The organism is Paenibacillus sp. FSL R5-0912 (assembly GCF_000758605.1).
GTDB lineage: Bacteria > Bacillota > Bacilli > Paenibacillales > Paenibacillaceae > Paenibacillus_AQ.
Map to the genome: position 1 here is coordinate 6,803,721 of NZ_CP009282.1, position 115,343 is coordinate 6,919,063.

Below are 115,343 nucleotides of genomic sequence, written 5' to 3' on the forward strand. Positions count from 1 at the left end.
CACTGTCCATGGCCTGGAGCGCTTTATCAGGCTCTCCCATGCCGGACAGGGTCGCCCAGGTCTGGGCGTTAAGCCAAATCTGGGCTTCGTCATGCTCAGCGGTGCCCAGATAACGCCCGTCATCCATGACTGCCCGCCGGAACCATTGGCCGTCCCAGCCGAGCGTGTTCACCAGCCGCTTCTGCTCCTCGTACAGCCTGTCATAGTCCGCCGCATGCTCCAGATGACCGGCTGCTGCCGCCAGATCCTTCATACGAAGCAGCACGGTTCCGAACTGCATCGCCGTCCAGATGCTCTCTCCTCTGCCCTCGCGGCATACGCGGAACAGCTGGTCATTCCAGTCCGAGCGGAGCATCAGCGGGAAGCCGTTCGGCCCCAGCCGGGAGACGGTGAAGTCTACCGCACGCTTCAAATGATCATACAGCGGCGCTTCACCGCCATCATAGAAAGGCAGACTCTCCTGCAGGAATCCGGTATCGCCGGTCTCTGCGAGAATATCCCATACAGCCAGCGCCGTCCACAGGTGGTCATCCGAGTGAATACTGGTCACCGGGTCCCAGCCCTCATTCGGGAAAAAGTAATGATTCACATGCCCGTCCTGATACTGCTGCCCAAGCAGCAGGCGGACCTTGTCTTTGGCCGCCTCCGGATCTAATGGAGCTACGGCCAATATATCCTGAGCTGTGTCCCGGTAGCCTACTCCCCGGAATGTTCCCGTAGCATAGAACGAAATATTGCGCGAGAAAAGAAAGTTCCGCTGCGACTGATACGGATTCCAGATGTTGATCATGCGCTGTGCATCTTTATCCGGCAATTCACAGTTCCAGGCCCCCAGATAGCTGTCCCAGTTCTCCTTAAGCGCCGCAAAGGAACGGGTGACGAAATCCGCCTCCCGGGAATGGCCGATGGCCTGTTCGATCTCAGCCTCAGTCATCGCCGTCCCCAGGAAGAAGTTCACGGTACGGGTCTCGCCGGGCTGCAGCCTCACTTGAACCTGAAGCGCTCCGCAAGGATCTCCGCCCAGTATTGTCGAGCCGGTGCATCCACCCTGCTCAATCGCAGCCGGATTGGATTCGCTGCGGTAGCTGCCGATAAACTCTTCACGATCCCCGTCATAACCGGCTAGCGGCGCATCCGACATCATATAGACCAGCGGCGTCTCATCCGGCTTGGGCTGATTCTCAACTCCGTACTTGTAGATAAGAGCTTCCTTGGCATGATACTGCACCGACACCTGATGTTTGTTGTAGCATTGCCATTGCAGCTCGCGCATGAATTCCATCATGCCAAACTCGGCGTAGGCATACACATTCAGTTCTTTGACCTCGGTACTATTATTAGTCAGCGTCAAATTCCAGATCAGCGAGTTCTCGTAAGGTCCGACAAAGTAAACGGTCTTTGCCGAAACTTCATCCTGCGCGGCTTCAAAGCGGGTATACCCCATGCCGTGGCTGCTCTTCCATTCCTGCGGCTTCTGAAAAGCCGGCTCATAGGTAGGGCACCAGTAGCTGCCCGTTCCGGCATCCTGCAGGTAAATATAAGGGCCTGAGCGGTCGGTCGGCAGATGAAAGAAACGGTAGCGTGTAATCCGCCAGATCTGCGGAGATTTATAAAAGGCTAATCCGCCGCCCGCATGGGACAGCATGGTATGGAAGGTGCCGTTGGATAAATAGTTCAGCCATGGGGTCGGCATATCATGGCGCTTGAACTCTACCTCCTTCGCGTCATCGCGGAAGGTGAAATACTGGTCCAGCTCCTGCTCGCGGGCAAACGCGCTGCCCCCGGCTGCCGGTTTTACAGCCTTGTTACTCTGTGTGCGGCCGGAGTCGCCTGCCGGAGTGATTGTTCCCGGTTGGTTCGTCATTAGTCTGGCTCCTCTTCATATAGGATTACTTATTGCTTAATCTTATTCCTCACTTAGGCTCAACCTCATCCATCGTCATTCGGAACTCCAAATCATTCATATACGTGCCATCCGGGTTCAGGAAAACCATGCCAAAAGAGATATCCTCCCGGTCTCCCCGGACGATGGCAACCAGCCGGTTGACTCCTCTTCTCAAAATGATCTCCCGCTCCGGCTGAGTCACATGCTGACCGTTCATATAGATCTCGTAAGCACATTCTGAGTTCAACCGCAGCCTGCCGGTTCGGATATCCGCAGGTTCCCCGCTGCCGGAGACGAGCGCAGGCAGATGCACGAAACAGCTCAGAAACAGCGGACGGCCCTCAGGTGCCGGGATCAGCAGCGTTCCGTCTTCGCGCCGTTCTTTTTTCTTCATCCAGCCATACAGGCCTTCACCCAGATTGTTCAGGGAGAATTCCGGGTCGGTATAGTAATCCTTCATGGCCTGATAATCGGTATACGGCGGACAGAACAGCGTCATCGCGGCTTCCACCGCCCACTGCGCATCTCCTTTATCCAGCTGCAGCAGCTCATCCGCGAAGTCGGCCTCCAGATTGCCCAGCAGGCGGGTGTACAGCCTCAGGCTTTTGTCACTGCCCGGGTCGGTGAGCAACTGCGAGCAGATAATCTCACCCTCGCCGACTGCCTGGCGGATCACAAAAGCCCCGGGAGCACAGGCCTTGCTGCGGTTCAGCTCGACCAGCGCCAGCCTGCTGTATTCCGCCGTATGCTGTCCGGCGAAGTAATCCTTCCAGGCTGTGCCTTCCACGCTGGTGCACAGCACCTCCGCGCCTTGCACCTCCAGCCTGTGACCGGCCAGCTCCCGGTTGACCACGTCCCGGGGCGAGAGATGCACCTTGTCGAACCCGAACAGGTCGACAGGGCTGATCCCGCGGACGGCGGCGTGCGTATAGTCCGCCGCCAGATGATAGGTCCCGTGCGGCGCAATACGCACGGGGCGGTCCAGCAGGCGGGCAAGCGCCTCCTGCCCGCCGGGTTCTGCCGGCAGCACCAGCACTGTGCTGCCGGCACTTGCCGCCTGCCGGACGGCTTCCGCCGCGCCCGGTCCGTGCAGCAATCCGGCCTCCACCACCAGGAGGCCGGGGTTCAGGCTGGACAAGCCTGCGGCGCTGTCCAGCCTCTGGCCCTTCAGGCGGAGCTTGCAGAGCAAGGCCTCCGCCGCCCCGCCGCTGCGGACCCACACCGCAGCGGGCTCCGGTACAGCGGCCGCGTGGACCGCGCGGCCCGCGTACTGGAGCAGGCTCCGCAGCAGCAGGCAGGCTTGGGGAATCCGTTGGAGATGATCCATAATCTCCAGCTGATTCGCCAGGAACATGCCCGCGCCGCTCCGGTACTCCAGCAGCGGCGACCACAGATCGCCGCCATCTCCAAAGTCACCCGCGCTGCATTCCAGCAGCAGGGTGAAATCGCCGGTCACCGGCTTCTCGAACGCTGCCCGGATAATCGGCAGCGGCCCGTCCTCGCGCAGCCCCTCATGCCAGTACATGAGGTCCTCTGCTCCAAGGCCCCGGAGCACCGGATGCCCATAGTCGCCTGCATGGGCACGGATGAATTCCCTGCGGCTGAGCGTCAGGCTGCCGGGAGAGAGGTGAAGCTGTTCCAGCAGCAGCAATCTGCCGCCCCGCTGCACGTAGCTTCTCAGCTTCCGGTCCAGCGCCCCGTCCTTGTCCTGCATGCGGCTGCCGACAATCAGCAGCGTCCCGCCCCCAAGCTGCTCTACCGCTTCCGCTTCTGACCGGACCAGGCCGGGCACCAGGGTGCGGATCGCCTCATAGTCCCGGTCAGAGCCTAGATAAGCAGCGGGAAGCGCTACTTCTACCGGCTCAGTCTTGCAGCTCCCGGACAACAGCCGGTAGCTTAACAGAAGCTCATGCTTCAGCTCCATGCCATGGAACAGCCGGGCAGACAGCACCGCTTCCGCTTCTGCTACTCCTGCTGATGCTCCTGCCCCATCTCCTACTCTTACTTCTGCCACATCTCCTGCTCTTGCTCCTTCCCCATCTCCTACTCTTACTTCTGCCCCATCTCCTGCTCTTGCTCCTACGCCTACGCCTTCATCCCCTCCCAATCCTGCTCCTTCACCATTGACCGGTTCCGGCATCCATTCCAGCCGGATGCTCCGGCGGGCGGCAGGCTCGTGGCGGAAACGGAACGTCTCGCTATGAACCACATGTCCGCTTTGCCGGACCGTGCATTCAATAGTTACTTCCTGTTCTGCCAGCGTATCGTTGTAGACATCGAAGCTGCGGCGGACCGGCGCATCATCGAAGAAGCAGCGGTTATATTCGGCGGCAATCAATGTTACCGGCTTGAAGGCTTCAGCCATAATGGCAAAAGCGGGATTGGCCTTGAATGCCGGATATTCCCCCGGCAGCAGCCCGTTGTTCAGGGAAAGGGAGTAAGCCGGAATTACCGCAGGCTTAGGGCCTGGTGTGTTCAGGTCGGCAGGCGGCAGCTGAATATTCCGTTCCGGCATCGCCCGCATGAAATAATGGGCGAAGTTGAAGGTAGAGATGCCAGAGACCCCTTGGCGGCGTGCATACTCCACGAACAGCCTTTCCTTCTGGGCTAAGCCGGCAGCACTTGCATCTGAGTCACGGTATGCGTCCAGTCCGATATACATGCTGCTGTTCTGCGGGCAGATGTACCACCAGCCGCCATGCTCGCCGAAGGTGAGCGGAACGCTGCGGTCCCACTGCGCGATCGTGCCGTCAATGTTGTAATGGCGGCTCTCCACCTCTGTCCCTTGCTTGGTGACCAACCGGTTATCCCCTTCCACCATAATCGGGCGGGTGGAATCAAGGGCTCTCATCAGCTCCATCAGACCCGGGATATGCTGTTTGTAGGTATCCCGGCCGTCCACCCAGCGCATCTCGTTCTGCACGCTCCACAGAATGACGGATGGGTGATTCTTATCCCGCTGTACCAGCCGCTGCACATGCGCCCGGCAATTGGAGATGAAATCGGGGTGGGCCGCATCCATAGTTTTACCGGACCCGTAGATGGCTGTCTCATCGACAATCAGCATTCCTTCCTCATCGGCAATCCGCAGATAATCAGCCGGATACGGCTCGGCATGCAGCCGGATGCTGTTGATGCCCGCCTGTCTGCACATTCGGTACCAATTGCGGATATAGTCTTCTGTCTGCTGCGCCGCACCCTGGAAATGCCAGGAATCGCCCCGCAGGTTAACAGGAATCCCGTTCAGCATGAACTGCGGGCCTTCGCACCAGAACTCCCGGAAGCCGAATACATCGGTCCGCCGGTCAAGGACCTCCCCATCTGCCTGAAGCTCCAGCTCCAGTTCATATAGGAACGGATGCTCCGGACTCCACAGCTCGGCACCCTGCCAAGGCAGTGCAAATGATGCTCCGCCCCACTCCCGGCTGCCGGTGTTCCAGCATAATTGCCGTCCTTCTACGGCCTGCGCAGGCAGAACATTTACTCCTGCTTCCGCTTCAAGCACCGGCAGCGGCTCTGCACCCTTCGCAGTCAGGGTACCGGATTTCCGTTCCCTGACTTTCAGGAACACCTGCAGCGCTTCCATCGCAGGACCACCCGGCTCTGTGCTCATTAGTGCCTCCACTTCCAGCATGCCCTGCCGGACAGAGGTACGGATTGTGAGATCCTCCAGCGATATTGGCGGGTAGCCTTGGAGGAAGATATCCTGCCATATTCCCCTTGCGATCCTGCCGAACCACGAACCGGCAAGTCCGGTGATTCTCTCCTCCCCGGACGGAATTACCGCCATGTCGAAGCTTCCGCATACTACATGTAACTGCTGCTCCCGGCCGGGCTTCACCATCCGGGTGATATCCAGCCGCAAAGGCAGATACCCGTCCTCCCAGACGGCAATCCGCTCGCGGTCCAGATACACCGCTGCCTTCTGCAAGATTCCATCGAAGCGCAGCACAATCCGCTGCCCCAGCATAGTCTCCGGCACCTGAAAAGAACGGTGCAGCACCCCAGCCTCGGCCGCATCCCATTCTCCCGGGTAGCCGTACACATCAAACGGCACGAAGTTATGGTCCGGTACTTCTCCAAATTTGCTGCCCGAAGGCGTCTTATAGCTGTGGCGCCAGCTCGAAGGCACCTGTATCTTGCGCGCCTCATATTGCAGCCTCTCAGGAAGACTGCGGCAGCGCGGCTGATCGTAGAGCGGCATGAAATCCCATTCGCCGTTCAGGCATATGGATGTGCGCAGCATATTCATTCTCCTTTTCCCCTTTGCGGGAGCGTGATCGTTAGGACAGGCGTAAGCTTTTTCCAGATGTCCTGATCCGGCCCTACATTCTTCCACTTGATAAAATGCGGCTCCATAACCTCTCCCCACTGCTCCGGACGCAGATTCGTTGTGAGTTTCCCCGTATAGGGAGCGGGCTCCACGGTTGCGGGCAGCTCGGAATAAAAGAACAGCAGGTTCTCATGAAGACCGATGATCCCGTATTTGTCACCGTCTCCCGGGCGCTCCTCCTGATATTGATAATGGTAATAGACATAGCTTGAGACCTGCTCCGGCTTGAGTACTGCCAGCCTGCCGTAGGGAGCCCCCGGAGTTTGATTACGCTTCCAATGCTGCCCGGACACCGGCTGCTGATAATGAAAAATGTCCATCATCGGCACCCACAGCCGCGGGTAATCCCCGCCCGGCCAGACCTTGAGCATCTCCACTGCGGGCGGGAACAGCTGCTCCGGCTGAGCCTCTTTGCCGCTGCATTCGTAATATAGAAATAGCCACTGGCCGTCTTGAAAGATGCTTAGCCAAGAAATACCCAGCCAGTCCATACGTTCATTAAGCCATTCCACCTGTGAGCCCAAAAAAGCAGCCGGGTCGCAGCCCTCTCTGCATTCGGCTCTATATAAATATCGCTGCATAGATTCCCTCCAACCGTGTGTCATCTTCCTCTTAAGATTAACGCAAACGGCGGAACAGTTCCTTGACGATCATGCCCTTCTTTAGCATAATAACGACATGACAAATAAACTCTATGCACGGGATTTAGGACTCGAGCCTGGCTTCACTTTCCGCATTCAGAAATGCCCGCTGACTCAGGATTATTATGTTCACTGCCATGATTTCTCGGAGCTGGTGGTCATCCTGGAGGGAAGCGCGATTCATATTATCGAAGGAAAGGAGTACCCCGTATCGGCGGGTCAGGTGTTTTTTATCCACAGCGATATTTCACATGGGTACAAAAATGTGCAGAATATTGAGTACATCAATGTGATGTTCCATCCCGATCAGCTGCTGCAGCTGCCTGAGCTGAAGCTCCTGCCGGGGTTTCAGGCGCTGTTCTATCTGGAGCCGTTCTTCCGCAAAGAGATGTACTTCAAAGGCATGCTCTCCTTGCAGCCCGCGCAGCTGGAAGAGGCTACTGTTCTGCTGGACCGGATTCTGGAGGAGTATGACCGGCAGTCTGACGGCTACCGGCTGATGATCCGCACGTATTTCACCGCACTTGTCGGCACACTATCACGATATTACCGGCAGAATGGCGGCGGAACGGAGAACAGGGCGCTGCAGATCGGTGAGGCGGTTACCTATATTGAAGAGCATTTCCTCCAGCCTATTTCACTTCAGTCTCTGGCAGATCTGGCTTATATGTCGAAGCGCCAATTTCTCCGCGTGTTCACCCGGAATTACCATACGACACCTATGGATTATGTCATCCGCAAACGGCTGGAGTATTCCTGCACACTGCTGCGCAATGCCGGATTAACCATCTCACAGGTGGCCATGGACAGCGGGTTCCGGGATCATAATTATTATTCCAGACAATTCAAAAAAGTGTTCCTGTGCACGCCCTCCGAGTACCGGATGCATAAGGCCGGAATGTAGCGGCAGACAAGCGGGAACCTGCTGTTTTCTCCATATTGGCAACCGGGGGATTGTTGCGGGTTTGGCTGATTGTACTTTGTGCAATAGAACTCCTTTAGAATTGTGAAAAATGATATTCTATTGCATTTCATACAGTTGATTATGGGAAAAGGGGCAAAAAACAGCGAAAACCTGAAATTCTGCTGTACAATGTACAATAGATTCAATTTCCAGGCTGATTTAATGTTCTTCTATTGTACAAAGTGCAATAGAACCTCCATTTCCCTTCCATGGGGACAAGTACAAAGAAAGGCGGCAAGGGGAAACTCCCCTGCCGCCTTTTAAAGCTATATGCCCGCCCATTGGCCTGTGAAATATACATCTTATCCGCCCTTGATCCCCCGGCAAGAGCCGCCCGGGCCCGGGTCCGGGTCTAGCCCTGCCGCTCGCCTTGCGGAGGGCCGCTCCGCTCCTTGCGGTACTCTCCCGGGGTTACGCCCTCCAGCTTCTTGAAGACGCGGATGAAGGACATCGGATACAAATACCCCACCCGCTCGGCGATATTCTGGACAGGCTCGGAGGTCTCTGTCAGCAGGCGCTTGGCCTCGTCCATCCGCAGCCGGGCCAGATAATCGACGAAATTCTCGCCGATTTCTTCCTTGAATATCCGGCTCAGCGCTTTGGTATTCATCGCGAAGCTGTCAGCGGCATGGGTCAGGGAGAAATCGGGATCGGCGTAATGCAGGGCAATATACTCACGCACCTTGTTGGCCAGCGTATACTGCTCCCGGTTCATCCGCAGGCCGCGGAGCGCCTCCTCTATCTCCTCCAGTGAAGCCAGGAGCTCCCCGCGTAGCTCCTCTATCCATTCGAAGGATTCCGGAGATTGCGGAATTCCGCGCAGCCGCCCGTTATTCCATATCCCCTTCATCTCTGGCGGCAGCTCCTGCATCTCCCTGGAGAGGCCAGCCTCCAGCAGCTGCAGCAGGCGGACAATGTCCTCCTTGGAGTAATTGCCGCCTGCCAGCAGCCCGAAGATCCGCTCCATCAGCGGCCTCCACTCGTCGTTCCCCAGCCGGTACAGCTGGGGAACGGCACCGATAGACTGCACCAGCACATCCATTCCTTCCGCCTGGGGCGGGAGACTGCCTTCTGCCGGTGCAACATAGACGCGGTCGGGACCGCCAGTGAGTTTGCGTTCCAGCGCACCTGCGGCCTTGCGGTAAGCATCCGATAAGCCGCTGAGACCGGCCGCCGGCCCGCTGATGCCAAAGGTTGCCGTGAATTTGAGATGCTGCTTCACCCAGGAGCGGGCACTCTCTGCAATCATCAGCGGCTTCTCGGCACCATCAGCCGTTGCTCCGGCGGCGGAACGGCGGAAGAGCAGCCCGAGACGCCCCGGTCCAATCCACTCTGTCCAGAGCGGTTCCCCTTCTTTCTCGGCGATCTCCTGAATCACACTGCGGAGGGTGAATTTGAACAACGCCTGATCACGAGCAGAGTAGTCTGCAGCAAAGGCCTCATAGAAATCAATCTCAGCAATTCCCACAACCGCGCCTGCAAATTCACCTTTCATTCCAATCCGCTCCGATTCTCGGCTCCATATTTCTGCCGACACCTGGCCGCTGTGCTCCAGCAGCTCTTTGAACAACTGATTCCGCCTGTGCAGGATTCCCTCCGCCTGCTGCTTCTCATAGCTGTTCGTCTGCTCAATCAGACTCTCCAGCGCATGGCCGATGAAAGAAAATTCATCATCCCCCTTGCTCTGCGGCTTCCAGCCGGAGGAACGGTCCGCACCGAACGTGTAAATCCGGCTCATCACCTGTTCAATCGGACGGTAATTCCGATGGCTGATATACGTCATGGCCGCAATCCCGCCGAAGATCGCCGCAAAGCCCAGAATCGCCCAGACATTAGAGAAGGCTGACAGCAGCGAGAAGGCTTCTGCACGCGCCAATCCAACCTTAATTGTCCAGCCTGTATAGGAAGACATGCGGTTTACCGCCTGATCCTGAGCCTGTGGGTCTGAGCAGGTATCAGCCCCTGCAAAAGCGCGCCCACCGGCGTCCTTCAGGCAGATCTCCGTATTCGCCATGTTCATATCCTGAATCAGCGCCTGCAGAGACTGCTTCCGCACGTTAATGACAATCAATCCCTGCTCACCGGAGAAATAAGGTACCTGCTCCACCAGCGAAATGACTGATTTCGGCTGATCCTCGCCGGAGAAAAGCTGCAGGTCACGGATTCCGCTCCAGGCATAGCTGCCTGCCCCCCTCATCGCTGTCTCAATAAAGCTGCGGTCCCCGAAATCCGGCAGACTGGACGAGAAATGCTGCATCAGCACTTTGCCGTCGGCCGCACGGTATAAATAGACCGAATCGATCATCGGCAGCGGCGACATGAAATCCAGCAGCACCTCCGTTACCCCGTAATCATGATAAGGATCAAGCTGCCCCGGGCGGTCAAAATAACTGCTCACCTGATCATCCAGCAGCAGGCTTTTGATCGTTGTAGTCTCCAGGTTGCGGAGAGTGGTGTCCACGATCTGCAGTACATTTTCTGCGTATACACCGTTTGCCTTGGCCGTCTGCCTCTCCATCGCTTCATTTAGGGTCAGGAAAAACAGGATAATCAAGCAAAATACCACGGCAAACAGGATCGGCAGGTAGGAAAGAATCAGTCGGTACAGCCATTTCTTATGCATCGGTGTCATCCCCTGTAAGTCCAGATGTGGGCTATCGCTTAAGTGATATTGGCTACGGGGCCGGATTCATAATTGTAGTCTGTCAGTAACCCAGTTCCGTGCTTGCATTGCGGGAGATCAGCCCGAAGTACCCCGCTTCTCCAATCGCCCCTGCTGCGGTATCCAGATAACTAAATACCTGTACTCCGTCAGCCTTCAGGATCAGGCGCACACCCCCGGACTCTTGAAAAGCGCCAAGCTGAACGCGGCTCTGCTCCCCGAAGGTTATGGCTGTATTCGGAATAGCCGGCCCGCCCAGACTGGTCAGGCCGTCAATCTTGCCGTAGATCACCGTCCGCACCCCTTCGTTGAAGCGGTGCAGCTCAATACCCGATGTCCCTATAACCACCAGGTACATACTACCGGTACTATAGCTCAGTTCCTTGCTCTGATTATTCAGCATCAAGGCATACCAATTGGACGAGACCGCGCTGTCATTGATCTTCATATTGAAATCCAGCAGCTCATTCTGGTACTTGCGGTTCTGGTAGATGGCATGGCCACCGGGAGCCCTCAGCGTAAGGCTATCTGCCCCGGTCTCCTTCAGCCCGTTGGCGGTTGCCGATACATACCAGCCCTCCGGGTCCTGCAGTTCCGCCATCAGAGTATGATCGTAGGTGCTGGCCTCATTCCACACCTTAACCTCATATTGTCCCTGCGTCACGGTGCCAAGATAACCGGCCGACAGCGTCAGGGTTGCCGATCCGGTCTGATGCGCCGTTAACAGGCCGTTTCCGCTGACACTGACGATGGAAGGATCGCTACTTGTATACGTGACCTCCTCCAGCTCCTCGCGGTTGCCGAACAATGTCTCGCCGTAAGGCTGCAGCTGCATGTCCGCGCCTTCATGAACATACGCCACATTGCCGTCATGTCCTTCCAGACGGACAGCGGCTAAGGTGTCTCCCACGAATACATCCGTAGTGATTGTCCGCAGGATGGAGCCGTTAATGATGCTTACGATAAGCTTCGTCTGCCCCTGGCTGAGTCCGGTCACCTCACCAGTGGCATTAACGGAGGCCACGGCCGGATCGAGGCTGTTGTAATAGAAGCTGCTGGTTTCCTTGCCTTGCGGCCTGTCTTTGCCGTCCATGGCCTGAATGGAGACCTGTTCACTGCCTCCTGCAGTCAGCTTGACCGGGGCCAGACTCCAGCGGCTGACCTGCCCTTCCGCTGCAGAGGCATATTCCGGCCGAAGCCCGGCCTGGTCAATGATCGGCATGGCCGCCTGAGGCCACTGGGCGTCCGGCTGGACTGTATTGTCGGCAAACAGAACCTTGCGGCCATTGTTGGTATAGCCGTCCGTTGTTGTGTAGTTGTTCACGAAATCCACGTCATGGATCGTCGGCACATACGCCATCGCCCAGCGGAGCGGTGAATGCCACAGCGGCGTATCCTTCAGGTCGATCACATTATGCTCAAATTTCCAGTAGGCGGAGCCTTCATCCGTATAGAGGGCGGAGTTGCCGTCCATCTGGTTGCGGATGTAATTGCCGCTGACCAGATTTTTCTCAGCCGCTGTGGCCCCGGTAGGTCCAAGACTGTAGATGGCTCCTCCATCACGCAAGCCCATTCCCATGAGATCATAGATCAGATTATTCTGAATCTTCACGTTCCGGGTAGCGGCATCGAACAACTTATCCCAGCCATAGCCGATATGCGTTCCGCTGTAGGGCAGATTGTACATTTCATTATGACTGATGTCCATATCTACCGGATATCCCGCAGATACGGCAGATGCCGATTTGTAGTCGATGCCGATATCATGAATCACATTGTTCAGCACATCATTATTCTTCATCAGCAGCCTGTGGTCTGCCGGATGGTAGATATTCCGGTCCCCAGAGTTCGGCTGCCCCACATTCAGCGCACTGCCTGAGATATCATAGAAGCGGTTGCCTTCAATCCGGCTGTTCTGAACGCCGTTCTGCATCCGCACCGCTGTAATGCCGAGCTTGGTGAACTCATTATTGCGGAAATTCACGGTATTGGTCAGCTCCAGCATCACCGCAGCATCGGTCAGCTCATCGGAGATGGACGGATAACGCAGATGGTTATTCTGCGAATCGGAATGTCCCGCTGCCGTACTCGGACGGTTCCAGGTGGTATACATAAACTTCAGGCCTTCAAAATTCAGATTGCGCACCGGTTCATCAGCCGATATCCCGTAAACGGTAGCAAGCTGCTCCAGCACCGGAACTACAACGTCAGCCGTGGACAGATCCTCCCAGGCGCGAGGCTTGTAGTACAGCATGCCTTCTACCCGGTTGTAGTACCATTCTCCAGGCTCATCCAGCAGCTCAAAAGCATTCTCGTAGTACACAGGTACTGTTGCCGAAGTTAATCCCCGGTTGAAGACTGCGCTCCGGCCCGGCTCCTGGAGGCCGATCTGCGCTTTGCCGCCGGATGAAGTTATAGACTCCACCTTGATCCGGGAATTCGTCCACAGCTCGTTGAATACCATTTCCATATCGCTAGTATTGCCCCATCCGGCCAGCTCCGTATTATCAGAGGTATAGCCGGTTGCAGTCTTCACCGGATTCACGAGCCCCGCGGCGCTCCGCGCCCGGACCGCCCGGATGCCGTCTATGAACAGCTGGCGTGTCGTAAGGCCGGTTCCGGCATTCGCCCGGTAGATGCCTTTGGCGCTGTCGAACACCGTCCAGCCAGTGACAGGCCGCCCGCCGCTGATGGCTGCCTGCTCCCCGGGGTAGCTGCGGTAAGTGACAAAATACCCGTTCGTCCCTGAATCCTCCGGTGTGAATTCCAGCGGCTCTGACAGAGTATAGGTCCCTTCCCGCAGATTGACGATGATGTCAGAGTCCATATCCTCATTCAGCAGGCGGACCGCTTCCTGTGCCCGGGCAACCGTCCGGAAGGGAGCAGCTTCCGTGCCGTTATTGCTGTCGTCCCCGCCAGGGGCGACATACAGCTCTTGGCCGGTTGTACGTCCAGTCACAATAACGGAAGTCTCAGCGCGCACGCTGCCCGTCTCATCCGTGACGAACACGGTAGTTGTTCCGGCGCTTACCCCCGTCAGCTCTCCGTAGCGGTCCACCGCAGCAATACTCCCGTCCTCCGTTCCCCACCGGATGCCTGTATCGGTATTGTCCTGTGGGGTTACCGAGGCATGTAACAGCACACGGGAGCCTGCGGGCACCGTCCGCTCCAGCGGAGCCAGCATGATGGCCGTGATCGGATCTTCATACACAGCTACCGTAGCCGTTACCGCCGGAAGCCCCTCATTCGGCTGTGCCGTCACCGTAGTGACTCCCTGACGGATGCCTGTCACAATACCGTTGCCATCCACCGCTGCCACCTCTGCATTGCCGGTAGACCAGACAGCGCTCTGATCCGTAGCATCCGCAGGTGTGAACTGGAGCGGCAATGGCAGCTTGGCGCCTCTGCGCAGCTCGTAAGCCGCCTGGGAGAAGGCTGCACTTATCGCCTTCTTGTATCCGCTTACAATAAAATTGTCAAAGCCTATCTTGCCGATGCTGTCCTTGTAAAATCCCATATAGAAGGAGGTTAATGCTCCTCCCTCGGCCATCGGCTCATTCGTTAGTAGACGGCTGCCGTCAATGGACAGATCGAAGCTGTGGCTGCCGCCGTCGAGCGCCAGGCGCAGATCATACCATACGCCGGCCGAAATTGGCAGCACTGAGGTCCATGATCCGGCACCTTTCTTCATATAGCTGAATGCGCCATTGTTAATTGCGAATTTCACTAGCGGAACAGAACCGCTCTGCGGGGTAGGCAGGTAGATCACCGCTCCCGTCTGCTCTGCTCGGAACGAATAACTTAACATGCTTCTGTACGTAACATCCGTAACGGATCTGCTTATATTGTAGCTGCTTGCCGTTTTGGCTGCCTGATGAAGCTCCAGCAGCTTGCCGGCATAGCCTTCCCAGGCCTGCACAGCCACGCTCACCCCCTGCGGCGGCGTCTTGATCGACCAGCCGGCCGGCTTCGCACCGGGACTATAAGATTCAAAGGTCTCCTCCAGCTTATAATTACTATCCGCCCGGGCCACAGAACCAAGGTCTGCCGGGAGCAGGCCCATCAGCAGAATCATAATGATAGCGTATACAAAATATGATTTTGGACTTGATTTTCTCATAATAGCCACCTTTCCGTATGGAAGCAAGTATAGCGGTTCTAGTACAACATTAGAGCTACAGAAGTGAATTCATTCAACCATGCAGCAATTTATGAAGTTTAATTTGAAGTGAACATTCAATGATATCAATGATAGTTGTATAATGTGCAATTAAAAACAGTCAAAAGGAAGGCTTGCCCTCTTATAGCTGTAGTCTGTACAACTAAATCTGCCCGAATGGGTGAAGCCAAGGTGCAAATGGCAGTTTAATTGTATGAAATACAACTAAACAGATATTCGGTGGTACATCAGACGATTTAGTTGTACAAAGTGCAATTAAGAGTAAGCATACGTCAGTCATTACATTAATCGGCTTGAACTGCGTTGTTACGGTGCGTAAGGATCAACGCTGAGCTGAACCGGCGGCTGATTGCCCGCCGCCAGCACAATGTCCCGCGCCCGGGCCCAAGGCTCCCGCGGCACCTCACGGTCATCCGTCTCGAAGTCATCGATCCGCACCGTATCCAGCAGCCTGCGGACATCACCAGCTTCCGCTGCTTCGTCCAGACATATCACCGCCCAGCCCGCTTCCAGGCGGGGCTGCGCCAGAACGGTGCTGTCCCCGGAATAGAGGACCTGGCGGAGCCTGATCCTCCCTTCCTCCCGCACCACCGTAACAGGCAGCCCGGCGCGCGCCTCCGCCCCGGCACAAATACCCCTCAGCGCTGTGATCGCCACCGCACAGCCCGGATAATGCAGCACCAGCCATTCCTTGTCCCCGGCTGTATTCATTACACGCGCTATTTCTCCGTCATAGCGGTGGATGACCCATTCATCCGCAATCTCGGCTGCCCGGTTATGCAGCCGGGTCATGCTGCGGACCACCAGCAGGGCATTGCCCTGCTGGGCCGAACGTGTCTCCACCTCCGGGTACAGCGGTTCCGCAAACAGCGCAGGCATCAGATAGGCCGTGCGGTAATCCTCCGCCGGATGTGTCCGCACCGATGCGGAATCATCCACATACCAGCGCAGATAGGACACCTGCTGATCCTTCACGCTGAAGCTGACCGGGAAGCTCTGCCAGCCCAGCCCCCAGGTGGGATGCTGGTAGCTTCCGGGCATGACCGGGAAGCGGTTGATGCTGCCCAGACGGGTATGCTGTCCGATCCAGGTATAGGAACGGGCAGCATCGAAGATCCGCTCCTCAAGAACCCTGGGCACAGGCTGCGCAGACGGAGAGTCTACTCCCTGAAGGAAATCATCTTCGAACAGGAGCAGCGTTGCCACATCATTGAGTGAAAACTTCTCTTCTACCAGACGGCCCAGCCCCGTCACACCGGCAATCGGCCACAGCAGGCTCTGCCGCTTCGTCTCTCCCCGGAAGTTGTAGCTGCGGATGGACGGAACCAGTTCCCCGCCGTCATGGAAGACAAGAATGTTCTTCAGTGCCTCCATCCGCTCTGACAGCCGTCCGGCGAGCTCCCGGTCATGCTCCTGCAGAACAGAACCGGCAATCCTCAGCGCATTCATCATCACCCCTTGATAGACCAGGCTGATGTTCTCCCCCCAGCCCCAGCCCCGGCGGACCGTATATTCTTCCCATCTGCGGAAGTAAGCGATTGCGGTCTGCAGAGACTCAGGCTCACCCAGGAAGTGTGCGATGGCCAGCAGCATGGCGCCGTCGCTCATCGTCTTGTTCGGGTAGAACAGCTCCGGCGTCCGGCATTCCTGAGAGAACCAGGCCGCCGCATGGCTGAACATCCGCTGGATCACCTCCAGGTGACTGTCCGGGAATACACCGGGATCACAGAGACGTACAACGACAAGCGGCATGAGGATAAAAAACGCCGCATTGGAATCCTGAATCATGCTCTCCTCCCGGTACCAGAGAAACCCTCCGTAATCCGGATGCTCCGGGTCTGTAAACTGCAGCCCGGCAATCGCTTCAAGCATCTCCAGTCCGGCCTGTTCATCCAGCCGACCCAGCAATGTGCCGTAAGCATAATACCCAGCCGAGAACCGGGCTTCGTGGCAGTACGGCAGCTTGGAGACCTGCCGGGTATGACCCGGCCAGTCGTAACGGACCAGCCCCTCCTCGACCACAATATCCTCCGAGGCAGCCGCATAGCTCTGCTCCAGAATCTCTCTGACCTGATTATTCAACTCCGTCCGCCCCCTATGCTGGAATTCACATTTATTCAGCCGCGCTTAGCTGCTTGCCCATCTCATAAATATCCTTCAGCATGATGGCATCCGCTTTATTATCCTGATACCAGGTTGCATAGAACTCATCGACCTTGGTTCCGCCGGCCTTCTCCCAGACTCCCTTGGCTTCCTCAATGAACTGGTCCACCGAAGCCGGATCGGAGCTGACGATGGCCTGCATGGCCCGGTCGAGGATTGTTTTATTCGCATTGGTGTTGATCTGGGTCAGATCCTGCGGCAGCAGCGGCAGGAAGGCCTTTTGCGTAATACCGACGATCGGACGGTCCGGGTTCATGTACAGCTTCTCGGCCATTTCATAGATTGCGATGAAATCCTGCTCAGCCGTTGTAGGGTTCACCTTGTTCTTCAGCCCATAATTCTTGCCGATCAGCGGAGTGAGCATGCCCATATCGCGGTTGTACTCCAGCTCCTTTTTGTTCTTCTCCGGATCGATCACCTCAGCGCGGCCGTCGGCTGTCTTGTTGTAATGCACGCCCTCGATACCGTTCTGAATCGTAGTGGTGTATTCACTTGTAACCATGAAATCAATCATCTTCATGACGGATTCCGGATCTTTGGCCGCGGCATTCACCATGCCGGTCATCTGAATCGGAGTGGTCAGCGTCGGGCTGAACTGCCCGAATTCCGTTGTCGGCAGGGCAATCGGAATGACCTCGGCTTCAGGGACATTCTTTTTCAGCGTCTCATACGTACTGACATCGGCCCCGTTGCCCCCGTATATCCCCAGCTTGCCGGAGATCCAGTCCTGCTTCTGCTTCTCGCCGTTCTTGTCGGTGACGAAATCCTTATCCGCCACACCCGCCGCATACAGCTCCTTCTGGAAGGAGATCGCCGCCTTGATCCGGTCCCAGTCATGCACAACCTTGTCATTCTCCAGTACCCAAGGGTATTGATCCTCGCCGAACAGCGTAAACCCGGTGCCGAACATGTTGTTCAGAATAATTCCGGCTACGAAGCTGAGCCCGGTCCCCTGCGTATCCGCTTTGCCGTTGCCGTCCGGGTCCTGTTCAGTGAACGCTTTCGCCACCTTCAGCAGCTCCTCCGGGGTAGTGGGAACCTGCAGGTCCAGCTTTTTCAGCCAGTCATTGCGGATAAACAGGTAATGCTGCGGACCGAACTGGATCGGACGTCCCACCGTGTACAGCTTGCCGTCCGCCATCGTGCCTGCCTTGCGGAGCGCCGGATACTTCTCCAGCATCGCCTTATATTCCGTACTGCTACCCGCAATCAGGTCATCCAGCGGAAGGAGCTGCTTCTGGTTGTAGAGCTGTCCCTGGTAAGCGGTATCAAATTCAAAGATCAGGTCGGGGGCCGACTTCGATGCGAACAGCACATTGAACTTCTGCAGGGATTCGAAACGCGGCACCGTAACGTATTTCACATTAACCGGCCCGTTCTCATTGACCCATTTTGTCCAGCGGTTGTCGCTCATCGTCCCCTCTTCTGCAGGTACCGTGCCGCGGTCATACAAAGAGACGGTGATCGACCCGCGTTTCTCAGGTGTTCCTTCCTTGTTCGAGTCTCCGCCCTGGGAAGCAGCATTATTGCCGCCGCAGCCTGTGACAGCGATAGCGAGCATCAGGGATGCTGCACCGGCAGCAGTTGTTTTTCTAAGCCAAATGGGTTTGGACATATGGATGTGACCCTCCTATAATGATGTTCTTGTACTTACGGATATGAGCAGCGATGATCAGCCTTTGATGGCACCGATGGTTACGCCTTTGACAAAATACCGCTGCAACAGCGGATACACAATCAGCATCGGAATGACCATAACCATAATCCCGGCGGCCTTGATGCCCTCCGGTGTAATATTGACGACCTCCTGCGAGTTCATGGTATTCAGCTCCTGCAGGACGGCCTGGCTCTTCACCATCTGCTGGATCAGAACCGTCAGATTGATTTTCTCCGGACTGTTCATGTAGATCATTACGTTGAAGAACGAGTTCCAGTAATACACGCCGTAAAAGAGTCCGATCGTCGCCAGCACAGGCAGGGACAGCGGAAGAATAATCCCCGCCAGCAGCCGCCATTCACCGGAGCCGTCAATTCTGGCCGCTTCCACCAGCTCCTCCGGAATGTTCTCGAAAAAGGAACGCATGATCATCATATTATAAGTGCTTACCAGAGCCGGCAGCCAAAGTGCCGCGTAAGAATCGACCAGTCCGAGACTGCTGACCACGAGATAGGTCGGGATCAGGCCGCCCGTAAACAGCATCGTGAACACAATCGCCAGGGTCAGCGTGCGTCTTCCGTAGAAATCACGGCGGGACAAGGGATAGGCGGCAAAGATAGTGAACAGCATGCTGGCCGCCACACCAACCAGGGTAATCAGGAGACTGTTGCCAAAGGCACGCACTACCGGCGTTCCCTCGAAGAGCATGGTATAAGAGCTAAGTGTGAACTCCACCGGCCATAGGGTGACAAAACCGGAGAGCACCGCGTCCTTGCCGCTGAGGGACAGGGAGGCGAGATGGAGCAGCGGCAGCAGACAGAGAATGCCTGCGAGCGTCAGCAGCAGATAATTGAAGCCGTAGAATACTTTTTCACCTTTTGTACTTTGCATAGTGTCCTCCTGTTACCACAAGCCTTTATTGAAGCGCCGGGCAATGGCGTTGGATATCAGCACCAGGGTCAGCGCTACGAGGGAATCGAACATTCCCAGTGCAGCCGTCAGGCTGAACTGCCCTCCCTGTAGTCCAATCGCGTAGATGTACGTACTTATAACCTCGGAGATCCCCGATACAATCGAGTTCTGGAGCACATATACATGGTCGAAGCCTACCTCCATCACCCGTCCCATGGCGAGAATCAGCATAATGACAATGGTCGGGCTGATCCCGGGCAGTGTGATGTTGCGGATCTGCTTCCATTTGCCCGCTCCGTCCATGCTCGCCGCTTCATAGAGGCTGGGGTCAATGGAAGTCAGTGCAGCCAGATAGATAATCGCATTGAAGCCCGCATCCTTCCAGATTCCCGAGCCGAGGAAGATGGATACCCAGGACCACTCTTTGAAGAGGAACGGAAACGGCTTGCCGGACAGCTTCTCGACCAGCACATTGGCCACCCCGGTCTGGGCAAAGATCGTCACTACCAGTCCGCCGACAATGACCCAGGAGAAGAAATAGGGCAGATACACCAGCGTCTGGACTGATTTTTTGAAAAACTTGTTCCGGACTTCATTCAGCATAATCGCCAGGGCAATCGGAAACGGAAAGCTGACCAGCACTGACAATATACTGAGCACAAGCGTATTGCGGATAATCTGCACCGATTGCGCCTGGGTGAACAGATTGGTGAAATTGTCCATGCCGACCCACTGGCTGCCCCATACCCCCTCATAGAAGGTATAATTTTTGAAGGCAATGACCAGTCCCAGCATGGGCGTGTATTTGAAAATGATATAGAACGCGATGACCGGAACGAACATGACCCACAGCGGCAGATTGTTCTTGAACCGGCGGGTCTGCCAGAAGCGCTTGCTTCCCGTCTTCCGCAGAGTATCCATCCGCAGCACCGCTTCGCTTGCTCTATTCGCTTTCATCTCGGTGCCTCCTTTCGCTTGCCTGTTTTTGCTTCTGAACATGTTGCTGTTGAGCTGAAATGGCCGTTTCATGTCCTCACCATAGCCGCTTCGGCAGGTTACGGCAATATTCAGTTTACCTGTTAATCGCCGCTGAACCCTTATGCAGCCTGGAGTTACAGGATTCCGCCCAGCTCCCGGGCCAAATTCTCCCCCATCCGGATATGTCCGTCATCCCCGGGATGAATCAGATCACAGGACAACCCGCTAAGGTCATCCAGCACCCGGCTTCCTTCAATCAGGCTCAGCTTAGGGTGTGACAGGCGCTGTACGTGACTGCGCAGAATCCCGTTAAACCGGATATCCTTGTCCGCAATCCCGCTGGCCGGGAAATTCGCAAAGTTGGGATAAATCGTAATAACCGCCACCGGCTTCTCCGGATGCCTGCTAACCAGCCGGTCCAGCAGATAGCCGCTCCGCTCACGGAATTCGTCCGCCGGCATATGATCGCGCATATTTACGCCCAGCTCCAGCGTCATGAAAGACCAGTCCTGCTGCTCTGCAAGAAAATCACTCATCTCCCGTTCGCACTGGCAGGAGCCGCTCATGCCCAGATTCAGCACATCGGCAGCCAGCCTTCTTGCCGCTTGGCCGATGTACGGCAGGCTGCTGTTCTCACCATTGGTAATGGATGAGCCGTAAGCAATCCAGCGCTTCCGGGGAGTCTCTCCTTCCTCCGGCGGGCGGAGCGGATGGCCGAAGGTCTCAATGCCGCAGACCACGCAGGCATACCGTCCGAAGCATATGCGCCACACCTCCGGTGCAAAGCCCGTTCCCATCAGCAGCTTGCGGTCAGCCATCGCCAGCCGCGGCGGCTCGCTTAACTGAAGCGTGCGGATGGTCCCTGCCTGAAGCTCATGCCTGGAATGGAACAGTCCGCCCTTGAATACGGTCACACAGCCATCCGCCTCCGGCAAAGACAGGGTTACCCGGATGTTCGGGGCGGCTGTAACGAAACGAAGCTCACAGCCGCCCGCTTCCCCGGCGATGAACCGGCCCCGCTCATTCAGCTGCTCTCTGACGCTGCGGGGAATACGGCGCAGATACACGCCGTACCCGCCGGCCTCCTCCAGTTCAGCAACGTTATGGAAGGCAATCCGGTCCAGTCCCGGCAACCCTATGACCTTGCGCTTGGCGGAATCAACCATGCTTCATCGCCTCCACCAGCAGCAGTAGCGTCATGGATTGCCCGTAGGGCATCGGACAGACCGGAATCTCGCGGTAGTCCTGAAGCGTAGCTCCCATACCCGTTCCGTACGATACTCCCTGTACTATCCCTTCTTCATCAATCTGGCCCAGCACATAGTGAAGAGCTGCCAGGGCAGGCTTGCGGCAGCTCTCATCCAGCAGCCCCTGCCGCACTGCCTTCAGCATGCCGTAAGCAAAAGCGGCGGTAGCCGAGGTCTCCAGATAGGAGCCGCTGTCGTCCAGCAAGGTATGCCACGCGCCTTCCGGCGTCTGCAGCTCAAGCAGCTTGCGTACCTGCCGCTCCAGCGAGGACAGCAGGAAGCTGCTCACACCCGGCGGCAGCTCCACCATCTCCAGATAATCCACCAGCCCCGCCGTATACCAGGAGTTGCCGCGTGCCCACAAGGCCCGGGCAAAGTGATGGCCCCCCTCGAAGGTCCACCCGTGGAAGAATAGCCCTGTTGCTGGATCGGTCAGGTATTTGAGATGGACGAGAAACTGGCGGATACTCTCCTGTATGCACTCCTCCTCCTTCAGTACAATCCCCATCCGGGCTACGAACAGCACCGTCATATACAGCGTGTCGTCCCAGAGCTGTCCGGTATTCGGGCTGCCCGTAACCTCGTGCTGAATGCCTGCTTCCTCTGTGCGGGGCATGTCATTCAGCACATAATCCAGCCATTCCCGGCACAGCTTCAGATAATCTGCGCGTCCGGTCTCCTCCGCCAGATAGCTTAAGGTAAGCATCGGGCACATCGTATTGACGTTTTTTACGGGAATGCCCCCGTCAAGCTTGCTGTCGAACCATCCGGTCAGATAATGCAGAATCTCTTCATCTGCGGTTTCCCGGTAATAGCTGTATAAGGCGAAGAGCCCCACTCCCTGCGGCCATTCCCAATTGTCCATAGAGATAATGCCGATGGGAGCGGTCTCCTGAATGGAGCCTTTCATATCCTTCATCCGCTCAATCACACGGGCGATCTGCTTTTCGAGTGTTGTACGTGATACTGCTTCCATAATGCTCCTCCTTCTTAATGTCCTGCCTAGAGCCTAGAGCCTGTGGCCGGCTGATTAGCCCTGTTCGCAACCTCAGTGTAGTCAAGCGCCGGAATGCCGTCCATTAACAAGAATCTTGCTAATCGCTTTCACTTCTGGCATTGTTCATAATGGAGCTGTATTCGTCATTCGGAGGAACACATGCTCACGACCAAATTCTTTATAGATTGAACCTAGAGATTTAATAATGGGGGAAGCGGATCAAGTAGAAACGGATGCCGTCTTTTTAAAGAACGGCATCCGTTTCCGCGGGAAAGATAAGGAATATTTATTATGCGAAGCATATGATTCTTAACTTTTAAGAGATCCGCAGACTGGCAACGTCCCGAAGGCCAAGTCCTTCACGGATTCAGTAACAAATTCCAAATTATAAATTTCCAGTTCAATCTACATAGAGAGAAATCAGGGGAGGCTAACAGGTAATGAAAATCAAGTTTGATCTTTTTCCGGGCGGTGTTACTAAAGCGCTAACATTAAGCTGGGATGATGGAAGAATCCACGACAGGCGGCTTGTGGAGATTCATAACCGGCACGGGCTGAAGGGCTCATTCCATTTGAATTCAGGATTCTTCGGCAATGAGGGCTACATCACGGAAGAGGAAGTGGCTTCCCTCTATGAGGGGCATGAGATTTCAGCACATACGAGCACTCATCCCTTTCTCTCCATGACCCCGCGTGAGGGCATCGCCGAAGAGATTCTACAAGACCGCAGACATCTGGAAGCCCTCGCCGGCTATCCCGTAAGGGGCATGTCCTATCCGTTCGGGGATTACAGTGATCAGGTGCTGAGCGTTCTGCCGGCGCTGGGGATCGAATATTCACGTACTGTAAAGTCCCATGGCAGCTTCAGCCTGCCGGACAACCTGCTGGCTTGGCATCCCACCTGCCATCACCGCGATATGCTGGCGCTGGGCAAACAGTTCCTGGAGGAGCAGCCCCGGTTCTCCCATATGCAACTGCTATATGTATGGGGACACAGCTATGAATTCAACGACAATGATAACTGGGAGGAGCTTGAGCAGTTCGCCGCCATGATGGGCGGCCATGAAGAGATCTGGTACGCCACCAATATCGAGATTGCCGACTACTTGTCCGCTGTACAAGGACTGCGCTTCTCCGCTTCCCGGGAGATGGTCTATAATCCGTCGGCAGTGGATGTATGGATCACCGCCGGGGACGAGGCATGCCGGATATCCGGAGGAGCTACTGTGCGTCTGGGTTAGGAATTGCTGTGGGTTTGTTAGGGGGCTGTGAATGGCTCATAATCATTCGACCGGTGGCGCTCCGGGGGGCGGGCACAGACACGGTTGCAGGCGCGGTAAGGAGAAATGTTGTACAAATTGCAACTTTGATTCATGAATCCCTGGGTGTTTGAGAGGATTGTTGTACGAAATACAAGAATTCTCTCGCTGAGCGGCTTTGGGGATGAGAAATGCTGTATTTCATACAACAATCCATAGTTTTAGCTCATTTAATATGGATAATGTTGTATTCAGTACAGGACAAATAGCTCCGTCTGAAACTGGCCTTGCCGATCCCGTGGGACCTGTAAATCCGGGATGCGCCCGTGATGCGTTTCCCACGTCCGTGCTGTAATATCCGTTGCGAGAGTTTGCTTCTTCTGGATATTCGACACTCAGGTGATTTTTGATTTCTTCACAGAGCATGAGTCTATTTTTTCTTTCAGAAAACGTTGGAGACTATTTTCGAGTAGATCACTGAACGGGTTTTGTTGTATACTGGTCATTGAGTAGGGCTTCTTTTTCTTGGTGACTTCGCAATCCCAAGGATACCCTACTTTTTTGTCGTTTACTAGACTCCCCGATCCTTACACATACTATTTCACGCCATCGTTTGGACTGAAGCAGAAGCTGATTTGAGCTTAATTCTCAGGAAAGCGAGATTCCTTTATTACCTAAGTGACCTTTATCCCCTTCTATCTGTGAGCATAATAAAACCCGATTCCAACACAGCCTGGATGGCTGGTGGAATCGGGTTATTATTATAGTAGATGCGCTTAGGCACTGAGGGTCTGCGGTAATTGTATTGATGTCGGCTGGCGGCAAGCAGTATGAATATAGTGAGATGCACCGTTGGGATTGAGGCGCAAGCAGCAGAGGCCTGATTATAGGCGCGTTACAGTGGCGGTGCTTATGGCGTTAGCAGCAGTTTGAGTAAGGTGACAGCATGGATGGATTGGGATCAACCGGTCTAACCGGCTGCTACTGCCATCCTCCGGCGGCAGCATCTATATTGTCCTGCCGGGCGATCCACGTCAGGCAGGCCGCCCGGAGCAGCGCTTCGGTCCGCTGGGCCGCGCTGCAGAAGATCCCGCTCAGGCCGATCTGATACAGATCGGCCAGCGCGTACGCCGCCGGTGCCCCCGCGGCGAGCACCGCCGCCGCCGGCTTCACCCGGCGCACGGCGGCTAACACCTCAGCCGCCGCCTTGGCGAAGCCCTCGGCGGCGCTCTCCTTCAGCGCGGCTTCACCGGCCGCGCCGTCCAGCACCAGGAAATCGGCGATGCGCGCGATTTCCCCCGCGGCAGCGCGCCCCACCTCGGGGAGCAGGAGCGCCCCGATGCGGCACGCTGCCGCGTAAGCGTGGCCGAGGGTCTGCTCGGCCACGCCCTCAATGAATTCGCGCTGTGCTGCGAATTCGGCTGCGCTGGCGGGGTACGGCGCCAGCAGGTCCACGCGGCTGTCGCCGCCCAGCCGCTGGCTCTCCGCCACCGCGGCGAACAGCGCTTCAAGCTGCGCATCCTGCAGCGCGGCCAGTCTTGCCGGGCGGGCGGCAAGCTCCGGCGCATAGGGCAGAGCAACTGCGGCCCAGACACCGTCCGCCGACTCCAGAAGCGCGGCAGCGGCAGCCCGCAGCCGATAATAAATCCGCTGCAGGATACGCTCAGCCTGCCCCTCATCCCCGCAGGACATCCAGCTCGAATAGAGTGCCGCAAGCTCCGGCTCCAGCAACCATTCCTCGCTGCGGATCAGACAGGGACCCGCAGGGTAAATGCCGGGCTCCTCCCGAAGAAGGGACCGGTCACCCAGTCCGTCGCGCAGCACCAGAAAAGCTGGGCGTTCGCCCGGACGGCGGAAATAGGTCCGGCTCATGTTCCCATTACTCTTACGCCGCTCCCCGTCGGGAAGAAATTCCGCTGCAGCGGAAGCAACAGATGCAGACTGGCTCATCTCCATGCCAATAGTCCGGTCGCCGGGATTATACTTGAACGGGCGCTCCTCATTATTTTGATTCTGATCCTGCAGACGTTCACCTTTCATCATCGCACCCACCTTTTTAACTTTGGATTGCTGCCGGCTCTGCTCCCCTTAAGGCGATGCCCCCGGCATTTTACGATGCTTCAATCTATAAATACTGGCAAAGGCCCTGAAATATGCAAACGGTATCAAATGATTACGGCGGCGAAGGATGAACTTGGGGATACGCGCAACTTGAACTCTTCAGCATGGGTATCCTATAGTTATTAACTATCCGGTATTTAGAAGTCGGATATTTGTTCAGCAAATGCACTTTCTACAACAGATTTCGCAATATTAATGCGCTAAAATTGGTTCTAATGTATTTCATACAATGGATTTCCGGCTCATGCCGCAGAAACGCCATTCTCAAGGGATTCTACTGTACGAACTGCAACAGATGCCTTTTTCCGGGTGATCCAGCCGATATCTGCTGTAAAAAATGCAATAGAAGCCCCACTTCTCCCGCTTCTCCCACTCTCACCTTCTCCCCCAGACTCAATCCATCCCCACTTCTAAAAAAACCACCATCTCATGCAAGTGTTCTGCATAAAACAGTGGTCTATAATTTTATTCCTTTACCATACAATGCTGCCAGGCATATGCCTGCTAGATCCCGCCAGAGGCGCCTGGCTCGCAACAATCCGCTGCTTCTGCCTATCCGTGTTACGACTGCTGGCTGGCAGCGATCGCCTGCTCCAGATCGTAGAGGATATCGTCGATCGACTCCGTACCGATGGACAAGCGCAGCAGCTCCGGAGTAACCCCGGCCGTAATCTGCTCTTCGTCTGACAGCTGCTGATGTGTAGTGCTTGCCGGATGGATGATCAGCGACTTGGAATCGCCCACATTAGCCAGATGGGAGAACAGCTTCACATTCTCAATCAGCTTGACGCCTGCCGCCGCTCCGCCCTTGATTCCAAAGGTAAGGATGGCACCCTGGCCTTTGGGCAGGTATTTCTGTGCCAACTCATACGAAGGGTGACTCTGCAGACCGGCATAGCTTACCCACTCCACGGAATCGTGAGCCTCCAGATACTGGGCCACCTTAAGCGCATTCTGGCTATGGCGTTCCAGACGCAAATGCAGTGTTTCGAGTCCCTGCAGCAGCAGCCATGAGTTGAAAGGCGAGATCGCTGCACCCAGGTCACGAAGGAGCTGTACGCGAGCTTTGATGATATAAGCAATAGGTCCTACAGCTTCAGTGTAGACTACCCCATGATAGCTTGGGTCGGGTTCAGTAAGGCCGGGGAATCTGCCGCTGGCCTTCCAGTCAAACTTGCCGCCGTCCACAATAATTCCGCCGATCGAGGTGCCATGGCCCCCGATGAATTTGGTTGCCGAGTGCACCACAATATCCGCCCCGTGTTCAATCGGACGCAGCAGATAAGGGCTTGGGAAGGTATTGTCGACAATCAGCGGAATTCCATGCTCATGGGCGATGGCTGCTACAGCTTCAATATCAAGCACATTCCCTTGCGGATTACCAATGGTTTCGGCGTAGAGCGCTTTGGTTTTGTCCGTTATCGCTGCCCGGAAGTTCTCCGGATTATCCGAATCGACAAAATGCACCTTAATTCCCAGCTTGGGCAGCGTCGTCGAGAACAGATTATAGGTCCCGCCATACAGGCTGGCGGCGGATACAATTTCATCCCCTGCGCCGGCGATATTTAGAATAGAGAAGGAAATAGCCGCTGCTCCGGAAGCCGTCGCAAGCGCACCGGCCCCGCCCTCCAGCGCCGCAAGACGCTGTTCAAACACATCGGTGGTCGGGTTCATCAGCCGGGTGTAAATATTGCCGAATTCCTTGAGCGCGAACAGATTGGCAGCATGCTCTGCATCACGGAATCCGTAGGATGTGGTCTGATACAACGGTACAGCACGGGCTAAAGTTGTTGGATCAATCTCCTGGCCTGCATGAACGGTTAAGGTTTCGAATGACAGCTTGCGTTCTTCTGACATGGGTATTTCCTCCTCTAAATAGATAATGGCAAACGTTAACAATCAAGAATTGTACCTATTCTCTCACAAACCATGTCATTTGAAAAGTTAAAATTCTCATTAATTCACTATGTTTTATTAAGTTTCCATCTTTCAAAAAAAAGACCCGCTGCATGCAGAGGGCGCGGGTGTCGAATATAAAGAAATCTATGTCCATGGTGTAGGAGATACTCATATCCTAAGCAGCTTCAAGTGTCGTAGCTGACCAGATAATGATGGAGCTCCGTATTATAGCAGCCGATGCTGTGTTCAATCAGTCTGCCTTCCCCATCGTAGGAGTTACGCAGTCGCTTGAGGACATGCGTTCCCGGCGGAAGCTCCAGCAGCAGGCAGACCTCAGGAGGTGCAGGTTCGACAAAGAAGCGGTCCTTGAAGTTCTCCAGCACGATGTCGTTCTCTTCCAGCGAGTCATACAGGGATTGGATATCGGTATCCATTCCTCTGGCTCCTCCGCCGGGAAGTGCGGCTGCCGTCAGGAAATGCATCAGATGAATATAAGGCTGTCCATTCAGAATATATAGACGTTCAATCCGCTGGCAATACGGCCCGTAGCGGGCGTATTCTTCCGTTCCGGCCTCGTTTGCGATGCGTTCGGAAGCCAGCAGCCTTTTTTCCAGCTTATGACCCTCTTCTACGAGCAGCTCCGTGAACCGTTTACCCTTGGAGAGCTTCTGATAGGAGGTATTGCGCGTCACAATCGTTCCGATGCCGCTTTTCTTCTGCACATAGCCTTCCTGGGACAGCTCCTGGACTGCGCCGCGGATCGTCATTTTGCTGACGCCGAATTCCTTTTCCAGCTGCGGCTCGGAGGGGATGATACTCCCCAGAGGATATACCCCGTGCAGAATCCGGTCTTTGAGGATTTTTTGGATCTGCTGATATAAGGGGCCTTGCTTGCGTTTCAGAGACACGCTTGGGTTCACTACCTTTCAACATCTAAGGTATGGCCACACAGCGCCCGGAGCACCTCACTCTCGGTAAAAAGCGCTGTATCGCCTTGGGTGGTATGGGCCAGCATCGCCGCCGCCGCTGCCATATCCACCGTCTGCTGCTGCGGGTACTGCTGCAATTCACCGTGGATGACACCACTGGTAAAGGCATCGCCGGCACCGATCCGGTCATACACCGGGAAGGTAAGCTTGCGGGAGAACCGGAACATCCCTTGATGATAGATATAGCCTGTCAGAGAATGCGTATTGTCAGCGTTAATCTCACGGTGGGTTCCCGCTGCCGTTCCGATTCCGAAGCGCTCCGCCACTTCGGGAATCGCTTGCTTCAACTGTGTTATTCTATCATATTCTCCCGTTCCGATGCCAAGGATAAACTGCGCATCCTTCTCATTCATCATCACCGTATCGGCCAGCGTAAGCAGTTCCTCATAGTGCGGGCGGGCCTTAGCATAGCCATCCGCTCCCCATAGCGCCGGACGGTAATTGCAGTCGAAGACCACCTTGCCTCCGGCCCTCTTCACTTCCGCAGCCAGCTGCTTCATCTGCCGGCGCACGCCTTCATTCATCGCCAGCGTAATGCCGCATAAATGCAGGACGTCCACACGGGAGGCAAGCGCCGCCATATCATAATGGTCTGCCTCCGCAGTATTAAAGCTGCTGCCCAGCCGGTCTGTGTAGGTCACTCTGCCGGGGCGTGCTCCAAACCCATTCTCCAGAAAATACATCCCCAGGTGCTTGCCGCCCCGGCTGATCAGCGACGTGTCCACCCCAAGCTTGCGGAGATAGGCGATCGCCGCTTCACCTACCGGAGTTTCCGGCAGGGTGGTAATGAGTGCACCGTTGTGGCCGTATCTGGAGAGGGCCGCCGTTACATTCACCCCGCTGCCGGAAAAAGAATACTCCAGCCTGCTGCCCTGGGCCAGCGTCTCAACCCCCGGGACCTGCAGCCGCATCATCACTTCGCCAAAGGCTGCAATTCTAGGCATACTGGTCCACCAGCGATTTCATCGTACCCAGCAGTCTGCGGACATCCTGTACGTTCGTACTCCCGGTCTGCGGATCAATAATCGAGGAATAGACATGCGGGATCACCTGCGGCACGCCTGCCTGAAGCGCAATCTCCAGGATAGGTCCAAAGTTATCCAGGTCGATTCCGCCCGTTGGCTCCAGGGCAAATCCCGCTTCCCCGCAGGCCTTGGCCACCGCGCGGTATTCCTCCTCCAGCTTCAGTCCCTGCATCGGATAATATTTGAGCGCATTGCCGCCCATGTCACGCACCAGTGCAATGGCAGCATGAACAGGAACAATAGCCTGCGCCCCGGCCCCGGAACTGATCGGGCCAGTCGATATATTTACATATCCCGGCTGCCCGCAGGGAGAGACCAGGCTGTTAATCCAGCTATCCTTCGCTCCCAGGTTGGCGCGGGTTGCCCCCACTGCCGGAAACACCTGATTGATATGGCTGCCCGCATAGCTTAAGGCAATCTCCGCCACAACGGACGCCTGGCGGTTGTCTCCAGCCCCGAGTCCGATCGATACGGCATCCTCAATAGATTGGCCATATTCCGTCATGGCAGCGGCCGCTTCCTGTGCGGTGGCATAGTTTTTGGAGAGCACGCCCACCAGCACATGCCCGTCCGCTGCTTCATACACATCCTTAGCATTGCCGATGCTGCCGGCCAGCACATTAAGTGCGGCTCTGTTCTTATAGAAGCGCTGCTCAATCTTGCCCATTATTGTTTACCTCCCATAATTTCAATGATTCTGCTGACGATGACCTGAAGATCATCCCCTTGCAGCGGCCTTGGATCGATATCGAAATAGCCCTGCTTCACGCCATAGTCCCGGGTATACACCGCAATCGTGCCTTCACGTAGCCGGTCATTGACCGTCTTCGCATCCATTCCCGCCGCAGAGGCATCAATCTGGACCCGTCCACGAAAAATCGCTCTGCCCGCTTCATCCTGCACGATGCGGACGGAAACTCCGGGAAGGGCGGCCAGCGGCTGAAGAGCCTCCAGCGCCTGCTTTTCCAGCCCGCTGTTGTCAGCTTTATCCTGGTATTCCTCCAGTGCCTGCAGCAGTCCGAAGATGGTCTCCTTGCCGACCTTCATGCTGCGGCCGATGCCGTGCAGTTGTACCTTCAGCCATTCGATATACTTTGTTTTGCCGGCGACAATGCCTGAGGTCGGGCCTTCCACCGCCTTCGAGCCGCTGTAAATGGCCAAATCGGAATACCGGACATATTTGGACAGGTCCTCTTCCGCTGCCGCATCCACAATCAGCGGCACCCCTCTGCGCTGTGCAACCTCCCAGGCTTCCTCCACGGAGATCATATTCTTCTGGACGGCGTGATGGGATTTGACGTAGAGAATGGCTGCGGTACGCTCACCGATCGCCTGTTCGATATGCTCCTTGCGCCCTTCGTTGGCATATCCTGCTTCCACCACCCGGCCCCCGCCGAGGAATACCATGGTTTCGACCGGCGCTCCATATTGCACATTATGGCCCTTGAGCATAATGATCTCATTCTTCAGCACCGGCTCCTGGTGTAGGCGGAGGCTAAGCCTCGGGTCTCCGGTCGTCACAATAGCTGCTACCGACAACGCAATGCCGCTGGATGCCGAGTTTACGACAACCGCCCCTTCCGCCCCAAGCAGCCGGGCAATGTACGCCCCGGATTTGTCCACAAGGTCCGCAATTTCCGCGTACTGCTGCCCGCCCTGCTTCATTGCCTCCATGACTGAATCCGTCGGCGCGGAGACCCCAAGAATGCTCATTCTTCCGCTGGCATTAATTACACGCTTCAATCCATATCTAGCCTGTAATGAGTGATCCATTGACATAGACTCCTTTAGCCTCAATATAGTGGTGTGCGGCCCGGACATCGCCTTCCGAGTCCGTAAGCTGCTTCTCGCCTGCTTGCAGGGCAAATAAGGTCAGGTTCGCCTGCTGCCCAACTCTGATCCGGGCGAGCTCCGGCTTGCCCAGCCATTCCGCTGCGCTGGTAGTGACCGCACGGATGACCTCCTCCAGACTGTAGCCGAGATAGAGGAATTTCGTCAGCAGGTTCGACATGCTGTATACCGGCCCGTTCAGACGGTTACCCCGGTAAATATCCGTACTGATCGTATTCAGCGCGATGCCTGCCGCCTTCGCCTGTTCAGCCACCCGGAAGGAGAAGCTCGCCGTGCCATGCCCCACATCCAGATGAACGCCCCGGGCAACTGCATCCAGCAGCCCTTGCAGCGGCGCACCGTCTTCCTCAAACAGATTATTGGGTTTGCCGTTAAGATAATGAGTGATCACATCACCCCGCTGCAGCAGCTCCAGCACTCCGGAGACCGCCGGCGGAGCGGAGCCGATATGCACCATCAGCGGAAGCCCCGTCTCCTCCGACAGTGTGCGTGCCAGCTTAAGCGGCTGTATGCCGCTGTCCTTGACGACACTCTGGCTGATGCGGGCTTTCAGACCGACAATGAATCCGGGATAGGCGGCTGCCGCCTCCAGAACCTTGGTCCGGTCGATCCATTCCAGCTGCGACAGCTCATCGGTCCGCTCCAGCCCGATTCTCGAGATATTCAGCAAAGCGAACACCTGGGTGGCCGCCTCCAGACTCCGGGTATAGAAGTCTCCGATCCGGTCTGCACCGCAGCTTCCGGCATCCACCAGAGCAGTTACCCCCTGCTTCACTCCAATTTCGTCAATCTCATCGCCGTAAGGATGCAGCTCCGGTACAGCATGCACATGCAGATCAATCCATCCGCTTGATACAAATAACCCGGAACCGTCCAGCAGGGTTTCTCCTTCAGCCTGGCCTGGCGGTGTAATGGCGGTGATGATCCCGTCACGGATGGAAATATCAACCATCTGCCCGTCAACAAGCTGCAAATTGCGCAGCACATTCTCTGTGCCCACTCCTCCATCTCCTTCTCTAACCTGGATATACAAGCGCCCTCTAAAAAATGGTTAATGACATGAAACCTTTACATCCTTATATTTAACAAGTAGAAACGGCTTTGCCGTCCTTATAAAGGATGGCACCGTTTCAGCGAGAAATAGAAGGATCATTTATAACGTGAAGATATAAATTCTTATATTTCAAGTAGAAACGGCTTTGCCGTCCTGAAGAAGACGGTGCCGGTTCTGGCGGAAATATAAGGATGCTAGGTCCAGGGAAAAGTATCGACCCTTTTATTTTAAGAAACCTGAGACGCTACTCCATTCTAAAGATTATAATGTTATAATGTTTATATTAGCATAGATGCAATCCGGAAGAGAACAGTGATTTATAATTCAAATATTTCTATAAAGATTTCTGTAAAGATTTCTAATCTGAATAATTTTAACACTGGAGGGTCCGCTTCATGGTAAATCAAGCAATCAAGCCATCCTTACTCAACCGCTTCCGGCTCAGCTGGAATCATTTCAAATCAAGGCTGCTGCTGAAATATGCATTTTCCTACATTCTCATGTTCCTGGTTCCTCTGACAGGTGTAACTATCTTTGTCTATGAAAACGCCGTCAAGGGCCTGCGTATGGAAATTGAACAATCCAATGTCAATCAGCTGAATCAGGTGAAGAGCACGATAGACGACCGTATGAATGAGCTTCAGGAAATAGCGGGAAGAATCGCCTATGACAAGCATCTGACTCCTTATATGGTGCGGCATCCCTACTACAGCCTGGAGGCCATTCAGGCACTGGCAAATTATAAGGCCAGCAGCAGCATTGCAGAGGATTTGTTTCTCTATTTCCATGAAGATTCCAACATTTATTCTTACCGGGGCCTGGCTGATCTTCATGTCACCTTCAGTACCCTCTATCAGTTCGAGCGCTGGAGCCCGGAGGACTTGCGGCAGGACTTGAATGAGACCCGGCAGCCGATGGTCCGTCCCGCCGAGAATGTGACGGTTAATTCCCGCATGGAGCCGATGCTCGCCATGCTTGTTCCCGTGAAACCGAATGACCCGTTCCCTTACGGGACAGTCGTCTATTTGATGAAGGAATCCAATCTTACGGGAGTCATGGATTCGATTCTGAGCGATTTCTCGGGAAGCAGCTATATTTTCGGCCCCTCCGGCGAGGTGCTGACCGCGAACAGTCACGGCGCCAGCCTTCCCCAGAACGAGCTTAAGAATATATCCGCACTTGAGCCGGGGATTCATAATCTGGTGCTGGACGGGGAACAGTACTCCGTCGTTTCTGTACAGTCGGAAGAAAATGGCTGGACCTACGTGACCACGATGCCCAGCTTCCAATTCTTCAGCCGTGTCGCCCATGTCCAGACCCTGATCCTGATCGTCTTCTGTATTGCAGTCATTACCGGCATAGCTGCCGCACTGCTGCTGGCCAAACGGCAGTATCATCCGATCCGGGACCTGATGGAATTCGCCAAGCTGCGAGGCAGTGGTAATGACACTTCCAAGCTTCGGAATGAATGGGAGTCGATCCGGCAGACACTTCATGATTACAGTGCCAGAATTGATCTTCAGGAGCCGTTCGTCCGCAATCAGTGCATGTTGCTGCTGCTCAAGCACGGCAAGCCGGATGATCCCGAAATTGAGCAGATGATCCTCAGTGCAGGCTTCAGGCATCCGCAGGGACAAGGCCTCTATTTCTCGGCCATTCTGTCTTGGGATGACGCCCCTGGCGGCAATTCCTGGCAGGAGCGCCATGTGCTGCAGGAGATGCTCAGCAATATCTGTCTGCCGGGACCGGGTGCTCAGATCTTCGGGATTGAATTCTCGGTCAAGGACCAGTTCGCCCTGATTATTTCACTCCCCGGCGATGAAGACCTGCCGGTTCAGAGCCGGATGGAGCAGGTTATTGAAGCGGTTCAAGCCGTGATCCGCGAGCATTCGCAGCTCTCTCTGAGTATCGGTGTCGGCATGGCCTACCGGGATTTGGCCCGGCTTAACCAGTCCTTCATCGAAGCTGCCGCAGCTCTGGAGCACCGGATGATCCGGCGCAGTGGACAGGTCACCTACTTCGAGCAACTGGCCGAGCTGAGTCTGCCTGCTGCCGAGAGCTTCTGGATTCCGCGCAAATCCATGCTGAAGCTGGAGCAGAGCCTGAAGCAGGGCAACGAATCCGTAGCCGTCCAGATGATTGCCGACACCATTGACACGATTAAGGATGAACCGCTTCAGGTTCACCTGCTGCGCTGTATCTGCTTTGATCTGCTGAACGCTTTTCTGCGCACCGCCTCCGAGCTTGGCATGGACGAGGTGTTCGCCAATATGCCGGAGCTGACCTCCTTCGAGACGCTGGAGGAGCTGGAGAGCCGCCTGCTCGCTCTCGCCGCTGCCATCTGCGCGCAGGTCGAGCGGAATACGGAGACCAACGAGTCTTCTTTAATGGACGATATTCTGGCTTATGTGGACCAGCAGTTCGCAGACTACACCCTCAGCCTGGAGCATGTGGCACTCAAATTTGCCATTTCAACCTCTTATTTAAGCCGGAGCTTCAAAGAGAAGACCGGCAGCAATTTCTCACAATATATCTGGCAGCGGCGTGTGGATGAGGTCATCCGGCTGTTGGTGAATACCAGCGCTCCGCTCAAGGAAATCATTGAGCAGGTGGGCTATCTGGATGCACCGAATTTCATCCGCAAGTTCAAAAAAGAAACCGGTCTGACGCCGGGGCAGTACCGCAAGGAACATACCTTGAAGGGGACTGCTGCGAAAAGACCGGTTTAAGCGGGCGGAGCTTCCGCCCGACCTGTCTGAATAGACTAAGCTTAAAGATTGTGGCATACAGCCAATCCTTCACCCTGTGAATAGTCGCACTTCCGGGCGGAGCTTCTTTGACCCCTGTGAACAGCAGACTTCCGGGCAGCGGCTGCTGCGCAGGAATTCCCTGGTGTCATCCACTTTTCGCGGCAGAAATCGGGTAACTTTGTATAAAATCCTGCACATAATGCAACATTGCCCTCATCCTATCCACCCGAACCCGGAATTGTTGCACAAAACGCAGGATTGTACCTATCTTAGACGGTTTAGCAGGGATATTCTTGCATTCTGTGTAACAATCCGCCCGTCCACCTGGCTATCTATGAACCGAAGCTGCAAAACGTGCAACATTTATGTCCATAGTGCCTATGATGTCTATGACGCCTATTAAGCAGTTCCATTCTGCCGGGAACGAGTCATGCGCCCGCTTCGCGCCAGCACATTATGTTCGGTTTTTCTGTGAAAATACTTCTGGCACAACCTGCGATAAACGCAAGGCCTACGTGGCGCACCCAGTCCAATTGTGTTCGGTTTTTCGATTACATTCGGCCTACGTGGCACACCCAGTCCAATTGTGTTCGGTTTTTCGATTACATTCGGCCTACGCGGCGCGTCCAGTCCAATTGTGTTCGGTTTTTCGATTACATTCGGCCTACGCGGCGCTCCCAGTCCAATTGTGTTCGGTTTTTCGATTACATTCGGCCTACGTGGCGCACCCAGTCCAATTGTGTTCGGTTTTTCGATTACATTCGGCCTACGCGGCGCTCCCAGTCCAATTGTGTTCGGTTTTCCGATTACATTCGGCCTACGCGGCGCTCCCAGTCCAATTGTGTTCGGTTTTCCGATTACATTTGGCTTACGTGGCGTACCCAGTCCAATTGTGTTCGGTTTTCCGATTACATTTGGCCTACGCGGTGCACCCAGTCCAATTGTGTTCGGTTTTCCGATTACATTCGGCCTACGCGGGGCGTCCAGTCCAATTGTGTTCGGTTTTCCGATTACATTTGGCTTACGCGGTGCACCCAGTCCAATTGTGTTCGGTTTTCCGATTACATTTGGCTTACGTGGCGTACCAGTCCAATTGTGTTCGGTTTTCCGTTAAAATATGTTAAATAAATAAAAAGACGATGTTCTGTTTTTCCATTCCACTTTTTTAAATCTGACGCTGAACAGTTACTTAGCTTCCTTAAGAATATGCTCTACCAGCTCATCCAGCGGCACGGTCGCGAGCGCAATCGCCGTGTCCGTTACCCCGTAATAAATGTAGAGCAGCCCGTCCTTGACCACGTTGCCGGTCGGGAAGATTACATTCGGAATCTGGAACCCGAATTTCTCATAGTAGGTCTCCGGCTCCATAATGAAATTATGCGTGCGGGCAATGATCTTCTCCGGCTGCTCCAGATCTAGCAGCATCGCTCCCACACGGTAGACAATATCCTCATCGACGCCGTGATAGAGCACCAGCCAGCCCTTGTCTGTACGGATTGGAGGCGTGGAGCCGCCGATCTTCCGCGACTCCCAAGACAGATTCCCGGCGGTGGCGAGCAGCTTGGGCTCCTCCCAGTTCACCAGATCCTCGGAGTAGGTAATCCACATGGCCGCCTTCTCGGTTCCGTAGGCTTCGCCCACATATTCCTCAGGACGGCGCAGCAGCACGAATTTTCCATTTATTTTCTCAGGAAACAGAATGTTGTCCCGGTCATTGATATCCAGTGGCGTCGTGTCCGCCACAAACTCCCAGTCCAGCAGATTGTCCGACTTCAGGATGGAGGAACGGGTCAGCCAGTGGCCCTCCTCTTCTCCCCAGCCATCCGGGTAGGTTGGAATAGAGCGCTCCGGGACGCCTGCCCCGGTAGGATAATAGCTCATGGCGCAGGGGCGCAGGGCGTAGTTCAAATAGAAGGTCCCGTCGATTTTGACAATCCGCGGGTCCTGCACGCTACCATACGGGAAACCGAGCATATCGGGCGTCACAATCGGCTCATCCTTCACATGGGTAAAGTTCACCCCGTCCTCGCTCGTAAGGAGGCCCAGGTAATTCTTGCACGGGGTCAGGGAACCGGCGGTGCGCTCAATCATATAGAATTTGCCGTTGTCGATGATGACCGCAGGATTGAAGACCGTAACCTTGCGCCATTCATAGCCGCCAGGGACGACTATAGGATTATTCGGATGTCTAGTGATTTGCATGTCTATTCCTCCTGCGAATAAGTTTCGTGATATAGTTTGACCGTCTGGACCTCATAGGGCCGGAAGGAGAGCGAAATCACGCCGCCGGAAGTCACCACGGAGCCTGTATCGCTCTCCAGCAGATTAACCTGCGAAGCGCGGATGTCTCCGTCCCTCCAGTCCAGTTCAGCCGTCTCTCTGCTGCCTGCGGATTCATACAGCCGGACAATAACTCCGCTGCCGTCCTCTGCACGCTTGATCGTATCCAGCATGACATGACGGCTCTGGAAAGCGAGCCAGGCATGAGTGCTTGGATAACGGCCTGCATGCGGCTCCTCGCTGACCACCTGCAAGGGGGCATTCAGCTCTGCCGCTTCGCGCACAACCCCAGCCTGACGCCATTCCCCGCCGTGCGGATACAGGGAATACGTAAATTCATGCTCACCCTGGTCCGCATAGCGGTCAGGCCAGCGCGGGGAGCGCAGCAGCGACAGGCGCAGCACCCCGTCATGAATGTCATAGCCGTATTTGCAGTCGTTCAGCAGACTGACGCCATAGCCGCCCTCGGACAGATCCGCCCAGCGATGGCCGCAGACCTCGAATTGCGCCTGCTCCCAACTGGTGTTGCGGTGCGTCGGACGCTCCAGTGACCCGAACGGAATTTCATACGTAGCCTTCGCGGCCACAATGTCGACCGGAAAAGCGACCTTCAGCAGCTTATGCTCCTCCCTCCAGCTGACCCGGGTCTGGAAGTCCACCCTGCGGCCTTGCATGGGCAGCGTAATCTCCTGCTCAATCAGGGATTCATTCAGCTGCCAGCGGAATTTCAGCACCGTCAGCACAGGGCCGCTGGTGACAACCTGCCGGTCCAGCAGCTTCGCCTTGCCCGCAGGCTGCTGTTCATAACGCGGGTCAAGATCCCAGGCATCCCACAACGGGGGAGTGTCATGATAGAACTGTAGCTGATTGCCGGTCTGGCCGGGCTGCAGCAGCTCCCGGCCTGCGCTTTTGTCAACCCAGCGGCTGATTTCACCGTCTTCGTTAAAGGTAAGAATGTAATGGTCCGTCTCCCATTGTTCGGGGAAACTATCTCGCGCAGTTAAGGGAGCAGCCTCCTGCCCGTGCCACCCGCCGACAGCATCTGCCTCCAGATCAGGGCGTATACCGGCAGGCGCAGCAGCCTCCCGCAGCCAGAAGGTCCGGCAGCCGAAGGCAGGGACCCTGCGGACCCGAACAGCCAGGATATAGCCGGCTCCGGCTGTGTTCCAGCATTCGCTCTCCAGCTGGCCGTCCTCATCGAACGCTTGCAGTGCCATCAGGCTGCAGCCTCCCTCCAGCCGGATCACCTCCGTCCGTTCCCAGCCCAGACTGTTGAAGACCACATAGGGACGGCCCTCACCCGCAGTATTCACTTCGCCTGCCAAGGCACGGAGCGAGGTATCCAGCACCTGCTGGCCCAGGCGGAAGATCTCCGCGTACTCCTCCCGCGAGGTGGTGTACACCTCGGGAATGGAGGTGCCGGGAATGATGTCATGGAACTGGTTGAGCAGCAGCAGCTTCCAGCCCTCGGCCAGCTCCTCCTGCGGCTTCACCAACTGCTTCCGCTCCTGCGCCGGTTGTACAGGCTCCGGATGATTATTCTTCTGCGCGAGCACACTCCAGATCTCCGCTTGACGGTATAAGACCTCCGCCTTGCGGTTGCTGCGCTTATTGAACGCATGGGTCGTGAAGGTGCCCCGGTGAAGCTCCAGATAGAGGTCGCCATGCCATGCCGGAAGCTCCGGCTGGCGCGAGCCGACTCCTGAGAAGAATGCCTCCGCCGTAGAGAATCGGCTGACCGGCTGGCCCGGCGCGAGATCGGTGCGGGCCACATATTCCAGCATCTCGTGGGTAACCCCGCCTCCGCCGTCGCCGTGGCCGTAGAGCAGCATCAGCTCCTCATGCTCTACCTTCAGGTCATAGGCCTGCCAGTGCTCCTGAACATCCTTCGGATGGGTATGCTCGTTCACCCCGTGGTTCTGATAGGCCACGATCTTCGTTCCGTCAATGCCGACCCAGTGGAACAGCGTATGCGGGAACGGGTTGGTATCATTCCAGCCGAGCTTGGTCGTCATGAAGTACTCAATTCCGGCCTGCTTCAAGAGCTGCGGCAGAGAAGCACAATAGCCGAAGGTATCCGGCAGCCATTCAATCGTGGAATGCTTGCCGAATTCCTCCATATAGAAGCCCTGGCCGTAGAGCATCTGCCGTACCAGTGATTCTCCGCCGGGGATGTTCAGATCCGGCTCCACCCACATGCCGCCGACCAGCTCCCAGCGCCCTTCGGCAATCCGTTCCTTAATCCGCCCGTACAGCTGCGGATAGTGCTCCTTGGCGAAGGCATACAGCTGGGGCTGGCTCTGGGAGTAACGGAACTCCGGATATTTATCCATCAGAGCGCAGACCGTGGAGAAGGTCCGGCTGACCTTGCGGACCGTCTCCCGGACCGGCCACAGCCAGGCGATATCGATATGCGACTGGCCCACCATGTGCATCGTCCCCGGGTGCAGCCCCGCAGAGCGTTCCGCCGCCGCTTCCGTCCGCAACTGCTGCTCCGCTGCAGTGACGGCATCGCCGTCAACGAGCAGCTCCTCCTTCATATAGAGCGTGTCCATCACCCGCTCCAACGCCTTCAGGCTGCGGATGCGGCGCATATCCCCCTCCGGCAGCAGCAGGGCTGCTTCATGCACGATTTTCACTGTATGCAGCAGGCTGAACACCGACGGGTTCACCCGCACCAGCGTGATTTCAATCTCTGTAAGCGGCGGCTTGATCACCGCCTGGCGGTTCAGCGGGTCCTCCGGCTCAGGCACCGGATCATACAGCTCAATCTCCAGCTGAAGCTCTCCTCCCGCAGTACCGGGCGGCAGCGGAATGAACCAGTGATTGCTGTCCAGGCCATGGTAGGGTGCTCCATTAATCTTCAAAAGGCCTTCCCCGCGCCCCAGATAGAGCAGCGCGGCTTCTTCCGGCGCCCAGTCTCCCGGAACCGTGATCTCCCGCTGAAGGAAATACGTGGTTCCATAACCGCCGTCCAGCCGTGAAATGCTGTAATTCAGGTGAAGCTCCTCTTCATGTTCATAGTTCCCCGGAGTAAGATAGCGGGACCTCTGCATACTCCATTCCGCAAGCTCTATCTTCTCTGCCCACTGCCGCTTGGCCAGCCACAAGGTGAACCGGTTCATACGCTTCATGGCTCAGCTCTCCTCCCTCACATGGAGCGGTGCCGTCAAGTACTCTACGGAGTGCGGACCTGCCATCACCGCGAATTCTCCCGCTTCCACGATCCGCGTTAAATCCGCAGATACATACTCCAGCTGCTCCCGGCCCACGCTGAACGTCACCGTCTGCGTGTCTCCCGGCTGGAGGCTGATCTTGCGGAAGCCCTTGAGCTGCTTCTCGGGACGGGTAATGGAGGAGGCCAGATCGGAAATATACAGCTGGACCACCTCGCTCCCCGCCCGGTCTCCGGAATTGGTCACATCCACGGAGACAAGCGCCTGCCCGTCCGCAGATATCACGGAAGGCTCCACCTTCAGGTTACTGTATGCAAATTCGCTGTAGCTGAGGCCGTAGCCGAACGGATACTCGGCATGGAAGTCCGTCTCCAGATACCGTTTGCCTCTGGTCCGCCGTTTATAGTAATAGACCGGAAGCTGACCCACATGCTTCGGAATACTGATCGTCAGCCGCCCGGAAGGGTTCACCTCGCCGAAGAGAATATCGGCAATGGCATGCCCGCCTTCCTGGCCCGGATACCAGGCCTCCAGAATGGCATCAGCATGCTCTACAATCCATGGCTCGGCAATCGGACGCCCGTTGATGTAGACCACAATCAGCGGCTTGCCCAGCTTATGAATCTCCTGTGCCAGCTCAAGCTGTACGCCCATCAGATTCAGCGTGGCCCGGTCGATGCCCTCGCCGCATTCCATATCGCTCCAGGAATGCTCAGTCACGACTGAAGCACCGGTAAGCAGATCGATTGTGCCTTCCCCGAAATCTCTGGCACTGGAGCCGCCAATCGCCAGCACAACGGCATCAGCCTCTGCGGCACAGGCCAGCGCATGGGCGAAGCCTTCCCGGGAATCGCCCTTAATCCGGCAGCCGTGTGCATACAGCACCTTGTCCGCACTGCCGCCCAACGCCTGCCGGATTCCCTCAAGCACAGTGACAATCGCGCCTTTGGGCTGCGGCGAGGTATAGTCGCCCAGCTGGTTATACGGCGCATCCGCATTGGGTCCGATTACCGCAAGCTTCGGAATCTGCTTGCTCAGCGGCAGCGTTCCGTTCTCGTTCTTCAGTAGAATGATGCTCTCTCCGGCGATCCGCCGCGCCAGCTCCCGGTGCTCCGGCTTGCCGATCGTCTGCCCGGCCTGCTCAGGATCGGCGTAGGGACGGTCGAACAGCCCGAGCTTGAACTTCAGCTCCAGAATCCGGGCGGCCGCGCGGTCCAGATCGGACTCCTGCAGCCGTCCATGCTCGATAGCGGCCGCGATGTGCTTCTCGAACATTTCGCCCGACATCTCCATATCGATGCCGGCGAGGAGCGCCTGGGCCACTGCCGTCTCCCCGCTACCCGCGGTGTTATGCCCGCTTGTCAGCATCCCCAGCGCTCCGCAATCCGTGATCACGAAGCCCTCGAAGCCCCACTGCTCTCGCAGCACATCCTGCAGCAGATAACGATTCGTCGTGCAGGGCACGCCGTCAATCTCGTTATAGGCTGTCATAATGGACAGCGCTCCGGCCTCCACCGCTTTGCGGAAGGGCAGCAGATCGACTTCATGCAGCTCCCGGAGTCCCATATGCACAGGCGCTGAATTCCGCCCGCCTTCCGAGCTGCCATAGGCGGCGAAATGCTTCAGGGTCGCCATCACGGAATCCTCCGCATCCAGCCGTTCTCCCTGCAATCCCTTCACCGCCTCCACGCCCATCACGGCGATGAGATAAGGATCTTCACCAAACGTCTCCTCCGTACGCCCCCAGCGCGGATCACGCACTACATCCAGCACCGGCGAATAGGTGGCCGCTCCGCCCTGGCTGCGGGTCTCCAGTGCCACTGCCCGGCACATCTCCCGGTACAGCTCCGGATTCCACATGCTGCCCAGAGCCAGCGGAACCGGAAATACGGTCGCGCCGATCGCCATATGTCCGTGTGAGCACTCCTCCCCGAACAGAATGGGAATCCCCAGCCGGCTCTCCTTCATCGCGTAGGCCTGAATGGCATTCACCGCCTCTGCTCCTTGCTTCGGGGACAGGCCCGTCTCCAGGGTAACGCCGGTCCACGGGTCTGCACGCAGCGTTCCATACAAGGAACCGACACCTCCGGCTGCAACCTGGCGCTTGAAAGCTTCTGTCATACCTGTAGTTCCGTCAGGGTGCTTCTCATAGCACTGCCAGCCGAAAGGCTGGACTAATTGTCCAGCCTTCTCTCCAAGGGTCATGCGCTGCAGCAGGTCCTGTACCCGATCGGTCACAGGGCGCGCTTTATCCTTATAGATCATTTTTACAGCACCTTTCTGCATTTAGACATTCATACCGCTCTTTAGCGGCACAACAGCGGATGAAATTTAGTTGGTTTTCCAGCGGTCATAAGCAGCCTGGTTGATCTCGGCTACACGCTCTCCGCCCATTTTCTTAACCGTCGCCACATAATTATCCCACCCCGTAAGCGGCTCGGCTCCGGTAATGAACTTCGCTTCCATCTGCTTCACATACGTGCTCAGATCCGAATTCAGGCTGCTGATCTCGGTCTGTTCTTCCACGGTGAGGAACAGGGCCGGGAACGGAATCCGTGCGCCTTTATCCAGTAGCTTCTGCTTGGTCTCCTGTTCTACCCAGAGGTCAAAGTCTGTCTTCAGTCCCTTGTTGATATCATCCATGGACAGAGTTGGCGCAGGAATACCGTAGTTAGGCGTCAGCGTGGCCCGGTAATCTTCCATTTCCTTGCCGTCTGGTACAGGCAGGTATTGCTTGACCCGGTTGTCTTTGTCGGTGTATTCCCAGAGAACACCCTCCGGCCCTTTATTGAAGTACAAGGCACCTTCATAGGAGTAGAGATAATCTACCCAGCGCAGTGAGGCCTCCGGCTCCGGATTGCTGTTCGTAATGGCAAAAGCGCCGGTTGTAATCCCTCTGTTCTTGGCAATCGCCGGCGCATCCACCGATTCGCTGCGGACTGGCGCAAACATCGGATCAGACGTCGAAGGCTCTCCGCCCTTGGTCATATAAGCATGCCAGTCGGAGAAGAGAGCGACGCGGTTGTTCTGCGCTTTGGCCTTCTTCTGCTCCGCTGTCTGCGAGAAGCTCTCATGATCCAGCAGCTCCTCGGACCACAGGCGGTTCATATAAGTCAGATACTCCTTGTAGCCTTCTTCCAGCGGTGTATAATGCACCTTATCCGCATCGTCTACATAAATTTCCTCCTCATAGATTCCGAAGGCTCCCAGCAGCCAGGTACGGATATCGCGGAGGTTCGCAGCGGCTGTCGTAACTGAGGAAATCGGAAGTTCATCAGCAATGCCATTGCCGTTCGGATCTTCCTCCTTCACACGCTTCAGATAGGTATACAGCTCCTCTGTTGTTTCGGGAAGCTTGTCAATATTGAGCGCCTTCAGGAAATCCCCGTTATACCACATCGGGTTGCGGTACCAGTGCTGGCTGAATTCCACCACCGGCAAGGAATAGATATGCCCGTCCGGGGCTGTGATCGATTTGCGGACATCCGGGTACTCCTCCAGCAGCGCTTTGAAGTTCGGGGCATACTCTTCGATCAGGTCCTCCAGAGGGATCAGGATACCCTGCTCTCCATAATTCATCTGTTCTGCAGTCGTCAGACCCGCTGCGTAGAAGATATCCGGGTAATCCCCGCTGGCAAACACCAGGTTCTTCTTCGTCTCGAAGCTGTCCTTCGGCGCGTTCTTATATTCCATAGTAATGCCGGACATCTCCTGCATCTGCTGGAGCACCGCCATATTCTCCCAGTTCTGAATTCCTACATCCGGCGCTGTGAGCGTCAGTGTTACGGGCTGATTCACAATCGGAAAGCCTTCCTTGTTCACAGTAACTTCGCCGCTGCTGTTATTCTTGGCCCCTTCGTTTGAATTGCCGCAGCCTGCCAGCAACGTCAGGATCATAGCCGAAGACAGCAGAAGCTTCCATGGTTTACGTGTGGTTTGCATTGATAATTCCTCCCTTATGTTCATTACATTTTAACCGCTTAGCCTTTAACTGAGCCAATCATGACGCCTTGAACAAAATAACGCTGCAGGAACGGATAGACAGCCACGATGGGTAGCGTAGAGACGACAATAACTCCATATTTGATCAGCGATGCCGTTTCTGCCTTATTATTCATGGCGATCGCCACCTCGCCGTTGATCGCAGCGCCCGTGGTTTCGGCCGACATTTCCTGAAGGACAAGGATCTGGCGCAGCACCATCTGCAGCGGATACTTGGCTTCATCATTCAAATAGATCAGGGACGGGAAATAGCTGTTCCAGTGGCCTACCCCGTAGAACAGGGCCATAACGGCAATAATCGGTGCGGACAGCGGCAAAATAATACGGATGAACAGCCCCAGGTTCGTAGAGCCGTCAATGTGCGCCGCCTCCTGCAATTCCTTCGGGATGGTCGTCTGGAAAAAGGTGCGGGCTACGACGATGTTCCAGACCGAAGCGGCCACCGGCAGAATCAATGCGCCCATACTGTTGATGAGGCCCAGGTTCTTGACCAGCAGATACGTCGGCACGAGTCCGCCGCTGAAGAACATCGTGAACAGAATGATACCCATAAACAGCTGGCGTCCGACAAAGTCAGATCTGCTGAGCGCATAGGAGGCCGGCAGCGTAACCGCGAGATTGAGCAGGGTGCCCGCCACCGTGTAAATAATGGTATTCAAGTAACCATTCCATATCTTAGGGTTCTCAAAAACAAGCTTGTAGCCGTCCAGTGTCACGTTCTTCGGGAACAGCCACATGGCTCCCGAATTGACATCCTGCGGCGAACTGATCGAAGCGCTGAGAATATAGACCAGCGGATAGAGAACAACCAGCAGGGCAAGGCACAGATAAATATAGGTGCTGATCAGAAACAGCTTGTCTCCCCTTGACTCTTTCATAGCAGTAACCAAAGACTTCAACTCCTTTCTACCAGAGACTGTTCTCACTGGTGCGTTTGGCAATCCGGTTGACGGTAACCAGCAGAATTACGTTGACCACCGAGTTGAACAATCCGACAGCCGTAGAGAAGCTGTATTGGGCGTTCACTAGCCCGGCGCGGTATACATAAGTGGATATGACATCGGAAGCTTCCATATTGAGCGAATTCTGCAGCAGCAGAATTTTCTCGAAGCCAAGGCCCAGAATATTCCCCATATTCAGGATCAGCATGATCGTAATCGTGGGGATAATCGTCGGCAGGTTGATATGCAGCACCCGTTTGATCCGGCTTGCTCCATCCACAATGGCCGCTTCATGCAGCTGGGGATCTACGCCTGACAGAGCCGCGAGATAAATAATCGTTCCCCACCCGGTGCTCTGCCAGACGCCCGAGAAGACATACACGGTCTTGAACCAGGCCGGATCGGTCAGAAACTGCGCAGGCTCGAAGCCCAGGAATTCGATGGCCCGGACAATCATTCCGCTGGAGGGCGACAGGAAGGTAATAATCATCCCTGCCATAACAACGACGGAAATGAAATGCGGCGCATAGGTTACCGTCTGGACTGATTTTTTGAACGGGCCGTTGCGGACCTCATTGAAGGCCAGCGCCAGAATGATCGGCAGCGGAAACCCGATGGCCAGTTCATAGAAGCTGATACTGAATGTGTTCCAGAGCAGATCCCAGAAGAAATAGGAATTGAAGAACCGTTCAAAATGGTCAAAGCCTACCCATTCGCTGCCCGTAATTCCCTTCGAGGGTACGAAATTCTTAAACGCAATCTGAATACCGTACATCGGACCGTAATGAAAAACGAGGAAATACAGTAATGCGGGAAGCATGAACAGATAGAGCTCCCAATTTTGCCAGATTCTTTTGCCAAGGGACTTGTTCTTCAATGAAGGACTTCCGGATACTTCAGCATTACTCCCCTTCATTCTCCCACTCCTCTCTATGTTAGTTTTCATGACATTAAATCATGCAGCCGCTTCGCATTCTCGCTAATCACCTTCCTGCTAACGCTTACAACACCAAGTGTAGTGAAACTAAGCTGACATCGTAAATATGTAGGATGTGCATTGTCATGTTAAGGGAGTGTAAAACCGCGCCGCTGCAGGACTTTCCGGAATTGCCTGCTGTAGTTGCCCACGGTTAGCCTGCTGCCGCAAATATGTGAATTATGAACCTCTCTCCCCCCTGCAAAAGTTACATATTGTGATCCCCGGGCAGGTATGCAAACATTTGCTACGAATGCCAAGACTAAATATCCGACTGATGATATAGGAGGTTACTGTCATGACCCGTACAACCGCACACCTGATCTCCCACACCCACTGGGACCGGGAATGGTACATGCCTTACGAGCGTCACCACGTTCTGCTGGCGAAGCTGATGAATGAGCTCCTGGAAACTCTGGAGAAGGATGAACGCTACCGTTATTTCCACCTGGACGGACAGACCATTATTATTGAAGACTATCTTCAGATTCATCCGGAGAAAAGAGAGCAGCTGGAGAGATTCATCCTCGAAGGCCGTATTGTCATCGGCCCCTGGTATGTGCTCCAGGATGAATTCCTGACCAGCTCGGAGGCCAATGTCCGCAATCTGCTGATCGGCCATCAGGACGCGGCCAAATATGGCGTCATCTCCAAGCTGGGTTATTTCCCGGATTCCTTCGGCAATATGGGACAAGCCCCGCAGCTGCTCCGGCAGGCAGACATTGAGACTGCGGTGTTCGGGCGCGGAGTGAAGCCGACGGGCTTCGACAATATGGTCGGCGAGTTGAACAGCTCAAGCTATGAATCGCCTTACTCCGAGATGTTCTGGGAATCACCCGACGGCTCAAGCGTGCTGGGGCTGCTGTTTGCGAACTGGTACAGCAACGGCAACGAGGTGCCGGTAGATGCGGGTGAAGCCAAGGCCTTCTGGGACAAAAAAATCGCCGATGCCGGCAAATATGCCTCCACCCCCGAGCTGCTGTTCATGAACGGCTGTGATCATCAGCCGGTACAGCGTGATCTCGCCGATGCGCTGGAGACCGCGAGGAAGCTCTACCCGGACACGGATTTCGTCCATTCCAGCTTCGAGCAGTACTTGGAGGCGCTGGGTCCTTCGCTGCCTGAAGATCTGGTCACCGTACACGGAGAGCTGCGCAGCCAGCATACGGACGGCTGGGGGACGCTGGTGAACACCGCTTCCGCCCGCGTCTATCTGAAGCAGCTGAATCATCAGGGCCAGACCCTGCTGGAGAAGGGCGCCGAGCCGCTGGCTGCCCTGGCTTATCTGCTCAGCGGGCAGGCTTATCCCCACGCCCTGCTGACCTACGCCTGGAAGACGCTGATGCAGAATCATCCGCATGACAGCATCTGCGGCTGTAGCGTGGATGAGGTTCACCGCGAGATGGTTACACGCTTCGAGAAGAGCAGGCATGTCGGCGAGGCTATTATGGAGGAGAGCCTGAAGGCGATCTCCGGTCAGATTGGAACTATGGGCGTAGCCGCCTGGGGAGAATCTGCCATTCCCGTGACGGTCTTCAATACAACCGGCTGGGAACGCAGTGGTACGGTTAGTGTGGAGGTAGCGGTAGCCAAACGGTACTTCAAGGGAGGCCCGAATCCTGCGGCGATTGCCGAAGCGCTGGATCAGTTACCGCTTGAGCTTGCGCGCGGGCGGCTGCTGGGTGCGGACGGACGGGTCCTGGCCTGCAAGGCCGAGGATCTCGGCACCCGGTTCGGCTATGAGCTGCCGGACGATCAGTTCCGCAAGCCTTATATGGCGCGTATGGTCCGGCTGACCTTCGAAGCTGTGCAGATTCCGCCGCTTGGCTATACCACTTATGCCTGGGTGGAGTCACCGGGTAGCGCATCCGCTGGAGCTGCCGGGGCTGCTGCCAGCCCGCTTAGGCTCACCGAGACGGGGATGGAGAACGGATTCCTGGCCATCCAGATCCGGGAAGACGGCTCGTATGATGTGAAGGACAAGCACACCGGCAAAGTCTTCGCCGGACTAGGGGTTTACGAGAATTACGGGGATATCGGAAATGAGTATGTGTTCCGCCAGCCGGAGGGCGATGCTGCTCTGACTACCAAGGGACTGGACGCCCGCATCACGCTTGCCGAGCACGAGCCTTACCGCGTCACCTATGAAATCGTGCATGAATGGACCGTTCCGGCTTCCGCCGATGCCTCCTTCGAGGAGGAGAAGCGCCGGATGGTTCCGTTCCGCCAGCGCAAGGCGGGACGCTCTTCAGCCCAGGTCCCGCTGCGGATCGTAACCCGGATCAGTCTGGAGGCTAATGGGACCGGCATTCAGGTCTCTGCCACGTTCAATAACCAGGCCAAGGACCACAGGCTGCGCGTCCTCTTCCCTACGGATCTTGCCGCCTCCACACTCTTGGCGGATTCCATCTTCGAAGCGGCGGAGCGCGCCATTGAACCGGCTGCCGACTGGATCAATCCGAGCAATGCCCAGCACCAGCAGGCTTACGTCAGTGTGTCGGACGGCAGCGCGGGTCTTGTGGTCGCCAACAAAGGGCTGAACGAATACGAGGTCCTGCGTGACGGAAGCAATACCATTGCCGTAACCCTGCTACGCAGTGTGTCGGAGCTGGGGGACTGGGGCGTGTTCCCTACGCCGGAAGCCCAGTGCCTGGGTGAGCAGACCGCTCAATTCGCGGTTCGCCCTTATGCCGGAGATGCCGGGTGGCCGGAGGCCTTCGCCTGGGCCTACCAGTATCAGGTGCCTTGGTTCACTGTACAGACCGGCTGGCAGCAGGGCTCCCTGCCTGCCGAGTATCAGCCGCTGGAGTGGCAGGGCCGCACAATGGCCCTCTCCGCCTTCAAGCTGTCGGAAGAACATGAGGATATTATCCTGCGGTGGTACAATCTGGCGCATCAGGAGCAGGATTTTGCGCTCGTGCCGCATTTTCCCGTAGAGGCTGTACATGCCAGTGATATTCTGGAGCGGCGGAAACAGACAGCCATATTAGATGAAGGAATTCTGCGCAGCACCGCCGGCAAAGCCCAAATTGTAACTTATGCCCTGCAAACGGTACAACCCTAAATTCACTATGCCTGAGGAGGAATTAACGATGAACCTGCCAGCTTCCATTACCACCTATCTGAATGAGGCCGACGAACGGCTCAAGCATCACCCGAAACTGCAGCAATTGTTCCGCAATTGCTTCCCGAATACGCTGGAGACGACCACCAAGCTGCTGGAGGACGGCACCACCTTCGTGTTCACCGGAGATATTCCGGCCATGTGGCTGCGCGATTCGACGGAGCAGGTGCGCCACTACATTCCTTTTGCCAAAAACGATCCGGAATTGCAGCGCATTCTCCGCGGCCTGATCGCCCGCCAGATGTTCTATGTCAATATTGATCCGTACACCAACGCCTTCAACGAAACGGCCAGCGACAAGCATTACCGGGATACGGACGACTGCAATCTGAATCCGTGGATGTGGGAGCGCAAGTATGAGCTGGACTCCCTCTGCTTCGTTGTACAGCTGGCGTATATGTACTGGAAGGAAGCAGAGCAGCGCGATATCTTCGATGCTGCCTGCTACCAGGCGCTGACCTCCATTGTGAATGTTATCGAAACCGAGCAATATCACGGGGAGAAGTCGCCATACCATTTCATCCGGCAGACGCTTCAGGATACGGAAACTTTGCACAATAACGGACGCGGCATGCCTGTCAACTATACCGGCATGAGCTGGTCCGGCTTCCGGCCAAGCGATGACAGCTGCGAATTCGGCTACAACATTCCCTCCAATATGTTCGCCGTAGTCATTCTGGGTTATATCCGCGAGATTGCAAGCGAGGTCTACATGGACGAAAGACTGGCGGCACGGGCGGCGAAGCTGCGCAAGGAGATCGACTTCGGCATCCGTACCTACGGAATCGTGACTCACCCAAAATACGGCAGAATCTACGCCTATGAAACGGACGGATTCGGCAATTATTCCCTGATGGACGATGCGGGCACACCTGGACTGATGTCCATTCCTTATATTGGTTATGTTGGCGTAGAGGATGAGATTTATCAGAACACACGCCGTTTCGCCCTCAGCTTCGACAATCCCTTCTACTTCGAGGGCAAGCACGCCAAGGGCATTGGCAGTCCGCATACGCCGGGCGGTTATGTGTGGCACATGGCACTGTCCATGCAGGCGCTGACGGCAGACAACGATGAGGAGATCAAGGAGCTGATCGACATGCTGATCCGCACTGATGCGGATACCGGCTACATGCACGAAGGCTTCCACCCGGATGATCCAGCCGACTTCTCCCGCGAGTGGTTCGCCTGGTCCAATAGCCTGTTCGCCACGCTGATCGGCAAAGCGATGGATAAAGGGCTGTTCTAGGAAAGATGAATCGGCTTTGCCGTCCTTTTATGAGAGGCGGGTAGGCGGGTAGGCTTCTGTACAGCCGACTTCCGGAGATCCATTTCTCATACTTAGCTGATCTGCCAGACCACTAATGTATTTGCTTCGCAGAACCGGCAGCAGCCTCCTTGAATTCAAGGGGGCTGCTGCCGGTTTGTTGAGATGAAAATGCAGTGGGAGCAAGGCACGGAGCTGGTGAAACCTGGTGCACTAACGGCTAATGCGCCTCATTCACGCCTATCGGCTACTTTCAGCTAATTCAGGTGCACTAGTGCTCCTCAGTTCCGCCTGCCGGGTACTTCGCCCCCCTCATTTTACCCGTACTCGCTATTCCCTGAACAAAATCACCCCGAGGGGTGATTCAGGCTGGAGCCTATCATTGGAGCATTTCCGTAATTGGAACTTGGCGGATTCTTCCTGACGCCTCTGCCCGTAAGGTGGACTGAGATTCCGTTATGTTGGCAAATCTGATGAAATGGTAGGACGATCGGACTGAGATTCCGTTAAGCATCCGGATATCCGTCATTTTGGCCTCAAATGAACGATATAAGCGATTCTCAGTCCGTCTCATCCTTATTTATGGTTTTTTGGGCGAAATAACGACTTCTCAGTCCGCTTCACTCACCGGGTCCAATGATTTACGCATCCGGTGAATTCAGATGTACTTGTGCTCCCCATTCCCTCATCCCCCCCGCTTTCGGCGGACTCTGAGGGATGTATCTCTTTCCGAATTATATTTGTACAAAAACGGCAGCGCCCCTTGAAATCAAGGAGGGCGCTGCCGTATGTAGAGCGTTTCTTATTCTATTTAGTAGCTGCTCTGACTTTGTTCACCTTTGGCAATGGCTACGCCGCCGCTTGTCCCGATCCGGGTAGCGCCTGCTCCGACCATTACGAGGGCATCTTCCGCACTGCGCACACCGCCGGATGCCTTAACGCCGATATCAGGGCCGACAGTCGCCCGCATGAGTGCGATATCTTCCTTCGTTGCGCCTCCCGTGGAGAAGCCGGTCGAAGTCTTCACAAAGTCGGCTCCCGCTTCTACAGCGAGCTTACAGGCGCGGACCTTCTCTCCATCGGACAGCAGGCAGGTTTCAATGATGACTTTGGTTAGTGCTTTACCGCGGGCAGCTTCAACCACTGCGGCGATATCACGTTTCACCAGCTCGTCATTGCCGTCTTTCAATGCGCCGATATTAATAACCATATCTACTTCGCCAGCACCGTTAGCAATCGCATCGGTGGTTTCAAAGGCTTTGGTTTCCGGTGTGGACGATCCCAGCGGGAACCCGATTACTGTACATACTTTTACTTCCGGCGTATCCTTCAGCACGGCATAGGCCGTGGACACCCAGGCCGGGTTCACACAGACCGAAGCGAATTTGTATGCTTTGGCTTCCTCAGCCAGCTTGATAATATCGTCTTTACGGGCATCCGCCTTCAGCAGCGTATGATCAATAATCCCGGATATTGTAGTTTCACTCATTATTAATTCCTCCATGTAATCGGTAGTAGATGTTCGCATTCCTTGTAATCATACCAATAGTCGAACACTTTGGAAAGCCGGAGAGCGAGCACCTGCTACTGCGCCCGATCAACACTCGAATCGCCGCCTATACCTTCACCTGCCGGATAGCCTCCCGCAAGTCGCCCGTGTTCGCGCTGATCATCATCGAAGCCTCGTACACTTCTTTGATCTTCTCCAGTTGAAGACCTGTAAGCTCACGGATCTGCCTTGTCTGCTCCGAGACACCTCCGGCAATGGAGGCCATGCTGCCCACCGTTGCAGCAACCTCCTCCGAGCCTGCAGACAGCTGCTCTGCCGTCGCGGAGACATCGATGATCTGTCCGGCCACCTCACGAAAAGCGGCCGAGGCTTCCAGCAGCGCAGCTTCTGCTTCAGCAGACATCCGCACACCTTCACTGACTTCATGGGAAGCGTCCGTCATTTGCGTACCGATGCTTGCCGAGGCATTGCCGATATGAATCAGTAAATCGGCTACCCGCTCGACAGAAGCCGCAGAGCCCTCTGCCAGCTTGCGTACCTCTCCGGCTACGACAGTGAAGCCCCGCCCGTGTTCTCCCGCGCGCGCTGCCTCAATCGAGGCATTCAGCGCAAGCAGCTTCGTCTGATCGGCGAACTGCCTGATCGAAGCCAGCGCCCCCTCAATTTCATTCGTATAGCCTTGCAGCAACAGCACGATATCCAGAGTATCGCTGGTAGATACGGAAATCGACTTCATCTGCTGATTTGTGTAGTTCATGGCGTTCTGGGAGGACTCCACCATATCCAGAGCCTTGACCGCGAATTCGGAGACAGCGGCCGAAGCGGCCGAAATACGTGAAATGCCCTGCGCCATCTCATCCATTGCCATAGCGCTGCTCTGCGCCCCTTCCGTCTGTGAATGGGCACCGGCGTAGATGTCGCCTATTCTCCCATTGACAGCCTCACTCATCTTCAGCACATCATCGGCATTCCTGGCGAATGTCTCGGAGGAGCCGTAGAGAGAATCGGATGCCGTGGACACACCAGACACCATCCCTCTCACTCTGGAATTCAAATCTCCTGACATCTGAAGCATCGCCAGATAAGCCGTTCCAATCTCATCCCGGGACTTGACCGGACGGCCATTCAGAATCCGCGCGGCCTCAGCCAAGTCGCCCCTGGCCATGGTGCCCGCACTCTCCGTGATCGTCCCCAGAGGACGCAAGGACCGGGACACAAACCAGGCCAGCACCGCCAAAGCGGCCAGGGATAAGGCGAGAATAATACCATAGAGAGGCAGACTTTGGATCAGGACATCACGGGTCAGGCTGCTAAGGACAGCGACATCGGTATCAATGCCCAGCGCCCCGATCAGAGTCCCGTCAGCCCCTTTCACCGGCACAAATGCCGAGATATAATCCCCATATTGAGGATTCATGATCAGCGGCGTACTCGCATTCTCTCCGGCAAGGACCGCCTGAACTGCAACCGCCGGCATATCTGTACTTTCATTAATCTGTGAAGCCAGCGGGTCCCCCTCCGGTCTGCCGTCAATCATCAGCTGCGGCTGATTAGCTTCATCGATCCTGACAAAGTATACATAACGGGCACCGATCGACACCCGGAACTGATCCAGTTCATTGCGGAGCGACCAATACAGGTCCGATTCCCGGGGATCGGCCAGGAATTCGCTGTAACGGCCGGCATCCATCTGCGTAACATAATGGCTGGCAATACTCATGTTGTAACTGCTGATCGTCCCTTTCACCGCTGTTCCGGTGTTCGCCCGCTGAATGGCAATGTTCCCTGCTGTGATACATAGAATGACTACAGTCATGATGCAGAGGATACGAGCAATAAGTCTTGTTCGGATAAAAGAAAACATGAAGGCCTTCCCTTTCGCGCACGGCAATTGCGTTGTTAAAGTAGGGTCATTCCTGAACATGCAATGACAAATGTCCCTCTACCGGAAAATTTCGACAACTTTTTCGAAAATCCTTTTTCCTGCCGCAAAAGATACTACATAAAAAGAGACCGCCTTTGAAGCCATAAACAGCTCCAAAGACAGCCTCAATACATTTACCCTTCAATGCCCGCCCGACAAGCTCAGGCCGATCCGCTTCACCAGCCGGGCACTTTCTTCATTTAATCCGGTAATCGTTACCTTTTTGCCGAGTGCCGCGTATTTGTCCAGCGTTTTGGCAATAGCCCCCACCGCCGACTGATCCCACACATGAGAATGGGAGAAGTCGATAATCACCTGCTGCGGATCACTCTCATACATAAATTCATGCACGAAATGACTGGTTGTACCGAAGAACAGCTGGCCGGATACTTTGTAGGTAGTTACAGATGCTGCCGTATGGACACTGAGCTTTATTGAAGCCATTTTCCAGGCAAAAGACAAAGCGCTCAGCAGAACACCGAACAGTACACCGATCGACAGATTATCTGTCACTACCACAGTAACTACCGTAACGATCATGACCAGTGCGTCGCTGAGCGGCACCTTGGCTAATGTCTTCAACGAACCCCACTCGAAGGTGCTGATGCAGACCATGATCATAACACCGACCAAGGCGCCCATCGGAATCTGCTTAACCACATCGCCCAGAACGAGAATCAGGAACAAAAGAAAGATCCCCGATACAAAAGTAGACAGCCGTGTACGTCCGCCCGATTTCATATTAACCATCGACTGGCCGATCATTGCACAGCCTGCCATCCCGCCGAAGAAGCCGGTAACGATATTGGCCAGGCCTTGTCCCTTCGCTTCCCGGTTCTTGTTACTGCCGGTGCCGGTAATATCATCAATCAGCGTTGCGGTCATCAGGGATTCCAGCAATCCGACAACAGCTAGCGATAGTGAATAGGGCAGAATGATCAGCAGTGTATCCAGCGTGAAGGGAAGATCCGGCAGATGGAACACCGGCAGAGCCGAAGTAATGGTGCCCATATCGCCTACGGTCCTCACATCCAGATTAAGAACAATACTGAGTATGGAAACTGCGATAATCGCTACAAGTGCCGAAGGGACAGCCTTCGTGATCCGCGGAACCGTATAAATGATAATCAGTGTAAGTGCCACCAGTGCATACATCATCCAGCCCTGTCCTTCAAAATGCACAAGCTGGGCCATGAAAATAAGAATGGCTAATGCGTTGACGAAGCCGGTCATTACCGGCTGCGGCAGGAACGTGATGAATCTGCCAAGCTTCAGCATCCCCATTAGAATCTGAAAGATTCCCGCCAGTACGGTAGCCGCGAACAGGTACTCAATTCCGTGTGAAATCACCAGGCTGCCGACCAATAGTGCCATCGCCCCGGTTGCCGCGGAGATCATGCCCGGTCTTCCGCCGGCAAATGCCGTCACAATAGCAATACAGAAAGATGCGTACAATCCAACCATCGGGCTTACACCGGCGAGGATGGAGAAAGCAATCGCTTCAGGGATTAAGGCAATCGCCACGGTCATACCCGACAGAATGTCGCTCCGTGTGTTGGAGAACCAACCGTTGTTGTATAAGCTTAACTGCTTCAAATTGTGCTGCTCCTCCTGTGTCTTGTTATAAGGTTATAGGCTCTAACCATAGAGCCTGGGTCAGGTGCAACGCCAATACTTGTTATTGTACCTGACCCTCCTTAACCTCCACAAAAGTGCAAACTATTCTTGTAAGCGCTAATTACAGCGTCATTCTCATTAATTCTTCTATTTCCGTATAAATTCTAGATATTTAGATTAACGGTACAGTCCGGAGGCTTTCACTTCATTGAAGAAGGTGTTGAACTCTTCAATATTAAGCTGCTGCGCCGCATCCGATAAGGCGGTTGCCGGATCGGGATGCACTTCCACCATGATGCCGTCGGCTCCGGCGGCAAGTGCGGCTTTGGCACATGGGATCAGGATATCCTTGCGTCCGGTGGAATGGGTCACATCGACCAGCACCGGCAGATGGCATTCCTGCTTGAGAATCGGTACTGCCGAAATATCCAGCGTATTGCGGGTCGCTTTCTCATAGGTACGGATGCCGCGTTCAATCAGTATGATCTCCATGTTACCCCGGGACATAATGTATTCTGCCGCATGGACGAATTCGTCCAGTGTCGCCGACAAACCGCGCTTCAGCAATACCGGCTTGTTCACTTCCCCTACCGCTTTGAGCAGTTCGAAGTTATGCATATTCCGTGCACCGACCTGAATAACATCGACATAATCAAGAGCCTCCTCAATATGACGAGGGTCTACAATTTCACTGATGGTCAGAAGCCCGTATTCATTCGCCGCTTCACGCAGAATTCTCAGGCCATCCATCCCGAGTCCCTGGAAATCATACGGGGAGGTACGGGGCTTGAAGGCTCCGCCGCGCATCACCTTCACGCCTGCCTTCTGCAGGGCAGCGGCAACTGTACGGGTCTGCAGCTCACTCTCCACCGAGCAGGGTCCGGCAACCATCAGCGAAGATAATCCGCCGACGGTTACATTACCCGGAAGGGTAATTACTGTATCTTCAGCGTGATTTTTGCGGGCTACCAGCAGGGATTTCTTATGCTCCGTGCTTTGCAGATCCAGTGAAGCAGAGAAAATCTGCTTGAACAGGGTACGGATCGTGCCGCTGGTGAACGGTCCCTTGTTGCTTGCGACCAGCTTATCCAGCATGGCTTTCTCGCGTTCAGGATCGAACTTCGGCACGCCCTGCTTCTCTTTGAGTGCTCCAATTTCCTGCACGATTCCCGCACGCTCCGAGATCAGCTCCAGCAGTTGTCCGTTAATTTCATCAAGCCTTGCTCTCAGCTTATCCAATTCCACATTACTCATTTCCTGACACTCCCTTTTGTAGTTAATAGTTAATCCTATGAACGAACGCAAAAAGGCCCCCCGTCGCAAGGGACGAGGAGCCGTGGTACCACCCTTATTTAGAGATGAATCCTGCTGACGCGTCAGCATCCGGTAAGCTGTTACCTCATCCCGGACCGGATTAACTCTGTCTTACACCCGTTAACGCTGGAAGCGGGCCTCCCTACTCATACCTGCTGCAGCAGTGTACTTCAGGAGCCGACTCGGAAGTGAACTTCGGCACTAAGCGTCAAATGAGGGTGCTCTCAGTCTCCGGCACACCTTCCCTGTTAAGATCTGCTATAAAGTGCTTACTCTCTTCGTCATTGTCATTTAATGGTATATCGATGCGTCTTATGCACCGGTTTCTGCTATCTTAATCAAAATGACTTCCACATGCAAGATGTCGGAGTGACGTATTGCAGCTTTAACGCAAAAATGTGAATGGGTGATGAACAAACGGAAGACTGCCTGCAAATTAAAAGAATTTCCCGATAACATTCACTATAGTCTCGCTTCTCAGCGGCTTGCTGATATACTCGTCCATTCCCGCTTCAATGCATAATTCCCGGTCGCCTTTCAGCGCATTAGCCGTTACGGCAATAATGACCGGCTGCGAGTCTGCCGGCTGCGTCTGCCTGATTCTCAATGTGGCCTCCAGGCCGTTCATGCCGGGCATCTGCACATCCATGAAGATCAGGTCATAGCTGCGCTGAGAGACCATCTCGACTACCTGCAGCCCGTCTTCCGCAACATCGACGGCGAACCCGCGCTTCTCCAGAATTTTGCGCAGCACAATCTGATTAATAACATTGTCTTCAGCCACCAGGATGCGCAAAGAACGGCTGAGCTGCTGCGGACTCAGCAGGCCCGGCTCCGCCCCCTCAGCAGTCAGAGCCTGCTTCTCGGTCCGGAGCACCACTGTAAATACAAAAGTTGCCCCCTGCCCGGTCTGCGGCTCCAGCTGAATCCTGCCTCCCATCATTTCAACCAGCTGCTTGCTGATCGCCAGCCCCAGGCCACTTCCTTCATGTTTGCGGCTCATGGAATGATCCAGCTGGTAGAACGGCTCGAACAATTGGCTGCGGGCATCCTCCGGAATGCCTATTCCTGTATCCGCCACTGTAAATTGCAGCGTTACCCCATCAGCAGCCTCTTCTCCCCTTATCCTTTGCACGCCTACCTTTATCCCGCCCGTGTAAGTGAACTTCACTGCATTGCCGACCAGATTGATCAGGATCTGCTTCAAGCGTTCTCCGTCCCCGATCAGATCAGCGGGCACCTCCGGTCCCACCTCCACCTGGATGGTTAGGCCCTTATTCTCCGCTTTAAGCTGCAGCAGCTCCAGAGCAGACTCTATGCAGTGCTGAAGGACAAACGGTTCTTCATGCAATGAGGTTTTGCCAGCCTCTATCTTGGATAGATCCAGAATATCGTTAATGATATTCAGCAGGGATTCCCCGCTCTGGCGGATGATTTCCAGGTACTCCCGTTGCTGAGAATCCGGATCACTGAGGTCCAGCAGCAGATCGGTCATCCCGATCACCCCGTTCATCGGCGTGCGGATTTCATGGCTCATCATAGCCAGGAACTCGCTTTTGGCCCGGTTCGTATTCTCGGCGGTTTCTTTGGCGATCAGCAGCTTCTTCTGCTCGGTAATATCCTTGACGATTATATAAAAGCCCACCGTCTCCTTGTTGATTATGATAGGGGCAAGGGTTGTCAGCACCTCCACGGAATGCCCGTCCTTATGCCAGATGAGGTCGATGCTCCGTTCCATGGAACCCTTCTTCTGGCAGAAGCTGATCACGTCGTGAAGATGGTGGTTCCCGATAATCCGGCCGACACTCATTCCCACCAGCTCAGGAATGGTGTAGCCTGTCAGCTGCACGGCCTTCTCATTCCCATTGATGATGTTCCCTTCCAGATCCAGGGAAATAATCGCATCATGGTTATATTTCTTCAGCGAGGTATACCGCTCTACCGATTCCTGCAGCTTCTGCTCCATAATCTTACGCTGTGTCACATCACGGCCTACGGCAAGCACGCTCCAGCTCCCGCTGTCTTCCACAATCCGCAGCGTGAATTCAATCCAGAGATACCGCCCGTCCTTATGAAGAATCCGCAGCTGCACACTCTGAAGCTCAGCCGCCTGCGGAGCGCTCATAAATTCCATATCCTCGGGGTAAACCAGTCCGCGGATATCACAGCCGATCAATTCCTCAGGCTTATACCCGAGTACTTCTACAATCGAAGGAGAACAGTATCTGCAGATACCATCCGGGGTTGCATAATATACAATGTCTCGAATATTGGCTGCGATCAGGCGGTACAGCTCATCTGGCGGTGCAGGAAGTTCATCCATGGACTTAGCTTCCGGGTGCCGCAATCCGGCCAGATGAACGATATAATACAAGCCCATTCCCGTAGAGGGCTCGCTAATCAGAGAAACATGCAGCAGTACTGCAACTACAGAGCCGTCTGCATGCCGGAAATTTAGCTCACATTCAAAAAAGGGAGCCTCTCCCGCTTTTAGGGTGCCCATCTTTTGCCTATGTATCTCCAGGGAATCTTCATACAGAAACTCCGTGAGGCCATGTCCCAGCAATCGTTCTTCCGTGTATCCAAGTAACAGGGTTACCGCCGGATTCACACTAGTCCATTCTTCGGAAATGGAGAGAAATGCAACTCCGGCAGTCCCCTTTTTGAATGCCTGTTCGAATGGAGAAGAGATCTCCGTATGTTGTCTTAGCATAAATTCCACCGCCCGTTCGTGGAGTAATACATGCATTATTAGTTCAAATCTGTAATATAAATATCTTGCATATCCGGGCGAAAGTCAAATGATTCTGTCGGATTATATTAACCCGCGAACCAGCCTTCAGACAGAGTTCTCCCCAGTTCCCGCCTTTGTTCAATCCATTCCTGCATTACATTATCCTTTTAGAGCCCACCGTCCAGCAGCCTCTTCACCGTTTCAGTGAAGGCTTTTACCTGAAAAGGTTTGGTAATGTATGAAGCAAAACCCTTATTCCTGGCTTTTTCAATATCCGATAATTGAGCAAACGCACTGGTTCCCAGTACCGGAATGTGGCAAGTAGCCTCATCCTGCTGCAATATTTCCAGAGCTTCATATCCGTTAAGGCCGGGCAGCCCGATATCCAGGATGATCAGATCCGGCAGTTCTTCACGGGCCATACTTAGCCCGAGCTCTGCCGTTTCGGCTTTCAGCAGCAATATGGAGGGCAGGTTTCTTTTGAAGATATGATGCATTAGGGCCATGTTGAGTTGATTATCTTCCACATATAATACTGTCTGCTTGTACTCCTCCATTCGGCATATCCTCCTAAAAAGTCCCAGCACAACAGCCCCTAAACAGGCAGAAAATAAAAAAGCCGAAGAAAGGGACAATTCCCCCTTCTCCGGCTCATGTTCGGCTCATTCGCATGTCCGACTCATTTCCGCCTTATTTATAGTTAAACTTAATGAAAAGTATAAGCTATCACACTGGTATCCTTGTCGAAATCCCAATCCACGTATATATCCGACAGTTCCTTGCCAAGCATCGGGGCAATCGTGGTGGTATCCTCCAAATATCGTTTTTCCATCTTACGTTTGGTAGTCTTAAGCGTATTCTCATAACCAAGGCTAATCAGTTCCTTCTCCAGCGGGATCAGGATACCCTCACGTTTGATAATCAGGACGCGCGGGCCAAGCCACCAGGAGTCGGTATAGACCGGTTCCTTCTGAACCTTTCTGCTAACTTCATTTATCTGGGCATGGACTTCTTGACGCCCGGCATAATCGTCAATGACCATAACGTCATTCTTAATGAGCGCAACGATCATTCCAGACGCATTATGTATACCCCAGTCATAGAAAATCTCGCCAACCTCCATAGCCGTCATTTCCTTCAGGTAGGCCGCAAGCTCGGGCAGCAGAGACTTCATCAGAAGCTCTCTCGTATAGCGAAACGCCTGTTCTTCTTCCTTATTTAACAAAAATTTCTCCACAGGTCCGATAAAATTACGAATATGCAGCGCTATACATTGCTTTCCGATAGAGGCGTGTATGGATTCAGGCCCTTTCCCAAAGCGTTCCCGCAGTAATCTTCCTGTGAAACTGGAAAGTTGGCTAGTAAGTTCTGTAGTGCTCATTCAATTTCCTCCAGCATAATATTCTTGTGTCTGTGTTATAGGTATGGGGAGACGCTCCGCCTGCTGAAAAAACGGTTCGTCACTTTAGTATAATCTCAACCGGGGGACTTCGTATATATATAAATACATAAAAGTTAGAAAGGGCAACCAGTGCTCCCGGTATATGGTATGCAGGGCACAACATTAGTATTGCTGCTTATCTGCTTATCTCCTCATATCACAAACTTACACTCATATACTTACATTTTGTAAGTCGTTATGGTATAGTAGAGTATATCCTTGCTGTAACGGACAAGCTTAAGCTTTAAACATACTAAATATTCTGGATAATAAGGGGTCTGTACCAATGAACAATCAAGGGAATGATCAAGCGAAGCAAGCGGCTGAACCGGAGTTCGAGTTCGGTATTTATACACTCGGGGATATCGTAACCGATTGCCAAACGGGGCAGCGGATTAGCCCCCGCCAGCGGCTCCATGAAGTGATTGCTGCCGCGAAGCTTGCCGATGAAGCGGGTCTGGATGTATTCGGCGTAGGTGAACATCACCGGCTGGATTTCGTCATCTCCTCAGTACCGGTTGTGCTGGCAGCTATTGCCCAGGTTACAGAGCGGATTAAGCTTACCAGTGCAACCACTGTACTGAGTACGATTGATCCGGTTCGTGTCTTCGAGGATTTCGCCACTCTGGATCTGCTGTCGGACGGCCGGGCGGAGATTATCGCCGGGCGCGGCGCATTCCTGGAATCCTTCCCGCTGTTCGGCTATGAGCTGGAGGATTACAAACAGCTGTTCAGCGAGAATCTCGACCTGCTGCTCACGCTGAACCAGCATGAGGTCATGAACTGGGAAGGCAAGTTCCGCTCCCCGCTGCATAACGCCGAGATTGCCCCGCGTCCGCTGCAGCAGAAGCTTCCGCTCTGGGTGGGCATCGGCGGTTCGGCCGAAAGTGCCCAGAAGGCCGGAGAGCTGGGTGTAGGTATGGCCATCGCTATTCTGAGCGGCAGCCCGGAGCCTTTCCAGAATCTGGCCCACACCTACCGCCGCTCCGGCGCAGCAGCAGGGCACAGACCGGAAGACTTGAAGATTGCCATCACAAGCCACGGTTACATAGCCAAGACCTCCCGGCAGGCATTGGATGAGTACTATCCTTATTACTACAGCTACCGCAATGCGATTAGCCCGAAGCCCGGCCAGGAATACCGTGTCTCACGCGAAGAATTCGGCCGGTTCACCTCTCCGGACAATACCTTGGCCGTGGGCAGCCCGCAGCAGATTATTGAGAAGATCCTCTATCAGCATGAGCTGTTCGGCCATCACCGCTTCATGACCCAGCTGGATATCGGCGGCCTTCCCTATGCCAAGGTGGCAGAAGCCATTGAGCTGCTGGCAACAGAAGTAGCTCCGGTTGTGCGGCGCGAGCTCGCCAAGAAGCGCAGCGGCATCTCTTCCCCCCAATAATAAACAGAACCAAAAAGGTTGCCGCCCGGTGATAGGGCGGCAACCTTTTTGTGCGGAAATTAAAGAGTATATGTATCAGAATATATCCGGCAGATGTATCCGGCACACCTGCTGCAGCGCTTCATAACTGTCATTGAACTCAAGCTGCCGGAGAATATCCAGGTAACCCAATAACTGCTGGGTATCGTCTTTATGCTTCAGACAGAGCAGCGTGATCTCATGGTACACCAATGTGACAATTTTATCGTACAGCAGATTCGTCTTATCCGCTAAGGGCAGCGCTTTTTTAAGGAAGAACAGGCTTTGCTCGTAATTATGCTCTTTCAGGCAAATTTTCGCGATATTCTGCATCAGATGCTGCTGGATGGTCCGGCTCTCGGCAAAGTCATGGTATTTATCAAACTCATCTGCAGCCCTTAGTCCAAAAAAGATCGCGTCTCCGCTGCTTAACGTAAACAGGAAATTATTCAGCAGCTTGAACTCATACAGATACCATATATCCGCACCCATCAGATAAGGCTTGATCTCCCCGGCTAATTCGCTTAACTGCCTGATCTCATCCTCCCGCTGATATTGAATCAGAAAACCCTGGCCCAGCAGATACAAATGATAATAAGCCTCCGTGCGCGTCACCCCGTACAAGAAACGGCATTCATGGCTGATCGTTCTAACTTTGTCGAATTCATAACGGTTCGCCGCCTCCACCAGACTTAAGTGAAGCGTACGTTTCTCCGGCTGTGCATAGCCATTCTGCAGGAACAGCAGCTCTTCAAGGGACATTTCCAGCTTGTCCAGCAGGAGGATCAGCTTGTCATATCCGGGATAATATTTACCGCCCTCAAAGCGTGACAAGTTGGAACGGCTCATAATCCCATCCGCCAGAATCGACTGGTTGATTCCTTTGGAGGAACGGATTTGCCTGATTGTAGAGCCCAGAAACATGATATCACCCCTCCGCTCTGCCGTGTGAGTATACAGCACAATTTTCCGGTCTGATTTTCATTGTATGCTACACTCGGCACAAATCAAAATATAAAAAGCAGGGGAAGGATTATCATGGGCTTTCATTTGTCACGGAAACTAAACCGTAGAGTATGGAACATTCTGGCCGGCACCTTTTTCACGAGAACTGCACTATTTATGAGCGTCCCTTATCTGGCCATCTTTCTGACGAGCCAAAAACATCTCTCCATCTTCCTGGCCGGCTGTGTTCTCAGTATCAATCCGCTGGTGAATGTGCTCTTCAGCGGCTTCGGAGGGGCGCTTGCGGACCGGCTGCCTCTGCACAAAATCATCGCCGTTGTCCCCATAATCTGGGGAAGCCTATTCATTCTGTTCTATTATGCGGACGGCTTCCCGGCCTTCCTGCTGCTTAACGGCCTTAACGGATTATGCTACTCCATCTTCGAGCCTGCCAGTAAAAAAGTACTGTCCACCGAAACGCTCCCGGAGAACCGGCTGCTCGTCTTCAATCTGCGGTATACGGCGATAAATCTGGGCTGTTTTCTCGGCCCGCTGTTAAGCCTGATGTTCAATATGAAGCTGACTCTCTTTCCTTATGTTATTCTGGGCGTGCTTTATATTCTGTATGGCGTCTCCACACAATTCTTCTTCCGGCACGGGGGCCGCATCCACGCTTCTATTGCATCCCGGGGTATCGGCAGCCTTAAGAATCTTGGTGCAATTCGCAAGGACTATGTATTCCTCCTCCTGCTGGCTGGAATGAGCTTCTCCTTCTTCGGGTATTCTCAGCTGAACGGAACCGTATCCCAATATTTAAACGCCACTTCTGCCTTGGCCGACGGTGCCCGGATGTATTCGGTGATCCTGTCGCTCAATGCGGTTGTTATTCTGGCTGCGCAATTTGCCGTGCTGCGCTGGATCTCGAAGTGGAATCCTTTCCACGTGGTACTCGCCAGTAATCTGCTGATTGCCGCAAGCTTTCTGTTCTTTGTGTTGCCCGTCTCCCCGTTGATGCCGCTGCTGTTCATTATAGTGTTCAGTCTGGGGGAGCTGCTGATTGGTGCGCGGTTCGATGCCTTAGTGGATGAGCTGTCTCCGGAGAGTAATAAGGGACTCTATTTCGGCTGCTCGGAGTTTGTTAAGATCGGAACCACTTTCGGCCCTATGCTCGGGGCGGGTCTGCTAGGGCTGTACGGGGTAGAATCGCCTGTTCCGGTGTTCGGACTGATCGGCGGGATTACTGCTGCCGGGGCTGCTCTGATCGGAGGCGCAAGGTTCCAGCATCTGCGGAAGACCCGCTCACCAGAATTAATGGATGAAGAACCGGCTGCCCTAATCCGTTAATAATTATCTGAACTATTATGAAATATACTTATTATCTTTCCGGCGATTTGTGGAAGGGGCAAAATATGATCAATACACTTCAGCTCTACCGCAGCTCTGGGCATGCCATACACCACGCAGGTAGCCTCTGATTCGGCTATCGTGACGGACTGGAACGCAGCCTGCTTGGCCCGCTGCATCGCCTGTGCACCATCAGCTCCCATACCGGTCATAATGACGTAACCCTTTTTCAGCCCCTTCAGCCGTGTGACGGAATCGAACATAACCTCTACAGAGGGGCGGTGCCCATTCACCGTATTGTGCTCACTAATCACAATACGGTACGATCCGGCGCCGGTATTCTCTATTTCCATATGCTTGCCTCCGGGTGCAATATAGACATTTCCGGGCTCCAGGATTTGATGATGCGTTGCCTCCACCACATGCAGAGCGGCATGCTGATCCAGCCGCTGAGCAAGTGAAGCCGTGAATTTAACCGGCATATGTTGAACGACAACAACGGGAACCGCAAGATCCTCCGGCAAGGAGGTAAGCAGCGTCTCAAGCGCCTTAGGTCCTCCGGTTGAGGTGCCCACTGCGCATATCCCGCTGATCATTGGGGATGTTCGTTTTCTTTCACGCTGAACCGAAGCCGCAGGCCCCGCCGTTTGGGCCGGCAGAGCACGCCGTTTGGGCGGCTCCCCTCCCCACTTTGTGACCGATTGATGAGAGGATGCCGCTGCCTGCAGCATCACCAGCAGTTCGTTCTGCTTGTTCCCGAGTTCTGCCGAGATGGAACCGGAGGGTTTAGCAATAAAGTCAACTGCCCCCAGCATCAAAGCCTGAATGGTAGCGTCGGCACCTTCCCGGGTGAGCGAGCTAACCATAATCACCGGAGTAGGCCTAAGCTTCATTATTTCCCCCAGCGCCTTCAGCCCGTCCATGATGGGCATCTCAACATCCATAGTCACCACATCCGGCTGAAGGGCCAGCACCTGCTGTACGGCCTCTAATCCGTTTCTGGCAACGCCGGCCACTTCAAAACCGGAAAACTCCTTAATCATTTCCGTCAGAAGCCTTCTCATAAAGGCAGAATCATCTACGATCAGTACGCGCTTATTCATTTCTTCGCCTCCTTGCTCCCTAATCCTGTAAATGAAACCTAACTGCCCGCTTCTTCAAATAAGTGCTCCAGTTTCAGCACACTGACAAGTCCATTGTCCGATTTGCCAATCCCCTCGAAGAACGTGCCGTTCAGGGTTCCCAGCCGTTCCGGCGGTGCTTGCATATCATGGATGCGCACCACCTTATTCACGTGATCCACGAGCACACCCACCTTCTCATCCTGGCGGTTGATTACTATTATCCGTGTACGTTTGGTCAACGGAATGTCTTCGAATCCAAAGCGTTTGCGTAAACTGATCACCGGTACGATCTTGCCCCTCAGGTTAATGACCCCTTCAACAAAAGCAGGAGTATGTGGAAGACGGGTGATTTCCTGCACACGGATAATTTCATGAATATCCTGGATCGGAATGGCATACTGTTCCTGGCCCATCCCAAATTCGACATATTGATTTGCTGTATCCAGCGTCATCTAGCTTCACCTGTCTTTCTCGGATTAAGACATCCGAAACGCTGCCAGCGACTCGTTCAGCTGAGCTGTGGAATCCACCAGATCATGCGAGGAGGCCGCAGTCTCTTCTGCACAGGCACAGACTTCCTGGCTGGCAGCCGCAATGCTCTGTACTGACCGTAGCACGTCGTCCGCCTGGGCTGCCTGTTCTTCGCTGGCCGCAGCAATTTCGGTGATTAACTGGGCCGTTTCACCCACAATCCCTTTAATCTTGTCAAAGGCGGCTGCCGCATCCAAGGAGGATTGCACTCCCAAACCTACTGCCGATACACTTTTTACCGTATTTTCCTGCATAGTCTCAATAATCTGAGAGATTTGCCGGGTAGCTTCCCCGCTCCGTTCCGCCAGCTTACGGACTTCGTCGGCCACTACTGCAAAACCTCTGCCGTGTTCACCGGCTCTGGCTGCTTCAATCGCAGCATTCAGTGCCAGCAGATTGGTCTGCTCCGCAATATCATCAATCAGATCGAGGATATTCCCGATTTTCTTGGAATCTTCCTGCAGCTTGTTCATCTGTTCGCTTGCCGCATTCATCTCATTGATCGAGGCATCGACTATACGCATATTCTCTGTAGAAATACCTACAGTCTGTTGATACATCGTGGATGCCCTTTCCGCATTCTGCGCTACTGAAGTAACGGCCATCGACAGTTCAGACACCAGCATCGTCATCGTCTGGGCATCATTAGCCTGATGTGTACTGCTTCTTACTACTTCTTCTGTGTTCATCGAAATTTCCCGCGAGGCTGTAGAGACTGTATGTGACAGAGTTACCGACTTTTCGATCAGTCCCTTAATTTTGCCAGTCATATTATTAATTGCGAGTGCCACCTGTCCAATTTCATCCTTGCTCTTGAGGTTAAGCGGTTCAACTGTAAGGTCGCCTGCAGTCAATCTTTCCATAACTATCTGAATCATCTTAAAAGCCGAACCAATTTTCCGGATATAGAGGAAACCCATGATGAAGGAAGCCATTAGCAGGGCTACGCTGACTGCAGCTACCTTTATGAAGGAAAGGTGAATTGATTCTTCAGAGCCCTTAACCTCGTTCACCATAAATGCCTCGACGATGCCTGATGCCGAATCGAGCTTGTCGCGTGCTTCCGTAAACTGATCCACCCGCAGCAGCTCATTTGTTACCTTTCTTTCCCCGGGAGACTGCAGCAGCTGGTCAATGATTCCAGTCCACTCCACGAACAGCATTCTGGCCTCTCCAAGCTCCCTCAAGATATCACTTCCGGCTTCACTTCTCAGGTCAAGAATCCGCCGGTCATTATAGGTCTTCAGGATATCTTCAGCCCTTCCTATTCTTTCGGCTACCTGGGCAATGTTCTCCCGGTAATCCGCAACGGCCTTCTCGTCTCCGGTAGCCAGATGTAGCTGTACCGCAGAATAAGCCTGATACATATCCCTGTCGGCATTGAGCATATATGAGGTCAAATTATAGCCGTGATCGTAGAATACGCGTTTCAAATTATTATCGGATGAAATTACCAGGTTAAGCGATAAATACGAAGTTAGAGCCATAGCTAGAATCGGAATCAGCAGGATGGACAGCAGCTTGGTTTTCACAGACATCTTCAGCTTTTTCATTTTTGTTCCCCGCATTCGATTTAGAATAATGAACCGATATCAAAAATCAATGCAACTCTGCCGTCTCCCAGAATAGTTGCTCCCGTAACGCATTTGGTTCTTCCCATGTATTTGCCGATGGACTTTACCACAATATCCGCATTCCCGTTCAACTCATCCACTAATAAGGCGATGCGTTTCTCGGCCATGCCGATAATGACAACCTGGTGATACACTTTTTCCTGATAGGGTTTGTCCCAGCCCAGCACATCCTGCATACTTGTCAACGGAAGGACTTCCCCCCGCAGGTTGATAATCGGCTGTCTCCGGATGTAACCGATCTCCTCCGGCTTCAGCCGGATAATCCCCAGAATATTAGACATAGGCAGAATAAAACTTGTGCCGTTGACTTTGATCTGCAGCCCCGGAATAATTGCCAGCGTCAGCGGCAGACGGATCAGAAACTCCGTTCCCTTGCCCACCTCACTCCGGATGTCGATTACACCATTCAATTTCTCAATATGATCGCGGACGATATCCATTCCGACACCACGCCCGGAGATGTCACTGACTACAGCCGCCATAGAGAATCCAGGCTTGAAAATTAAATGAACAGCCTCGCGCTCTGTTAGTACAGCTGCTTCCTCTTCACTAAGGATCTGCTTCTTCACTGCGCTCCGCCTGATCACCTCAGGATCAATTCCGCCTCCGTCATCCTTCACCCGGATTACCACCTGATTACCCTCGTGGCAAGCTTGTACGGTTAATATCCCTTTCGGGGGTTTCCCGTTGCGTAACCGTTCTTCTTCGGATTCGATTCCATGATCCACTCCGTTTCGGAGCAAATGTATAAGCGGATCCGTTATTTCTTCAATGACGGTCCGGTCCATTTCTGTCTCTCCGCCAAGCAGCTGCAGATCAACCTCTTTCCCCAACTGCTTCGATAAGTCCCTTACGATCCGGGGCAGACGGCTGAACAATTGCTCTGCAGGCAGCATTCGGATCTTCATTACCTGCTCCTGCAATTCATGTATAACCCGCCCCAGGTGATCGGTCTGCCCAACCAGCTTCGGGAGAGCCTCGTCGGTGCGGTAACGCTGATTCAGATTCTGGCCGGCCTGCTTGATCCCAACCTGGTCAATCAGAAGTTCTCCCACTAGATTCATCAGATGCTCAAGGCGTTCTACATCTACCCGGATGGAACGGGCTCTTTTACGATCCTGCGTCTGAGCACTATCGGGAACCTGTGAATTCGCGGTCAGCTGCACTGTAGCGGTAGCACCAGACGATTCATCCTCCTGCTCCATCAGAACAGCCTGTATATGGACATACGCTACCTCAACCAGAGAGGCAATCTTCCTGTGAAGCTCCTCAACCTGCAGATGCGTAATGAGGAGGAATTCCAGCTTGGCGAAGGAGGTCTCATCCGCTTCCGCAGCACTGTCATCTATCGGAGGATTCTGCTTCACAATCTCTGCAAGATCGGCAATGCGCTGTTGGATGATTGAAGCCCGGGCCGCCCTCATCAGACAATCCTGTTCCAGAATGACCTCTACAGCCAGTATCGATTTCCCTTGTTCTTTGCCCTCAAGACAATGATAACGTTCATCCAGATTCAGAGCGGATTGCAGCGGCTTCTCCTGAATCTCGCTATATGCAGGGTCCGCTGATACAGGTAGCTGTGCCACCGGGCCGTTATTGCGGAAATGAACGATACGCCCGATAATCCCCGAAATCTCCGTCCCGGCAGAGCCAGAAGCAATGTCATCTTTTAATTGTCTGATCGTATCCAAACTATCAATGAGGAGAACAATTAATTCATTTTCCAGCTTCAACTGCCCGTTACGGATTAAATCCAGCAGAGATTCCATCTCATGTGTTACATTTTTAACCGGATCAAAGCCCATGGCCGCAGAAGAACCCTTCAAAGTATGTGCTGCGCGGAATAAGGACTGGATGGTTCCACTGTCGCAATCACCCTGTTCAAGAAGAAGTAGTTTTTCCTCCATAATCTGAATTTGTTCGTCTGCTTCCTCCATAAAAACATCCATAAACTGGTTCATATCCAAACAAGACCACCACATTCCCAGGGAAACCATCCCTTATTTCCTTTACAATCTAGTTTTATCAAACAAATCTAGACATAATGTGATGTAAATATAATAAAATCTGAATAAGATATGATAGAATCATAGATATGAGTCCTTTTCTTGGAGGTAATCCAACTATGGTAAAGCCTAAAATCCTTGTGGTAGACGATGACCGCGATATATTAATTCTTCTGAAAAAACGTCTGGAGATTGAGGGCTACGAGGTAGTTACTGTTTCCGAGGGACAGGAAGTGCTTAGGCAGGTCAAACTGTATGATTTCGCATTAATTGTTCTTGATATTATCATGCCTTCCATGAATGGACTTGATATCTGTAAGGCCATCCGTGATCATGTTAACGCTCCCATTCTGCTGCTCAGCGCAAAAGACCGGGAGATTGACAAAGTGGTCGGACTGGAGCTTGGTGCAGATGATTACATTACCAAACCCTTCAGCATTGATGAGTTAACGGCACGGATTAAGTCCCATCTCCGGAGGGAAATGCGGCTAGCCAAGCCTGCCGTTTCGAACCAGAGGGTATTCCAGTTTGAGGATCTAACCATTAACGGTGAAACGTATGAGGTATCTATAAAGGGTGAACCCGTTCATTTATCGGGCAAAGAACTGGAGATTCTGCTCCACCTGGTCCGCAATAAGAATCTTGTACTAAGCAGAGAGCAGATTTATACTGCAGTATGGGGTTATGAAGACAATGGGGATATCAACACAGTAACCGTCTATCTTAAAAACATCCGTAAAAAAATCGATCCCGATCACCGTCTGATCAAGACGATTTGGGGGATCGGGTATAAATTTGTCGTCTGAATTACCGCACTATCCACACCTAAGGGCTGGCCCTCTGTTCTTTCTAACGAGGCCGGCCCTTTTCACTAATCTATCCACGTTTCCCGGATTTCCAGAATTTCATTGTATACCTCACTGAAAGCCTGAACCACTGCCGGATCGAAATGCATCCCGCTTTGCCACAGGATCTCTGCAAAAGCCTCCTCCTTGCTCCACGCCTCTTTATAGACCCGTTTGGAGGTGAGTGCATCAAAAACGTCGCAAACTGCTGTAATCCGCCCTTCTACAGGAATTTCTTCCCCGCGTAAGGCCTGCGGATATCCGCTGCCGTCCCACTTCTCATGATGAGTCAGCGCTATTCTCTCAGCCAGCAGCAGAATCTCATTCCGGCTGCCTGACAGCAACTCCGCTCCCTTAGTTGTGTGTTCTTTCATGATCTCAAATTCTTCCGGAGTTAATCGTCCAGGCTTATGCAGAATACGGTCAGGAATCGCCAGCTTGCCTATATCATGCAGAGCGGCTGCCAGCTTAAGCTTGTGGCAATAGCTTTCTTCGTACTCCAACTTCTTGGCAAGCACAAAGACATAATTGCTGATTCTGAGTAAATGCCGACCTGTTTCATTGTCCTTCTGCTTCATAGCCTGAAGCAGCCGCTGAACATACTCCTGCTGAAGCTCCTCAAGCTGAAATACATGCTGCTGCAGCAGTTCCTCTATTTGAAAAGTTTGTTCCGCCTGCATCCTGCGCTGAAGGTTCTCCTGAAGTACATGCTGCACCTTAAGCACGACTTCCACTGGATCAAACGGCTTAGTCAAAAAATCACGCACGCCAAGCCGCAGGCTGCGGTGAAGATACTCTGAATCCTGATAGGCCGTAATGACAATTACGGAAGAGATCAACGGCGAATGTCTTGCCTCCAGCAGTTCCAAAATATCAAAACCGCTGATGACCGGCATATTCAAATCAAGCAGCAGTACATCCGGATCCTCCTGCTCAATAACCTGAAGAGCCTGCGCAGGATCATGAATGACAAAAATATTCTGATATCCTTCGATCGTGAACAATTTTTCTAGTAATAATGTATTAGTCCTGACATCGTCAATGATCATAATTTTTCCGTGCTTGTAGATCTCCCGTTGGTTCTTATCTGCCACCAGCATTGACAACCCTCCGCTCTCTCGCAACCATTTCGTTAGCCTTCCTCCCCCAGAGGAATCAAAATCTTAAACACACTGCCTTCACCGAATACACTGGTGACCTGAATCTCGCCATCCATCATTCCCAGCAGCCTGCGGGATACCGTAAGACCGATACCCGTACCTTCAATTTGCTTCCCTTGGGGGATCCTGTGAAACGGCTCGAATATATGGATCAGATCCTCTTCGCGTATTCCGACACCTGTATCTTTAACCACAATCACAAGCTTACGGGCTTCCGCATGATGCACACTGACGGTGACCATGCCGTTCGGGTTATTATATTTAATTGAATTAGACAATATATTTAGCAGCACCTGCTTCATACGGATACGGTCACAGCGTATAAGCTCTTCATACATGGATAACGCCTCATTGCGGAAGCCGATACTTTGCTGACTGCAGATCGGTTGCATCCAGGTGAAGCATTCCTCCAGAACATCACCTAAACGAAGGTCCTCTATAGACAACGCCATCCGTCCGGATTCTATCCGGGTCAAATCGAGGATTTCACTGATCAGCTGCAGCAGATGTTTGCCGGCCTTAATAATTTCTCTCACGTTCTCCTGCTGGGATGCGGACAGCGGATCGGAAGACTCATATTCAAGCAGCTGTGCAAATCCAAGAATCGCATTCATTGGTGTGCGCAGTTCATGACTCATGCTGGACAGAAACTCGGATTTCGCCTTATTGGCCGTCTCTGCAAGCTCCTTCGAGCTGAATAAGGACTCCTCCATATACTTCCTTTCCGTGATATCACGGGAGATTACACAGACTTTACGCACGGGCTCGTTCTTCCGCTTGATAGGGGTAATCAGTGCCTGCATCCAAACAGTCCCCCTGCTGCTAGCCATCTCATACTCCATACCGACCGTTTCCTGGGTTGCCAGTACTTCGCTTAATATGCTCATGAACCGGAGAGTGGTCTGCGGGTCTAGAAGCGCATCAATATGCTTCCCTTCAAAGCTTTTGGCCATCGCATAATCATACCTTCTGTCGATGGACCAGACCTTCTCGATTACACCTGTCTCGTTAATCTCTGCAATCATATCGTCTATGGATTGAATCATAGCATTCATGTTAGCTTCGCGGTCTTCAAGCGCATCCTTCGCTTCCGAGCTTGACTTATAGGCTTCCCCAAGCCTGCTGCCAACCTGGGACAATATTTCAGCGGTTTCCCTGATCTCAGTGACATGGATCTCCGGAATCTCTTGATGATACCGCCCTTGTCCAATCTCCATGGCTATTCGATTGATTTCCATGAGAGGCTCTGATATTCTTCCGCTCATGACCCGGCTCCGCCAGTTCAGGATGGCAAAATAAATAATATAGAACAAAAACAGCCCCAGAATCATATACATTCCGATCTCAAACAGCTCATGATTCAGGTGGTTGGTTACAGCAAATATATTCGTTTCAGCGGCCAGAATTATGAATTTCCATCCGGTGTTCTCCATGGTTGACCAGGCAAGCATCTGCTTCTGCCCGTCTATTCTCACTTCGCTTAAACCCTGCTTATCTGCCGCAATATCAACGGCTATCGCCTGAAGGTCTTTATGGGCAAACAGATTGAATTCATCCGGCTTGAAGGTATCCTGCTTGACCGCCTCCTGGTAATTATGTGAAGTAAGCTCCTGAATGCCAAACAATTGTTCCGCCCGGTCCGGCATAGCAAGAATGGTTCCGTTATTGCTCACCAGCAAGCCGAGCCCCTTCCAGGGGATATCCATAGTCTGAATTTCTTCCCTGAATGTGTTAATCGTAACATCGATACCCGCTACCCCCTCGAGCACATTCCCCCTGTATACAGGAGCAATCGAGGAGGCCATCCAGCCGTTTCCTGCAGGATCCAGATAGGCATCTGTCCAGACCGCCTTCCGTTCCGGATTATGCTCAGCGTCCGCTTCATAATAGAAATTAAACTCAGAAATATTCATTTGGGATTGATATTGAGTCATCACATCGAAATAGGGATAGATGATATTTAAGGAGTCATAGGTGTTAAAATATACAGCGGCCGCAAGGGGCTCCCTGGCAACGATAGACTTCATAAACGGCTGCAGCGGCAGCAGCCGTTCCACCTTGTTTTTTTGCTGAGCCCCAACCTTGTTTATTCCGCTGTAAAAAATGGCCGCTCCGCCGCTAGTAGTGTCTGCCTTGGAATAATAGGCCCCCTCCGGGCTCATTACCAGCCGCTCCAGGTTTTCTTCCGAAGCCGGAATCTCCTGATTCAGCGCATGGGCGATAGAATCGCTGTATAACACTGTAAGAGATGAAATTCTCCGGGTCTCACTATCAATAATTGCAGATTCCTGTGAAGCCACAATCCGAATTTCGTTTAACACTTCATTCTTCATACTGAGTGTCTGTCGTTCCCTTGACCATTCATTCGTCACAAAGTAGATTCCGATAAAAACTAATTCCACCAGCACTAACGGAATAACTGAAGTTCTAATATAAGATTTCCATATCCATTGAAATAAGGAGATCGGTTTCTCTCTCTTCATGCTGTACCCCGTTTCCTAGCGCTCGCTTGGTTTCACCAAAATATCCAGATGTCTTATATAATATTCAAGCAGATCCCGGCACAAGATAATGCCCTCTGCATTTTTCAGCACTACATGCCCTTCCAGCTCCCGCCCAATTTCTGAGATGAAGGGAAAGCCATATCCTCCTCCACTGCCTTTCATAGAATGGCCGATTACCATTATTTTCTCAAAATCCTCAACCTGCAATGCCTCGGAGATCATAACCAGATCCACCCTGCGGCGTTCCATATAACCGGGAATCAGTTCGGCAATATCCTCGTCGACCCATACCTTAATCGGTGTCTGATCCATAGAGATGACCTGCCCCCCCCGTTAACTCTTCTCCTCCATACCGCCGGATCATTTGAAATAATGGCTCTATAAAAATCGGTTTCTCCAGGAAATCTGTACATCCGGCCTCTGAAGAGGCTCTGCGGTGCTCCTCAAAGGCATGAGCGGTCAGAGCAATAACCGGCGTGGGCTTGAGCTGTTCGTCCGCTTCCCAATTCCGGATTGCCCGGGTCGCTTCGTAACCGTCCATCACAGGCATTTGAATATCCATGAAGACTATATGGTAATAACCTTCAGTAAACATCTTCACTGCTTCTGCACCATTCACAGCCACATCTACGCTACAGTTGTTTTTTCTCATAAATGCCAAGAATAGATTCTGGTTGTCGATATTGTCTTCCGCCAGCAGCAACCGCAGATTCCGCCCAAAGAGTGCAGTGGAATCCTCAGCAGATTCCAGTTTCAGAGGAAGCCTCACTTCAAAGGATGTTCCTTCTCCCGGCTTGCTCTGATACGATATCCTTCCACCCAGCAGTTCTGTCAGCTTACGCGAGTAGGCCAGCCCAATCCCGAGTCCTCCATATTTCCGGGTAGAGGAGGGATCGATCTGGAAGAACGGCTGGAAGATCTCTTCTGCGGCCTCCTCGGGAATCCCAATTCCTGTATCTGTAATACGGATCATAAGCAGCACCTTGGACGGCTCCCGGAGCGGACGGACAACCACTGATATTTCCACGGATCCCTGCGGCGTAAACTTCACGGCATTATCCAGAAGCGTTCTAATGATTTGCACAGCCCTCCGGGAATCCCCGATCACCGGCACATTGGGCAGCAGTCCTGTTTTCAAATGGAATTCCAGTGATTTGTGCTTCATATTTTCCCGGTATTTCTCAGATAGAGTAATTATCAGTTCATGGAGGTTGAAAGGCCGCTCCTCAATATGCACTTCACCATTCTCCATAGCGGAATAGTCCAGTACACGTTCAATTAGGAATAAAAGATGCTCTGAAGAGTGTCTTAAGGTTTGAACCTCTTCCCGGCCAAGGCCGTTCTCATCCTGTAATTGCACGATCCCGAGAATTGAATTCAGCGGAGTGCGGAACTCATGGCTGATCAACGCCAGGAATTGATCCTTTGCATCATTGGTAGATTCCAGCACCTCTTTGTTCAGGAGCAGCTGGCGCTCATTATCCTTTTGAGCCGTGATGTTAGTTAAAGTTAGCATCACCAGCTCCTTAAGCCTGCTGATCACAATTCGGTAACTGCGCTTCTCTTCGTTAATTTGAAGCTCTACTTCCAGCTCTTTGGCATGATCTCCTGACATGATTCCAAGAATAATTTCTTTGTAGGCATCCAGATGTGAAATGAAGGAACGGTCTACATTCTCATAAATTTCGCGTGCTGCTTCGTTCATCATCACAGGCTGCAGCTCAAGCTGCTCAGTACGCAATACCATCACTGCGTCTTTTAATGACCTAAGCACCTGTTCCAACATGGTCCTTGCCTGCTGCTCACTCTGCATTAACTGCTGCCTTTCGGTCACATCCGTCTGAATTCCGATGAAATGGGTTACTTTCCCGCCCTCGTCCTTAAGTGGGGTAATGACAAGCTCATTCCAGAACGGTTCGTGATTCTTGCGGTAATTCAGAATCTCGAGCTGTACCCGCGAGTGCTGATTCAGGGCATTGCGGATGTCCGCAATATGCTCAAGACTCGTATCCTTACCCTGCAAAAAGTTACAGTTGCGGCCCAGCACTTCCTCCAGCGTGTAACCGGTGATCTGTGTAAATGCCTGGTTCACATAAATAATCGGCCGGTGGGGCAAGGCCTCTGCAATAATAACTCCAGTTCCCACATCATGCACGGCCCGTTCATAGAGATTCTTCTCTGCAACAGAATGGCGTAAGGCTATTTCAGTCTCCTGATACTCCTTGATCAATTGCAAGCGCTTTCCTGTGGACAGATAGATTGCGATGCTAGCTACAAGAAAGAGCATAATAGCAAAACTCGTCTGCTTCGGGTCTCCAGTAAAGAACAAAAACAATATCAGCTCAGACAAGATCAAGGCCATATAGACTCTTAACCTGCCGAGGGAAGTGATGGTCTGACTGATAACAAAATACATCATCAGGATCGTAATCAGAAGCATGGAATCGTAATGATACTGCATCAAGGAAATAAAGGCGGCTGAAGATATAAACCAAAGGTAGGCAAATAACAGCGGTTCAGAAGTCGCCTTGATTCTCTTCGAGAGGAAAGAACCCGCCATCAGCAGGGTTCCGATTATCAAAACAGTCACTTCAACGGCATCCGGGCTGGGGTCAGCCGGATTCATCCAGTGTGCCAGCCGTCCCATGACCAGGACACATATTAATGACAAGCCGGTGTACAAGCGCAACATCTTCAATTGATTCATGAACAGCTCTCCCCACCAGTTAACCGCCTTGTGCGCACTCATTATTCACCCAGACTGATATGCGCCATAATCGTCAATTCACTTGCAAATATCGGAATGCTGATAAAGGTACTGCTAGTGCGCAGGCTGCCTTTTCCTTCATGGAGGACCGGAGGCGTGATATTCGTATTCATATGTAGCTCATTGAACGCCGAACAGCAGGAAGCGCCTACCCAGTTGCCGAACTCTGCAAACGCACTCCAACCCATGTCATCAATGACCTCTATAGGAAAACCGCACATAGTGCTCACAATGCTCCTCAGGACCTCATCGTCCATGCTGAGTATGATCTCACCACGGACATCGCCTGTCATCCCTACCATAACCGATACTTTATCCGTATTTACAAAAGCCAGCTGTTCAGAAGGCGAACCTGCACGAAACACATAACCCAAGTGGGTGACCAGCACTTTTTGTATCCCTGCAATAACGATGTCTAGATATCCGGACTGTATATGCATATTATCGGCATCTCCTCTCTCTTTTTACAATTGATTTTCTACGGCCTGTAATAACCGGTCTGCCTGAAACGGTTTGACCACAAAATCCTTCGCCCCGGCCTTCATGGCCTCCATAACCATAACGGTCTGTCCCATGGCACTGCACATAATAATCTTGGCCTTGGGATCAATCGCGATAATATTTTTTACGGCCGTTACCCCATCCATATCCGGCATAGTAATATCCATAGTTACTACATCCGGCCTCGTCTGCTGGTACACTCTGATGGCTTCCGTTCCATTAACTGCTTCTCCCACAATTTCATGGCCCTTGGACTCCAGTGCTGAGCGCACCATCAGCCGCATGAAGGCCGCATCATCGGTAATCAATATTTTCGCCATATCAGCACTCCCTATCTGTTTTAGTTTCTATAGGGATGATTCTATATTGCATTCCTAATAGGAACATGACGAAATTATGAAAAAAAAATAAAAAAAAGCCTCAGCGAAAGCTGAGGCCCTCTGTCTATTTATGCGAATGATGGCTTGTTATTATCAACTTTGCCGCTGACCAGCTTCTTGTACTCGTCGTCTCCGCCCTCCAGAGAAGGCGCTAAATATACATTAAGCGCGGATGGAGAGAGCTTGGTGCCGGATTTGCGTCTGGAACGGCCTTTGCCTCCCGCACTGTTACCGTTACCGCCCGCAGACCGGCGGACGCTACTAGAGACACTAACTGCATTCTTCATATTCTTCATCCTGTCAGTCCCCTTCCACTAGATGATTGACGGTACGGAACAAATCACGGTTATAGGCAACCACTGCTGTAAGATCCTCTGCCGATAATCCCCCGCTTCCGGAGAAATGTACAGAAATCACGTGGTTCTCCCCTAAAGGATAGCATAGGATATATACCTCCGCAACTTCCGTACGCTGTAAGAAAGTCCATTCCTTAGCCAAATAAGCATCCAGCACACCCGGTTTTCCGCTTCCGTCTTCGGAGGTCGAGAACGGATAGATATGCCCGCGGCCTACATTGCCGCCCACCTGTTTCAGGCCTTCCCCCTCTTCGGCCCGCCACATGGCGGCTCCGATCACCCGGCAATCCTCCGGAGGTATGAATGAATTACGGACGGCTTCGCTAAGCGCCTGATAGTTCTCACCCGGCTGGGGAGGCGTCACATTATTATTATATTGCCAAAAGAAGTGAAGGATACTTTCTTTTCGCCTAAGCTCTGCTCTAAGTTGCTGGAGCTCAACAGCCGGATCATGGTACATCCCCTGTCCCTGAATGCTGTCGATAATCTTGCCGCAGCTGACATCCACCGCCGCTGTAACATTCTCATGCTGCCACTCGTATTCCAGCGGCGTCAGCCCCGACAGATCGGACAACAGGTGGTACTCTTCCACGTTCTCCCCCGGAATCAGATCGCTGCGCGAAGGTACCTGATCCGGCAGCAGGCAGAAGACCCGGCCACGCCGTAATCTGGACCAGAACAAACCCATTTCAAACTGGGTGTTATCACGGGTTACATAATAATATTTACCCCTGATCCGGGCCACATCATCAGGCGAGAACACGAATACGGCAAAGTCACTGATATCCAGATTCCGCTCCAGCGCCTCCATCGTATATTCATTCGGCCGGAAAGCAGCAGCATACCAAGGATGAACTTCTGCAGTCCGCTTCAGCTGCTCGTGGATGGCCCTGGCGTAGCGGATGGATTCTCTGGAGGATCCAATGAATAATCTAGGTCTGATCACGGCGGCACTCCTTTATCTGTTTCCCCAATATGTAATAATTATACAGACATTTCCCCCTAAGGAATAGGGCTGCCAGTTATATTAAACAGCGAGATCCCGTAGTGTGAATTGTCGTTGTTATATGTATAAACGAATCATAATTATTCTTAATTTTAATTAATTATTGTTCTCCGGCCGATGAAACGGGTAATAGAAATTTATCTATCCGGGAAAAGAGGCTTTATATGAAAAGAATATTACATACCGCCGTACTGGCAGCCTGTCTGTTGACACCATATGCGCTGCCGTCTTCTGCTGCCCACGCTGCAGATACCTACACAGCCAAAGTATACGCGAACTCCCTGAATGTTCGCAGTGAGCCTGCCGCAAGCGCAGCCATTACCGGCTCTCTGGCGGGAGGAGACGTCGTTACAGTCACGGAGGAGCAGCATGGCTGGCTCAAAGTGAGGGCCGGATCTGTATCCGGATGGGTCGCCGGGTATTATCTGAAGCGGACCAGCAGAGCTGCCTCTGCTGGAACCTCATCCGCCTCATCCGCCAGCACCTCCGTTAAGACCTCCTCCACCTCCAGCGGAACGGCTGTTGTCACCGCCTCTTCCCTGCGTATCCGGGGAGGCCCGGGAATAAGCTATGAGGTAGTCGGTTCTTTGCAGTCCGGGAATGCCGTTACCATTCTGCTCCGCCAGGACGGATGGTCAAGAATCCGTACAGCCGGAGGAGCTACCGGCTGGGTATCCACCCAGTACCTTGCCGGGGGAAGCGTCCCGAACTTAAGCACTGCCAGTTCAAATGCCCAGAACACCAGTGTAATAAGGAAATCCGGCAGCATCCGCGGCAAGCTGATTGTCGTCGATCCCGGTCATGGGGGCAGTGACCCCGGTATGCTCGGCACGACCTATGACACGATGGAGAAGGATCTTACCCTGCAGACCTCCCTATATCTCCGGGATTACCTGACCGCCAAAGGGGCCCGGGTAGAGCTGACCCGTACCCGTGGAGACCAGAAGCCAACGCTCTCCCGGCGGGTACAGCTCGGGCAGCAGCTAGGGGCGGATGCTTTTGTAAGCATCCATTATAATTCCTCCCCGAAGAATGTCTCCGGCACGCTGACCTTCTTCTATTCGGAGCAGAATGATCTCCGGCTGGCCCGGGCGATTGAAACCCGGCTTGGCGCAGGAATCGGCCTCCGGAGCAACGGCCTCTCCTTCGGCAACTATCATATTCTGAGGGAAAATCCGCTTCCCGCAGCCCTTATAGAGCTTGGGTTCCTCAGCAATCCATACGACGAGTCGATTGTCCGCAAAGCCGCTTATCAGCGGAAGGCTGCACAGGCTATCGCCGAGGGGCTGGCTGATTATTATCAATACTGAAAGGAAGTCATCTGAAATTAGATAGTGATTTCCCGGATATTGAGTTCTTTTATTTTGCTGAGGTCGATATATTCATCGTTAATGCGGATGAGCGGAGTTTCGATATCATGCGGATTCAGATAGACGATCTCACCGACCCGGCCATCGGTTAATACTACCTCACGGCCAACAGTCCGCTTCACAATGTTCTCCAGAAAAACCGAAACAATATGCGGGTCCAGTGCGCCAAAGCTGCCTCTTCTCATCTGATCAACAATCATATGGAACGGCATAGCCTCATGATAGGGGCGTTTACTGGACATAGCATGAAAAATATCGGCAACCGCAATAATTTTGCTATAGGAATCAATCTGCTCTTCCTTCAGTCCAAGGGGATATCCCTTGCCGTCATTTCGCTCATGATGCTGCAGTGCCGCCAGTGTGATGCGCGAGTTGGCTCCGGTGGTTTCTTTCAGCATCTCATAGCCGTAGATCGTGTGCTTCTTGACCAGGCTGAACTCTTCTTCTGTCAGCTTGCCGGGCTTGTTCAGAATCTCGGTAGGAATCTTCAGTTTGCCTACATCATGCAGAGTAGCCGCCGTGGACAGCACGGACAGGTCTGCTTCGTTCATATTTAACCATCTGCCGATCAGGGTGGACAGTACACCCACTCCAACGTTGTGCTGGTATGTATAATCATCCTTGCCTTGAACCGAACTGAATAAAGCAAAAATATCAGGATTCCGGGAAATCTCCTGAATAACTGGAACGACATCCTTTCGGATATCCGCTAACGGAATTTTCCGTGAAATCCGGTAAGATTCAAGCATCTCCTTCGAGCTATCCACTACACTGTTGACCATTTGCTGATAAGGGGGTGCCTGCTCTGCTTCATCCATAAATATAATGTCAATTACATCAATTCTTTGTTTGCGGATGAGCTCCAGGTGTTCAACATTCAATTTGCTCTTGGCAGGAATAACTGTAACTCCGTATGCATTAATCAGGTCATTCTTAATCGTTCTTCCCAGATAGTTGTCCATACCTTCCAGCCCTCCCAGATAACCGAAACAATATATAAATTGCCCATATAGCTATTATCGGTTTAACGCTGGAAAATGTTGAAAGGTAATTGGGCCTTCCATTAGCCCTCCTCCTCTTGCTTACGGTACTCCCGCGGTGTCACTCCGGTCGATTTCTTGAAGACACGGCTGAAATATTTCTCATCTTCATACCCCACCAGCTCCGCAATCTGCGATAGCCGTAGATTCGTATTCTGCAGCAGCGTCTTCGCCTTATCCATTCTGAGGCCGGTTAAATAATCCGACAGATTCTCCCCGGTGATCTGCTTGAATTTGCGCGACACGTTCTCCCTGCTGATGAAAAAGCGCTCCGCGATATGCTGCAGCGTCATATCCTGCGCATAGTTCCGGTTCAGGTACTCTCTGATCTCCAGCACAAGTCTGCTGCCCTGAGCCTGCGAGCTGCCTTTGGACAGGCGCTGCAGCAGAGCCTTAAGCTGACTCTCCCAGTTCTCCACCGAGAACAGCCCCTGCGAGTCATAACATAATTCTAGGCTGATCTCCTCCTCCGGCCGCCAGCGCTTCAGAACAGCACAGATCTCCTCCTGCTGATGGAGGAAGCTGCTCTCCGTAAGCAGCGGTAAGCCGGCAAGCTCACGGGCCCACTCCTCCACAACCCGCTCCATCCGCTCCAGATCACCCGACAATACCGCGATTCTAAGCTTGTCCAGCTCCATATCCAGGGCGTAGTCTTCTTCAGGCCCACTCTCCCCCCCATCTGCTCTACAGAGATGTATCCGTCCATCACGCTGAAGAAGATTCCGTTCCTCCAGCCCTTGGCGTGCCTGGGCAAAAGCAGGCTGCAGCCCCTCCGGCAACGGGTTCAGCAGGCTGAGCCCAATATCCACCTGGACGCCATACGCCTGGCGGATCGATTCATTCACTCCGTTCAGTACCGTCTCCGCCTGTTGAACAGCATTCCACAACAGAATCACAAGCTCCCCCCCGCTCTGCCAGCTGCGGAAGGCATAGCCGCTGTAGTCTGGTGCCATAACCTCATTGCAGACATTGGCCAGCACAAAAGCCGTCAGCGCCACATCGCCATGAAATCTCTGCAGCAGACGGCAGTCTGCACCTTGCATCGAGATGACAGCCACTCTGCAGGAGGCTGCTCCAATCGGCATCCCCAGCTCTTCGCTGAGCGCCAGCTTCAGCTCCTGAAAGGAGGCATGCCCGTAGACCAGATCGGACAGCACCTTGTCCCAGTAGAGCGGACGCAGCACGTTCAGCTGCATATTCTGGCGCTGCGACTGCTTCCGCACCGCCTCCTCCTCCATCCACAGCTTAAAGGCATGCTCCGCCGAGGCAATCAGCTGCTTGCTGTTCAGCGGCTTCAGCAGATAATCAGTCCCGCCGTAGACAATGGCCGGCTTCACATAATTGAAATCCTGATACCCGCTGATGACAATGGTCTTCGTATTCGGATAATGCTTATGCAGCCATTCCAGCAGCTCGGCTCCGTCCATCAGCGGCATCCGCATATCCGTGAATACGATCGCCGGCTGATGCTCCTGCATCACCCGGGTCGCTTCCTGACCATTGGTAGCCTCATATATCGCGGAGATATTATATTTGTCCCAAGGAACAAAATAACGGATGGCCTCCCGCACATGCTTCTCATCATCTACAATCAGCACCTTCATTTCCAGCCGCTCCTTTCGGTTATGTCTGCACCCTTCTTCATTTATCACTCTATAATCAATAATTCATCGCGTTAAACATTCATACTGTAACTGTCTCTCCGGGAAGATGGCTTTATTCGCCTGGCCCCTCCAGCGGAATAATCAGGGTAACCGTAACCCCTTGACCCTCTTCATTATGCAGCTGCATCTCCGCCTCGCTGCCGAACTGCAGCCGCAGGCGGGCCAGCACATTATACAGGCCGATCTCTTCGTTCTCAGGCCGGCCGCTGCTTCTAAGTCCGGCTGTAATCTCCTCCAGCCGTTCCGGGCTAATCCCCTTGCCGTTATCCTTGACGGCAAGAACCAGCCGCGACTGCCCTTCCAGCGTGCAGTCTATCCGGATGACGGCTTCGCGGATTCCGTCCGCGAAGCCGTGCTTGAAGATATTCTCCACGATCGGCTGGAGAATCATCTTGGGCAGGACCGTCTCCAGCGCTGCTTCCGCCGCATGAATCTCCAGGCGCAGATTCTCTTCGCCGAACCGCTCCGTCTGCAGAATCACATAATTCTGCACATGCTCGATTTCATCGCGCAGCGGCACCTGCGTCCGCTCCGTATTCATGGAATAGCGCATCATGCTGCCCAGGGAATAGATGAGATCATACACCTTCGGCGCATTATAGCGCAAGGACAAGCTGGCGATGGACTGCAGGGCATTGTAGAGAAAATGCGGATTGACCTGAGCCTGCAGCGCCTTCAGCTGATTCGTCTTGTTCGCCAGCTCCAGGCGGTATTCCTTAACGATCAGGTCATTGATGGTCCGGGTCATGCCGGTGATCTTGCGGGTCAGCAGGCCGAATTCATCCTCCCGTTCGGCATCCATATGCGCATCCAGCTGGCCGATCTGCACCTTCTGGGTGAAGTTGATCAGCTTCTTAATCGGCCGGGTAAAGCCGATGGAGATGAGGACCGCGCTGATTCCCCCGATCAGGAGAAACAGCAGCCCGATCCCCATATTGAACCGGGTGATGATCCTCGCATCACCATACAGATCCTCGTAAGGCACCAGCTTGATGATGCTGCCGCTGAAGAGTGGGTCCTTGATATGCTTGTACATGACAATACCCTGGAAGCCGTCCTTTTTCCAGGTGAAATGCCCGCTGTCACTGTCTTCGGGAAGACGGCTCCATCCGGTCTCAACCGTTTTACCCACCCAGTCCGGATCAGAAGTGAACAAGGCCTTTCCCTGCTCATTCAGCACATACAGACGCTCCGTGTCCGAATTGTACATCGATTTGACGATGCCCTCCAGCTCTTCAAGGCTGTAATCAATCGACAGATCGGCCAATACACTGTCGCTGGGCGTGCGGTAGATGGGAAAATGCGCAGTGAAGACCGGAACGCTCCCCGGCTTCAGATTGGGGAAGCCGGACTTCACGCCGTATTGATGATCCATATGCGTCACTTCGATGTATGGCCGGTAGGTCCCCTCGGGATGCTCCGCCTTGGCATAATCTGCATTCTCTTCCCGGCGGAACAGTCCGCCCAGCAGCAGATTGGACTGCCGGGCCGCTCTGACGTAGAGATGGATCTGGAAGGTATTCCGGTCGGAGAGGAACAGATTGTACAGCTGGGTGGAGATCACGGCGCGGGTATCCGGCACAATCGTTCCATCAGGTACATGTTCATTGCTTTTGGCGGTAAGTAGTAGGGTATAGAAAGAACTGGGAACATTAATCCCGCTGTACAGCGACATCGCCTGCTGATTCATCCCGCTGAAGTAACTGCTGAGATTCGCTTCCCCCAGCGTCAGCAGCTTCGTATTCTGCTTCACGGACTGCTCCGTAACCGACTGCTTGGTATAGAGATAGGAGAAGGTAACGGATATGCCTGACGGAATCACTGACGCCAGCAGCACTAAGGCCATCAGCCGCGTCCGGATACTGTTTCTGAACATGGGGGAACCTCCTGTAAGTTTTGCGGAAGAACCGCTTCTCTGATATAACCTTGCAGCAAAACTCGCTCCGGAAGCAACACGGCTGCAATATAATCCACTTTTCTCATCATCAAATTGAGTGTTGGCGATGGCCCGGGCTTTCTATAATGAAGCTGTGAACACGTTGAAATATTATACAAAGGAGATTCCATATGAGAAAAGCTCTGCGCTTGCAACGAGGCTGGGGACAGCAAATCGTATTTCTCGGCCCCTGTCTGCTCTTTTTCCTGACCATTGTAGTCACTCCATTCTTCCTCGGCTTCTACTACTCTTCCACCGACTGGAACGGGCTCGATCTGGACAAAGCGGTCTGGACCGGCGCGGCCAACTGGAGACGGATTTTTACGAACGACGATAAGTTCTGGGAGTCTCTGCTCTTTACGCTCCGCTTCACCGTAATCTCCGTAGTGGCCGCCAATGTACTGGCGCTGCTGCTTGCCTTCATTCTGATGACGACGCTGAAGACGAAGAAGCTGCTGCGCACCATCTTTTTCATGCCCAATGTGATCGGCGGTATTCTGCTCGGCTACATCTGGCAGTTCATCTTCACCAAAGGCTTCGCCACGATCGGCGAGCTTACCGGGATTTCGTTCTTCCAGCTGCCTTGGCTGGGTACGCCCAGCACTGGATTCTGGGGTCTGGTCATTGTATTCGTCTGGCAGACTGCCGGGTATATGATGGTCATTTATATCGCGGCGCTGGCAGGTATCCCGAAGGATCTGGTCGAAGCGGCCAAAATTGACGGCGCCCGTGCCCCGCAGCTGTTCAAGAGTGTCTATGTCCCGCTGATTATGCCGGCGATTACGATCTGCCTGTTCCTGACAACCTCTAACGCGTTCAAGATGTTCGATCTCAACCTGTCATTGACCAAAGGCGGACCGGGGACCTCGACCCAGTCACTGGCCTATAACATTTATGCGGAAGCGCTGATCAACAACCGTTATGGCCTCGGTACGGCCAAAGCGCTGCTCTTCTTCGCGGCTGTTTCACTGATCACGGTCACACAGGTCTGGCTTACCAAAAGAAAAGAGGTGTCGGCGTAATGAACAGCAGCAGATACCGGCCCAGAAACTTCGTTCTAGAGATCATCTCCATACTTCTGGCTATTATATTCTTATCCCCCTTCTACCTGGTGCTAAGCAATTCGGTTAAAGGGCTTAAGGACATCCTGATCGACGCCGCTTCCTGGCCGCAGGTGTTCCACTGGGATAATTACTCGAAGGTCTGGAATGCCATTGACTTCCCGCAAGCCTTCTTCAGCTCCCTGCAAATCACTGTCTTAAGCGTAATCTTCATTGTCCTGTTCAGTTCGATGGCCGCTTATCAGATTGTACGGAAGCCGACACGCTTCAATTCCTTCGTCTTCCTGCTGCTGGTCTCGGCGATGATCATTCCGTTCCAGTCGCTGATGTTGCAATTAGTCCGTGTGACCAGTATTCTGGAACTTCGCGGAGAATTATACGGGATCGTGGCCTGCTATCTCGGCTTCGGAATGCCGCTGTCGGTGTTTCTGTTCCACGGATTCATTAAGACAGTGCCTTTTGAGCTGGAGGAAGCGGCGCGGGTGGACGGCTCCAATCCGTACGGCGTATTCTTCAAAATTGTGTTCCCGCTGCTCATGCCGATTATTGTAACGGTCATTATCCTTAACACGCTGTGGATCTGGAATGACTATCTGCTGCCGGTGCTCGTCATCGGGGGAAATAAGGATCTGACGACCCTGCCGGTTGCAGTGACCAAGTTCTTCGGGCAGTACACCAAGAAGTGGGATCTGGCCCTTGCGGGTCTCGTGATGGCGATTACGCCTATCCTCATATTCTTCCTGTCCCTGCAGCGTTATATTGTCGAAGGTGTAACCACAGGCTCCATTAAGGGATGATCGCGAGATCCCCTTGCAACAATATCCACTTTTTCGAGCAAAATATTAAGTGTAAGTCCACTCTCATTTGGATTACGATCTAGTTGCAGGAAACACAGACCAGGGAGGTTATTCTATGAAAAGAAAGTTCGCGTTCGTTATCGCAACCGTTTGCACACTTATTATCGCAGGTTGCGGGAATAGCGGCAATACGAATTCCGCAGGCAATGGAAACGCAACCAATGCTCCTAATGCGTCAACCGAAACCACAGCACCGGAAGCAACCAAGGCACCTGCCAAGGATGTTACGATCAAAATGTTCCAGTTCAAGGTTGAAATTGCCGAGCAGCTGAACGCACTCGCCGAAGAATATGAGAAAGAAACCGGTGTGAAGGTCGAAGTGGAAACGCATGGCGGCGGTGAAGACTACGGCGCGTTGCTCAAAGCGGAGATTGCTTCCGGCTCTGAACCGGAAATTTTCAATAACGGCGGTTATACTGCCCTCGTACCTTATATGGACCGCGCCACTGATTTGAGCAATGAGCCTTGGGCCGCCAATCTGATCCCAACCGCCAAAACGCCGGCAACCGTGGACGGCAAGCTCTATGGTATGCCAATGAACGTAGAAGGCTATGGACTAATCTACAACAAGGATCTGTTCGCCAAAGCCGGCATTACGGAAGAGCCTAAGACCCTCCCGCAATTGAAAGATGCGGCAGCCAAGCTGAAATCCGCCGGCATCACACCGTTTGAAGCCACTAATGAGTGGTGGTCGATGGGGATTCACCTTGTGAACGTAGGTCTGGCCCACCAGCCTGATCCGAAGCAGTTCATTGATGATGTCAAAGCCGGTACGCAGACGATCAAAGGTAACGCCGTATTCGAGCAGTGGCTGGATCTGGTGGATGTGATCTTCGACAATGCCCAGGATAACAAGATGACTACCGACTATGCTACCCAGGTTGCGGAATTCGCATCCGGCAAAGCCGCGATGATGCTACAGGGTAACTGGACGCAAGGCGATATCGACAAAATCGATCCTGCCCTGAATCTGGGCCTCCTCCCGCTTCCGATCAGCGACGAAGAAGGCACTATCCTTGTAGGCGTACCTAACAACTATGTGGTGAACAGCAAATCCGAGCATCCGGAAGAAGCTAAAGCCTTCCTGAACTGGCTCGTCTCTTCCGAAACCGGCCAGAAGTATCTGACCAAGGAATTCAAGTTCATCCCGGCTGAAACTAACGTTGCTGCCGACGCAGCAGATATCGGCCAGGTTGCCGTTGCCGTGCAGGAGAAATCCGCTACCGCCCTCGGCTGGAACTGGGATATGTTCCCTGACGGTGTAACCCAGGGCTTCGGCGCTGCGATGCAGGAATATCTCGGCGGACAGCTTGACCGTGATAAGCTGCTGGAGAGTCTGGATAAGGCTGTGCAGGATATTGTGAAGCAATAGGAACTAATAAAAAGCAAGAGGTGCCTCAAAGCCAAAATGGCTTGGGTGCCTCTTTTTTATATTTGTTTTAGAGCAGGATTTACGTTGGCACTTTAGAGCACGCTCCGCAAACGGAACGTTGTTCCAATCGCTCTTGTATCCAGATTTTATTTATTCCCCTTTACGGTGAAAATCCGGATACAAAGGCGACCGCTCCGCTTTTCCACAATCATTCCGTCCGCTCCGCTGTTTAAGAGGGGGAGTTTCTACAATCTTAAAGACCACTTCCATCGAAATGAAAGGGATTTATCCCCTTCATTTCCCTCAAATACCCGCCCACAGCGAATTCAAAGGGATTTATCCCCTTCATTTCCTCCAAATACCCGCCTACAGCGAATTCAAAGGGATTTATCCCTTTCATTTCCTCATCCCTCGCCACTTCCCCGAATTCAGTAGCACTTCTACGCAAAAATAACAAAAGGCCCTCCCAAGCCATCGTTCATGGCTTTGGGACGACCCTTTTGAAGGAAGATTCACAGCGTAAAACATTAATGACCTTACAGCAGTTACACAAACATCTCAACAATCAGGAACAAATTTAGTGACACTACCAGAGCCGAGATAATCCAGCCGAGGAGGGTGGTGATCCGGTGGTTCACCAGCCCCTTCATGATTGTGCGGTCGCTTGTGAAGATCACGAGCGGAATGAGGGCAAAGGCAATCCCGAAGGACAAGACGACCTGGCTCATCACCAGTGCACTAGTAGCGTTAATCCCGAAGGCGATGATGGTCAGCGGTGGAATGATTGTAATCGCCCGCCGCAGGTAGAGATTGATCTTTTTATTAATGAAGCCTTGCATGACCACATCACCAGCCATTGTACCGACCGACGAGCTCGACAGACCTGCGATCAGGAGGCCGAGGCCGAAGGAGATGGCGGTAACCGGTCCTGCCAGATTGCGGAACTGCTCGAAGGCGACATCCAAATCCTCAACGACCAGACCATTCTTGAAGAACAACGCCGCAGCTACAACCACCATGGCCATATTCACGGCACCGGCAATCAGCATGGCAATCAGAATATCGATGAATTCCAGCCGGAAGATCTGTTTCTTCTCCCGCTCATCGATCCCGACGACCCGGCTCTGGGTCAGCGAGGAATGCAGATAAATCGCATGCGGCATAACCGTCGCGCCGAGAATTCCGGCAGCCAGCAGGATGCTGTCCACACCTTCGAATCTTGGAGTGAACATTCCGGCAACTACACTGCCCGCATCGGGCTTCGCCATAATGACCTGGAATGCAAAAGCCAGAACAACAATCATCACCATCCCGGCAATTCCGGCCTCCAGGGTACGGTAGCCGCGCCGCTGGAGCTCCAGAATAGCGAAAGATCCTACTGCGGTAATCAGCGCAGCGGGCAGCATCGGTATACCGAACAGCAAGTATAGTCCAAGGGCTGCCCCGATAAATTCCGCCAGGTCAGTAGCGATAATAACCAGTTCACTCTGAATCCACAGGAAGATGGACACGCCCCTCGGGAATTTCTCCCGGGCTACCTCAGGCAGATTCTTACCGGTGGCAATGCCAAGCTTGGCGGATAAGGATTGTATAAGGACAGCCATCAGATTCGAGGCAAAGATAACCCATAATAACAAATATCCGTATTTCGAGCCTGCAGTAATATTAGTGGCGAAATTGCCGGGGTCCAGATACGCTACAGAAGCGATAAAAGCCGGGCCCAAGAAAGGAAGGAGTCTCTTCAGTCCTTTGACATCTCCATTCAGCACCGATTGTGCCGAATGTTTATTAGTATGTCCTTTTAGTATAGGGGATGATTCTACTGCTGTATTTTGCTCCATCATTTTCTATCCCTCCTCTTGCCCGGAAAAAGTTGTCTATATACACGAAAGTTTCCCTGATGCAACATTTGATTTGTTTTCATTATAATCTGCTAATTGAGAAATGTAAATGTATTTTCATTGGATTTTTCATCCGGAATGGCATCCTGATTAATACACACGATATCCGCCCAGATGCTCAAAAATATATTATGTGCAAACCTGCGGCAAAGTGATGCTCCAGCCTAAGAAGTCATTACCCCGCCCGCTGCTTCGCAAACTAAAATGCATCTGTCACAGCGTACAAAAAAACGGACGAGCTTCAGGAGTTAATCCTGACTCTCGCCCGCCGGGCATTCCAGTGTGATCCACACTGCTTAAGAGGTAATACTTTGGATATCAGCGCGCATCTGTTCATTCAGCAGCTTCAGTTCATTCAGCTCTTGCTGCAGCTTCTCCACATCCGCCTGCTTCCGCGAGTGGCCTCCATGTCCATGTTTGCCGCGCATGCCGGGCATTCCGAACATCATGAGAATCATCATCAGCGGACAGATCAATGTAACCAGCCAGGACCAATTCATGGTTATTCCTCCTCCGGGATTCAAGGTACTGCCATCAGTATAGCCGCCGTTTGTGGAGAAACTGTGTTGAAGCTTATTTTTCTGCTTTCCCTTTCCAGGTGTCCTTCAGCGGAACAATTCTGTTGAATACCAGCCTGTGATCAGAACTGTGCTTGCTGTCGATACAGAAATAACCGTGACGCAGGAATTGAAATTTGTCCCCGGGCTGTGGTTTATCCGCAAGCGGCTCCAGCAAGCAATCCTTTAGCAAAGTGGCAGAATCCGGGTTGATGTACGCTTCCCAGGTCTCCCCTTCCTCCTTCGGCCCTTCATTGTCTACAAGCAACTTCTCGTACAGATACACATCACTTTTGACCGCATGCTCAGCGGACACCCAATGGATGGTTCCTTTTACCTTCCGCCCGTCAAAACCGCTCCCGCTTCTCGTATCCGGATCATAGGTGCAGCGCAGCTCGACAATCTCACCAGTTTCCTTATCCTTAATCACTTCATTGCAGCGGATGAAATACCCACCCTTCAGCCGTACTTCACCGCCAAGCGTCAGTCTGCGGAAGCCCTTGGAAGGTATCTCCATGAAGTCCTCCCGCTCGATATAGAGTGTGCCGGAGAATGGAACGTCTCTTGTGCCGAGCGCGGGATTCTCACTGTTGTACTCAATGTTAAGAGATTCAGAAGCCCCGGCTTCGTAATTGGCAAGCACAACCTTCAGCGGATTCAGCACGGCCATGATAGCCGGCACCTTCGCTTTAAGATCCTGTCTTACGCAGTGCTCCAGCAGCGAGAAATCGACCATTGCCGTATTGCGGACCATCCCGATCTCCCGGACAAAATCCTTGATGCTCTCCGGCGTGAATCCGCGTCTGCGCAGTCCACGGAGCGTAGGCAGACGCGGATCATCCCAGCCGTCCACATACTTCCCGGCAACCAGCGCCCGGAGATACCGTTTGCTCGTGACCACTCCCGTCAGATTCACCCGGCCGAATTCCCTTTGCTTAGGGGGTTCAGGAATATTCAGCTCCTTAAGCACCCACTCATACAGCGGCCGGTGATCCTTGAACTCAATGGAGCAGAGTGAATGCGTTACCCCTTCAATGGCATCCTGAATCGGATGAGCAAAATCATACATCGGATAGATGCACCAGTCCTCCCCCGTGCGGTAGTGCTCTGCATGAATGATCCGGTAGAGTACCGGGTCGCGCAGATTGATGTTGGGCGAAGACATGTCGATTCTGGCCCGCAGCACCTTTGCACCGTTAGGATATTCTCCATTACGCATCCCCCGGAACAGCCGCAGATTCTCGTCCGGCGACCGGTCCCGGTACGGACTGTCCTTACCAGGTTCGGTTAATGTCCCCCTGTAGGACGTTACTTCCTCCGGAGTCAGGTCGCAGACATAAGCTTTCCCCTTAAGAATCAGTTCCTCTGCGCTGCGGCAGATTTCCTCCGAATAATCAGAGCCATAATAGATATGCTCTCCCGGGCTGCAGCCCAGCCATTCCATGTCCTCGGTAATAGCTTTTACATACTCCATATCCTCCTTCAGCGGGTTGGTATCATCGAAGCGCAGATGGAATCTGCCGCCATTCTTACGGGCAATCTCAACATTCGTGTGGATGGCAAAAGCACTGCCGATATGCAGATACCCATTGGGCTCCGGCGGAAATCTTGTGCAGATCTCCCTGCTGTAGACTCCGCCCTCCACGTCTTCTCTGATCAGCTTATCCATATAATTCTCCGGCACGGCCGGTTCACTCTCATTCACATTAACGTCAGTCATTCTGATCTCCTCCTGTATATTGGTGATACCTGCCCTCACGGGACAACAAAAAAGAACCTCACCTCCAAGACTGTAGTCTTGGGGACGAGATTCTCGCGGTACCACCCCAGGTTTATTAATATGTCGCCATATTAATCTCATCAAGTACGGCACTGCCGGCAGGCAGGACTTATACTCTAGCTCTGTAACAGGAGCTCCTGTTGTACCATCCCCGGCCATAGCCGGTTCCGGTGCACCGCTCAGAGGCTTGTTTCGGTCCAGCCTTCCCTGCTCCTTCGCACCACCCGGAGCTCTCTGTGAGGGAATGAATAGACGTACTCTTCTCGTCATCGCGTTTGATCATTTGATCCAGAATAACAAATCACAGGCTGGGTGTAAAGTGTAGCAATGTCCGTTGGCGGCAGCAGCCTGCGGGACAACCTTACCCCTGGCTCAGCGCCGCCAAAAGCTCCAAGGCTTCCTCATGCTCCGGCTCAATCAGAAGTGATCTGCGCGTATAATCCAGCGCTGCTTCGTCATCCTCCTGCTCGTAGCTGCAAATAGCCAGGCAGTACAATACAGTAATTACCGGCTCCTCCTCACTGGATGCAAGCGAATGTTCCAGGAAGCGGCGGGACTCCCCGTACTGCTCCATCTCGAACAGCAGCAGACCGCAGTCGAGCGCCAGATCATATTTCTGCGGCATCGGATAGAAGCCTTTCCACATCAGATTAATCCCGCGCTGCAGGTCCAGCAGCTCATCATCACTGGCATCCGGCAGCAGAGCGGAGATACGCTCCGCACTCTGGATGAACAGCTCGGCATCATAGCCGCCCAGCCGCCAGAAGGCCAGGATCTGCTGCATGCCGATCGTATCGTAATTTTTGTCGATCCACACCTTCAGGCTGAAGAAATCATCCGGGCCGAACCGCTCTACAAACCGCCGGTAGGCCAGACGGGTATGGGGATGGAGCATCGGCTCTTCAAGCATCAGAATGCAGCCGACATTCAGATTCTTATAATGATGCTGTGTGAACTGGGACTTGGCGCCCTTCCGTTCAAAATAATGCACCAGCGCATGATAATTTGCCGTGAGTGAAATGCTGCCGTGATGAATCAGCTTCGGCGGCTCGGCGAATTCCCAGTTCTCCAGCCGGTGGTCGCCCTTATCTGCGGTAAGCAGCAGGAAGCTCCCCTGGGAGAGAGCCCCGAGACGTTCCATACAGGAAATGGCCGCCGCCGGGAACAGGATATGCGAATCCTCCAGCTTGTCCAGATAGAATGAAATCACTTCATGGTACTTGTATGAAGGATCCTCATAGCCTTCGGCCCGCTTGTAATGATATTCCGGCACCAGATCCCGCAGTACTTCGGACGTGCTCATCGAGCCGGACTGCTCGGGATATTTTAACGAAACCTCACATTCATAAATCTTGCCTTCATCAATATAGAGCAGTTCCTGCTGAATACTATCGAAGAAGTAGTTGGCGATCACCATCAGCGGCTGCTGCAGTCCGCCGGGCTTAATCACTATTCCGCTCTGCGTCAGGGACAGCTCTGTATCCTGCACCGCATCAAAGCGGGCGAAATCAAGAATCCCCTGCTCCACAAAAGGCTTCAGACCTTCATGCTTCTGCCAGCCCTCAATATTCTTCCAGGGCAGATCGCTCATGACGTAGCGGAAAGGAGGCAGCAGCACTCCGGCATACTGGATCAGCTCACATAGCTGCTGCAGAACATGGAACGCCAGGCGTCCGACACCTGCGCCAAGCTCCAGAATAATAACCGGTTCTGTAGTATGCCCCTTCTCCGCACGGTCCTGCAGAAATCCGAAGATCATCTCCGCATACGCTGTTCCGATCATCGGATTGCTTGTAATGTACTGTGGGACCTGGTCATTCGCCCAAGCCTGCAGCCCGAGCTGCTCATAATACCTGCGCTGCAGTTCCCATATTGGCGCTTCACTGAAGCGGTATCGTTCTTGTCCGTCTATTGTCATTAGTTCAAACCCTGCTCTCTGATTATCGTACGGAAATTTGTCCGGTAGTCAAATATTATCACATTTCGCTCAGCCCTTCACAACTCATAAGTGGCATACTGGCGCATATATTTCTTGGAGTGCTGTACGATCCAGAAAGGAGCTTAAGCCATGAACCCTGCCGAACCCGGTTCTTCTAGCAAGCCCGTTATCCCCCAGCCTATCCGCAGTGACGGTGCAGGCAATGTTGACCTCGGCCCCCGCGATATTCTGCGCGACCGGGAGAATCCCGATATGTTCGTCCCGCCCTCTACAGATAACGGGCTGATCCCCAATCTGAAGTTCTCCTTCTCCGACGCCCATATGCAGCTGAACTTCGGCGGCTGGTCCCGGGAGGTTACCGTCAGAGAGCTGCCAATTGCCACCACCCTTGCCGGGGTGAATATGAGCCTGACGCCGGGCGGAGTACGCGAGCTGCACTGGCACCAGCAGGCGGAATGGTCCTATATGCTGCTCGGCAGCGCCCGGATTACCGCCGTGGATCAGAATGGCCGGAACTTCATTGCCGATGTCGGCCCGGGCGATCTGTGGTATTTCCCTCCGGGCATCCCGCATTCAATCCAGGGGCTGGCGGAGGGATGTGAATTCCTGCTTGTTTTTGACGATGGAGGCTTCTCAGATCTGAACACCCTGTCGATCTCCGACTGGTTTGCCCATACGCCGCCAGAGGTCCTGTCCGCCAACTTCGGCGTACCTGAATCTGCATTTGAGTGTATTCCGAAGGAACAAGTGTATATTTATCAGGATCAGGTGCCCGGCCCCCTTGAGAGTCAGAGAGTCGAGTCGCCTTACGGGGAAATTCCGCTGAGCTTCAAGCATCAGCTGCTGGCCCAGCCGCCGCTTCGGACGCCCGGGGGCAGTGTGCGGATTGTCGACTCCAGCTATTTCCCCATCTCCCGGAACATTGCCGCCGCGCTGGTGGAGATTGAGCCCGGCGGCATGCGGGAGCTGCACTGGCATCCGAATAATGACGAGTGGCAGTATTATCTGACCGGGCAAGGCCGGATGACGGTCTTTGGCGGGGACGGCGCAGCGCGTACATTTAACGTCAGAGCCGGAGATGTCGGCTATGTGCCTTTTGCCCAGGGACATTATATACAGAATACCGGGACAGACACGCTCTGGTTCCTGGAAATGTTCCGCAGCGACCGGTTCGCCGATGTCTCCCTGAACCAGTGGATGGCGCTTACCCCCCATGAACTGGTCAGCAGCAATCTGAATGTGGGGCCGGAGCTGATAGATGCCCTGCGCAAAGTGAAATGGCCTGTCGTGAAATACCCGGATCAGGATCAGGATCAGGATCAGGATCAGGATCAGGATCAGGATCAGGATCAGGGGCACGAGCATGGGCATGGGCTTGGGAAGCAGAAGGAGTAGCGCGTGGTTTTGCTCAGTTTGAGACCGGATTGGGCAGGTCAGTCTGCCCTATGGCCTTATCTTTACCCCAACCAGGCGGCTGAAGTGATAATCTTTAAGGTCAGCTGTATAGATCGGCCTTAATGTTGTACATTCTGCAATATCTTAATGATCATCCTATAATTAATGGGTAACTCCAATTGTTCGAACTGTATCTCTTTCTAGAACAACATAAAAAGCGGTCAGACACCCCGTCTGCACCGCTTTTTGTACTTAATTCGTTTGTATTTCGTTCCCGTATAGGAAATAGATTGTCTTTTTGCTAATGTCTGACTTCTCCTTCAGGACTAGATTAGAACAGCTTCAGTTGCAGATACAAACCTAACAATGTGATAAATAGCGTCGGAATTGTCAGAATAATTCCTGTTTTGAAATAAGTGCCCCAAGAGATCTTTACACCTTTGCCTGATAGCACATGCAGCCACAGCAGAGTAGCGAGCGAGCCGATCGGCGTAATCTTCGGACCCAAATCGGAACCGATGACATTCGCGTAGATCAGAGCCTCTTTAATGAGACCTGTCGCCTGTGCGTTATCAATGGCCAGCGCCCCAATCAGCACAGTCGGCAGATTATTCATCACTGAGGAGAGGATCGCGGCGAGGAAGCCCATCCCCATCGTTGCTGCGAACAATCCGTGTTCCGCAACCTCACTGATCATCTCTGCAAGCACATCGGTCAGTCCGGCATTGCGCAAGCCATACACCACGACATACATACCAATGGAGAAAAAGACAATCGCCCACGGCGCGCCCTTGACCACTTCCATCGTCTTGACGTAAGGACTCCGGCGGGCCATGAGCAGGAAGCAAACCGCGATTACACCTGCCACGACAGAAACCGGAATGTTCAGAAATTCACTGACAAAATATCCGGCCAGCAGAAGCGCCAGCACGCCCCAGGATAACCGGAACATCCGCTTGTCCTTAATCGCCTCCTCCGGGAGCTTCATCCCGGCAGTGTCGTACACTTTGGGTATACTTCTGCGGAAGAACAAGTATAAGACCAGAATACTGGCGGCGAGCGAGAACAGCGTAGGCAGCAGCATACGTCCTGCATATTCCGTGAAGCTGATGCCGAAGAAATCGGCCGATACAATATTGACCAGATTGCTGACGATCAGCGGCAGCGAAGTCGTGTCGGCGATAAACCCGCTGGCGATAATGAAGGGAAACACTTTTTTCTCATCAAAATTCAGCGCCCGGACCATCGCCAGTACAATCGGTGTCAGGATCAGCGCTGCCCCGTCATTGGCAAACAACGCAGCTACCACTGCACCCAGCAAGATAACATAGATGAACATCAGTGTACCGTTGCCGCGTGCCGCCGCTGCCATATGCAGTGCCGCCCATTCAAAGAATCCAACACGGTCGAGTATCAAAGAAATCAGAATAATAGCTACAAAGGCCAGCGTGGCATTCCACACAATCAGCGTCACATCGCGGACATCCCCGAAGCTGACCACGCCTGCCGCCAGGGCCAGCAGCGCTCCGCCGCAGGCTGACCAGCCAATGGATAACTTCCGCGGCTGCCAGATCACAAACATTAAAGTAATAACAAAAATAAGGCTGGCTAGGACAACCATAATCCCGCCCTCCGTTTGACCCGCAGCAACATTTCCCGCAGCACTCCCCAATCCGATATATTTATATATAAGAGTAACGCCAGCCTATCCTCCAGACGTTCTCATCGATCTAGTGTTGTATCAGTCGCAGCAGGCAGTAACCTCTGTCTTATTCAGTGACGCCAGCAGAGTATGTGAATCCGGCAGTCCATGCAGGACGGCCGTGATATGCGGCTTGCCCTCCACATTCAGGGAGTAATGCACCCACTGCCCGCGTTTGCTCTCCTTCACCATCCCCTTATCCTTCAGTTTACGCAGATGCTGGCTGATTGCCGGCTGCGAGATCTCAAAGAGTTCGACGAACTCACAGACACACCATTCCCGCTCCTGCAGCAGTCCAAGCATCATCAGGCGGGTCTTGTCTCCCAGAAGCTTCAGGTCATCAGCCACCTCGTTAAGCTTATCCATCGCGGTTCAGCCTCCTCATTATATAAGCCAATTCTTATATACTAAAACAGTCCTATCAAAAGGACAAGAGGTAATATTTCAATTCTATAGTTACCCTGTTTTCAGGAATTTTTTTAACAGTTAGCTGTCAGAATTCCCCCACTTCTCTAAGTGGCGGGATGAGTGTCAGCGGTCTTTCTCATAGACAAATACAACCTAAAATATTACAATAAAAGTATTCAGTAGTATTATGAAATAGGTTGTGATATCCGTGGAATTAGACACAAATAATCATTCAGTATTCTCTCTTCATTATCATCTTATTCTAGTCGTGAAGTACCGCAGAAAAGTAATAGACGATGACATTTCGAATCGGTTACAAGAGATATTTGAGTCCATTCAGCCTAATTACAATATCACCCTGCAGGAATGGAAGCATGACAAGGATCATGTTCACATTCTAATGAAAGCTCACCCCAATAGCGATATTTCTAAATTTCTGAACGCTTATAAGAGTGCATCCTCCCGTCTAATTAAGAAAGAATTTCCTGTAATTCGTCAACAGCTGTGGAAGGAATATTTCTGGTCCAGAAGTTATTGTCTCCTGACGACTGGCGGTGCGCCGATTGAAGTCATCCGGAAGTACATCGAATCTCAAGGTCAGAAATGAGGTGGGCAGGTGTTAAAGGCTTATAAGTATCGAATCCATCCCACCTATGAGCAAGAGCAGTACTTCACTAAAGTATTCGGCGCTGTTCGCTTCATCTACAATCGAATGCTTGCAGATAAGATTGAACATTACAAGCAAACGGAAACGATGCTCCAAACGACACCTGCGCCCTACAAAAAGGATTTTGCCTGGCTGAAAGAAGTGGATAGTCTAGCCTTAGCCAATGCCCAGCTTCACTTAGAGAAGGCGTATCAGAATTTCTTCCGTGAACCGAACGCGGGATTTCCAAAATTCAAGAGCAAGAAGAAGAATAGCCATAGCTTCACAACCAATAACCAGAAGGGAACCATTGCCATTACAGAGGGAAGGATCAAAATCCCCAAACTAAAAACGAAAATCAAAATCAAGCTGCACCGTCCATTCGAGGGACGTATTAAATCATGCACCATTTCCAAAACACCCACGGGAAAATATTACGCTTCCGTATTGGTGGAAACGGATATCATCCCATTGCCCCCACTCGAGACGAAGATCGGTGTGGATCTGGGGTTGAAAGACTTTGCGATTCCTTCACATGGCGAAATCATACCGAATCCGAAGTACTTGCGGAAGTCTGAACAACGATTAGCCAAGCTGCAAAAGGACTTGTCACGAAAGAAGAAAGGGAGCCGTAACCGGTATAAAGCAAGGCTGAAGGTCGCCAGACTGCATGAAAAAATAGCGAATCAACGGAAAGACTTTTTGCACAAAACGTCCACCCAAATGATAAACGAAAACCAAGTGATCGTGATGGAGGACTTGCGTGTAAAGAACATGATGCAGAATCATAAGTTAGCCAAAGCCATATCCGAAGTGTCTTGGAGCCTGTTCAGAGACATGCTGACCTACAAAGCGAAATGGTACGGCAGAGAATTAATCATTGCTCCCAAACACTTTGCAAGCAGTCAATTGTGTTCCTGCTGTGGCTACAAAAATGCAGAAGTAAAGAACCTAGCCGTACGGGAGTGGTCCTGTCCTGCCTGTCATACAGAGCATGACAGAGACCGGAATGCGGCACTGAATCTTCTACAACTAGCCATGTAAATGGCCCTTAGCGGGTTAGGAACTAGCCTATAAGCTTGGGTAAACTTGGAGCAGTAGCTCTATTGACCAAGAAGCACCCACCTCTTAGGTGGTGTGTAGTTCACTACGCTTAAGTACTAACCTTCTCTGCCGGTTCATATGCTAGATTATGGGGAACGCAGCAGCTTCTTGGAGAGGAGATGCAGGTCCGAAGAGCCATCCTTGCCAGTGGATTGGAGGCCGGACCACCATGAGTACAGATCAGCTCATCGCATTGCTCGTTCTCATCATTATGATCGTACAGCTTGCTGTCAAAAAGGATAAATCCTGAGGACAGCAAACAGCCAAGCGGATCCGGGTTCATCCCGGTCCGCTTGGCTTTGTTTGGCTGGGCCGCTGATCCGGCCGGTTATTTCACATAAATGCGAATCTGACGCCATCCGTACGCTACCCCGTACCCGGTATCCGCTGCCGCTGCCATTCCGTTATCATCCAAGCGGCAGTAGCTTCCGGAATAAATTTCACTTACTAAAGTTGAGAAACATTATAAAGTATAGTAGAATGGGTACATGAAGAAGGGGGCGGATTAATATGTCCGAAGAGAAACAATTGATGGAAATAGGAATAAGCACGTTTTTGGAGACTACGCCTGATCCGGTAACCGGCAAGGCCATTAGCCATGCGGAGAGACTGCGCGAAGCCGTAGAAGAAATTGTGCTCGCTGACCAGGTGGGCCTGGACGTATATGGCATAGGTGAGCATCACCGGGCCGATTATGCAGGCAGTGCTCCGGCTGTGGTTCTTGCCGCAGCGGCAGCTACGACCAAGCGAATCAGACTGACCAGCGCTGTCAGCGTCTTGTCTTCAGATGATCCGGTCCGGGTGTACCAGGATTTTGCCACTCTGGATGGACTTTCGAATGGCCGGGCAGAGATTATGGCGGGCCGTGGCTCATTCATTGAGTCCTTCCCGCTGTTTGGCTATAGCCTGGATGATTATGATGAATTGTTCGAGGAGAATCTGGAACTGCTGCTGGCGATCCGCGCTTCCGAGAAGGTCACCTGGCGCGGCGGCCATCGCCCGGCGATTAATAACCTTGCCGTCTATCCCCGCGCCGTCCAGGATCCGCTTCCCGTCTGGGTCGCCAGCGGCGGCAATCCTGAATCCGCCGTGCGGGCCGGAACGCTTGGTCTTCCGATCGCTTTCGCGATCATTGGCGGCATGCCGGAACGCTTTGCTCCTCTCGTCGCCTTATACAAGGAGGCGGCTGTCCGCGCCGGACATAATCCAGACAAGCTGCAGATTGCCACGCACTCCCACGGCTTCGTAGGTGAAACTAACGAACAGGCAGCCGCCTTGTTCTACCCGTCCACCGCAGCCCAGATGAATGTCATCGGACGCGAACGGGGCTGGGGCGGAACCTATAACCGTGCGGCCTTTGACGATGCCCGCAGCCTGCGCGGCGCACTCTATGTCGGCGACGCTGAATATGTAGCCGAGAAGATCCTCCTGCTGCGCAAGAATCTTGGCGTGACCCGCTTCTTCCTGCATGTGAATGTAGGCACCATGCCGCACCGCGAGGTGCTGCGCGCCATTGAGCTATTGGGCACCAAGGTTGCCCCTATCGTGCATGAGGAATTAGCCCGTACCGGGGGTTAAATAACTGATATTGTGACCCTAATACGCCAAAAACACTTCAGCGCTTAAACGGCTCTTGAAGTGTTTTTGGCGTATTCTTATACCTGTTAAATTAAAAGAAGCGGTATTACAGCGGACTTAGCAATTCATGCATCGCCGCTGCCACATCTGCCGCATTCGTAATCGGCAGGAAGTGATAGCCGTTGCCGATTATTTTCACATCCGCATCAGGGTGGGCAACCTTGAAAAGCTGCATTTTCTCCAGACTAAATTCATCCATACTCTCTTCTGCCAACAGCAATATCAAAGGAATATCAGCCGTTTGCTTCAGGCAATAATCGGTGGCAGTTACTTCCTTGCTCAGACGATTTAAGGCCTGTTCACGGCTATGGTGCATATAGGAATCACCCTGCAGGTAGAAGTTATTCATTAAATAGTCCTTGAATACTTGTCGTTCAGATTCAGCAAGCTTGTCCATCGCCAGGATGGTTTCATCCACTGCCTGCTCAAGCTCCTCCAGACTATCAATGACAGGTAACGTAATCTCCCCCTCATCCTCTTCCCTGTCCGCAAGGAAATAATATCCGCCATCGAGCAAAGTAAGTGACTTCACATAAGCAGGATACTCCGCATAAAAGGCCTCACATATCCATGCGCCGATAGAATTGCCTACGAGATGCGCTTCCGAAATCTGTAACTCATCCAAAATATCCTTAATCTCCTGCACAAAAGCTCCAATATCAGCATCGGCCCGATCCTCACGGTTATGACCCGGCAGGTCAATGGCGATGATCCGAACAGTCTCCATTTGTGCAGCCAGAGGAGCATATATTTCCTTTCGTTCACCCAGCGCCGGGAGCACCACTAGCGTTTGACCGTTGTTCTCCGCATTGTAGACCATATACTGTTCCATTGTTCTTCCTCCAGCCCTGCGATACTCCCTTACTGCACCAGCGCCTCAATCACTGGATAAGAAATCAGACTCCGGTCTCTATAGGTTGCAGGAATCACATCACTTTGTGAGCTTAGAATTCCATTTTGCAGGAGTACGGCTTTGAAGCCTCTCTCCAGAGCCCCGTTATAGGTGAACAGTACGCAGTGCTCAGCGGCATATCCCGAGAGAATCAGCAGATCAATGCCCTGCTCCAGCACAATCTGCTCCAGGTCCGTCTTCCAAAAAGCATTCGAATATTCCTTCGTCACTCTAAGATCTGTCTCCTTAATTTCGATTCCGGGAATGATATTGAACTTCGCTTCCTCTGAAGGCTGCATACCCTCAATGTCCTGAACATGAATCACGGTATGATCTTTGGAACGCAGCAGTTCTGCAGCATAGTTAATATACTCGCAGGCCTTATCGATTACTTTCTGTTCCACCTTGCCCAAATGCACCTCTTGCAGATCAATAATCAGCAAACCGATTTTCATCCATTCTTCCTCCCTGTGAGCTAAATAAAAGAAACTTCACATCATCCTTTCAATTGTACAATATGCTCTGACTCATCCGATATTTATTTTTTGACAGCTCCAGTTGCCATCACCATGAACGGACAGCGGAAGCCGCACCACCGATACGCTTACGCCCTGCGAAGCCATTGCAAGCGCCGTTTCAGCGAGAGATAGAAGGATAACTTATCATGTGAAACATAAAATTTGTATATTTACAAAAAAACTCCCGATAATGTTATCCATTATCAGGAGTACGCCTGTTGATTAGCCAAAATAAGTAGCAAAGAAATCGCTCATTCCGTAAATCTTCTACACCTCTGCAGATCTCCGCAATGTGGCGGCCTCAAGAAAAAGTCTACTACGTTTCCATAACCATAATTTAGCTAATCAACAGAACTCAATTTGGGATGAATCTGAGTGGGTTTATTCTTTGACGCCGCCAAGCGCTACGCCCGCGATAATGTAACGGGACAACAGGAAGTAGACTACGAACAGCGGTAAAGCTGTCAGCGCCAGCCCCATATAGATCGAGCCGAACGACGTCTTGTATATATCCCCGCGCAGCAAGCTGACCATGATCGGCATCGTATACTTCTCTTTCTGGGTAAGCAGGATGAGCGGCATGAACAGGTTGTTCCAGTTGCCCACGAAGGCGAAGATCGCCTGTGTCGCCACAGCCGGAGCCATCAGCGGCAGGATAATCCGGTTAAAGGTTTTGAACTCACTCGAGCCGTCTACCCGCGCAGCTTCAACGATCTCTATCGACAGCGTGGCCAGCAGATACTGGCGCATAAAGAATACCACCGCCGGTGCGGCAATTGCCGGAAGAATCAGCGGAAGGAAGCTATTGGTCCAATGAATTTTATACATGAACTGATAGAATCCGATGGCACTGGCCTGGGAAGGAATCATCATTACACACAAAATAAAGGTAAAGAATGCCCCGCGCAGCTTCCAGCTATAAGTCACAAGACCATAAGCCGTCAGGGAGGAGAAATAGACCGTTAAGAGAGTAGCTGAAGAAGAGATAACAAATGAGTTGATAAACCCCTGAATCGGATCGAAGCTCTTTTCAAGCAGCAACTTCAGATTGTCCATCATATGGGACGAAGGAAACAATGAGATACCGCTTTGAATTTCTGCTGAAGAACGGGTGGCGTTTACAAACATGATCCAAAACGGAAGGACGCTGAGCACCGCCAGACAGATACAGACGATATAGATAATCGTCTTGTTTATCTTCCGGGTGACGTTTCCGCCTTTTTGATTATTGTCCATGTGCTACGCCCCCCTTTTGGCTGCTCTTGGTGGATTTCCGATGCATTTTTTCGATTTTTTTAAGTCTTGCCGCGTCACGGTCACGCATTAGATAGAACACAAATGCAGACAATATCCCTGAAATCAAGAACATAATCATGCTCGCAGCAGCAGCACGATTGTACAAATAGCTTCCCTTAAAGGCTTGCCCATAAATGAACATGGACGTGGTAAGCGTAGAGTCATCCGGTCCGCCCGCAAGGAAGAGCTGTGGAATATCAAACATGGTCAAACCACCGACCATCGATGTAATCAGTGTGAATAGTAGAATTGTACGTAAACTTGGCAGCGTGATCTTGAAGAACGTCTGAACTCCGTTTGCACCGTCAATCGATGCAGACTCGAAGAGCGCGGGATTGATACCCATAACACCTGCGATCAGAATGATCATGGTGTTCCCGTACCACATCCAGAACTGGATGAACGCCACAATGCCCCGCGCTGTCGTCTTATCCTGAAGGAAGTAGATCGGAGCGTCGGACCAACCCATCATTTCAAAGAAACTGTTTACTGGACCCATTGGATAGCCAAACAGAGTACTGAAAAGCAAGGCGATTGTACCCGCAGTAATAATATTAGGCATATACAGCAGAACCTTGAAGAAACCTTGTCCTTTTATTTTGAGACGCTGGTTCGTAAACCATGCAGTAAGCAAGAGTGCAAGAAGAATTTGGGGAACGAAGTTGACAATCCAGAGTATCCCGGTGTTAATCAGAGATTTTCGGAAAGAGGCGTTACTAAGGATCAAATCTTTGAAATTCTGAAAAGGATTATCCAAAATATGTATTGGTTTTGGTATTAATCCCTGCAAATCGGTGAACCCGATGAATGCGGTGTATAAAATAGGATACAGCGAGAAGATCAGAAATGCCAAAACAAACGGAAACGTAAAAATATAGCCAAATTTAGAGTAGTTCACACCATTGCGGCGCATGCTCTCACCCCTTTAGTTGATATGAAGGGGCGGGATGACTCCCCCGCCCCTTCGATTGCTTTTTATTCGCTATCGATATTCAGTTGATCTTTGACTTGCTGTTTGAAGGTTTCGATCGCTTTAGCACGGTCTTTGTTGCCTGCAGTATATTCGCGTACTTGATCACGCCAGAGCTTGTTGATCGTTTCGTCGAATGCAGTCAAGTTCTTACCGGAAGCGTTGGCATTAGCTGGAACAAAGATATCGAAAATGTTCTGTCCGCCAACCAATTCCAAATCACCTTTAGATTTATCCATAACAACGGAGGAAGCAACACTGTCCTTCGCACCTTGCTCGCCAGCTTTCATTGTTCCGTTAGCCCAGGAGTACTGGAGTCCGGTTTCAGAGGTGTCGAGTGTTACCCACTTGATAAAGTCGGCAACGGCTTGTTTTTTGGCTTCGTCCTTGACTACATCTTTGTTAGCGATCAACCAAGTGCCTCCCCAGAAGAAGCCTGTTGGTGATTCAGTAACTGCCCAGTCACCCTTTGTTTCTACTGCATGTTCGCTTAACGTATAGTTAATGAGCCACGCAGGACCGAAGAAGCCGAAGACCGGTTTTGCACCAGTACCGTTCATATCAGCGAACCAGGCTTCTTGCCAGTCTGTCGTATCGTTGTAATAGTCGTTGTCTTTCAGCTTCTTGGAAAGATCGAGGAACTCTTCGCGCTTCGGATCAATATGCAGCTTGCCATCGACAATCCAGCCTTTATCAGAACTGTTCTCGACCGCGTGCCAGAGATCCCCATCTCCAGAAACTGCGGCATATCCTTTAGCTTTCAGCTTTTCTGCTGCACTGAAGAACTTATCCCAGCCTGGACCAATTTCATTCTTGATCGTAGCCGGGTCATCTGTTCCAAATACATCCTTGGCAAGCGAGCGGCGATAGATAAAGGCTCCGCCTGTCGCCTGATAGCCAAGACCTTTCAGCTGGCCGTCTTTGCTGCCGATATCAACAGAATATTGAGCGATACCTGCGTCCTTAACCATTTGATCAGTAAGGCCCAGGTCAGCATAATTGGCGGCAAAAGTGGATGCATCGCCTTGTGTATATTTGAGTACGAATGCCCCTTCAGTAGCGTAAATATCTGGTGCATCTTTTCCGCCAGCGGCCAGCGCCTGGTCAAGAGCAGGCTGATAGGCTCCATCTGTAGTTGCAACAATCGTAGTTTTGAATTCCACATTCGCTTCAGGATGTAGCTCCATGTACTTCTTGGTCATGTTTGGAATCTCGTCCGTGAAGCTCCAGAGATTGATAGTAACTTTCTCACCAGATCCTGCTGCTGGAGCAGTTGTAGCCTCTGTAGCAGTATTAGCTGCTGGAGCAGTTGTTGCGTTTGCGCCGGATGAGCTTGAATTATTATTGCCTCCACACGCTGCCAGAGCAGATGACATCAAAACCAGTGTAGAGATCCCCGCTAGAACACGCTTCATACTTTTCATACTTTGCCTCCCCTTTTATATTCAATCCTCGGTTTTATGTAACCGCATTCATATTATATTGCCAGACGCTCTCAGACATAAGGACCCCTCATTGGGAAAAATACCACTATTTTTGGGTCCTGTCCCAAAAAGACATAAAAAAAGACACCCGGGCATTGCTGCCTTAGTGTCCCGATTATAAAAATCTTAATTGAAGGACTACAGCCTGTTGTCCGGAGATGCCTTCATCTGTAGTATTCTTTTCAAAAGCAATCCGTCACTAGGGTAATACACTCCATAACGCGCAAAGATTCTTGGATATAAATTAACTATTATTGTTCTCAGATTTATAATCATAAATAGCAACGGAAGATAATAATTACCTTCACTGCCAATTCCAAGCGTCAAGTAGATAATCCCCATTACAACAATCTGTAACATTACTCCGCCGAGAGCAAAAATATAAATATTGTTCCCGGGATATTCACACTCCAAATCTGTCTCCAGTCTCCTATGAGCGCTACCAGTACCCCCGCTTTATTTGACGGCTCGATCATGGATAATATTCAAAAGCATGCGTCTCCCTCTTTGCTCACAGTTCTATTTCCATGACCGCTTTATTTAGAGTATTCACCCTATATATTTGAACTACGTACCTGCTTCATCTATCCGGTTAACCACCTCGATTACTTCTTCCTCCAGAGCAAGTTTAATATGCACTTCTTCATTTAGAAACGAATTTTCGCTTATAATAAGAGAAGAAGGAATACCGAAAAAGCAGGAGCGTGTACAATGAATTTAAAAGAAAAGTTGATAGCAATCACAGAAAATGGCTACCAGGCACCTCCCGACACTTTCCAGTTGGCACAAGAAATGATACATAACATCGGTTCTGTGGATGCTGAGCTGCGTGATGATCTGATTTATACGACCTTATCCCATTGGATTCCCGGTCATTCTCTAACTGCATACGAGCTGGAACAACTTCTGCCTGTTATTTTGGATACACAGCACTTGCACTTTAAGCTTGGCGAAAATAATACAGACTCGGTCTTCACCCGTTCTTTCTCAATGCTGGTCATACCGCTCATCCTTATGAGACACCGTGAATCCCCCTTTCTCTCAAGTGAACAAATTCATCAGATCAAAGAGAAAGTATTGTACAGTATAAAAGAAGAACGGGATTACCGCGGGTATGACGAGGAAAAAGGCTGGGCTCATGCCATCGCTCATGGGGCAGATGCCTTGGACGATCTGGCTCAATGTTCCGAACTGGATAACAAAGACCTCTTAACCATCCTCAAATTGGTTTACGACAAGATCACCATCACAGACCGGATTTACTCCGATGGTGAGGATGAGCGAATGGTAAGACCCGTCATTAGTATTCTAAACAGAAAAATACTTAGTCAGACTTATGTAGAGCAATGGATTCAAAGTTTTGCTGATATAGAGAAAAATCCGGAATTCCTTCCTGCCTTTAAGCAAAAAAATAATATAAAAAACTTTTTGAAAAGTTTATACTTCCGTGTTAAATTTTACAAAACAGATGCCAATCTATGCCCGACTATTGAGCAAACCTTATATAAAATAGAAACCGTGTATTATTCTTAATTAAAATCGCAGATCAATGAAACTGTATGGCCTGTAGCGCGATTAAGTTAGACGAAGTACGACACCTCAGTGGCTAAATCTTCAATTTCATTTAAATAATTCTGTAAGTAAGATTTATAGTTACAAAACGAAAATCCCGCCTTGTTTTGCTCATAAAACGGTCTGGATAATTCCGGCTTAAAGATCACCTCACTAAATTCTTTTTGAAGTTGTTCACAATCCATTCCGGGATTAGATTTTTCCAGTTCGATACTTCACATCATTAACTCTTCCTTTAGAAAGCTGAATTAATTCTTTCTGGATTTGAGATATCTGTTCCGTATTCCATTGATCAATGATGCGTTCAAATATCCACCAAATCCATTCTCTATCGTCACTATTATGTATAAATACATTTTTTATATATGGAATAAGCGGATCGCCAATTTCTCTTAACAACCGCGAGACCTTGTCAGCACCCGGCCAATTCAAATCCTGGATCCAAATAAGCAGTTCCGGCAATATACTCTTCACACGGGGATATCCTATATTTAGGATTACTTCAGCAGCTCCATCCCAATGCCCTTTCGAGAGAGGCTGTAATAATAGATGGAGTTCATCATCATTAACATACTGCAGCTTTTTTATTGCATTCTCTCTCCCTTCCACAGGTGTATCCCAATCCAGCTTTTGAATTAAAATATTTATGTCCTCCAAGTAACGTCACCCACTTTGCATTTATCATATCTCAAACGGAAACCGCAGTATGGACTACAAGACGACTCTTCAAGTTCCCTCCTGTTGTAACTACGGCTTCTCCAACCGCACAATCCCCTTGCTCACTGCGGATCTTGATGCACTCTTCCAAATTTCTTTTCCCCACTCCTAATCCAGTATTTTCTTCATAACGATTTGTCTCACGTACATCTCTCACGCCTTCCGAGCAGTGGGCGAGTAAAATACGTCACTATGCATATGCTGAATTTTGTCCCAGTTACCAGTATTGGTCGTGTCTGGAGAGCGGTGCTCCAGGATGGCTTGATATAGTACGGTTTTCTCTTCCAAATGGGCAACATGCTGTTTGGCTTCTTCGAGCTTAGCGAGCGCCGCTTCTCTATGCTTCATCATGAGTGCGGCGCGTTGCGGAATGGTCGAATCTCCTTCGAGACAGAGATCTACGTACATTTTTATGACTAAGTCGCCTTGACTTCGTGTAACACGAAGGCTATTATCATTTGAACATTAGGAGGAATTACAATGCAAACCGTAACCTTAAACAATGGTGTGAAAATGCCGGTCATCGGCTTTGGTGTCTACCAAGTTCCGAATGCTGAAGAATGTGAGAATGCGGTATATGAAGCCCTGATGGCCGGTTACCGCCTGATCGACACTGCCGCCGGTTATCTGAACGAGGAAGCGGTCGGACGCGCGCTCAAGCGCAGCGGTGTGCCGCGTGAGGAGCTGTTCATCACGACCAAGCTTTGGGTTCAGGATGCCGGTTACGAGAGTGCCAAGCTGGCGTTTGCCAAATCCTTAAAAAAGCTGCAGCTCGACTATCTCGATCTATACCTTATTCACCAGCCGTTCGGCGATTATTACGGCGCTTGGCGTGCAATGGAAGACCTGTACCGCGAAGGCAAGATCAAGGCGATCGGTGTCAGCAATTTCCTGCCCGACCGTCTGATGGACCTCATCGTGCATAACGAAATTGTGCCCGCGGTCAACCAGGTTGAAACACATCCGTTCTACCATCAAATTGAGAGTGCCGCTTTTATGAAAGAGCAGGGAGTACAGCACCAGTCGTGGGCCCCGTTTGCTGAAGGACTTAACAACCTGTTCGGCAATGAAATACTGACCTCCATCGCAGACAAACATAACAAGTCCGTAGCCCAGGTCGTGCTTCGCTGGCTTGTTCAGCGTGGAGTTGTGGCTATTCCAAAATCGGTGCGCAAAGAGCGGATCGCCGAAAACTTCAACATTTTTGATTTTGAACTGAGCGCCGACGATATCGAACAAATTTCCACTCTCGATAAGCAGCAAAGTCTTTTCTTATCGTACCGCGATCCGGAAGTCGCCAAGATGATGGGCAACTGGAGAGTCGATCTGTAATAAGCAATATAACGTTAGGGCTCGGAAAATAATATTTAACTAGCCACAGTTATTAAAACAGCGGTAGCCATGGACGAGAAATAAAGTCCTAGACTACCGCTGTTTTCGGTCCTTGACGCCGCACCCAAGGAGGCGGCCGCCTCCTGCGTTGATCGAACTCGATCTCGCTTCCTTGCAAAGTGTTGGCGTCATGGCAACGGAAACTCAAATAAAATCATGCTCGAACTGTAGGAGTCAACGGTCATCTGACCGTTTGGTAAACGAGACCTATGGCTCCAGAATCAAATGTCTTATTTTCGATAAGGTTGAGATTGATTTTTTCCTTTAGACCTTGGAATAACGGTAACCCGCTGCCGATCAGGACGGGAGAAACTGTGATTTTATACTCATCGATCAAATCAAGCTGCATTAGGTAATGGGCTAACCTAGGACTGCCGAGAATGACCATATCCTTGCCGGCCTGTTGCTTAAGGTTCCTGATCTCTTCCTCGACATTTTCTTTCACCAATCTGGAATTGTTCCATTCGACTTTCTCCAGGGTCGTAGAAAAAACGATTTTGGTTGTCTTTTCGATCCACTCGGCATGGTTCAGCTCATATTGCGAAGAGGATGGATCCGAAGGCACTGATGGCCAATAACTGTACATCATCTGATAAGTCCCCCGCCCCCAAATAACAGTGTCGGCAGTACTGAGAATTTCTTTTGCGTGGTTCTCCAAATCAGCATCGTAGGAAATCCAGCCAATATCCATTTCCCCCTTCGGTCCTTCCACAAAACCGTCAAGCGATGCGTGCAGAAATAGAACAAGTTTTCTCATTTTCAATTCTCCTTTGTTCATCAGGGATATCTGCATTATTAATCAACTACATTTTAGCTTTTAAAATTAACTACATTTTAGCATAATTTAACTCGTGTTGTTTTTCTTATGGATTGTTGACTTTGAGTCGGCTTCCCCTTATATTATGATTAACTTAAGTTAATTTATTTACTACGGTAAATCTAATTTCCGGAGGTCTTCTCATGATCAATAGGCTGGCTAAGGGTCTTGAAACTGTAACGTTTAAGCTTTGGTTGCTCTTTCTATTAATGTCTCAATCTATTTATGCCATTATGCAGAGCTATTCGATTCCACGAATATGCCAAGAGGCTGGCGGTCTCCAGATCTTTGATATGAATCCTTTGGGGTATACTTATGAATATGCGCATAAATTTCTATTACAGTTATCTGAAGAAGGTTATACCCTCTATCTGCATGTGCAGTTACCCCTCGATATTTTGTTTCCTATCCTAAATGGCTTGACTGGATTATCTACTTTCATTTTGCTGCTTCGTCTATATAATAAGGTGAAGAATACATCTGCATCATCTATATATTCCTCTTTTTCAAAAGCCGCATTAGCCCTTCCGCTGGTTGCCATGTTATTTGATTACCTGGAGAACATCATGATCTTCATGATGCTTTCGTACAAAGCGGCAGTTCCAATAATCCTTGTTTATGCAGCAAGTACTTTTACAATTATCAAAAGCATATCAACTTTAGTATTTTATATTGTGGTTATCGCTATCTTACTAGTAAACGGTGCAGCCTGGATTAGAAGCAGGTCCAAGAAGGAGCAAACGGATGGAGAATTTCGGGATTAGAGAAAAAAAGGCGGCTCTTCTGAGGGTTTCTATTCTGGAGGAGATGCTTCGTCTGCTGACAATGAAAAGTATTAATGATTTAACCCTGGAAGAACTGTGTTCTAACATTAATACAACTAAAGTAACTTTTTTCAAAAACTTTAGCTACAAAGAGCAGGTACTAGATTACTTCATATGTAAGTGGCTTTATGATAGAAGCTTTGATATCCACCGCAAAAGGCATCCAGGTGAAGCAGGATTGTATAAAGTATTTCAATCGATTTGTGATGATACGGTTCCCGGCAAAAAAATCATGATATCACTCATTCAATATTATAGTAAGCTTACCGAAAAACCACCCGCTATCGAGCCTTCACAGTACGAGTATTATCTGTTTAATAAGGAAGCATTTGACCAACAGGTAGAGCCGCTGAGCCTGCAGCAGGTTTTTAACTACCATCTTTCGGAGATAAAAACGATACCTCCTTCTCAGTACAATGAATTAGTAAGTCAATTATTCGCTTTAATGTATGGAGTGCCCATTCAAACGCACATTATGGAACTTGATAATATGTACCCCTTCTATGAGGCAGGTATCAAGAGGATTATAGGGGAATCGTCTTAAAAACAAAGACCGCCGGCTTTGCTGTCACAGGTTTTTTTAACATTCCGAACGGATATGAGTGATGGATTCCAACCTACAAAATTCACTTGTGATGCATATCATCTCCAAATTTATCCATTACACTTATGCTCTTGGTTAAAGTACTTCTATTCAGGAGGTTTTGTGAACATGGAGAATATCCGTGTAATTGAGATTCCACCTCTGACAGTCGTTAATTCGGGAAGCATATCAGATACGGAGGATTTCGAAGCGTTTGACCAATGGTGGTCTTCTGTCGATGTGAAGCATTACATTACGCCCCGTGACTTTATGTGGTATAACATCAAAAAGGGTTACTTGGAATGGTTTTTTGCGCTTCCGGTAGGATACAAAGATACAGGTGGATACGAAGTAGTCGATTTCCCTGGGGGATTATATGCAGTTGCAACTTCGAAAGACGCAGAGGAAGCGGCCATCCAGGAAACTAAAGCATCCATTCGCTCGTGGGTTGAGACAAGCCAGTGCTTCGAAATATCAACAAGTGACAATGATTCAGCTGAACGTTACGTTATGACCCATGTTGTTACACCCAAAATATTCAAAGAGAATATGGGCTATCATCTATCTGATATATTCGTGCCGATTGTAGCGAAATGACAACACAGGCCACGTATTGCTTTCACTAAACGTCTGGTAACCTTCGTTCCCATGATCTCAACCAATCGCAAAAAAAGTCCCGATGATTTAAGATATCATCGGGACTTTTTGGTGGGTATTCAATGGGCCTATTCAACTTCTAGGACCAACTATTTTGTAAAGACACTAACTTAATGGTCTGAGTTCTTACATTATTCTTCAGGTACCAACTTTAATTGTTGTTCGTTGAAATAAAGTTCTAGACTGCCGCTGCTGTTTCAGCCTGTTATTGAACTAACATTCTCCAGTTAGCGTAACGGTTAGTTAATCGAACTCTCAGGTAACATTTGATTTCGACGGAAAGTGATTGTTCCTAATGTTAAATCAACAGAAACTCTACTACTTCAGCCTTCAGCGTTTCGTGAAATTGCACGCGATCAAAGCCAGGCGGGTCTTGCGAGGGGGGGAAAGCTGGTGAAAGCATCTCAGCTGGGAAAGGAGTCAGGAAGGAATAATGTCCGGCATTCTCTACCGTCCGATAGCGAATCATTTGCGGTTCAGCAACACTATTCATGATGATCTGTGCGTGAAAAGGAGGTGTGTAAGGGTCTTGCTCGGCATCCAACATGAGAATGGGGAGCCGAACGTTGCTTAATGCTCCCTCATTACGGAACCAAACGGACGCCGGGGCTAGTAAAATCAGGGACCGGATGCGTGAATCATAAGGAACATCGATCTGCTGCGGCTTCCCATCCGGGCTCTCAGTAGGGAAGGAGGTCGGGATGCCGCCAGCTGCTGCAAGCGCGGTGTACCCCCCCATGGAATGCCCGATGACCGAATGGCCTCCCGGCTGGAGAAGCCCCTTAAACCTCTCATCTTCAAAAAACCAGTCGGCTGCCATGCGAAGGTGCCGGGGGCGATAGGTGAGGTTTTGGACAG

85 protein-coding genes, 2 pseudogenes and 1 other annotated feature (2 of these 88 cut by a window edge) are annotated in these 115,343 nt (G+C 52.4%); of the genes and pseudogenes, 22 read left to right on the forward strand and 65 right to left on the reverse strand.

Features of this window, described 5'->3' with window-relative positions; translation table 11 throughout:
• The 3 genes in view from R50912_RS28775 to R50912_RS28790 are tightly spaced (at most 49 nt apart) and all read right to left on the reverse strand, a layout consistent with a single transcriptional unit that may run on beyond the window.
• Positions 1-1,864, reverse strand: the 5' portion of a protein-coding gene (locus R50912_RS28775) for a GH36-type glycosyl hydrolase domain-containing protein (RefSeq protein WP_042239760.1). Its footprint begins 611 nt before the window's first position; the window shows 1,864 of its 2,475 coding nt (coding positions 1-1,864); it begins with the start codon at positions 1,862-1,864; the stop codon falls past the left edge of the window.
• A gap of 49 nt (positions 1,865-1,913) precedes the next feature.
• Positions 1,914-6,137: a glycoside hydrolase family 2 TIM barrel-domain containing protein gene (locus tag R50912_RS36110; RefSeq protein ID WP_231637731.1), complete on the reverse strand. Its 4,224-nt coding sequence runs from the start codon at positions 6,135-6,137 to the stop codon at positions 1,914-1,916.
• Entirely contained in the window at positions 6,134-6,799 is a 666-nt protein-coding gene (locus tag R50912_RS28790) for a hypothetical protein (protein WP_042239761.1), read from the reverse strand. Before R50912_RS28790 ends, R50912_RS36110 begins: the two co-directional genes overlap by 4 nt.
• A gap of 97 nt (positions 6,800-6,896) precedes the next feature.
• On the opposite strand from R50912_RS28790, the gene R50912_RS28795 reads away from it, so the two are divergent.
• Positions 6,897-7,763 (forward strand): helix-turn-helix domain-containing protein, encoded by an 867-nt coding sequence (locus R50912_RS28795; protein ID WP_052416748.1) that lies wholly within the window; start codon positions 6,897-6,899, stop codon positions 7,761-7,763.
• A gap of 412 nt (positions 7,764-8,175) precedes the next feature.
• On the opposite strand, the gene R50912_RS28800 is transcribed toward R50912_RS28795, so the two are convergent.
• The 8 genes from R50912_RS28800 to bglB form a co-directional block, all read right to left on the reverse strand.
• On the reverse strand, positions 8,176-10,446 hold the full coding sequence (locus R50912_RS28800; protein ID WP_042239762.1) for a helix-turn-helix domain-containing protein: 2,271 nt from the start codon (positions 10,444-10,446) through the stop codon (positions 8,176-8,178).
• Between the two features lie 82 nt (positions 10,447-10,528).
• Positions 10,529-14,605 (reverse strand): Ig-like domain-containing protein, encoded by a 4,077-nt coding sequence (locus R50912_RS28805; protein ID WP_042239763.1) that lies wholly within the window; start codon positions 14,603-14,605, stop codon positions 10,529-10,531.
• Positions 14,606-14,971: 366 nt separating this feature from the next.
• A complete protein-coding gene (locus R50912_RS28810) occupies positions 14,972-16,747 on the reverse strand; it encodes a hypothetical protein (protein WP_042239765.1) in 1,776 nt (591 codons plus the stop codon).
• 31 nt (positions 16,748-16,778) lie between these two features.
• A complete protein-coding gene (locus R50912_RS28815; RefSeq protein WP_042239767.1) occupies positions 16,779-18,443 on the reverse strand; it encodes an extracellular solute-binding protein in 1,665 nt (554 codons plus the stop codon).
• A gap of 57 nt (positions 18,444-18,500) precedes the next feature.
• Positions 18,501-19,376, reverse strand: a complete 876-nt coding sequence (locus R50912_RS28820) for a carbohydrate ABC transporter permease (RefSeq protein WP_042239768.1) — start codon at positions 19,374-19,376, stop codon at positions 18,501-18,503.
• A 12-nt stretch (positions 19,377-19,388) separates the two neighbouring features.
• Positions 19,389-20,318, reverse strand: coding sequence for an ABC transporter permease (locus R50912_RS28825; protein WP_042243556.1), 930 nt, complete (start codon positions 20,316-20,318; stop codon positions 19,389-19,391).
• Positions 20,319-20,509: 191 nt separating this feature from the next.
• Positions 20,510-21,541, reverse strand: a complete 1,032-nt coding sequence (locus R50912_RS28830; RefSeq protein WP_042239770.1) for an SGNH/GDSL hydrolase family protein — start codon at positions 21,539-21,541, stop codon at positions 20,510-20,512.
• Complete coding sequence (bglB, locus tag R50912_RS28835) at positions 21,534-22,598, reverse strand: beta-galactosidase BglB (RefSeq protein ID WP_042239771.1); 1,065 nt, start codon at positions 22,596-22,598, stop codon at positions 21,534-21,536. The genes R50912_RS28830 and bglB overlap by 8 nt, the downstream gene beginning before the upstream one ends.
• A 461-nt stretch (positions 22,599-23,059) precedes the next feature.
• On the opposite strand from bglB, the gene R50912_RS28840 reads away from it, so the two are divergent.
• Positions 23,060-23,860 carry a polysaccharide deacetylase family protein gene (locus R50912_RS28840; protein WP_042239773.1) on the forward strand — a complete coding sequence of 267 codons (801 nt, stop codon included), beginning with the start codon at positions 23,060-23,062 and terminating at the stop codon, positions 23,858-23,860.
• Between the two features lie 272 nt (positions 23,861-24,132).
• Here the strand turns inward: R50912_RS28840 and R50912_RS36530 are convergent.
• The 8 genes and pseudogenes from R50912_RS36530 to R50912_RS28875 form a co-directional block, all read right to left on the reverse strand.
• Positions 24,133-24,384 (reverse strand): annotated as a pseudogene (locus R50912_RS36530) (transposase); the annotation flags it as partial.
• Positions 24,385-24,859: 475 nt separating this feature from the next.
• Entirely contained in the window at positions 24,860-25,921 is a 1,062-nt protein-coding gene (locus R50912_RS28845; protein ID WP_156123395.1) for a hypothetical protein, read from the reverse strand.
• A gap of 639 nt (positions 25,922-26,560) precedes the next feature.
• A complete protein-coding gene (locus tag R50912_RS28850; protein WP_042239778.1) occupies positions 26,561-27,856 on the reverse strand; it encodes a homocysteine synthase in 1,296 nt (431 codons plus the stop codon).
• Between the two features lie 227 nt (positions 27,857-28,083).
• Entirely contained in the window at positions 28,084-28,818 is a 735-nt protein-coding gene (locus R50912_RS28855) for a GntR family transcriptional regulator (RefSeq protein ID WP_197072999.1), read from the reverse strand.
• Positions 28,818-29,831 carry a sugar kinase gene (locus tag R50912_RS28860; protein ID WP_042239782.1) on the reverse strand — a complete coding sequence of 338 codons (1,014 nt, stop codon included), beginning with the start codon at positions 29,829-29,831 and terminating at the stop codon, positions 28,818-28,820. Before R50912_RS28860 ends, R50912_RS28855 begins: the two co-directional genes overlap by 1 nt.
• Complete coding sequence (gene dagF / locus R50912_RS28865; protein ID WP_042239784.1) at positions 29,824-30,579, reverse strand: 2-dehydro-3-deoxy-phosphogluconate aldolase; 756 nt, start codon at positions 30,577-30,579, stop codon at positions 29,824-29,826. Before dagF ends, R50912_RS28860 begins: the two co-directional genes overlap by 8 nt.
• Complete coding sequence (locus R50912_RS28870) at positions 30,579-31,685, reverse strand: DgaE family pyridoxal phosphate-dependent ammonia lyase (protein WP_042239786.1); 1,107 nt, start codon at positions 31,683-31,685, stop codon at positions 30,579-30,581. Before R50912_RS28870 ends, dagF begins: the two co-directional genes overlap by 1 nt.
• The gene (locus R50912_RS28875; protein WP_042243558.1) at positions 31,663-32,715 is read right to left on the reverse strand and encodes an amidohydrolase/deacetylase family metallohydrolase; all 1,053 of its coding nucleotides are present in this window, start codon (positions 32,713-32,715) and stop codon (positions 31,663-31,665) included. The genes R50912_RS28870 and R50912_RS28875 overlap by 23 nt, the downstream gene beginning before the upstream one ends.
• Positions 32,716-33,212: 497 nt before the next feature.
• Between R50912_RS28875 and R50912_RS28880 the strand changes: the two genes are divergently transcribed.
• Both R50912_RS28880 and R50912_RS35400 read left to right on the forward strand, forming a co-directional pair.
• Entirely contained in the window at positions 33,213-35,546 is a 2,334-nt protein-coding gene (locus tag R50912_RS28880) for a helix-turn-helix domain-containing protein (protein ID WP_042239788.1), read from the forward strand.
• 556 nt (positions 35,547-36,102) lie between these two features.
• A complete protein-coding gene (locus tag R50912_RS35400) occupies positions 36,103-36,681 on the forward strand; it encodes a hypothetical protein (protein ID WP_156123397.1) in 579 nt (192 codons plus the stop codon).
• A 71-nt stretch (positions 36,682-36,752) separates the two neighbouring features.
• On the opposite strand, the gene R50912_RS28885 is transcribed toward R50912_RS35400, so the two are convergent.
• The 6 genes from R50912_RS28885 to R50912_RS28910 all read right to left on the reverse strand — a co-directional run bounded on the left by R50912_RS28885 (position 36,753) and on the right by R50912_RS28910 (position 46,882).
• Positions 36,753-37,769, reverse strand: a complete 1,017-nt coding sequence (locus R50912_RS28885) for a glycoside hydrolase family 130 protein (RefSeq protein WP_042239790.1) — start codon at positions 37,767-37,769, stop codon at positions 36,753-36,755.
• A 2-nt stretch (positions 37,770-37,771) separates the two neighbouring features.
• The gene (locus R50912_RS28890) at positions 37,772-40,981 is read right to left on the reverse strand and encodes an alpha-mannosidase (RefSeq protein ID WP_042239791.1); all 3,210 of its coding nucleotides are present in this window, start codon (positions 40,979-40,981) and stop codon (positions 37,772-37,774) included.
• A 3-nt stretch (positions 40,982-40,984) separates the two neighbouring features.
• Positions 40,985-43,288, reverse strand: coding sequence for a glycoside hydrolase family 3 N-terminal domain-containing protein (locus tag R50912_RS28895; protein ID WP_042243561.1), 2,304 nt, complete (start codon positions 43,286-43,288; stop codon positions 40,985-40,987).
• Between the two features lie 66 nt (positions 43,289-43,354).
• Complete coding sequence (locus tag R50912_RS28900) at positions 43,355-44,965, reverse strand: extracellular solute-binding protein (protein ID WP_042239793.1); 1,611 nt, start codon at positions 44,963-44,965, stop codon at positions 43,355-43,357.
• A gap of 38 nt (positions 44,966-45,003) precedes the next feature.
• Positions 45,004-45,915 (reverse strand): carbohydrate ABC transporter permease, encoded by a 912-nt coding sequence (locus tag R50912_RS28905; protein WP_042239795.1) that lies wholly within the window; start codon positions 45,913-45,915, stop codon positions 45,004-45,006.
• A 16-nt stretch (positions 45,916-45,931) separates the two neighbouring features.
• On the reverse strand, positions 45,932-46,882 hold the full coding sequence (locus R50912_RS28910) for an ABC transporter permease (protein ID WP_042239798.1): 951 nt from the start codon (positions 46,880-46,882) through the stop codon (positions 45,932-45,934).
• Positions 46,883-47,240: 358 nt separating this feature from the next.
• On the opposite strand from R50912_RS28910, the gene R50912_RS28915 reads away from it, so the two are divergent.
• Together R50912_RS28915 and R50912_RS28920 are read left to right on the forward strand one after the other, a co-directional pair.
• Positions 47,241-50,006: an alpha-mannosidase gene (locus R50912_RS28915; protein ID WP_042239800.1), complete on the forward strand. Its 2,766-nt coding sequence runs from the start codon at positions 47,241-47,243 to the stop codon at positions 50,004-50,006.
• 28 nt (positions 50,007-50,034) lie between these two features.
• A complete protein-coding gene (locus R50912_RS28920; RefSeq protein WP_081956704.1) occupies positions 50,035-51,315 on the forward strand; it encodes a glycoside hydrolase family 125 protein in 1,281 nt (426 codons plus the stop codon).
• An 829-nt stretch (positions 51,316-52,144) separates the two neighbouring features.
• Here R50912_RS28920 and deoC read toward each other — a convergent pair.
• From deoC to R50912_RS28955, 7 genes are all read right to left on the reverse strand, one after another.
• Positions 52,145-52,822 (reverse strand): deoxyribose-phosphate aldolase, encoded by a 678-nt coding sequence (gene deoC / locus R50912_RS28925; protein WP_042239804.1) that lies wholly within the window; start codon positions 52,820-52,822, stop codon positions 52,145-52,147.
• 127 nt (positions 52,823-52,949) lie between these two features.
• Entirely contained in the window at positions 52,950-54,707 is a 1,758-nt protein-coding gene (locus R50912_RS28930) for a methyl-accepting chemotaxis protein (protein ID WP_042239806.1), read from the reverse strand.
• 201 nt (positions 54,708-54,908) lie between these two features.
• Positions 54,909-56,363 (reverse strand): SulP family inorganic anion transporter, encoded by a 1,455-nt coding sequence (locus tag R50912_RS28935; protein ID WP_042239808.1) that lies wholly within the window; start codon positions 56,361-56,363, stop codon positions 54,909-54,911.
• 198 nt (positions 56,364-56,561) lie between these two features.
• Positions 56,562-57,638 (reverse strand): bifunctional 3-deoxy-7-phosphoheptulonate synthase/chorismate mutase, encoded by a 1,077-nt coding sequence (locus R50912_RS28940; RefSeq protein ID WP_042239809.1) that lies wholly within the window; start codon positions 57,636-57,638, stop codon positions 56,562-56,564.
• A gap of 496 nt (positions 57,639-58,134) precedes the next feature.
• Positions 58,135-60,411: a PAS domain-containing hybrid sensor histidine kinase/response regulator gene (locus R50912_RS28945; protein ID WP_052416749.1), complete on the reverse strand. Its 2,277-nt coding sequence runs from the start codon at positions 60,409-60,411 to the stop codon at positions 58,135-58,137.
• A gap of 188 nt (positions 60,412-60,599) precedes the next feature.
• A complete protein-coding gene (locus R50912_RS28950) occupies positions 60,600-60,989 on the reverse strand; it encodes a response regulator (protein WP_042239810.1) in 390 nt (129 codons plus the stop codon).
• A 149-nt stretch (positions 60,990-61,138) separates the two neighbouring features.
• A complete protein-coding gene (locus R50912_RS28955) occupies positions 61,139-61,813 on the reverse strand; it encodes a Na-translocating system protein MpsC family protein (RefSeq protein WP_042239812.1) in 675 nt (224 codons plus the stop codon).
• 346 nt (positions 61,814-62,159) lie between these two features.
• Here R50912_RS28955 and R50912_RS28960 point away from each other — a divergent pair, with 346 nt between their 5' ends.
• Positions 62,160-63,272 (forward strand): LLM class flavin-dependent oxidoreductase, encoded by a 1,113-nt coding sequence (locus R50912_RS28960; protein WP_042239814.1) that lies wholly within the window; start codon positions 62,160-62,162, stop codon positions 63,270-63,272.
• Between the two features lie 75 nt (positions 63,273-63,347).
• Here R50912_RS28960 and R50912_RS28965 read toward each other — a convergent pair whose 3' ends face one another.
• Positions 63,348-64,214: a helix-turn-helix domain-containing protein gene (locus R50912_RS28965; RefSeq protein ID WP_042239816.1), complete on the reverse strand. Its 867-nt coding sequence runs from the start codon at positions 64,212-64,214 to the stop codon at positions 63,348-63,350.
• A 114-nt stretch (positions 64,215-64,328) separates the two neighbouring features.
• Between R50912_RS28965 and R50912_RS28970 the strand changes: the two genes are divergently transcribed.
• A complete protein-coding gene (locus R50912_RS28970; RefSeq protein WP_042239818.1) occupies positions 64,329-65,579 on the forward strand; it encodes an MFS transporter in 1,251 nt (416 codons plus the stop codon).
• Here the strand turns inward: R50912_RS28970 and R50912_RS28975 are convergent.
• From R50912_RS28975 to R50912_RS28990, 4 genes are read right to left on the reverse strand one after another with little or no spacing between them, the layout of a single operon-like run.
• Positions 65,576-66,682 carry a protein-glutamate methylesterase/protein-glutamine glutaminase gene (locus R50912_RS28975; RefSeq protein WP_042239821.1) on the reverse strand — a complete coding sequence of 369 codons (1,107 nt, stop codon included), beginning with the start codon at positions 66,680-66,682 and terminating at the stop codon, positions 65,576-65,578. The two genes, R50912_RS28970 and R50912_RS28975, sit on opposite strands and share 4 nt — an antisense overlap.
• A gap of 38 nt (positions 66,683-66,720) precedes the next feature.
• The gene (locus R50912_RS28980; RefSeq protein ID WP_042239823.1) at positions 66,721-67,155 is read right to left on the reverse strand and encodes a chemotaxis protein CheW; all 435 of its coding nucleotides are present in this window, start codon (positions 67,153-67,155) and stop codon (positions 66,721-66,723) included.
• Between the two features lie 24 nt (positions 67,156-67,179).
• On the reverse strand, positions 67,180-68,787 hold the full coding sequence (locus tag R50912_RS28985; RefSeq protein ID WP_052416750.1) for a methyl-accepting chemotaxis protein: 1,608 nt from the start codon (positions 68,785-68,787) through the stop codon (positions 67,180-67,182).
• A 20-nt stretch (positions 68,788-68,807) separates the two neighbouring features.
• Positions 68,808-70,829: a chemotaxis protein CheA gene (locus tag R50912_RS28990; RefSeq protein WP_231637929.1), complete on the reverse strand. Its 2,022-nt coding sequence runs from the start codon at positions 70,827-70,829 to the stop codon at positions 68,808-68,810.
• Positions 70,830-70,993: 164 nt separating this feature from the next.
• On the opposite strand from R50912_RS28990, the gene R50912_RS28995 reads away from it, so the two are divergent.
• Positions 70,994-71,680, forward strand: coding sequence for a response regulator transcription factor (locus tag R50912_RS28995; RefSeq protein WP_042239825.1), 687 nt, complete (start codon positions 70,994-70,996; stop codon positions 71,678-71,680).
• A 65-nt stretch (positions 71,681-71,745) separates the two neighbouring features.
• Here R50912_RS28995 and R50912_RS29000 read toward each other — a convergent pair whose 3' ends face one another.
• From R50912_RS29000 to R50912_RS29035, 8 genes are all read right to left on the reverse strand, one after another.
• Complete coding sequence (locus R50912_RS29000) at positions 71,746-72,819, reverse strand: HD domain-containing phosphohydrolase (protein WP_042239827.1); 1,074 nt, start codon at positions 72,817-72,819, stop codon at positions 71,746-71,748.
• Positions 72,820-72,851: 32 nt separating this feature from the next.
• A complete protein-coding gene (locus R50912_RS29005) occupies positions 72,852-75,362 on the reverse strand; it encodes a sensor histidine kinase (protein WP_042239828.1) in 2,511 nt (836 codons plus the stop codon).
• Positions 75,363-75,377: 15 nt separating this feature from the next.
• The gene (locus R50912_RS29010) at positions 75,378-75,695 is read right to left on the reverse strand and encodes an Hpt domain-containing protein (protein ID WP_042239830.1); all 318 of its coding nucleotides are present in this window, start codon (positions 75,693-75,695) and stop codon (positions 75,378-75,380) included.
• On the reverse strand, positions 75,676-78,090 hold the full coding sequence (locus tag R50912_RS29015) for an ATP-binding protein (protein WP_042239832.1): 2,415 nt from the start codon (positions 78,088-78,090) through the stop codon (positions 75,676-75,678). The genes R50912_RS29010 and R50912_RS29015 overlap by 20 nt, the downstream gene beginning before the upstream one ends.
• 41 nt (positions 78,091-78,131) lie before the next feature.
• Positions 78,132-78,590 (reverse strand): chemotaxis protein CheX, encoded by a 459-nt coding sequence (locus tag R50912_RS29020; protein ID WP_052416751.1) that lies wholly within the window; start codon positions 78,588-78,590, stop codon positions 78,132-78,134.
• Positions 78,591-78,614: 24 nt separating this feature from the next.
• The gene (locus R50912_RS29025) at positions 78,615-78,971 is read right to left on the reverse strand and encodes a response regulator (protein ID WP_042239834.1); all 357 of its coding nucleotides are present in this window, start codon (positions 78,969-78,971) and stop codon (positions 78,615-78,617) included.
• Between the two features lie 128 nt (positions 78,972-79,099).
• The gene (locus tag R50912_RS29030) at positions 79,100-79,327 is read right to left on the reverse strand and encodes a hypothetical protein (protein ID WP_052416752.1); all 228 of its coding nucleotides are present in this window, start codon (positions 79,325-79,327) and stop codon (positions 79,100-79,102) included.
• 4 nt (positions 79,328-79,331) lie between these two features.
• A complete protein-coding gene (locus tag R50912_RS29035; RefSeq protein WP_042239835.1) occupies positions 79,332-80,333 on the reverse strand; it encodes a TIR domain-containing protein in 1,002 nt (333 codons plus the stop codon).
• Positions 80,334-80,557: 224 nt separating this feature from the next.
• On the opposite strand from R50912_RS29035, the gene R50912_RS29040 reads away from it, so the two are divergent.
• A complete protein-coding gene (locus R50912_RS29040; RefSeq protein ID WP_042239837.1) occupies positions 80,558-81,703 on the forward strand; it encodes an N-acetylmuramoyl-L-alanine amidase family protein in 1,146 nt (381 codons plus the stop codon).
• Positions 81,704-81,720: 17 nt separating this feature from the next.
• Here R50912_RS29040 and R50912_RS29045 read toward each other — a convergent pair whose 3' ends face one another.
• The 3 genes from R50912_RS29045 to R50912_RS29055 all read right to left on the reverse strand — a co-directional run bounded on the left by R50912_RS29045 (position 81,721) and on the right by R50912_RS29055 (position 86,343).
• Positions 81,721-82,725 carry an HD-GYP domain-containing protein gene (locus R50912_RS29045; protein ID WP_042239840.1) on the reverse strand — a complete coding sequence of 335 codons (1,005 nt, stop codon included), beginning with the start codon at positions 82,723-82,725 and terminating at the stop codon, positions 81,721-81,723.
• A gap of 101 nt (positions 82,726-82,826) precedes the next feature.
• Complete coding sequence (locus R50912_RS29050; RefSeq protein ID WP_042239843.1) at positions 82,827-84,407, reverse strand: response regulator; 1,581 nt, start codon at positions 84,405-84,407, stop codon at positions 82,827-82,829.
• A gap of 112 nt (positions 84,408-84,519) precedes the next feature.
• Positions 84,520-86,343 carry a sensor histidine kinase gene (locus R50912_RS29055; RefSeq protein WP_042239844.1) on the reverse strand — a complete coding sequence of 608 codons (1,824 nt, stop codon included), beginning with the start codon at positions 86,341-86,343 and terminating at the stop codon, positions 84,520-84,522.
• Between the two features lie 191 nt (positions 86,344-86,534).
• Between R50912_RS29055 and R50912_RS29060 the strand changes: the two genes are divergently transcribed.
• The 3 genes from R50912_RS29060 (at position 86,535) to R50912_RS29070 (ending at position 89,693) form a co-directional block, all read left to right on the forward strand.
• Positions 86,535-87,425, forward strand: a complete 891-nt coding sequence (locus R50912_RS29060) for a carbohydrate ABC transporter permease (protein WP_039300685.1) — start codon at positions 86,535-86,537, stop codon at positions 87,423-87,425.
• Positions 87,425-88,261, forward strand: coding sequence for a carbohydrate ABC transporter permease (locus R50912_RS29065; RefSeq protein ID WP_042239845.1), 837 nt, complete (start codon positions 87,425-87,427; stop codon positions 88,259-88,261). The genes R50912_RS29060 and R50912_RS29065 overlap by 1 nt, the downstream gene beginning before the upstream one ends.
• 115 nt (positions 88,262-88,376) lie before the next feature.
• Entirely contained in the window at positions 88,377-89,693 is a 1,317-nt protein-coding gene (locus R50912_RS29070) for an ABC transporter substrate-binding protein (protein ID WP_042239846.1), read from the forward strand.
• 253 nt (positions 89,694-89,946) lie between these two features.
• Here R50912_RS29070 and R50912_RS29075 read toward each other — a convergent pair whose 3' ends face one another.
• The 5 genes from R50912_RS29075 to R50912_RS29095 form a co-directional block, all read right to left on the reverse strand.
• Positions 89,947-90,150: a hypothetical protein gene (locus tag R50912_RS29075; RefSeq protein WP_042239847.1), complete on the reverse strand. Its 204-nt coding sequence runs from the start codon at positions 90,148-90,150 to the stop codon at positions 89,947-89,949.
• 88 nt (positions 90,151-90,238) lie between these two features.
• The gene (locus tag R50912_RS29080; protein ID WP_042243574.1) at positions 90,239-91,534 is read right to left on the reverse strand and encodes an Nramp family divalent metal transporter; all 1,296 of its coding nucleotides are present in this window, start codon (positions 91,532-91,534) and stop codon (positions 90,239-90,241) included.
• Between the two features lie 356 nt (positions 91,535-91,890).
• Entirely contained in the window at positions 91,891-92,094 is a 204-nt protein-coding gene (locus R50912_RS29085) for a hypothetical protein (protein WP_042239849.1), read from the reverse strand.
• Positions 92,095-92,167: 73 nt separating this feature from the next.
• Entirely contained in the window at positions 92,168-93,871 is a 1,704-nt protein-coding gene (locus tag R50912_RS29090; RefSeq protein WP_042239852.1) for a glutamine--tRNA ligase/YqeY domain fusion protein, read from the reverse strand.
• 77 nt (positions 93,872-93,948) lie between these two features.
• Positions 93,949-94,210 (reverse strand) — a binding site (T-box leader).
• Positions 94,211-94,292: 82 nt separating this feature from the next.
• Positions 94,293-95,849 carry a tetratricopeptide repeat protein gene (locus R50912_RS29095; protein ID WP_042239854.1) on the reverse strand — a complete coding sequence of 519 codons (1,557 nt, stop codon included), beginning with the start codon at positions 95,847-95,849 and terminating at the stop codon, positions 94,293-94,295.
• A gap of 150 nt (positions 95,850-95,999) precedes the next feature.
• Here R50912_RS29095 and R50912_RS29100 point away from each other — a divergent pair, with 150 nt between their 5' ends.
• On the forward strand, positions 96,000-97,265 hold the full coding sequence (locus R50912_RS29100; protein ID WP_081956709.1) for an oxalate decarboxylase family bicupin: 1,266 nt from the start codon (positions 96,000-96,002) through the stop codon (positions 97,263-97,265).
• A 331-nt stretch (positions 97,266-97,596) separates the two neighbouring features.
• On the opposite strand, the gene R50912_RS29105 is transcribed toward R50912_RS29100, so the two are convergent.
• Both R50912_RS29105 and R50912_RS29110 read right to left on the reverse strand, forming a co-directional pair.
• The gene (locus R50912_RS29105; RefSeq protein WP_042239856.1) at positions 97,597-98,886 is read right to left on the reverse strand and encodes an arsenic transporter; all 1,290 of its coding nucleotides are present in this window, start codon (positions 98,884-98,886) and stop codon (positions 97,597-97,599) included.
• A gap of 120 nt (positions 98,887-99,006) precedes the next feature.
• Positions 99,007-99,333 carry an ArsR/SmtB family transcription factor gene (locus R50912_RS29110; RefSeq protein ID WP_042239857.1) on the reverse strand — a complete coding sequence of 109 codons (327 nt, stop codon included), beginning with the start codon at positions 99,331-99,333 and terminating at the stop codon, positions 99,007-99,009.
• Between the two features lie 250 nt (positions 99,334-99,583).
• On the opposite strand from R50912_RS29110, the gene tnpA reads away from it, so the two are divergent.
• The 3 genes from tnpA to R50912_RS29125 all read left to right on the forward strand — a co-directional run bounded on the left by tnpA (position 99,584) and on the right by R50912_RS29125 (position 102,703).
• Positions 99,584-99,982: an IS200/IS605 family transposase gene (tnpA, locus tag R50912_RS29115; protein ID WP_156123401.1), complete on the forward strand. Its 399-nt coding sequence runs from the start codon at positions 99,584-99,586 to the stop codon at positions 99,980-99,982.
• A gap of 9 nt (positions 99,983-99,991) precedes the next feature.
• Positions 99,992-101,065: an IS200/IS605 family element RNA-guided endonuclease TnpB gene (tnpB, locus tag R50912_RS29120; RefSeq protein WP_042239860.1), complete on the forward strand. Its 1,074-nt coding sequence runs from the start codon at positions 99,992-99,994 to the stop codon at positions 101,063-101,065.
• A gap of 591 nt (positions 101,066-101,656) precedes the next feature.
• On the forward strand, positions 101,657-102,703 hold the full coding sequence (locus R50912_RS29125) for an LLM class flavin-dependent oxidoreductase (RefSeq protein ID WP_042243579.1): 1,047 nt from the start codon (positions 101,657-101,659) through the stop codon (positions 102,701-102,703).
• Between the two features lie 106 nt (positions 102,704-102,809).
• Here R50912_RS29125 and R50912_RS29130 read toward each other — a convergent pair whose 3' ends face one another.
• The 5 genes from R50912_RS29130 to R50912_RS29150 all read right to left on the reverse strand — a co-directional run bounded on the left by R50912_RS29130 (position 102,810) and on the right by R50912_RS29150 (position 107,863).
• Positions 102,810-103,595, reverse strand: a complete 786-nt coding sequence (locus tag R50912_RS29130) for an alpha/beta fold hydrolase (protein WP_042239861.1) — start codon at positions 103,593-103,595, stop codon at positions 102,810-102,812.
• Between the two features lie 29 nt (positions 103,596-103,624).
• A complete protein-coding gene (locus tag R50912_RS29135; protein ID WP_042239863.1) occupies positions 103,625-104,110 on the reverse strand; it encodes a cysteine hydrolase family protein in 486 nt (161 codons plus the stop codon).
• A 444-nt stretch (positions 104,111-104,554) separates the two neighbouring features.
• Complete coding sequence (locus R50912_RS29140) at positions 104,555-105,409, reverse strand: carbohydrate ABC transporter permease (RefSeq protein WP_042239865.1); 855 nt, start codon at positions 105,407-105,409, stop codon at positions 104,555-104,557.
• Positions 105,399-106,382 (reverse strand): carbohydrate ABC transporter permease, encoded by a 984-nt coding sequence (locus R50912_RS29145; protein ID WP_042239867.1) that lies wholly within the window; start codon positions 106,380-106,382, stop codon positions 105,399-105,401. Before R50912_RS29145 ends, R50912_RS29140 begins: the two co-directional genes overlap by 11 nt.
• Before the next feature lie 62 nt (positions 106,383-106,444).
• Positions 106,445-107,863: an ABC transporter substrate-binding protein gene (locus R50912_RS29150; protein ID WP_081956711.1), complete on the reverse strand. Its 1,419-nt coding sequence runs from the start codon at positions 107,861-107,863 to the stop codon at positions 106,445-106,447.
• Positions 107,864-108,634: 771 nt separating this feature from the next.
• On the opposite strand from R50912_RS29150, the gene R50912_RS29160 reads away from it, so the two are divergent.
• Positions 108,635-109,456: a DUF2785 domain-containing protein gene (locus R50912_RS29160; RefSeq protein ID WP_042239870.1), complete on the forward strand. Its 822-nt coding sequence runs from the start codon at positions 108,635-108,637 to the stop codon at positions 109,454-109,456.
• A gap of 231 nt (positions 109,457-109,687) precedes the next feature.
• On the opposite strand, the gene R50912_RS33675 is transcribed toward R50912_RS29160, so the two are convergent.
• The 3 genes and pseudogenes from R50912_RS33675 to R50912_RS36115 all read right to left on the reverse strand — a co-directional run.
• Positions 109,688-110,152, reverse strand: a complete 465-nt coding sequence (locus R50912_RS33675) for a DUF5071 domain-containing protein (protein WP_052416753.1) — start codon at positions 110,150-110,152, stop codon at positions 109,688-109,690.
• A gap of 31 nt (positions 110,153-110,183) precedes the next feature.
• Complete coding sequence (locus tag R50912_RS36305; protein ID WP_331281889.1) at positions 110,184-110,369, reverse strand: macro domain-containing protein; 186 nt, start codon at positions 110,367-110,369, stop codon at positions 110,184-110,186.
• Positions 110,366-110,629 (reverse strand): annotated as a pseudogene (locus R50912_RS36115) (MerR family transcriptional regulator); the annotation flags it as partial. The gene R50912_RS36305 and the pseudogene R50912_RS36115, both read right to left, overlap by 4 nt.
• Positions 110,630-110,692: 63 nt before the next feature.
• Here R50912_RS36115 and R50912_RS29175 point away from each other — a divergent pair.
• Positions 110,693-111,544, forward strand: a complete 852-nt coding sequence (locus R50912_RS29175) for an aldo/keto reductase (protein WP_042239872.1) — start codon at positions 110,693-110,695, stop codon at positions 111,542-111,544.
• Between the two features lie 241 nt (positions 111,545-111,785).
• On the opposite strand, the gene R50912_RS29180 is transcribed toward R50912_RS29175, so the two are convergent.
• On the reverse strand, positions 111,786-112,361 hold the full coding sequence (locus R50912_RS29180) for a dihydrofolate reductase family protein (protein ID WP_042239874.1): 576 nt from the start codon (positions 112,359-112,361) through the stop codon (positions 111,786-111,788).
• A gap of 203 nt (positions 112,362-112,564) precedes the next feature.
• Between R50912_RS29180 and R50912_RS33680 the strand changes: the two genes are divergently transcribed.
• From R50912_RS33680 to R50912_RS29195, 3 genes are all read left to right on the forward strand, one after another.
• Positions 112,565-113,185: a hypothetical protein gene (locus R50912_RS33680; protein WP_052416754.1), complete on the forward strand. Its 621-nt coding sequence runs from the start codon at positions 112,565-112,567 to the stop codon at positions 113,183-113,185.
• Entirely contained in the window at positions 113,166-113,789 is a 624-nt protein-coding gene (locus tag R50912_RS29190; protein ID WP_042239875.1) for a hypothetical protein, read from the forward strand. The genes R50912_RS33680 and R50912_RS29190 overlap by 20 nt, the downstream gene beginning before the upstream one ends.
• A 168-nt stretch (positions 113,790-113,957) precedes the next feature.
• Complete coding sequence (locus R50912_RS29195) at positions 113,958-114,425, forward strand: GyrI-like domain-containing protein (RefSeq protein WP_042239877.1); 468 nt, start codon at positions 113,958-113,960, stop codon at positions 114,423-114,425.
• 358 nt (positions 114,426-114,783) lie between these two features.
• Here R50912_RS29195 and R50912_RS29200 read toward each other — a convergent pair whose 3' ends face one another.
• A protein-coding gene (locus R50912_RS29200; protein WP_042239879.1) for an alpha/beta hydrolase family protein crosses the window boundary here: on the reverse strand, positions 114,784-115,343 show its 3' portion. The gene runs 331 nt beyond the window's last position; only the last 560 of its 891 coding nucleotides appear in the window; its start codon lies beyond the right edge, outside the window; it ends in the stop codon at positions 114,784-114,786.

What these genes read in the sequence shown, in the direction of transcription:
- R50912_RS36110 (WP_231637731.1), bottom strand. Translation starts at nt 6,137, where the DNA reads ATGAATATGCTGCGCACATCCATATGCCTGAACGGCGAATGGGATTTC.
- R50912_RS28790 (WP_042239761.1), bottom strand. Translation starts at nt 6,799, where the DNA reads ATGCAGCGATATTTATATAGAGCCGAATGCAGAGAGGGCTGCGACCCG.
- R50912_RS28795 (WP_052416748.1), top strand. Translation starts at nt 6,897, where the DNA reads ATGACAAATAAACTCTATGCACGGGATTTAGGACTCGAGCCTGGCTTC.
- R50912_RS28800 (WP_042239762.1), bottom strand. Translation starts at nt 10,446, where the DNA reads ATGCATAAGAAATGGCTGTACCGACTGATTCTTTCCTACCTGCCGATC.
- R50912_RS28805 (WP_042239763.1), bottom strand. Translation starts at nt 14,605, where the DNA reads ATGAGAAAATCAAGTCCAAAATCATATTTTGTATACGCTATCATTATG.
- R50912_RS28815 (WP_042239767.1), bottom strand. Translation starts at nt 18,443, where the DNA reads ATGTCCAAACCCATTTGGCTTAGAAAAACAACTGCTGCCGGTGCAGCA.
- R50912_RS28820 (WP_042239768.1), bottom strand. Translation starts at nt 19,376, where the DNA reads ATGCAAAGTACAAAAGGTGAAAAAGTATTCTACGGCTTCAATTATCTG.
- R50912_RS28825 (WP_042243556.1), bottom strand. Translation starts at nt 20,318, where the DNA reads ATGGATACTCTGCGGAAGACGGGAAGCAAGCGCTTCTGGCAGACCCGC.
- R50912_RS28830 (WP_042239770.1), bottom strand. Translation starts at nt 21,541, where the DNA reads ATGGTTGATTCCGCCAAGCGCAAGGTCATAGGGTTGCCGGGACTGGAC.
- bglB (WP_042239771.1), bottom strand. Translation starts at nt 22,598, where the DNA reads ATGGAAGCAGTATCACGTACAACACTCGAAAAGCAGATCGCCCGTGTG.
- R50912_RS28840 (WP_042239773.1), top strand. Translation starts at nt 23,060, where the DNA reads ATGAAAATCAAGTTTGATCTTTTTCCGGGCGGTGTTACTAAAGCGCTA.
- R50912_RS28845 (WP_156123395.1), bottom strand. Translation starts at nt 25,921, where the DNA reads ATGATGAAAGGTGAACGTCTGCAGGATCAGAATCAAAATAATGAGGAG.
- R50912_RS28850 (WP_042239778.1), bottom strand. Translation starts at nt 27,856, where the DNA reads ATGTCAGAAGAACGCAAGCTGTCATTCGAAACCTTAACCGTTCATGCA.
- R50912_RS28860 (WP_042239782.1), bottom strand. Translation starts at nt 29,831, where the DNA reads ATGCCTAGAATTGCAGCCTTTGGCGAAGTGATGATGCGGCTGCAGGTC.
- dagF (WP_042239784.1), bottom strand. Translation starts at nt 30,579, where the DNA reads ATGGGCAAGATTGAGCAGCGCTTCTATAAGAACAGAGCCGCACTTAAT.
- R50912_RS28870 (WP_042239786.1), bottom strand. Translation starts at nt 31,685, where the DNA reads ATGGATCACTCATTACAGGCTAGATATGGATTGAAGCGTGTAATTAAT.
- R50912_RS28875 (WP_042243558.1), bottom strand. Translation starts at nt 32,715, where the DNA reads ATGGTTGATATTTCCATCCGTGACGGGATCATCACCGCCATTACACCG.
- R50912_RS28880 (WP_042239788.1), top strand. Translation starts at nt 33,213, where the DNA reads ATGGTAAATCAAGCAATCAAGCCATCCTTACTCAACCGCTTCCGGCTC.
- R50912_RS28885 (WP_042239790.1), bottom strand. Translation starts at nt 37,769, where the DNA reads ATGCAAATCACTAGACATCCGAATAATCCTATAGTCGTCCCTGGCGGC.
- R50912_RS28890 (WP_042239791.1), bottom strand. Translation starts at nt 40,981, where the DNA reads ATGAAGCGTATGAACCGGTTCACCTTGTGGCTGGCCAAGCGGCAGTGG.
- R50912_RS28895 (WP_042243561.1), bottom strand. Translation starts at nt 43,288, where the DNA reads ATGATCTATAAGGATAAAGCGCGCCCTGTGACCGATCGGGTACAGGAC.
- R50912_RS28900 (WP_042239793.1), bottom strand. Translation starts at nt 44,965, where the DNA reads ATGCAAACCACACGTAAACCATGGAAGCTTCTGCTGTCTTCGGCTATG.
- R50912_RS28910 (WP_042239798.1), bottom strand. Translation starts at nt 46,882, where the DNA reads ATGAAGGGGAGTAATGCTGAAGTATCCGGAAGTCCTTCATTGAAGAAC.
- R50912_RS28915 (WP_042239800.1), top strand. Translation starts at nt 47,241, where the DNA reads ATGACCCGTACAACCGCACACCTGATCTCCCACACCCACTGGGACCGG.
- R50912_RS28920 (WP_081956704.1), top strand. Translation starts at nt 50,035, where the DNA reads ATGAACCTGCCAGCTTCCATTACCACCTATCTGAATGAGGCCGACGAA.
- deoC (WP_042239804.1), bottom strand. Translation starts at nt 52,822, where the DNA reads ATGAGTGAAACTACAATATCCGGGATTATTGATCATACGCTGCTGAAG.
- R50912_RS28930 (WP_042239806.1), bottom strand. Translation starts at nt 54,707, where the DNA reads ATGTTTTCTTTTATCCGAACAAGACTTATTGCTCGTATCCTCTGCATC.
- R50912_RS28940 (WP_042239809.1), bottom strand. Translation starts at nt 57,638, where the DNA reads ATGAGTAATGTGGAATTGGATAAGCTGAGAGCAAGGCTTGATGAAATT.
- R50912_RS28945 (WP_052416749.1), bottom strand. Translation starts at nt 60,411, where the DNA reads ATGCTAAGACAACATACGGAGATCTCTTCTCCATTCGAACAGGCATTC.
- R50912_RS28950 (WP_042239810.1), bottom strand. Translation starts at nt 60,989, where the DNA reads ATGGAGGAGTACAAGCAGACAGTATTATATGTGGAAGATAATCAACTC.
- R50912_RS28955 (WP_042239812.1), bottom strand. Translation starts at nt 61,813, where the DNA reads ATGAGCACTACAGAACTTACTAGCCAACTTTCCAGTTTCACAGGAAGA.
- R50912_RS28960 (WP_042239814.1), top strand. Translation starts at nt 62,160, where the DNA reads ATGAACAATCAAGGGAATGATCAAGCGAAGCAAGCGGCTGAACCGGAG.
- R50912_RS28965 (WP_042239816.1), bottom strand. Translation starts at nt 64,214, where the DNA reads ATGTTTCTGGGCTCTACAATCAGGCAAATCCGTTCCTCCAAAGGAATC.
- R50912_RS28970 (WP_042239818.1), top strand. Translation starts at nt 64,329, where the DNA reads ATGGGCTTTCATTTGTCACGGAAACTAAACCGTAGAGTATGGAACATT.
- R50912_RS28975 (WP_042239821.1), bottom strand. Translation starts at nt 66,682, where the DNA reads ATGAATAAGCGCGTACTGATCGTAGATGATTCTGCCTTTATGAGAAGG.
- R50912_RS28980 (WP_042239823.1), bottom strand. Translation starts at nt 67,155, where the DNA reads ATGACGCTGGATACAGCAAATCAATATGTCGAATTTGGGATGGGCCAG.
- R50912_RS28985 (WP_052416750.1), bottom strand. Translation starts at nt 68,787, where the DNA reads ATGAAAAAGCTGAAGATGTCTGTGAAAACCAAGCTGCTGTCCATCCTG.
- R50912_RS28990 (WP_231637929.1), bottom strand. Translation starts at nt 70,829, where the DNA reads ATGAACCAGTTTATGGATGTTTTTATGGAGGAAGCAGACGAACAAATT.
- R50912_RS28995 (WP_042239825.1), top strand. Translation starts at nt 70,994, where the DNA reads ATGGTAAAGCCTAAAATCCTTGTGGTAGACGATGACCGCGATATATTA.
- R50912_RS29000 (WP_042239827.1), bottom strand. Translation starts at nt 72,819, where the DNA reads ATGCTGGTGGCAGATAAGAACCAACGGGAGATCTACAAGCACGGAAAA.
- R50912_RS29005 (WP_042239828.1), bottom strand. Translation starts at nt 75,362, where the DNA reads ATGAAGAGAGAGAAACCGATCTCCTTATTTCAATGGATATGGAAATCT.
- R50912_RS29010 (WP_042239830.1), bottom strand. Translation starts at nt 75,695, where the DNA reads ATGGATCAGACACCGATTAAGGTATGGGTCGACGAGGATATTGCCGAA.
- R50912_RS29015 (WP_042239832.1), bottom strand. Translation starts at nt 78,090, where the DNA reads ATGAATCAATTGAAGATGTTGCGCTTGTACACCGGCTTGTCATTAATA.
- R50912_RS29020 (WP_052416751.1), bottom strand. Translation starts at nt 78,590, where the DNA reads ATGCATATACAGTCCGGATATCTAGACATCGTTATTGCAGGGATACAA.
- R50912_RS29025 (WP_042239834.1), bottom strand. Translation starts at nt 78,971, where the DNA reads ATGGCGAAAATATTGATTACCGATGATGCGGCCTTCATGCGGCTGATG.
- R50912_RS29030 (WP_052416752.1), bottom strand. Translation starts at nt 79,327, where the DNA reads ATGAAGAATATGAAGAATGCAGTTAGTGTCTCTAGTAGCGTCCGCCGG.
- R50912_RS29040 (WP_042239837.1), top strand. Translation starts at nt 80,558, where the DNA reads ATGAAAAGAATATTACATACCGCCGTACTGGCAGCCTGTCTGTTGACA.
- R50912_RS29045 (WP_042239840.1), bottom strand. Translation starts at nt 82,725, where the DNA reads ATGGACAACTATCTGGGAAGAACGATTAAGAATGACCTGATTAATGCA.
- R50912_RS29050 (WP_042239843.1), bottom strand. Translation starts at nt 84,407, where the DNA reads ATGAAGGTGCTGATTGTAGATGATGAGAAGCATGTGCGGGAGGCCATC.
- R50912_RS29055 (WP_042239844.1), bottom strand. Translation starts at nt 86,343, where the DNA reads ATGTTCAGAAACAGTATCCGGACGCGGCTGATGGCCTTAGTGCTGCTG.
- R50912_RS29060 (WP_039300685.1), top strand. Translation starts at nt 86,535, where the DNA reads ATGAGAAAAGCTCTGCGCTTGCAACGAGGCTGGGGACAGCAAATCGTA.
- R50912_RS29065 (WP_042239845.1), top strand. Translation starts at nt 87,425, where the DNA reads ATGAACAGCAGCAGATACCGGCCCAGAAACTTCGTTCTAGAGATCATC.
- R50912_RS29070 (WP_042239846.1), top strand. Translation starts at nt 88,377, where the DNA reads ATGAAAAGAAAGTTCGCGTTCGTTATCGCAACCGTTTGCACACTTATT.
- R50912_RS29080 (WP_042243574.1), bottom strand. Translation starts at nt 91,534, where the DNA reads ATGGAGCAAAATACAGCAGTAGAATCATCCCCTATACTAAAAGGACAT.
- R50912_RS29085 (WP_042239849.1), bottom strand. Translation starts at nt 92,094, where the DNA reads ATGAATTGGTCCTGGCTGGTTACATTGATCTGTCCGCTGATGATGATT.
- R50912_RS29090 (WP_042239852.1), bottom strand. Translation starts at nt 93,871, where the DNA reads ATGACTGACGTTAATGTGAATGAGAGTGAACCGGCCGTGCCGGAGAAT.
- R50912_RS29095 (WP_042239854.1), bottom strand. Translation starts at nt 95,849, where the DNA reads ATGACAATAGACGGACAAGAACGATACCGCTTCAGTGAAGCGCCAATA.
- R50912_RS29100 (WP_081956709.1), top strand. Translation starts at nt 96,000, where the DNA reads ATGAACCCTGCCGAACCCGGTTCTTCTAGCAAGCCCGTTATCCCCCAG.
- R50912_RS29105 (WP_042239856.1), bottom strand. Translation starts at nt 98,886, where the DNA reads ATGGTTGTCCTAGCCAGCCTTATTTTTGTTATTACTTTAATGTTTGTG.
- R50912_RS29110 (WP_042239857.1), bottom strand. Translation starts at nt 99,333, where the DNA reads ATGGATAAGCTTAACGAGGTGGCTGATGACCTGAAGCTTCTGGGAGAC.
- R50912_RS29125 (WP_042243579.1), top strand. Translation starts at nt 101,657, where the DNA reads ATGGAAATAGGAATAAGCACGTTTTTGGAGACTACGCCTGATCCGGTA.
- R50912_RS29130 (WP_042239861.1), bottom strand. Translation starts at nt 103,595, where the DNA reads ATGGAACAGTATATGGTCTACAATGCGGAGAACAACGGTCAAACGCTA.
- R50912_RS29135 (WP_042239863.1), bottom strand. Translation starts at nt 104,110, where the DNA reads ATGAAAATCGGTTTGCTGATTATTGATCTGCAAGAGGTGCATTTGGGC.
- R50912_RS29140 (WP_042239865.1), bottom strand. Translation starts at nt 105,409, where the DNA reads ATGGACAATAATCAAAAAGGCGGAAACGTCACCCGGAAGATAAACAAG.
- R50912_RS29145 (WP_042239867.1), bottom strand. Translation starts at nt 106,382, where the DNA reads ATGCGCCGCAATGGTGTGAACTACTCTAAATTTGGCTATATTTTTACG.
- R50912_RS29150 (WP_081956711.1), bottom strand. Translation starts at nt 107,863, where the DNA reads ATGAAAAGTATGAAGCGTGTTCTAGCGGGGATCTCTACACTGGTTTTG.
- R50912_RS29160 (WP_042239870.1), top strand. Translation starts at nt 108,635, where the DNA reads ATGAATTTAAAAGAAAAGTTGATAGCAATCACAGAAAATGGCTACCAG.
- R50912_RS29175 (WP_042239872.1), top strand. Translation starts at nt 110,693, where the DNA reads ATGCAAACCGTAACCTTAAACAATGGTGTGAAAATGCCGGTCATCGGC.
- R50912_RS29180 (WP_042239874.1), bottom strand. Translation starts at nt 112,361, where the DNA reads ATGAGAAAACTTGTTCTATTTCTGCACGCATCGCTTGACGGTTTTGTG.
- R50912_RS33680 (WP_052416754.1), top strand. Translation starts at nt 112,565, where the DNA reads ATGATCAATAGGCTGGCTAAGGGTCTTGAAACTGTAACGTTTAAGCTT.
- R50912_RS29190 (WP_042239875.1), top strand. Translation starts at nt 113,166, where the DNA reads ATGGAGAATTTCGGGATTAGAGAAAAAAAGGCGGCTCTTCTGAGGGTT.
- R50912_RS29195 (WP_042239877.1), top strand. Translation starts at nt 113,958, where the DNA reads ATGGAGAATATCCGTGTAATTGAGATTCCACCTCTGACAGTCGTTAAT.